At 54.4% G+C, this 112,470-nt stretch carries 113 protein-coding genes, 1 tRNA gene and 4 pseudogenes (2 of these 118 only partly in view); 65 read left to right on the plus strand and 53 right to left on the minus strand.

Features of this window, described 5'->3' with window-relative positions:
• The 3 genes in view from cbiM to TLL_RS07200 are tightly spaced (each overlapping or abutting the next) and all read right to left on the minus strand, a layout consistent with a single transcriptional unit that may run on beyond the window.
• Positions 1–102, minus strand: partial view of a cobalt transporter CbiM gene (gene cbiM / locus TLL_RS07190; protein ID WP_164920867.1) — the 5' end (the start) only. 585 nt of this gene lie to the left of the window's left edge; only the first 102 of its 687 coding nucleotides appear in the window; it begins with the start codon at positions 100–102; the stop codon falls past the left edge of the window.
• On the minus strand, positions 102–581 hold the full coding sequence (locus TLL_RS07195; protein WP_011057259.1) for a carboxypeptidase regulatory-like domain-containing protein: 480 nt from the start codon (positions 579–581) through the stop codon (positions 102–104). Before TLL_RS07195 ends, cbiM begins: the two co-directional genes overlap by 1 nt.
• A complete protein-coding gene (locus TLL_RS07200; RefSeq protein ID WP_164920868.1) occupies positions 578–1,339 on the minus strand; it encodes a DUF4382 domain-containing protein in 762 nt (253 codons plus the stop codon). The genes TLL_RS07195 and TLL_RS07200 overlap by 4 nt, the downstream gene beginning before the upstream one ends.
• A gap of 171 nt (positions 1,340–1,510) precedes the next feature.
• Between TLL_RS07200 and TLL_RS07205 the strand changes: the two genes are divergently transcribed.
• The 7 genes from TLL_RS07205 (at position 1,511) to TLL_RS07235 (ending at position 6,144) form a co-directional block, all read left to right on the plus strand.
• Entirely contained in the window at positions 1,511–2,095 is a 585-nt protein-coding gene (locus tag TLL_RS07205) for a thylakoid membrane photosystem I accumulation factor (protein ID WP_231833744.1), read from the plus strand.
• 26 nt (positions 2,096–2,121) lie between these two features.
• Positions 2,122–2,307, plus strand: a complete 186-nt coding sequence (locus TLL_RS07210) for a hypothetical protein (RefSeq protein WP_011057262.1) — start codon at positions 2,122–2,124, stop codon at positions 2,305–2,307.
• Between the two features lie 10 nt (positions 2,308–2,317).
• On the plus strand, positions 2,318–3,061 hold the full coding sequence (locus TLL_RS07215) for a dienelactone hydrolase family protein (RefSeq protein WP_011057263.1): 744 nt from the start codon (positions 2,318–2,320) through the stop codon (positions 3,059–3,061).
• 282 nt (positions 3,062–3,343) lie between these two features.
• Positions 3,344–4,000 (plus strand): hypothetical protein, encoded by a 657-nt coding sequence (locus tag TLL_RS07220; RefSeq protein ID WP_164920869.1) that lies wholly within the window; start codon positions 3,344–3,346, stop codon positions 3,998–4,000.
• Positions 4,001–4,024: 24 nt separating this feature from the next.
• Positions 4,025–4,393 carry an Npun_F0494 family protein gene (locus TLL_RS07225; RefSeq protein WP_011057265.1) on the plus strand — a complete coding sequence of 123 codons (369 nt, stop codon included), beginning with the start codon at positions 4,025–4,027 and terminating at the stop codon, positions 4,391–4,393.
• Between the two features lie 87 nt (positions 4,394–4,480).
• Entirely contained in the window at positions 4,481–5,623 is a 1,143-nt protein-coding gene (acsF, locus tag TLL_RS07230) for a magnesium-protoporphyrin IX monomethyl ester (oxidative) cyclase (RefSeq protein ID WP_164920870.1), read from the plus strand.
• Positions 5,624–5,895: 272 nt separating this feature from the next.
• Entirely contained in the window at positions 5,896–6,144 is a 249-nt protein-coding gene (locus TLL_RS07235) for a hypothetical protein (RefSeq protein WP_164920871.1), read from the plus strand.
• On the opposite strand, the gene TLL_RS07240 is transcribed toward TLL_RS07235, so the two are convergent.
• Positions 6,086–7,075: a carbohydrate kinase family protein gene (locus TLL_RS07240; RefSeq protein ID WP_011057268.1), complete on the minus strand. Its 990-nt coding sequence runs from the start codon at positions 7,073–7,075 to the stop codon at positions 6,086–6,088. The two genes, TLL_RS07235 and TLL_RS07240, sit on opposite strands and share 59 nt — an antisense overlap.
• A 114-nt stretch (positions 7,076–7,189) precedes the next feature.
• Between TLL_RS07240 and ndhC the strand changes: the two genes are divergently transcribed.
• From ndhC to TLL_RS07260, 4 genes are read left to right on the plus strand one after another with little or no spacing between them, the layout of a single operon-like run.
• Positions 7,190–7,552 carry a photosynthetic/respiratory NAD(P)H-quinone oxidoreductase subunit C gene (ndhC, locus tag TLL_RS07245; protein WP_126986108.1) on the plus strand — a complete coding sequence of 121 codons (363 nt, stop codon included), beginning with the start codon at positions 7,190–7,192 and terminating at the stop codon, positions 7,550–7,552.
• Between the two features lie 35 nt (positions 7,553–7,587).
• Positions 7,588–8,094 (plus strand): NAD(P)H-quinone oxidoreductase subunit J, encoded by a 507-nt coding sequence (locus tag TLL_RS07250; protein ID WP_011057270.1) that lies wholly within the window; start codon positions 7,588–7,590, stop codon positions 8,092–8,094.
• A 6-nt stretch (positions 8,095–8,100) separates the two neighbouring features.
• Positions 8,101–9,228 carry a DNA-processing protein DprA gene (dprA, locus tag TLL_RS07255; protein ID WP_164920872.1) on the plus strand — a complete coding sequence of 376 codons (1,128 nt, stop codon included), beginning with the start codon at positions 8,101–8,103 and terminating at the stop codon, positions 9,226–9,228.
• Between the two features lie 41 nt (positions 9,229–9,269).
• On the plus strand, positions 9,270–9,554 hold the full coding sequence (locus tag TLL_RS07260) for a DUF3288 family protein (RefSeq protein ID WP_011057272.1): 285 nt from the start codon (positions 9,270–9,272) through the stop codon (positions 9,552–9,554).
• Here the strand turns inward: TLL_RS07260 and TLL_RS07265 are convergent.
• The gene (locus tag TLL_RS07265) at positions 9,551–10,117 is read right to left on the minus strand and encodes a J domain-containing protein (RefSeq protein ID WP_164920873.1); all 567 of its coding nucleotides are present in this window, start codon (positions 10,115–10,117) and stop codon (positions 9,551–9,553) included. The two genes, TLL_RS07260 and TLL_RS07265, sit on opposite strands and share 4 nt — an antisense overlap.
• Before the next feature lie 90 nt (positions 10,118–10,207).
• Between TLL_RS07265 and TLL_RS07270 the strand changes: the two genes are divergently transcribed.
• Positions 10,208–10,999 (plus strand): WecB/TagA/CpsF family glycosyltransferase, encoded by a 792-nt coding sequence (locus tag TLL_RS07270; protein ID WP_164920874.1) that lies wholly within the window; start codon positions 10,208–10,210, stop codon positions 10,997–10,999.
• Here TLL_RS07270 and TLL_RS07275 read toward each other — a convergent pair.
• Positions 10,967–12,187, minus strand: coding sequence for a YcjF family protein (locus TLL_RS07275; RefSeq protein WP_011057275.1), 1,221 nt, complete (start codon positions 12,185–12,187; stop codon positions 10,967–10,969). The genes TLL_RS07270 and TLL_RS07275 overlap by 33 nt on opposite strands.
• A 534-nt stretch (positions 12,188–12,721) precedes the next feature.
• Between TLL_RS07275 and TLL_RS07280 the strand changes: the two genes are divergently transcribed.
• From TLL_RS07280 to TLL_RS07295, 4 genes are all read left to right on the plus strand, one after another.
• The gene (locus TLL_RS07280; RefSeq protein WP_164920875.1) at positions 12,722–13,774 is read left to right on the plus strand and encodes a zinc-dependent dehydrogenase; all 1,053 of its coding nucleotides are present in this window, start codon (positions 12,722–12,724) and stop codon (positions 13,772–13,774) included.
• A complete protein-coding gene (locus TLL_RS07285; RefSeq protein WP_011057277.1) occupies positions 13,775–14,077 on the plus strand; it encodes a DUF2499 domain-containing protein in 303 nt (100 codons plus the stop codon).
• 197 nt (positions 14,078–14,274) lie between these two features.
• Complete coding sequence (locus tag TLL_RS07290; protein ID WP_164920876.1) at positions 14,275–16,152, plus strand: cation:proton antiporter; 1,878 nt, start codon at positions 14,275–14,277, stop codon at positions 16,150–16,152.
• A gap of 120 nt (positions 16,153–16,272) precedes the next feature.
• Complete coding sequence (locus tag TLL_RS07295; RefSeq protein WP_011057279.1) at positions 16,273–17,631, plus strand: S-layer homology domain-containing protein; 1,359 nt, start codon at positions 16,273–16,275, stop codon at positions 17,629–17,631.
• A 3-nt stretch (positions 17,632–17,634) separates the two neighbouring features.
• Here the strand turns inward: TLL_RS07295 and TLL_RS07300 are convergent, their stop codons facing one another.
• Both TLL_RS07300 and TLL_RS07305 read right to left on the minus strand, forming a co-directional pair.
• Positions 17,635–19,023, minus strand: coding sequence for an NAD-dependent malic enzyme (locus tag TLL_RS07300; protein WP_011057280.1), 1,389 nt, complete (start codon positions 19,021–19,023; stop codon positions 17,635–17,637).
• A 55-nt stretch (positions 19,024–19,078) separates the two neighbouring features.
• Positions 19,079–19,525: a hypothetical protein gene (locus TLL_RS07305; protein ID WP_011057281.1), complete on the minus strand. Its 447-nt coding sequence runs from the start codon at positions 19,523–19,525 to the stop codon at positions 19,079–19,081.
• 562 nt (positions 19,526–20,087) lie between these two features.
• On the opposite strand from TLL_RS07305, the gene TLL_RS07310 reads away from it, so the two are divergent.
• From TLL_RS07310 to TLL_RS07350, 9 genes are all read left to right on the plus strand, one after another.
• A complete protein-coding gene (locus tag TLL_RS07310; RefSeq protein WP_164920877.1) occupies positions 20,088–20,453 on the plus strand; it encodes a hypothetical protein in 366 nt (121 codons plus the stop codon).
• 81 nt (positions 20,454–20,534) lie between these two features.
• Complete coding sequence (locus TLL_RS07315) at positions 20,535–21,323, plus strand: hypothetical protein (RefSeq protein ID WP_164920878.1); 789 nt, start codon at positions 20,535–20,537, stop codon at positions 21,321–21,323.
• A 231-nt stretch (positions 21,324–21,554) separates the two neighbouring features.
• A complete protein-coding gene (locus tag TLL_RS07320) occupies positions 21,555–21,827 on the plus strand; it encodes an RNA recognition motif domain-containing protein (RefSeq protein ID WP_011057283.1) in 273 nt (90 codons plus the stop codon).
• A gap of 39 nt (positions 21,828–21,866) precedes the next feature.
• Positions 21,867–22,418, plus strand: coding sequence for a DUF3172 domain-containing protein (locus tag TLL_RS07325; protein WP_164920879.1), 552 nt, complete (start codon positions 21,867–21,869; stop codon positions 22,416–22,418).
• 18 nt (positions 22,419–22,436) lie between these two features.
• Entirely contained in the window at positions 22,437–23,231 is a 795-nt protein-coding gene (locus tag TLL_RS07330) for an MlaE family lipid ABC transporter permease subunit (protein ID WP_164920880.1), read from the plus strand.
• 11 nt (positions 23,232–23,242) lie between these two features.
• Complete coding sequence (locus tag TLL_RS07335; protein ID WP_011057286.1) at positions 23,243–23,623, plus strand: DUF1818 family protein; 381 nt, start codon at positions 23,243–23,245, stop codon at positions 23,621–23,623.
• A 30-nt stretch (positions 23,624–23,653) separates the two neighbouring features.
• Complete coding sequence (locus TLL_RS07340) at positions 23,654–26,542, plus strand: GAF domain-containing protein (RefSeq protein ID WP_011057287.1); 2,889 nt, start codon at positions 23,654–23,656, stop codon at positions 26,540–26,542.
• Positions 26,539–28,329 (plus strand): ferrous iron transport protein B, encoded by a 1,791-nt coding sequence (feoB, locus tag TLL_RS07345; protein ID WP_011057288.1) that lies wholly within the window; start codon positions 26,539–26,541, stop codon positions 28,327–28,329. The genes TLL_RS07340 and feoB overlap by 4 nt, the downstream gene beginning before the upstream one ends.
• A complete protein-coding gene (locus TLL_RS07350; protein WP_011057289.1) occupies positions 28,275–29,060 on the plus strand; it encodes a precorrin-2 C(20)-methyltransferase in 786 nt (261 codons plus the stop codon). The genes feoB and TLL_RS07350 overlap by 55 nt, the downstream gene beginning before the upstream one ends.
• Here the strand turns inward: TLL_RS07350 and TLL_RS07355 are convergent.
• From TLL_RS07355 to TLL_RS07400, 10 genes are all read right to left on the minus strand, one after another.
• Positions 29,057–29,512 carry an NUDIX domain-containing protein gene (locus TLL_RS07355; protein WP_011057290.1) on the minus strand — a complete coding sequence of 152 codons (456 nt, stop codon included), beginning with the start codon at positions 29,510–29,512 and terminating at the stop codon, positions 29,057–29,059. The two genes, TLL_RS07350 and TLL_RS07355, sit on opposite strands and share 4 nt — an antisense overlap.
• On the minus strand, positions 29,509–29,979 hold the full coding sequence (bcp, locus tag TLL_RS07360) for a thioredoxin-dependent thiol peroxidase (protein WP_011057291.1): 471 nt from the start codon (positions 29,977–29,979) through the stop codon (positions 29,509–29,511). The genes TLL_RS07355 and bcp overlap by 4 nt, the downstream gene beginning before the upstream one ends.
• 78 nt (positions 29,980–30,057) lie before the next feature.
• Positions 30,058–31,176 carry a hypothetical protein gene (locus tag TLL_RS07365; protein ID WP_011057292.1) on the minus strand — a complete coding sequence of 373 codons (1,119 nt, stop codon included), beginning with the start codon at positions 31,174–31,176 and terminating at the stop codon, positions 30,058–30,060.
• A gap of 3 nt (positions 31,177–31,179) precedes the next feature.
• Positions 31,180–32,487, minus strand: a complete 1,308-nt coding sequence (locus tag TLL_RS07370; protein ID WP_011057293.1) for a hypothetical protein — start codon at positions 32,485–32,487, stop codon at positions 31,180–31,182.
• Positions 32,488–32,616: 129 nt separating this feature from the next.
• On the minus strand, positions 32,617–33,210 hold the full coding sequence (locus tag TLL_RS07375; protein ID WP_011057294.1) for a peroxiredoxin: 594 nt from the start codon (positions 33,208–33,210) through the stop codon (positions 32,617–32,619).
• Positions 33,211–33,305: 95 nt separating this feature from the next.
• Positions 33,306–33,572: a hypothetical protein gene (locus tag TLL_RS07380; protein ID WP_407635181.1), complete on the minus strand. Its 267-nt coding sequence runs from the start codon at positions 33,570–33,572 to the stop codon at positions 33,306–33,308.
• 72 nt (positions 33,573–33,644) lie between these two features.
• A complete protein-coding gene (locus tag TLL_RS07385; protein WP_011057296.1) occupies positions 33,645–33,848 on the minus strand; it encodes a hypothetical protein in 204 nt (67 codons plus the stop codon).
• 339 nt (positions 33,849–34,187) lie between these two features.
• Entirely contained in the window at positions 34,188–34,976 is a 789-nt protein-coding gene (locus TLL_RS07390; protein ID WP_011057297.1) for a TlyA family rRNA (cytidine-2'-O)-methyltransferase, read from the minus strand.
• Positions 34,973–36,562 carry an ABC transporter substrate-binding protein gene (locus tag TLL_RS07395; RefSeq protein ID WP_231833745.1) on the minus strand — a complete coding sequence of 530 codons (1,590 nt, stop codon included), beginning with the start codon at positions 36,560–36,562 and terminating at the stop codon, positions 34,973–34,975. Before TLL_RS07395 ends, TLL_RS07390 begins: the two co-directional genes overlap by 4 nt.
• 38 nt (positions 36,563–36,600) lie before the next feature.
• Positions 36,601–36,673 (minus strand) — tRNA-His (locus tag TLL_RS07400).
• 45 nt (positions 36,674–36,718) lie between these two features.
• On the opposite strand from TLL_RS07400, the gene TLL_RS07405 reads away from it, so the two are divergent.
• From TLL_RS07405 to TLL_RS07415, 3 genes are all read left to right on the plus strand, one after another.
• Positions 36,719–37,102 carry a DUF4359 domain-containing protein gene (locus TLL_RS07405; RefSeq protein ID WP_011057299.1) on the plus strand — a complete coding sequence of 128 codons (384 nt, stop codon included), beginning with the start codon at positions 36,719–36,721 and terminating at the stop codon, positions 37,100–37,102.
• A 376-nt stretch (positions 37,103–37,478) separates the two neighbouring features.
• A complete protein-coding gene (locus tag TLL_RS07410; RefSeq protein ID WP_011057300.1) occupies positions 37,479–40,061 on the plus strand; it encodes an AAA-like domain-containing protein in 2,583 nt (860 codons plus the stop codon).
• Between the two features lie 144 nt (positions 40,062–40,205).
• Positions 40,206–40,652: an ATP-binding protein gene (locus TLL_RS07415; protein WP_164920881.1), complete on the plus strand. Its 447-nt coding sequence runs from the start codon at positions 40,206–40,208 to the stop codon at positions 40,650–40,652.
• Here the strand turns inward: TLL_RS07415 and TLL_RS07420 are convergent.
• The 6 genes from TLL_RS07420 to TLL_RS07445 all read right to left on the minus strand — a co-directional run bounded on the left by TLL_RS07420 (position 40,649) and on the right by TLL_RS07445 (position 47,010).
• On the minus strand, positions 40,649–41,560 hold the full coding sequence (locus TLL_RS07420) for a branched-chain amino acid transaminase (protein WP_011057302.1): 912 nt from the start codon (positions 41,558–41,560) through the stop codon (positions 40,649–40,651). The two genes, TLL_RS07415 and TLL_RS07420, sit on opposite strands and share 4 nt — an antisense overlap.
• An 85-nt stretch (positions 41,561–41,645) precedes the next feature.
• On the minus strand, positions 41,646–42,656 hold the full coding sequence (locus tag TLL_RS07425) for a DUF389 domain-containing protein (RefSeq protein WP_011057303.1): 1,011 nt from the start codon (positions 42,654–42,656) through the stop codon (positions 41,646–41,648).
• Positions 42,657–42,688: 32 nt separating this feature from the next.
• Positions 42,689–43,153 (minus strand): MEKHLA domain-containing protein, encoded by a 465-nt coding sequence (locus TLL_RS07430; RefSeq protein ID WP_011057304.1) that lies wholly within the window; start codon positions 43,151–43,153, stop codon positions 42,689–42,691.
• A 3-nt stretch (positions 43,154–43,156) separates the two neighbouring features.
• The gene (locus TLL_RS07435) at positions 43,157–44,311 is read right to left on the minus strand and encodes a pyridoxal-phosphate-dependent aminotransferase family protein (RefSeq protein WP_011057305.1); all 1,155 of its coding nucleotides are present in this window, start codon (positions 44,309–44,311) and stop codon (positions 43,157–43,159) included.
• 35 nt (positions 44,312–44,346) lie between these two features.
• A complete protein-coding gene (locus TLL_RS07440; RefSeq protein ID WP_011057306.1) occupies positions 44,347–45,360 on the minus strand; it encodes a type I glyceraldehyde-3-phosphate dehydrogenase in 1,014 nt (337 codons plus the stop codon).
• An 87-nt stretch (positions 45,361–45,447) separates the two neighbouring features.
• Positions 45,448–47,010 (minus strand): photosystem II high light acclimation radical SAM protein, encoded by a 1,563-nt coding sequence (locus TLL_RS07445; RefSeq protein ID WP_011057307.1) that lies wholly within the window; start codon positions 47,008–47,010, stop codon positions 45,448–45,450.
• Positions 47,011–47,226: 216 nt separating this feature from the next.
• On the opposite strand from TLL_RS07445, the gene TLL_RS07450 reads away from it, so the two are divergent.
• Both TLL_RS07450 and TLL_RS07455 read left to right on the plus strand, forming a co-directional pair.
• A complete protein-coding gene (locus TLL_RS07450; RefSeq protein WP_011057308.1) occupies positions 47,227–47,583 on the plus strand; it encodes a DUF1830 domain-containing protein in 357 nt (118 codons plus the stop codon).
• A complete protein-coding gene (locus TLL_RS07455) occupies positions 47,580–48,257 on the plus strand; it encodes a RibD family protein (protein WP_231833747.1) in 678 nt (225 codons plus the stop codon). Before TLL_RS07450 ends, TLL_RS07455 begins: the two co-directional genes overlap by 4 nt.
• A 23-nt stretch (positions 48,258–48,280) precedes the next feature.
• Here TLL_RS07455 and TLL_RS07460 read toward each other — a convergent pair whose 3' ends face one another.
• Positions 48,281–49,030: an HAD family hydrolase gene (locus TLL_RS07460; protein ID WP_011057310.1), complete on the minus strand. Its 750-nt coding sequence runs from the start codon at positions 49,028–49,030 to the stop codon at positions 48,281–48,283.
• A gap of 66 nt (positions 49,031–49,096) precedes the next feature.
• Here TLL_RS07460 and TLL_RS07465 point away from each other — a divergent pair, with 66 nt between their 5' ends.
• The 8 genes from TLL_RS07465 (at position 49,097) to TLL_RS07500 (ending at position 57,370) form a co-directional block, all read left to right on the plus strand.
• Positions 49,097–49,699, plus strand: a complete 603-nt coding sequence (locus TLL_RS07465) for an anthranilate synthase component II (RefSeq protein ID WP_011057311.1) — start codon at positions 49,097–49,099, stop codon at positions 49,697–49,699.
• A 51-nt stretch (positions 49,700–49,750) separates the two neighbouring features.
• Positions 49,751–50,500, plus strand: a complete 750-nt coding sequence (locus tag TLL_RS07470) for an MBL fold metallo-hydrolase (protein WP_164920882.1) — start codon at positions 49,751–49,753, stop codon at positions 50,498–50,500.
• Positions 50,501–50,565: 65 nt separating this feature from the next.
• Positions 50,566–51,537 (plus strand): ABC transporter ATP-binding protein, encoded by a 972-nt coding sequence (locus TLL_RS07475; RefSeq protein ID WP_011057313.1) that lies wholly within the window; start codon positions 50,566–50,568, stop codon positions 51,535–51,537.
• Between the two features lie 16 nt (positions 51,538–51,553).
• The gene (locus TLL_RS07480) at positions 51,554–52,357 is read left to right on the plus strand and encodes an ABC transporter permease (protein WP_164921168.1); all 804 of its coding nucleotides are present in this window, start codon (positions 51,554–51,556) and stop codon (positions 52,355–52,357) included.
• A 12-nt stretch (positions 52,358–52,369) separates the two neighbouring features.
• The gene (locus TLL_RS07485; protein WP_011057315.1) at positions 52,370–53,911 is read left to right on the plus strand and encodes a GldG family protein; all 1,542 of its coding nucleotides are present in this window, start codon (positions 52,370–52,372) and stop codon (positions 53,909–53,911) included.
• A 10-nt stretch (positions 53,912–53,921) separates the two neighbouring features.
• Positions 53,922–55,184, plus strand: coding sequence for a chloride channel protein (locus TLL_RS07490; protein WP_011057316.1), 1,263 nt, complete (start codon positions 53,922–53,924; stop codon positions 55,182–55,184).
• A gap of 183 nt (positions 55,185–55,367) precedes the next feature.
• Positions 55,368–56,450 (plus strand): photosystem II q(b) protein, encoded by a 1,083-nt coding sequence (gene psbA, locus TLL_RS07495; RefSeq protein WP_011057317.1) that lies wholly within the window; start codon positions 55,368–55,370, stop codon positions 56,448–56,450.
• 122 nt (positions 56,451–56,572) lie between these two features.
• Positions 56,573–57,370, plus strand: a complete 798-nt coding sequence (locus TLL_RS07500; protein ID WP_164920883.1) for a hypothetical protein — start codon at positions 56,573–56,575, stop codon at positions 57,368–57,370.
• Positions 57,371–57,530: 160 nt separating this feature from the next.
• Here TLL_RS07500 and TLL_RS07505 read toward each other — a convergent pair whose 3' ends face one another.
• The 6 genes and pseudogenes from TLL_RS07505 to TLL_RS07525 all read right to left on the minus strand — a co-directional run.
• Positions 57,531–58,100, minus strand: a complete 570-nt coding sequence (locus tag TLL_RS07505; protein ID WP_164920884.1) for a winged helix-turn-helix domain-containing protein — start codon at positions 58,098–58,100, stop codon at positions 57,531–57,533.
• 101 nt (positions 58,101–58,201) lie between these two features.
• Positions 58,202–58,510: pseudogene (locus TLL_RS13545) on the minus strand (type III restriction endonuclease subunit R); the annotation flags it as partial.
• A gap of 58 nt (positions 58,511–58,568) precedes the next feature.
• Positions 58,569–62,000, minus strand: coding sequence for a DEAD/DEAH box helicase family protein (locus TLL_RS07515; protein WP_011057320.1), 3,432 nt, complete (start codon positions 61,998–62,000; stop codon positions 58,569–58,571).
• Positions 62,001–62,002: 2 nt separating this feature from the next.
• Positions 62,003–62,737, minus strand: a complete 735-nt coding sequence (locus TLL_RS12760) for a hypothetical protein (RefSeq protein WP_197524101.1) — start codon at positions 62,735–62,737, stop codon at positions 62,003–62,005.
• Positions 62,738–62,747: 10 nt separating this feature from the next.
• Entirely contained in the window at positions 62,748–63,905 is a 1,158-nt protein-coding gene (locus TLL_RS12765; protein ID WP_011057322.1) for a site-specific DNA-methyltransferase, read from the minus strand.
• A 10-nt stretch (positions 63,906–63,915) separates the two neighbouring features.
• Positions 63,916–64,485: pseudogene (locus TLL_RS07525) on the minus strand (site-specific DNA-methyltransferase); the annotation flags it as partial.
• 490 nt (positions 64,486–64,975) lie between these two features.
• Here TLL_RS07525 and TLL_RS07530 point away from each other — a divergent pair.
• From TLL_RS07530 to TLL_RS07540, 3 genes are read left to right on the plus strand one after another with little or no spacing between them, the layout of a single operon-like run.
• Positions 64,976–65,230 carry a DUF751 family protein gene (locus tag TLL_RS07530; RefSeq protein WP_011057323.1) on the plus strand — a complete coding sequence of 85 codons (255 nt, stop codon included), beginning with the start codon at positions 64,976–64,978 and terminating at the stop codon, positions 65,228–65,230.
• Between the two features lie 9 nt (positions 65,231–65,239).
• Complete coding sequence (locus TLL_RS07535) at positions 65,240–65,845, plus strand: DUF3038 domain-containing protein (protein WP_011057324.1); 606 nt, start codon at positions 65,240–65,242, stop codon at positions 65,843–65,845.
• On the plus strand, positions 65,842–66,984 hold the full coding sequence (locus TLL_RS07540; protein ID WP_011057325.1) for a DUF4335 domain-containing protein: 1,143 nt from the start codon (positions 65,842–65,844) through the stop codon (positions 66,982–66,984). The genes TLL_RS07535 and TLL_RS07540 overlap by 4 nt, the downstream gene beginning before the upstream one ends.
• A gap of 412 nt (positions 66,985–67,396) precedes the next feature.
• Here TLL_RS07540 and TLL_RS07545 read toward each other — a convergent pair.
• From TLL_RS07545 to TLL_RS07555, 3 genes and pseudogenes are all read right to left on the minus strand, one after another.
• A pseudogene (locus TLL_RS07545) lies at positions 67,397–68,383 on the minus strand (IS481-like element ISTel1 family transposase); the annotation flags it as partial.
• 72 nt (positions 68,384–68,455) lie between these two features.
• Positions 68,456–69,523, minus strand: a complete 1,068-nt coding sequence (locus TLL_RS07550) for an FHA domain-containing protein (protein WP_011057327.1) — start codon at positions 69,521–69,523, stop codon at positions 68,456–68,458.
• A 42-nt stretch (positions 69,524–69,565) separates the two neighbouring features.
• Positions 69,566–70,210, minus strand: coding sequence for an FHA domain-containing protein (locus tag TLL_RS07555; protein WP_011057328.1), 645 nt, complete (start codon positions 70,208–70,210; stop codon positions 69,566–69,568).
• Between the two features lie 268 nt (positions 70,211–70,478).
• Between TLL_RS07555 and TLL_RS07560 the strand changes: the two genes are divergently transcribed.
• From TLL_RS07560 to TLL_RS07570, 3 genes are all read left to right on the plus strand, one after another.
• Positions 70,479–71,651, plus strand: coding sequence for an RNA-guided endonuclease InsQ/TnpB family protein (locus tag TLL_RS07560; protein WP_011057329.1), 1,173 nt, complete (start codon positions 70,479–70,481; stop codon positions 71,649–71,651).
• 94 nt (positions 71,652–71,745) lie between these two features.
• Positions 71,746–72,108: a single-stranded DNA-binding protein gene (locus TLL_RS07565; protein WP_011057330.1), complete on the plus strand. Its 363-nt coding sequence runs from the start codon at positions 71,746–71,748 to the stop codon at positions 72,106–72,108.
• 51 nt (positions 72,109–72,159) lie between these two features.
• Positions 72,160–74,394 (plus strand): transglycosylase domain-containing protein, encoded by a 2,235-nt coding sequence (locus TLL_RS07570; RefSeq protein ID WP_011057331.1) that lies wholly within the window; start codon positions 72,160–72,162, stop codon positions 74,392–74,394.
• Here TLL_RS07570 and TLL_RS07575 read toward each other — a convergent pair.
• Both TLL_RS07575 and TLL_RS07580 read right to left on the minus strand, forming a co-directional pair.
• A complete protein-coding gene (locus TLL_RS07575) occupies positions 74,391–75,461 on the minus strand; it encodes an ABC transporter ATP-binding protein (RefSeq protein ID WP_231833748.1) in 1,071 nt (356 codons plus the stop codon). The two genes, TLL_RS07570 and TLL_RS07575, sit on opposite strands and share 4 nt — an antisense overlap.
• Positions 75,462–75,725: 264 nt before the next feature.
• On the minus strand, positions 75,726–76,193 hold the full coding sequence (locus TLL_RS07580; protein WP_011057333.1) for a DUF4079 domain-containing protein: 468 nt from the start codon (positions 76,191–76,193) through the stop codon (positions 75,726–75,728).
• A 261-nt stretch (positions 76,194–76,454) separates the two neighbouring features.
• On the opposite strand from TLL_RS07580, the gene TLL_RS07585 reads away from it, so the two are divergent.
• On the plus strand, positions 76,455–77,387 hold the full coding sequence (locus TLL_RS07585; protein ID WP_011057334.1) for a DUF1517 domain-containing protein: 933 nt from the start codon (positions 76,455–76,457) through the stop codon (positions 77,385–77,387).
• Between the two features lie 3 nt (positions 77,388–77,390).
• On the opposite strand, the gene TLL_RS07590 is transcribed toward TLL_RS07585, so the two are convergent.
• Both TLL_RS07590 and purC read right to left on the minus strand, forming a co-directional pair.
• Complete coding sequence (locus tag TLL_RS07590; RefSeq protein WP_164920885.1) at positions 77,391–78,374, minus strand: glucokinase; 984 nt, start codon at positions 78,372–78,374, stop codon at positions 77,391–77,393.
• Positions 78,375–78,386: 12 nt separating this feature from the next.
• The gene (gene purC / locus TLL_RS07595; RefSeq protein ID WP_011057336.1) at positions 78,387–79,118 is read right to left on the minus strand and encodes a phosphoribosylaminoimidazolesuccinocarboxamide synthase; all 732 of its coding nucleotides are present in this window, start codon (positions 79,116–79,118) and stop codon (positions 78,387–78,389) included.
• 140 nt (positions 79,119–79,258) lie between these two features.
• Between purC and TLL_RS07600 the strand changes: the two genes are divergently transcribed.
• Together TLL_RS07600 and TLL_RS07605 are read left to right on the plus strand one after the other, a co-directional pair.
• A complete protein-coding gene (locus tag TLL_RS07600) occupies positions 79,259–80,065 on the plus strand; it encodes a helix-turn-helix domain-containing protein (protein WP_011057337.1) in 807 nt (268 codons plus the stop codon).
• Positions 80,066–80,075: 10 nt separating this feature from the next.
• Positions 80,076–83,567, plus strand: a complete 3,492-nt coding sequence (locus TLL_RS07605) for an AAA-like domain-containing protein (RefSeq protein WP_011057338.1) — start codon at positions 80,076–80,078, stop codon at positions 83,565–83,567.
• Here the strand turns inward: TLL_RS07605 and TLL_RS07610 are convergent.
• Positions 83,564–83,884 (minus strand): MgPME-cyclase complex family protein, encoded by a 321-nt coding sequence (locus TLL_RS07610; protein ID WP_011057339.1) that lies wholly within the window; start codon positions 83,882–83,884, stop codon positions 83,564–83,566. The genes TLL_RS07605 and TLL_RS07610 overlap by 4 nt on opposite strands.
• 132 nt (positions 83,885–84,016) lie before the next feature.
• Here TLL_RS07610 and TLL_RS07615 point away from each other — a divergent pair, with 132 nt between their 5' ends.
• The 4 genes from TLL_RS07615 (at position 84,017) to TLL_RS07630 (ending at position 89,444) form a co-directional block, all read left to right on the plus strand.
• Positions 84,017–84,862, plus strand: coding sequence for an Rpn family recombination-promoting nuclease/putative transposase (locus tag TLL_RS07615; protein WP_011057340.1), 846 nt, complete (start codon positions 84,017–84,019; stop codon positions 84,860–84,862).
• Positions 84,863–84,869: 7 nt separating this feature from the next.
• Positions 84,870–85,811: an Rpn family recombination-promoting nuclease/putative transposase gene (locus tag TLL_RS07620; protein ID WP_011057341.1), complete on the plus strand. Its 942-nt coding sequence runs from the start codon at positions 84,870–84,872 to the stop codon at positions 85,809–85,811.
• A gap of 128 nt (positions 85,812–85,939) precedes the next feature.
• Entirely contained in the window at positions 85,940–86,677 is a 738-nt protein-coding gene (gene fabG / locus TLL_RS07625; RefSeq protein ID WP_011057342.1) for a 3-oxoacyl-[acyl-carrier-protein] reductase, read from the plus strand.
• 25 nt (positions 86,678–86,702) lie between these two features.
• On the plus strand, positions 86,703–89,444 hold the full coding sequence (locus TLL_RS07630; RefSeq protein WP_011057343.1) for a valine--tRNA ligase: 2,742 nt from the start codon (positions 86,703–86,705) through the stop codon (positions 89,442–89,444).
• Positions 89,445–89,584: 140 nt separating this feature from the next.
• On the opposite strand, the gene TLL_RS07635 is transcribed toward TLL_RS07630, so the two are convergent.
• The 3 genes from TLL_RS07635 to TLL_RS07645 are packed head-to-tail and all read right to left on the minus strand — an operon-like array spanning position 89,585 to position 91,833.
• Entirely contained in the window at positions 89,585–89,941 is a 357-nt protein-coding gene (locus TLL_RS07635) for a ribulose bisphosphate carboxylase small subunit (RefSeq protein WP_011057344.1), read from the minus strand.
• 30 nt (positions 89,942–89,971) lie between these two features.
• The gene (gene rcbX / locus TLL_RS07640; RefSeq protein ID WP_011057345.1) at positions 89,972–90,352 is read right to left on the minus strand and encodes a RuBisCO chaperone RbcX; all 381 of its coding nucleotides are present in this window, start codon (positions 90,350–90,352) and stop codon (positions 89,972–89,974) included.
• Between the two features lie 53 nt (positions 90,353–90,405).
• Entirely contained in the window at positions 90,406–91,833 is a 1,428-nt protein-coding gene (locus TLL_RS07645) for a form I ribulose bisphosphate carboxylase large subunit (protein WP_011057346.1), read from the minus strand.
• 412 nt (positions 91,834–92,245) lie between these two features.
• On the opposite strand from TLL_RS07645, the gene ylqF reads away from it, so the two are divergent.
• Both ylqF and TLL_RS07655 read left to right on the plus strand, forming a co-directional pair.
• Positions 92,246–93,103, plus strand: a complete 858-nt coding sequence (gene ylqF, locus TLL_RS07650) for a ribosome biogenesis GTPase YlqF (RefSeq protein WP_011057347.1) — start codon at positions 92,246–92,248, stop codon at positions 93,101–93,103.
• Between the two features lie 59 nt (positions 93,104–93,162).
• The gene (locus TLL_RS07655) at positions 93,163–93,795 is read left to right on the plus strand and encodes a hypothetical protein (protein WP_011057348.1); all 633 of its coding nucleotides are present in this window, start codon (positions 93,163–93,165) and stop codon (positions 93,793–93,795) included.
• Positions 93,796–93,814: 19 nt separating this feature from the next.
• Here the strand turns inward: TLL_RS07655 and TLL_RS13160 are convergent.
• A pseudogene (locus TLL_RS13160) lies at positions 93,815–93,937 on the minus strand (RNA-guided endonuclease TnpB family protein); the annotation flags it as partial.
• A 964-nt stretch (positions 93,938–94,901) separates the two neighbouring features.
• On the opposite strand from TLL_RS13160, the gene TLL_RS07660 reads away from it, so the two are divergent.
• Positions 94,902–95,375: a hypothetical protein gene (locus TLL_RS07660; protein ID WP_011057349.1), complete on the plus strand. Its 474-nt coding sequence runs from the start codon at positions 94,902–94,904 to the stop codon at positions 95,373–95,375.
• Positions 95,376–95,431: 56 nt separating this feature from the next.
• Positions 95,432–95,782 carry a hypothetical protein gene (locus TLL_RS07665; RefSeq protein ID WP_164920886.1) on the plus strand — a complete coding sequence of 117 codons (351 nt, stop codon included), beginning with the start codon at positions 95,432–95,434 and terminating at the stop codon, positions 95,780–95,782.
• A gap of 1 nt (position 95,783) precedes the next feature.
• Here TLL_RS07665 and bchI read toward each other — a convergent pair whose 3' ends face one another.
• Positions 95,784–96,851 carry a magnesium chelatase ATPase subunit I gene (gene bchI, locus TLL_RS07670; RefSeq protein WP_318261318.1) on the minus strand — a complete coding sequence of 356 codons (1,068 nt, stop codon included), beginning with the start codon at positions 96,849–96,851 and terminating at the stop codon, positions 95,784–95,786.
• 341 nt (positions 96,852–97,192) lie between these two features.
• Between bchI and TLL_RS07675 the strand changes: the two genes are divergently transcribed.
• From TLL_RS07675 to rsmI, 3 genes are read left to right on the plus strand one after another with little or no spacing between them, the layout of a single operon-like run.
• Complete coding sequence (locus TLL_RS07675; RefSeq protein WP_164920888.1) at positions 97,193–97,672, plus strand: RNA recognition motif domain-containing protein; 480 nt, start codon at positions 97,193–97,195, stop codon at positions 97,670–97,672.
• An 18-nt stretch (positions 97,673–97,690) separates the two neighbouring features.
• Positions 97,691–98,293 (plus strand): precorrin-6Y C5,15-methyltransferase subunit CbiT, encoded by a 603-nt coding sequence (gene cbiT, locus TLL_RS07680; RefSeq protein ID WP_011057353.1) that lies wholly within the window; start codon positions 97,691–97,693, stop codon positions 98,291–98,293.
• Positions 98,293–99,138: a 16S rRNA (cytidine(1402)-2'-O)-methyltransferase gene (rsmI, locus tag TLL_RS07685; RefSeq protein ID WP_011057354.1), complete on the plus strand. Its 846-nt coding sequence runs from the start codon at positions 98,293–98,295 to the stop codon at positions 99,136–99,138. The genes cbiT and rsmI overlap by 1 nt, the downstream gene beginning before the upstream one ends.
• On the opposite strand, the gene cofG is transcribed toward rsmI, so the two are convergent.
• The 5 genes from cofG to TLL_RS07710 form a co-directional block, all read right to left on the minus strand.
• Positions 99,119–100,066, minus strand: coding sequence for a 7,8-didemethyl-8-hydroxy-5-deazariboflavin synthase subunit CofG (cofG, locus tag TLL_RS07690; RefSeq protein ID WP_011057355.1), 948 nt, complete (start codon positions 100,064–100,066; stop codon positions 99,119–99,121). The genes rsmI and cofG overlap by 20 nt on opposite strands.
• Before the next feature lie 60 nt (positions 100,067–100,126).
• Complete coding sequence (locus TLL_RS07695) at positions 100,127–100,360, minus strand: hypothetical protein (RefSeq protein WP_011057356.1); 234 nt, start codon at positions 100,358–100,360, stop codon at positions 100,127–100,129.
• 11 nt (positions 100,361–100,371) lie between these two features.
• Entirely contained in the window at positions 100,372–100,617 is a 246-nt protein-coding gene (locus TLL_RS07700; protein WP_011057357.1) for a ferredoxin-thioredoxin reductase variable chain, read from the minus strand.
• A 119-nt stretch (positions 100,618–100,736) separates the two neighbouring features.
• On the minus strand, positions 100,737–101,729 hold the full coding sequence (locus TLL_RS07705; protein ID WP_011057358.1) for a CHAD domain-containing protein: 993 nt from the start codon (positions 101,727–101,729) through the stop codon (positions 100,737–100,739).
• A 213-nt stretch (positions 101,730–101,942) separates the two neighbouring features.
• Complete coding sequence (locus tag TLL_RS07710; RefSeq protein ID WP_011057359.1) at positions 101,943–102,545, minus strand: superoxide dismutase; 603 nt, start codon at positions 102,543–102,545, stop codon at positions 101,943–101,945.
• Between the two features lie 191 nt (positions 102,546–102,736).
• On the opposite strand from TLL_RS07710, the gene TLL_RS07715 reads away from it, so the two are divergent.
• From TLL_RS07715 to folP, 3 genes are read left to right on the plus strand one after another with little or no spacing between them, the layout of a single operon-like run.
• Positions 102,737–104,215 carry a phosphoglucomutase/phosphomannomutase family protein gene (locus tag TLL_RS07715; RefSeq protein ID WP_164920889.1) on the plus strand — a complete coding sequence of 493 codons (1,479 nt, stop codon included), beginning with the start codon at positions 102,737–102,739 and terminating at the stop codon, positions 104,213–104,215.
• A 33-nt stretch (positions 104,216–104,248) separates the two neighbouring features.
• Entirely contained in the window at positions 104,249–105,682 is a 1,434-nt protein-coding gene (locus TLL_RS07720; protein WP_011057361.1) for an MFS transporter, read from the plus strand.
• Entirely contained in the window at positions 105,679–106,521 is an 843-nt protein-coding gene (gene folP, locus TLL_RS07725) for a dihydropteroate synthase (protein WP_011057362.1), read from the plus strand. Before TLL_RS07720 ends, folP begins: the two co-directional genes overlap by 4 nt.
• A 591-nt stretch (positions 106,522–107,112) precedes the next feature.
• Here the strand turns inward: folP and TLL_RS07730 are convergent.
• From TLL_RS07730 to TLL_RS07740, 3 genes are read right to left on the minus strand one after another with little or no spacing between them, the layout of a single operon-like run.
• Positions 107,113–107,583, minus strand: a complete 471-nt coding sequence (locus tag TLL_RS07730; RefSeq protein WP_011057363.1) for a hypothetical protein — start codon at positions 107,581–107,583, stop codon at positions 107,113–107,115.
• Positions 107,584–107,594: 11 nt separating this feature from the next.
• Positions 107,595–107,888, minus strand: coding sequence for an Asp-tRNA(Asn)/Glu-tRNA(Gln) amidotransferase subunit GatC (gene gatC / locus TLL_RS07735; RefSeq protein WP_011057364.1), 294 nt, complete (start codon positions 107,886–107,888; stop codon positions 107,595–107,597).
• A gap of 29 nt (positions 107,889–107,917) precedes the next feature.
• Positions 107,918–108,439, minus strand: a complete 522-nt coding sequence (locus tag TLL_RS07740; RefSeq protein WP_011057365.1) for a photosystem I assembly protein Ycf3 — start codon at positions 108,437–108,439, stop codon at positions 107,918–107,920.
• 174 nt (positions 108,440–108,613) lie between these two features.
• On the opposite strand from TLL_RS07740, the gene TLL_RS07745 reads away from it, so the two are divergent.
• From TLL_RS07745 to TLL_RS07755, 3 genes are read left to right on the plus strand one after another with little or no spacing between them, the layout of a single operon-like run.
• Complete coding sequence (locus TLL_RS07745; RefSeq protein WP_164920890.1) at positions 108,614–109,468, plus strand: universal stress protein; 855 nt, start codon at positions 108,614–108,616, stop codon at positions 109,466–109,468.
• 15 nt (positions 109,469–109,483) lie between these two features.
• Entirely contained in the window at positions 109,484–110,107 is a 624-nt protein-coding gene (locus TLL_RS07750; RefSeq protein WP_011057367.1) for a DUF4129 domain-containing protein, read from the plus strand.
• The gene (locus TLL_RS07755) at positions 110,104–111,231 is read left to right on the plus strand and encodes a DUF4350 domain-containing protein (protein ID WP_011057368.1); all 1,128 of its coding nucleotides are present in this window, start codon (positions 110,104–110,106) and stop codon (positions 111,229–111,231) included. Before TLL_RS07750 ends, TLL_RS07755 begins: the two co-directional genes overlap by 4 nt.
• A gap of 4 nt (positions 111,232–111,235) precedes the next feature.
• Here the strand turns inward: TLL_RS07755 and TLL_RS07760 are convergent, their stop codons facing one another.
• Positions 111,236–111,562, minus strand: a complete 327-nt coding sequence (locus TLL_RS07760) for a 2Fe-2S iron-sulfur cluster-binding protein (RefSeq protein ID WP_011057369.1) — start codon at positions 111,560–111,562, stop codon at positions 111,236–111,238.
• A 189-nt stretch (positions 111,563–111,751) separates the two neighbouring features.
• On the opposite strand from TLL_RS07760, the gene psbB reads away from it, so the two are divergent.
• Positions 111,752–112,470, plus strand: the start of a protein-coding gene (psbB, locus tag TLL_RS07765; RefSeq protein WP_011057370.1) for a photosystem II chlorophyll-binding protein CP47. Its footprint extends 814 nt past the window's final position; 719 of the gene's 1,533 nt are visible here — the first part of the coding sequence; the start codon lies at positions 111,752–111,754; the stop codon falls past the right edge of the window.

A 112,470-nucleotide genomic window follows, 5' to 3' on the forward strand; every position in this document is an offset into this window, starting at 1 on the left:
CGCCCGCTGTAAACGGCGGCAAGACCACCAGAGGAGGCCACCGCTAGCGGCGTAGCCCAGTCCGCACCACAGAGGCGGAACTAAACCATCGGGAATGTGCATTACTCCACCTCTACTCGCCGTCGTGACCACGCAAAGCAAGCAGTGCCAATGGCACCCCACAGCACCGCCAAGACCATGACTGTGATTTGAGCAGGGGTGTATTGACTCAGGGAAAGGGTGGTTGGCACCCTTGGAGCAACCGCGATCGCGGCTGCCGTTGTTGTTTGCCCCTGAGGCGCGACTGGAATAGTCAGCCATCCCCCGTGCCCGGCTTGGCGTACCTGTACCTGCCACTGACCGGGGCGATCGGGGACAAACTGAAATTCCCCTTGGGCATTGGTGGTACCACTAATAACGGCTGCTTGGGGGCGATCGGGAGCAAAGACCTGCACCCTAGCATCTGCCAGCGGTTGACCACTGTCGTACTTCGCTGTAATGCGAATAACTTGTTGGGGCTCGTAGCGCAAATCCACCCCATGGGCAAGGGCTTTAGGAACCATCCATCCGAGGACCGCACCACTCACTAAAACCATCTTCATAGGGAGACCTCCCGACAGTGACCTTCCCCCACATGCCCCAGGCTGCTAAGAACCTTGCGCAGTCTTTCAAAGTCCTGGGACCTGAGTTTTTGCTGTAATCCTGTCCAATCAACCGTGACTCCCTCAGGTGTAGCGATCGCGGCAAAGGGGTCAAAACCCACCGCATCTCGATTGATCGCTGCAGTTGGTGGTTCAGCCCCATCCCCAAAAAGATGATCAAAGTGCAATGTGATCTCTAGATCAGCAGCGCTATTGGCTGCCACAATCCCCTTGCGCTGATCGCCAATGTAGTCGCCACAAACAAACGCCAAGGGCTGATCCAACGTCAGGTTAAAGGGCACCCTGACACTGCCTCGTTGTGCTGTGCCCACCAGTTGTAAACTAGGCGCAACGGTCTGCCACTGCAGGGCATTAAAGTGACCCACTGCCGCCACAGTACTGCCCACCAGGGGACGCTCATCCCTCACCAAATCCACCGTCACTGGATCGCTAAAGACAACCGTGACCTCACTTTTGGGGCGATCGCCCCCCTCAGGATCAAAGGGAGGATTAGTTTGATAGGCCGTCACCGTTCCCAAGGTTAAATACACATGGTCAAACTGGAGCTGCCAGCCATCTTTGCTGGTCCATCCCGTTTGCAAGCGTTCTTCGCCATTGGCATAGAGCTGGAGAGTCCCCTTTTGCGAGGCTGGCGCACAACTGACTAGGAGTGCTGTACTGAAAATAATGACCATCCCTAAACGTCGGTACAAATTCATTCGTTTGCTCACTCCGAACAAGCCCCAGAAGGAGGACCCCTGTAGCCAGTGGCAAAAGCAGTAAAGACCCTTTTTGTAGCTTAGAAGGTGCGGCATCGGTTCTACAATCCACGGGAGGGGGATGGCGTGACGCTATAGTGTCTTTACAGAAGGAATCTCATGGAGCAGAAAATGAAACAGGTTTGGGGCTGGTTAGGACTTGTCCTACTGCTGTGGGGACTGTGGACAACACCGAGTTGGGCAGGGTTACAAGACGATCGCTACGATGGGAACATCTTTGCTCTTTATGCTGGCAATGGCTCCTTGGTGCCGCCCAAAGTGACCCTTGAGAAATCGCGCCAGAGCGATCGCGCCACATTGCTGCTGTTTTATGTGAACGATAGCCGCGACTGCAAGCAGTTTGCCTCAACCATTTCTCGGTTGCAGGGCTCCTATGGTCGAGTGACAGATTTTATCGCCATTGATGTGGATGCCTTGCCCTTTGGGGCGCAGTTCGCCTCCAATGAAGCGGGCTACTACTATAAAGGCCGGGTGCCGCAAACGCTGATTTTCGATCGCCAAGGGCAATTGCGGCAGGAATTTATCGGTACCGTGCCCTTTGAAACCCTCGATGACACCTTTCGCGAAATCTTTGACCTGCTGCCGCGATCGCAATCTTTGGAACTGCGGCCGCGCCCTGTGAATGAAATCAATGTGGAACTGGTGCCCCCCACACCTCCTAAAGGGGAGAATCTGTCCAAGGGAGCGGTACAGTAAAAGTAAACCTTGGAGCGAGGTAAAACATGGAGTTACCTACCCTACAGGAACGTTTAGCGATTGTCTTGGCGAAGCGGGAGAGCCTTAAAAAGCTTTTGGACCTCCCCGGCAATGGCACCCTCAGGATTGACATTGAATCCGCCCTCGCGGAACTGGATGAATTGATTAGCGACTTCAAGCGCACCTTTCCTGACCTCGACATTTCTGCCTAGGAGGTTCACGATGGTGGAGATGACCAGTCGTTGGGTTAAAGTCGTCAATGGCGATCTGCTAATTGATGCCTACTTGGCAGAGCCAGTGGCTGCCGGCCGTTATCCAGCAGTGATTGTCTTTCAGGAAATTTTTGGCGTCAATGCCCATATCCGCGATGTGACCGAACGCATTGCCCGCGAAGGCTACGTGGCGATCGCCCCCGCCCTTTACCAACGCTTCGCCCCCGGCTTTGAAACGGGCTACACTGCGGCTGATATTGATTTGGGGCGACAGTACAAAAACCAAACCACAGCCGAGGAACTCCTCAGTGACACCCAAGCCACCATTGCCTATCTGCGTGGCCTCGAAAAGGTGGATGGCGACGCCATTGGTACCATTGGCTTTTGCTTTGGGGGTCATGTGGCCTATCTGGTGGCCCAGTTGCCGGACATTAAGGCCACGGCCTCATTCTATGGTGCTGGGATTACAACCATGACCCCCGGCGGTGGCCTACCCACGATTGAAATCACACCAAAAATTCGTGGCACACTCTATGCCTTCTTTGGCGATCGCGACCAAAGTATTCCCATGGAGCAGGTGAAACAAATTGAAACGGCGCTGCGCCACCATGGCATTCGCCACCACATCTTCATCTATCCTGCGGATCATGGCTTTTTCTGCGATCAACGGGACAGCTACGATGCAGCAGCAGCACGGGATGCCTGGGAACAGGTGAAAAACCTCTTCAACACCGTCCTACGGCAGCAACACTGACAATGACAGCCCTTTTTATGGGGATGCAACCTGCCCAACACTGGGGAAGCCACCGTGACAGAGGCTCAAAGTGCCTTGAGGTGCCCTGTGTCTTAGAAGCGGGCTGTATGACCTGAATTTTTAAAGAACTTTACTTTGACGCAGTTGCAGCACAATGGCTTCAATGCAAAGGCTATAGTAAAGATAGATTTGTGTTCCCCATGGTCCAAGGAACATCCAGGGCAACTGCCAGTAAGCTTAACATCCAACTATTAAAATTCCTCTACCCAAGCTGTTTTAGTGATGAGTACTTCAACCCACAAAGTCCTGCTGAAGCAGGGAGCGCTTGTTCTCAAGCAGTGCAAAAAAGCCCTTCTTGAACGGGATATGGCTGTACTTCAGCAGCAGGCACGGATTTTACAAGTCGCAGCCTTGGCATCACGACAAACACTGATTGAGGCAGAAGCTCGACTCTTGGAGCAGGCAGCCCAGCAAAATCAACCCCGCCGGGCAGCCGAAATTCTCATGAACATCAAAGCGTGTTTGGTTGCCCTAGCGGGAGATCGGCATGATTTTGAGAGCCTGCCGGGCGTGAGCGCAGAGACTGAGGAACGTCCGAAAAAGTGCTCCGCTGCTCAGCGTCCCCAGGATGACAGCTACACGAAGCGCTTGGGCAACTATCTCGTCGAGGCAGAATTGGTGACACCGGCGCAAATTGAAGTCGCCTTAGCAGATCAGCGAGCAACAGGGGCAAGGCTCGGGGATATTTTGGTGGCACGGGGATGGCTACGCAGGGGCACGATTGAGTTCATCATGGAGCGGGTAATCTTGCCGGAACGCCGTCGTCAGGAGGCAGGAGCCCCCTCTGTGCCATCCACCTCTTCAGGGGCCCAACCCCCTCAGACCCCCCCCAGTAAGTCAGTGCATGATCGGGCAACCTTCATTGATAGCAGCTATTGAGGTTTTCTCCTAAGGACGCAGCCTGTGGTCATCGCGTATTCTGCCAAGGTCTTGGAACGGGGCGATCGCGCCCTGCGCTGTAGTCCCTTTTTGCCGCCCTTGTTTCAAACAATGCAGCAGCGGAGTGTAGCCCTTGCAGAAATTGCCGGAGAGGGGGGTCTCAAATCTGGATTCACGCGATCGCCTTTGCCCGCGCTCCTAGCAGAAGCAGAATTGGACTGGTTGATCCGCGTCGGTTTACTGCGCCGCGAAGTGGATGGCCAAGGTCTCACGGATCGCTACCGCCTCACGCCCTTAGGGCAACAGTTAATTCAAAACTACAGCCAACCCACATGGTCGGCCTCTTGGGGCGATCGCTGGCGCAATCGACTCAGCCGCTGGTGGGGAATGTAACAGTTCTGTAACGAGCTGTAACGCATCGGTGATTTTCGCTACCATGCTCTATGAGTGCCCTTAGCAAAAGCGAGACGCAGCTTTTTTATGGTCAATACCGTCGCTAAACCAGAGTTTGAAGAACTGCGGCCGGGCATCAAAGCCCCCGCCAAGGAAACCATCCTCACGCCCCGCTTCTACACCACCGACTTTGAAGCGATGGCCAACATGGATATTACTGAAAATAAAGCAGAACTTGAGGCCATCCTTGAGGAATTCCGCTGCGACTACAACCGCCACCACTTTGTACGGGACGAAGAATTTGAACAGTCTTGGGATCACATTGATGGCGAAACTCGCCGGTTATTCATTGAATTTTTAGAGCGCTCCTGCACAGCCGAATTTTCTGGCTTTCTCCTCTACAAAGAACTCAGCCGCAGGCTCAAGGATCGCAACCCCCTACTGGCGGAGTGCTTTGCCCTTATGTCTCGCGATGAAGCCCGCCATGCTGGGTTCCTCAACAAAGCCATGGCTGACTTTAACCTGTCTCTGGACTTGGGCTTTTTGACCCAGCACCGCAGCTACACCTACTTTGAACCGGAATTCATCTTCTACGCCACCTACCTCTCTGAGAAAATTGGCTACTGGCGCTACATTACGATTTACCGCCATCTAGAAAAGCATCCCGAACATCGCATCTATCCCATCTTCCGCTTCTTTGAGAACTGGTGCCAAGACGAAAACCGCCACGGTGACTTCTTTGATGCCGTCATGCGTGCCCAACCGCAAATGCTAGATCGTCCGCGCACCTTCTGGCAAAAAATTAAGGAAATTCCCCTCTCCCTCTCGGGTAAGAAATGGGCACGCTACTTCATGGTTTGCTGGGTACCACCGAAACTGTGGTGCCGCTTCTTCCTGCTGTCGGTCTTTGCCACAATGTATCTCAACGATTTGCAGCGGGCGAAATTCTATACTGCCCTTGGCTTGGATGCCCGTGAGTACGATCGCGAGGTCATTGCAAAAACCAATGAAACCGCAGGCCGTGTTTTCCCGGTGATTCTCGATGTCGATCACCCAGAATTTTATCAGCGGTTAGAGCGATGTGTCGAAAATAACGCTAAGCTCACAGAAATTGCCAAGCAAAACGGGGGCTTCCTCAAGAAACTTCCCCTTTATCTCTCGAATGTGTGGCAGATGATCAAGTTATTCTTGATTCCTGCCAAGGAACCGACACGGGTTGCGGTGCGTTAATTTCCGCCGTCCCCAAGAAATATAGTGGTCTTTCCGGGTTGCGTGGCCAAACGTAACCCTTTTTTTGTTTTTCCTACGATTGATGTCCGTATTATTACGGAGTATTGCGGGAGTATGAAAAGAATCTAAAAGCAGTTTTGAGCACCGGGGATCGCCAAAACGAACTCCCTAGGCCCCTTTCACCCTGTGATCGCTGAAAAAGTCCCTGGGGGCAATTTCATAGGATGGAAGGTAGAGAGCCTAAAGATTTTACTTCGGAGTTGATCCCCGCGATGGACAGCCCAATTGTCACTCCCACAACTTGCCGCTTTTGCCGCTTCTATTATTCCGAAGGACGACGCGGTGGTATCTGCGAAAAACTGAATGTGCCAGTGCGGGGATTTTGGCGGGCCTGTCCCTTGGGGTCAGCTATCCCTGCCCGTGGGAATGAGCCCGCGATCGCCGCCAGCCCATCAACCGCTGCTAGCCCGTTGAGTGCGTTTGTATTTTTCTCTGAGGATGATCCCGAAGCCATTGCCTGACCTCAGCAAGGGTTGGTTGGCCCGCGATCGCTCCCCGTTTTGTTGTCACTAGCGCCCCCACCACCGTGGCAAATTCTAAACAGGCAACCTGCCATGCGGGATCACGGTAGGTTTCTGGAGTGCCCTGCAATAATTGGGCAATCCAACCCGCAACAAAGCCATCACCGGCACCAGTGGTATCCACAACTGACATCGAGGGTGGTTGTAATTCCCCTTGATTTTCGTGCCAAAAGTAGCGAATCGCTTGATCCCCGTCAGTAATGACCACCCCATGGTCAGGCGCTCTCCCCCAAAGGGCACGATAAACAACTTGGGGATCACTGTCGGAGAAAAATAATTCTGCTTCTTCCTTGGCAAGTTTCAGGAAATGCGCCTGGGCCAGAAAAGGACAAATGCGCTCAGGAGCAACCCTTGGATCAGACCAAAAGATGGGTCGCCAATTGGCATCAATGAGAATAAGGGTACCTTTTTGCCGCAGTTGGTGCACCAGATGTGCAATGGTGGTGGCGGTGGGTTCACTGGCGAGTCCGAGGGTCCCAGTGACAAAAAATCGTGCCCCAGTCAGTAACAATGGCGAGACCTGCTGGCCACAGAACTGCATATCCGCAAAGACAGAGGTTCCCGCTGGGGCAAACCCGACAAACTGGCGATCGCCCTCCACCAGTTGAACCCGCACTTGCCGCGTTGGCAGCCCAGCTACCCGCTCAACCGCTTCGATATTGACCCCCAAGGCGGCCAATTCGGCACAGGCTCGCTCCCCCAAGGGATCCTCCCCCACAGCCCCTAAAAAGGCCGCACTCACGCCCAACTTCACTAAACCACAGGCAACATTAGCCGGGGCACCCCCGAGAAAACATTGGGGGGGATCCGGGGGAATTTCTAAACAGTCAAAGAGAACTTCGCCAGCACAGAGGACAGTGGGTTGGGACATTGCTAATGATTCGCTATTGGGGAATTTAGTTTTTTCTATTGATCCCTAGCCTAGCGATTGCTAGGGGAGTGTGTCAAAATGGTAGCGATTCCAAGATTGAGGGACACTGCAACTGTGTTTGTTCTCAGTGGTTACGAGTATTTTCTCGGCTTTTTGATTATTTGTAGTCTGGTACCGGTACTGGCCTTGGCTGCTTCTGCCCTATTACGCCCCAAATCGGGGCGGATGATCCGCCTGACGACCTACGAATCGGGGATGGAACCCATTGGTGGCGCCTGGATTCAGTTTAATGTGCGCTACTACATGTTTGCCCTCGTCTTTGTCATTTTTGATGTGGAGACGGTCTTTTTGTATCCCTGGGCAGTGGCCTTCCATCAGTTGGGATTGCTGGCCTTCATTGAAGCCTTGATTTTCATTGCCATTCTGGTCGTGGCTCTGGTCTATGCATGGCGCAAACGTGCCCTTGAATGGTCCTGAGTGAGTCGATAGCCGTTTAAGTTGGAGCAGCGAACATGAGTGACACCCCGGAAGCCCCCATTGTTGAAGCTGGCCCTGTCGGCCGCCTCCTACAGTCTCAAAACCTGAGTGTGGAATCCCTTGGTAGGGATGCCTCTGGCGTAGAAATGATCAAAGTCGATCGCGATCGCCTGCTGGCGGTGTGCCAGACCCTCTATGCCGATGGCTTTAACTATTTGCGGTGTCAAGCCGCCTATGATTCGGGCCCCGGCCAAGACTTGGTGAGTACTTACCACCTGATCAAACTCAGTGATAATGCCGATCGTCCCCCAGAGGTACGCATTAAAGTCTTTGTGCCGCGGGATGATCCCCGTGTGCCTTCGGTCTATTGGATTTGGAAAACAGCCGACTGGCAAGAGCGGGAGTCCTACGATATGTTTGGCATTGTCTATGAGGGGCACCCAAACCTGAAGCGCATCCTCATGCCGGAGGATTGGGTGGGTTGGCCCTTGCGCAAAGACTACATCACCCCTGACTTTTACGAATTGCAGGAAGCCTACTAAGCCCCCTTGGTTCCCCCTGATGCTGCCTACTGGTATAGCTGGTCACAAGTACCCGGCCTGGGTCCGGTGTTACTCAAGCGCCTCTGGGAACACTTTGGGGATTTGAAAACGGCTTGGCAAGCGCCCATAGCAGCTATTGGACAGGTAGAGGGGATTGGTCCTAAACTCCAAGGGGCGATCGCCCACTATCGGAAGCAGTGCCAACCCCTCACTCTCTACGAACACCACTGCCAGCTCAATCCCGACCATTGGGTACTGAGTGATCCCCGTTATCCACCGCTGCTGCGGGAAATTCCTGATCCACCACCCTTGCTTTACTATGGTGGCAACCGTATTTTAGAAATTCTCCGTCAACCCACACCAACCGTTGCCATTGTCGGTACCCGTGATCCCTCAGAATATGCCGAACGGTGGGCGCACAAGCTGGGGTATGCTCTGGCTCAGGCTGGCTTGACTGTCGTTTCGGGAATGGCTGCAGGCATTGACGGTGCAGCCCATCGTGGCTGCTTAGAGGCTGGCGGTGCCACCCTGGCGGTCTTGGGGACAGGGGTGGATATGATCTACCCGCAGGAAAATCGTCCCCTTTATTACCAGATCCATGAACGCGGCGGATTCTTGAGCGAGTACCCCAGGGGCGTGGGTGCCGATCGCTCCCAATTTCCTCGCCGCAACCGCATCATTGCCGGCCTGTGTCGGGCGGTGATTATTGCGGAGGCTCCCTACAAATCCGGTGCTCTGATTACGGCTCGCTATGCTGCTGAGTATGGTCGCGATGTCTATGTGCTGCCGGGGCATCTGGATAACCACCGTGCCAAGGGTGCCCTTAGTTTAGTGAATCAGGGGGCACACCTTATCTTGGGAGAAGAAGCTCTCCTTGAACAATTATTAGGGCATACACCCCCCCTTGATCCGACACCATTCTCAGCCCCATCCCCAACGCTATCGCTCCCGCAGCAACAGATTTTGGAGGCGATTCAGCAACTGAGTCAAGGCAGCCAGAGTGTTGCCTTCGACGACATTGTGCAGCGAGTCTGCTTGGACACGGGCGTTGTCATGGCGGAATTAATCCACCTAGAGCTGATGGGCTACGTAGAGCAGCAGCCAGGGAATCGCTATCGCAAAACTGGCTGTTAAAACATTTCATAAAACATTTCACTTGTCACTTGGAGGCTGAAATGACCAACTCCCAGAACCTACAACATCCTCGCGAAGCTCAAGATCGGTTAGTCCTCGAGCGTCTACAGCAAGAGGGCATCAGTGATTACAACTTGGCGGAATTGGGGCGATTGCTGATTCGCTACGACGGCTTCCCCGGCGCCGAGACAAATAAGAAATTAATGGCCGAGCTGCTCGAAAAATGGCAACTTACGCAGGAAGAACTCTTTGAACGTACCCGTGCCATCCACGCTCGCGGCGGCGTTTACAAGGTGGGCAGCAATAAACAGGAGGATTGGACTTAGATTGCTTTGCCGTAGAGGCGATCAAGGGTGCGAAAGTCCTTTTCGACTTCTTGCCAAAGCTGACGGTTATCCGGGTCTACTTTTAGAGCTCGGTGCAGGTATTCCCGTGCCGCTTGGGGTTGGCGATCGCGAATGAGTTGCCGCGCCCAGCACTGATAGGTAACGGCTTGCCACTGCCTTACTTCTGCATCCTGGGGCAGTCGACTGGCCAAGCCTTCCACAAGGGAGATGGCACGTTGATAGCAGCGATATTTGAGGAATTCCTGAAGTTGGCGGTAGCTGGCGTGTTTCAGTTCAATGTCAAAGGCAGAGGGCGGTGGCGGTGTTTGTGGCGGGGGAGTTTGCGGTTCTGATGGGATGGGGGTAGGGCGAAAGGTGGGCAGCACCTGCACTAGTTTTTCATAGGCCTGTTGGAGGAGAATAAACTTCTCATGGGCCGTGCGATCGCCGGGGTTGACATCGGGATGGTAGCGTCGTGCGAGCCGTCGATAGGCGGATTTAACTTGGGCTAAGGACGCTCCCTGTGACAGCTCCAGAATGCGATAGCACTCCTCTAGATTCATTCCGCAGGGCACAACATGACATCTGCTTTGCATTGTCGGATGTTCACTTTAGTTCTGCAACCAATGTCCTACGCTGGAATCAAGTCAAACATGCGAAGTAGCCCCAAGGTGCAGTCGGCGCATATTTTAGGAACGCGGATTGATGTCACCACCTACAGCAAAGCCTGTGATCTCATGGCTGAATGGATTGGTCAAGGCCAGGGGGGCTATGTGGTGGCGGCCAATGTCCATGTGGTCATGACGGGGGTGTGGCGATCGCCCTTCCAGCGGGTGGTCAATGGTGCCCAACTGGTGACTTCTGACGGCATGCCTTTGGTGTGGGGCCTACGGCTCTTGGGTTTTCCGGAGGCAGAGCGGGTCTATGGTCCTGATTTGATGCTGGCTCTGTGCGATCGCGCTCAAAAGGCGGGCTGGCGTATTTTCCTCTATGGCAGTGAACCCCTAGTGTTAGAGCGTCTGCAACGGAATCTACAGCAGCGCTTTCCCAAGATCCAGTTCGTGGGTGCCTACGCGCCCCCCTTTCGTTCCTTGACCCCTGAGGAGGAGGCCCGCGATCGCCAGCGCATCCTTGATAGCGGAGCGGATCTGGTCTTTGTCGGCCTTGGTTGTCCAAAGCAGGAGGAGTGGATGGCTCGCCAAAGCCCTTTTCTGCCCGTTGTCTTGGTGGGTGTGGGAGCGGCCTTCAACTTTCACAGTGGCGTTGTGGCTCAAGCGCCTCGCTGGATGATGGCGATCGGTTTAGAGTGGCTCTTTCGCCTCCTGCAGGAACCCCGCCGCCTCTGGCAGCGCTATCTGATTAACAATCCCGCATTTGTTGTACTCTTCGCGGGACAACTCCTGCGCCATTGGCTAGGCCGACGGCAAGCCAAGAGAGTGTCCTAGGGTTTGCAGGGGAGAGCGTCCCACCTGTTGCTGTGCCCACTGAAGGCTTTGCTGCAAGCGAGCCACCAAGGGCAGGGATGGTGCTTGGGTAGCCGTCTCAAAGTAGCGGATCAAGCTCAGACCACTCAGGCGCAACACGTAGGCTGCGGTTGCTCCCTGTAAACAACTCCCCGCTAGATAGGTGAGGGAATTGCCCTTGAGCCACTGCCCTAGGGATTGGGTCCCCAGTTCCACAGCCCCCAATTGCACCATTAGCCGCAATAGCTCCTTAGCCAGGGGTTCAGCATCCGCCAAGCCGAAGGAGCGTTGATAGATTTGGCCTAGGTCCCAGGTGAGGCGCACCAAGAGCCCCCCCGCCATAACAAGATCCAAAAGGGGGAGGGGATTCACTGCCGTTGCCGCTGCCGCCAGCCATTGGTAGCGTTCAATGATGGGAGTGGCTCGTTCTTGGCGATAGTGATTGAGGGCAGCTTGCGCCTGTTGATGGAGTTGTTGGGCACGGCGATAGGTACCGGCTAGGACAAGGTTGGCTCGCTCCTGGCTGAGGTAGTGTAGGAGTCTTGAGGTCAACAATTCAGGAGCCTGCGTTGTAAAGGGAACTAGTTGCTCTTCGGGGATCTGGAGGTCTTGCAATTGCTGTTTTAGACACAGGGCCACGCGATCGCGCTCCTGCACCGTTTCTGGGCACCACACCACCAGCACGCGATAATGGCCTGCCTGCAACACCCGCAGCATCTCAAACTCACTGCCGGTCAGGGTACCCCTTACCGTCAAAAGCACTAAGTCCGCTTGGGGAACGGTTGCCAGTGTTTGCTGCTGAAGCCTACAGCGATCAAGTAGTGTGGCGACGGCCTGGTACACCTGATTGAGGGCATCAGCCGACTGCCCAAGGACACACACTTCAACCGTTGGGTTATCTAACCGCTGTTGTAGTTGACGATGGGCGGATTGGAGGGAGGCTTGGCGCTCTGGGGGAAGTTCCTGCAAAAGGCTCTGAGTCTCTGCTAGTTGCTTTTCAATGAATTGGGGATCTAAAGCAGGTTGAGGGGAAGCCACATTCGGCACAGCTGGCGATCGCCGCCAGTACCAATAGCCCAGCCCCATACTGAGAATCAGTAGCCATCCCCACGGATGGTCATTCACCCAGCCACTCAACAACAAGAGAATGATGGCGGCAGCAACAGCCATGTCTTTTACCCCAAGCAAAATCCTCTGTTTGTTAGCTTACCTTGACTAGTGAGCAGCACTCAAATTGGCGAAGCTCGAGGAAATGCAGCCTGAATTTTGTGCTCGCCTTTCAAGAATGCAAGCACCTCTGGGCTTAAATATTCTCTGAATTGAGTCATATTCAAAACTAGCTTCTTGACATGGTTTGAGAGTTTTTGTTAAATTTAGAGGTGCTTGAAAATCTCTGCACCTATTCCCCAAAGCGGGATGGGCAACTGAATAGAGAGCCAGACTAAAAATTTTACAGCCCGCAAAAAATCAAGTGGCTGAGGTGCTTGAAAACGACCTGTACTAATCTAGTTCTAGAGAGGCTTTTGAGGTGGGTCGTGGCTGGTGCCTCTACCTCTGATGCCCTAAGGCGTTCAGCACTTGGTTGCTCCGCAGCAAAAGAAGCAGGGTTCTTCCTTGCGTGAAGTCAAAAAGTGGTACCCTCAAGACTTGCCCTCGGTGCAAGGGACAACTATCTTTAGGGGTGACGCGTTCGCAAAGGTCTCAATGAAAGCCCAAGTGTTCCGGGGGGTGAATCAACTCAGCTACGAAGAGATTCCGATTCCCGAGATTGCTGCTGATGAAGTACTAGTGCGGGTCAGAGTGGTTGGGTTGTGCCAATCGGATATCAAAAAAATTCGTTATCCCCTCTATGAGCCGCCCCGTATTTTTGGCCATGAAACAGCGGGTGAAATTGCGGCCGTGGGCGATGCCGTGACAGGTTGGCAGGTGGGTCAGCGGGTGGTGGTCATGCACCATATCCCCTGTATGCACTGCGCCTACTGCTTGAACGAAAACTACTCCATGTGTCATGTCTATAAAACAGTAACGACAACCGCAGGCTTTATTCCCAGTGGGGGTGGCTTCGCTGAGTATGTGAAAGTGCCGGGACACATTGTGGAGCATGGGGGACTGATTCCCATTCCCGATCCTATTAGCGATGAAGAAGCCAGCTTTGTTGAACCCACTAACTGTTGTCTCAAGGCGGTGAAAAAAGCGGGGATCGCTCCTGGTCAAACGGTACTGATTACCGGAGCAGGGCCTATTGGCCTGATGTTTATTATGTTGGTGAATCTCTTTGGGGCGCGGGCGATCGCCACCGATCTCCTGCCCTCCCGGATTGCCAAAGCTAAGGAAGTCGGTGCGGCGGCCGCCTTTGATGCCCGCGATCCGGATCTCAGTGCCAAGGTGCAGGCCCTGACCCATGGCCTGGGGGTAGATGTCAGTCTCTTGGCCGTTCCCAGTGAAAAAGCCTTTTTCCAAGCCCTAGAGTGTACGCGCAAGGGGGGCAAAATCCTCTTTTTCGCGGAGTTTCCCGACGAAGTGGAGATTCCCCTCAATCCCAACATTCTCTACCGCCGTGAGATTGACCTCATGGGCAGCTACAGTTCCTCCTATCGCTTGCAGTCCCTTGCCTGCGACATTATCTTTAACCGCCGTATTGACGTCAAAACCCTCGTCAGCGATCGCTATCCTCTATCCAAGCTGGCTGAAGCAGTGGAACAGGCAGTACACCCGACACCGGAAACCTATAAAATCCTCATCTATCCAGAGTCCTAAATGCACGCTTTATCAATTCCCACGTGGATGGTGCATATTTCCAGTGTCCTGGAGTGGATGGCAGCCATCTGGTTTGTGGCACAACTGGATCGCCGCCGTCCAGGGCAGGGCTGGCGATGGTTGGCCTGGGCAATGCTGCCAGCGTTGGTGAGTGCCATGTGTGCCTGTACCTGGCATTACTTTGATAATGCAGTAACACTGGCCTGGTTAGTGGATCTGCAAGCCCTGCTCACATTCCTTGGCAACTGTACCCTCTGTGGTGCAGCGGCCTGGCTGTGGTGGCGATCGCAAAGCGCGCTGTAGCCCCTTGCTGTAGGTAGACCTTAGCAAAATTAACTGAAATTGGCAGTGCTCAAGGACTTCCAGTATCCTGTAATCAGATTCCCCTGCAATGGGGTGTGACAAATGCAACAGTCCAGTATTGACCTTTGACGTAGAAGAAGGAGGAACGCTTGCCCGCCAGTCTAGCCCTAAACGCCTAAACCTCTGTGGAGGCTGCGATGGAAAGTAGTGCCGAACTCACCGCCTTGTTCGTCATCACAGTTGTGCTGGGCATTGGTGCCCAAGTGGCTGCTCACTGGCTACGGCTGCCCAGTATTGTCCTGTTGTTACTGGTAGGGATTCTCTCAGGGCCAAGCGGCTTGGGATGGGTTCATCCTGAAGTGTTGGGGGAGGGCATAGAAGTTTTGGTTCCCCTCTGTGTCGCACTCATTCTTTTTGAAGGGGGGCTGAGCTTAGATCTCAGTCGTGCCGACCAAGATATTACAGGTAGCCTGTGGAAGCTAGTGACGCTGGGGGGATTGGTTACGTTTGTGGCTGGGGCAATGGCTGCCCACTGGATTGGTGAGTTTCCTTGGCAACTGGCCTTTCTCTATGCCTCCCTTGTGGTGGTAACGGGGCCGACGGTTGTGGGTCCCCTGTTGCGCCAAGTGGGGGTCGAGCACAAGTTAGCCGTGATTTTGGAAGGGGAAGGGGTGCTCATTGACCCCATTGGTGCCATTCTGGCGGTCGTCGTCCTGAATGTGGTGCTCAATCAAGACCTCGGCATGGGGGCGATCGCCCTTGGCATTGGTCAGCGCTTGGCTGTGGGTGCCTTGATGGGGGGCATTGGTGGCTGGTTTCTTAGCCATTTCCTGCGTCGCGCTTGGTTTCTCGCCGATGATCTCCGCAATTTACTGGTGCTGGCGGTTCTTTGGGGCTTGTTCTGGCTCTCGGATCAACTGGTGAGCGAGTCGGGTCTGATGATGGCCGTTGTTCTCGGCTTGGTACTACGCTGGGGTGAGGTGCCGGGGGAGCGACTGCTGCGCCGCTTTAAGGGACAATTAAGTACCCTTTCGATTTCAGTATTGTTTGTGCTCTTGGCTGCCGATCTGTCGATCGCGGGTCTATTGGAGCTGGGTTGGTCGGGGGTGCTCACGGTTCTGTGTTTGATGTTTATCATTCGCCCCCTCGGCGTGGTTCTGTGCACTTGGGGCAGTGATCTCAGTTGGCAACAGAAGGCCTTCCTCAGTTGGATTGCCCCGCGGGGGATTGTGGCGGCCTCGGTGGCTTCCCTCTTTGCCATCACCCTGACCAACGCCGGCATGAGTGGTGGTGATGCCATTAAGGGACAAGTCTTTCTAACGATCCTGATGACCGTGTTTGGCCAAGGCTTAACAGCGCGTTGGGTGGCCACTCAACTGCAGGTCCGTGCCCAAGGGGCTTCAGGGGTGATGATCGCCGGCTGTACCCCCCTCGGTAGGCTGCTGGCGCGGCTTTTGCGCGATCGCGGCGAAGAGGTGGTGATGATTGACACCGATCCAGAAGCGGTGGAGCAGGCTCGCCGTGAACACCTGCCCGTCTATCTCAGCAGTGCCCTTGACTTGAATATCTTGCAGGAGGCCGGCATTACCCAGTTGGGCACCTATTTGGCGGTTACCAGTAACACAGAGGTGAATGCAGTGTTGGCACAGCGCGTCCTCGAAGAATTTCACCCGCCACGGGTCTTGGCTGCCCTTGAGTTAGAGGATTGTCCCTTAGGGTTGAGTCCAGCCTTTGCCCTACAACTGTCGATCAAAAAATGGAATCAATATATCAACACTGAGGCCGTTCGTCTTGGGGAACTGGTCATTGAGGAGGAGCGATCGCAATTGCAACGCCAGCACCTTGAGGCCTTGATACGCTCTGGGAAAGTGCTTCCCCTCCTGGTGGAACGGCCAGAGGGATTGCGGGTGGTGCGAGCCCATGAAGAGTGGCAAGTGGGCGATCGCTTGATTTACCTGCTCCACAGCCCCAAACCCCACACACTGCCAGCGGCCCTGATTTCTGGTTGGCAGATGAATACCCAAGTGGAATCAGTTCTTGTCCCCAGTGAAGCTCCTAGCCCCAAGGGAACCTAATCTACGGCGCTGCGTCCATAGGGATGAGCAGAGTCAACCATTGGCGTGTTTTCCCAATGAAAATTGCTGAGGGGTCAACCCTCTCAAAGAGCTTTAATGTCTTAATTGGAGAGATTTGCGATGCAGAGCCTAGCACAGCGCAGCTTGGCCGTTTTGAGTTGCGGTTTAATGAGTTCTGGTACCCTTGCCCTTCTAGCAGCGGTTCCTGCCCAAGCCCAATCCCGTTTTACCGATACCCAAGGCATTTGGGCACAGGGCTGTATTGATCACCTTGCCAGTCGCAACATTATCAGCGGCTATCCCGACGGCACATTTCGGCCTTTGGCGCCAGTAACCCGCGCTGAATATGCGGCCATGCTGGGGAAGGCGTTTCCCAATGCCCCAGTGGTGCGGGCCCCTGGTACGTTTAACGATGTCCCCAGTACATTTTGGGCAGCGAGTGCGATTCAAAACGCGACCCGGACCGGCTTCTTGAGTGGCTACCCCGGCAATGTTTTTCAGCCCAATCAAAATATTCCTCGCGTTCAGGCAATTGTTGCCCTTGCCAGCGGCTTGCAATATCCCACACCACCTTCTGTTGAGGCAGTTTTAGCCCAGTTCAATGATGCGGCTGCGATTCCCGCCTATGGGCGAGCCGGTGTAGCTGCGGCGACCGCTAAACAGGTGGTGGTCAACTATCCGAATGTGCAAGTTTTTGGCCCTAATCAACTGGCTACCCGTGCCGATATTGCGGCATTCCTGTGTCAGGCGACCCGTGCTCCCGGTGCCCAAGCCCTCGTCCCGACACAGTACATTGCGGGTGCAGCCACCACTTCACCCATTGCACTACCGGCTGGTCAACAGATTCCGGCTCGTTTTCCCGATGCGGAGCGGATTGTCCTGAGTCCCAGTGAAACGATTGCCCTGCGCTTGGTGACGGCTGCCGATGTCCGCGATAGTCAGGGTCGAGTCGTCATTCCCGTAGGCAGTGAAATTTTTGGCCAGATCCAGCCGGCCCAAGGAGGCTCCCAATTTGTGGCCAATACAGTGGTGATCAATAACCGCCAGCTACCGATCGCCGCCAATTCCCAAGTCATTCGCACGATTCGCGATGCCCGCGACCCCAACATTGGCAATGTCTTCCGCAATGCGGCCATTGGGTCAGCGGTGGCGGCTGGATTGTCTGGCCTGCTGGGCAATCAAAAGATCACCCCCTTGAAGGTGCTCACGGGAGCCGCAACCGGCGCAGCCATTGAAACCAATCAGGGGCGTCCGGCAACTTCGATTATTCGGGATACATTAATTGGGGCGGCCGTTGCCACCGGTGCCTCGGCGGTGATTGGCGATCGCAAGATTACGCCCGAAAAAGTGATTACCGGTGCCGCCGCCGGTGCCACGATTGGGGGTGTGATTGATCCGGCGGTACGGCGACTAGTGGTGGTTGATGCCAATACGGATTTGCGCCTGACCCTGACTCAGTCCTTTACTGTCCCGCAATAGAGACTAGGCACGGGCTAACCCCAGCGATCGCGCGCAGTCCTCCACTGCCTTGGCCACCGCTGGTGCCACCCGGGGGTCAAACACCGAGGGAACAATATAGGCTGAGTGGCGTTCCGAGGGACTCACCAAGCCCGCGATCGCTTCTGCTGCCGCGAGGAACATTTCCTCGGTCATTCGTGGTGCTCGACAGGCAAGGGTACCCTTAAACACCCCCGGAAAGGCCAGCACATTGTTGATTTGGTTGGGGTAGTCACTGCGGCCAGTGGCGACCACCGCCACATGGTTATAGATGAGTTCTGGTTGGATTTCCGGAACCGGATTGGCCATGGCAAAAACAATCGCTTCTTTGGCCATGCGCTGTACCATTTCCACTGTGAGGACACCAGGGGCGCTCAGGCCAATAAAGACATCGGCATCCCCAAGGGCATCGGCAAGGGTTCCCGTTTGGGTAACGGCAAATTCCTTTTGAGCGGGAGTTAGGTCTGTCTGCAGTGAGAGAATGCCGCGGCGATTACATAAAATTAAGTCTTTGGCCCCCGCTTTGCGCAGGAGTCGTGCCACGGCAATCCCAGCCGCCCCTGCGCCATTAATCACAATGCGCACCGTTTCTAAGGATTTACCCACGAATTGCAGGGCATTTTTAAGGGCCGCAAGGGTGACAATGGCCGTGCCGTGCTGATCGTCGTGAAACACAGGGATATCCAGTTCCGCCTGCAGGCGAGCTTCGATGTCAAAGCAGCGGGGGGCACTAATATCCTCTAGGTTGATGCCACCAAAGACAGGGGCAATCCGCTTCACGGTGGCAACGATTTCATCCACCTCTTGGGTGGCCAAACAGATGGGAAAGGCGTCCAAGCCAGCAAATTCTTGAAAGAGCATGGCTTTGCCCTCCATCACCGGTAGGGCAGCCTCTGGGCCGATATTGCCCAAGCCCAACACAGCGCTACCGTCACTGACAATGGCAACGGTATGGCTTTTAATGGTGAGTTTGTGAACCAAGTCTGGATCGTCAGCGATCGCCTGGGATACCCGACCCACACCCGGCGTATAGGCCATCGCCAGATCGTCGTATTCTTGCAGCGGATGCTTGCTCTTAATGGTGATTTTGCCGCCCTCATGGAGGCGGAAGGTGCGATCGCTCACCTCTAGCACTGTGGCTTGGCCGTCAGATTTCACAGCATTGACAATAGCCTGCCCATGCTCCTGGCTGGCAGCCACCACCACCAGTTCCCGCAGGATTCTATTGGCCGTTTTCTCAAGGAGCCTGATGGAACCCACTTGCCCCTGTTGCCCGCCAATGATCTGAAGAACCGTTCCCAATTCCGTTGGATCCAAGGAGGTCTCTAATCGCAGGGTCAGACTGTAGGCAGGGGTTGGCGTCAGTTTCACCATCGATAGCGCTCAAGAGTTCACGGCAGAAGGTACCGTCTGATAATAGCACCTCTGCCTAGCTTCCTGTTTGGGTGGCAATGGGTAGTGGTTCGGCTTTGCAGGCGGCCAAAATGGCGCGATCGCTGGCGCTCAAGGGACGCAAACTATAGAAACTGGGCAAATCAATTTCTGCTGGATAGGGCTCTTCCTCGTAGGTGGGCAGAACCGTCACCTGCAACTGGCGATCGCCCACGGTACCCCGAAAACAGTCAAAGGAGGAATTGGCCAGGTAAAGCGCCCCATAGACCTTGCGATCGTGCACTTCAAAGACAATGTAGCTACGACCTATTTGTTGCGGTTGGGGAGATTCGCCAAAGAGGTAGAGTCCATTCGCCAACGGCAATTGATGTTGTCCTGCTAAAAGGCTTGTCGGGCGAGCGATCGCCAGTCCATTGGTAAACCCAAGGGTCACAACTCCCAATACAACTGAAAGTGACCAACCCAAACGTGCCAACGAAATCATTTTATTTCCGTACCTGAGACGAGAAGTCGCTCAAACCAGCGTTTTGAAGCGTCAAGCGTAGCGAAGGGCGGTGTCGTTACGCTGATACCTTGATCGTGACAGGTTAATAGCTGTTTTTCGTTAGAACTATGCCAGTGGTGGCACAGGCACAAACTCACTGCTAGGAACTATACTCTTTGCTAGTAATCTAGGCACAAGTTTCCTGAGTCTCCATTGAGGCGGCGAACAGTAAAATGAACATTGCTTCTTGCCAGTAGATTTTGTTGTCAAGAGTAAAAATAAAAACGGTGCCACTGATGACCCTTAGGATCGAACACGGCTAGGACAAATCCTGAGGGTAGGGAGCATCAATTCCTACACTCGCTCTAGGGATAGAGCAGCGAGCTAGTCGAGTGCTGCAAAATCAACCAAATACAGCTACCTCTTCATCAGCAAAAAGAATCAGGAACACAAGCTGCCACACAATCGTCCAGCGTATCAAAAGCAGCTAAAGCCCACCACATTAAGGCTTTGCACCTTCAAATACATTCAGCATTCAGCATTACAAAGGAGGATTTTGCTCATGGGAGTGCGCAACTCTCTCATTATTGCTGCTATTGCTACTCTTTTGAGCGTGAATATAGCCCAGGCTGAGCAGAAAAAAAAACCACAGTTCCCATCGGTTGACATCCCGCTAATTGGTAATTCATCACGCAAGGCACCTAGGGACGGATCGGTTGACATACCGCTAATTGGTACTTCATCACGCAAGGCACCTAGGGAAGAGTTCATGCAAATAGGTGGTAATCCAGGTAATCCTTGGGATTCTCAAAACAAGTGTTATATCGGTCGCCCACCCCAACATTACGAATGCCCCCCCGGCACTCGCCTTATTGACCTTGATCCATCAGCAGAAATTTGCTGGCGCTGCGAAATCCCAACGGATTAATAGCTCAGCGAGTATTTCTCCATAACTCTCTATACCTCTTCCCCACCCTAATTGCCAACAATGACGAAGGAGGAGATCACCATGAAAATTTTTACTAACACAAAAGCCATTGTTGCTATTCTCTCTATCACTTTTGGTCTGGGGGCAACGCTTTCCCTAGCACAAACGCCTGCAATGCGACGGCGGCCCCCTGGTGGTCCTACTCCGATAGGGCTGCCCCTCCCATCAGAGCCGCGGCGGATTGAGAAAAACAATGCTCCACCTGAAGTAGAAGAACCACCTTTTCTGCAACGGCCTCTACCTCAACTGCCTCAGCTGCGCAGTCTCCCCATACCCGATGAGATTGAAGAGCGCCAAGCCTCGACCGACTTGCTGGGTAATGCCCAAAAGCCCTGTCCAAAGACGATTCTGCTCAAGGCACCCCCGCCCAATAGCACTACGCCCTATGGTCCGGACTTCCCCAGCACCCCCGGTCCACAATGGATAGAGCCAAATTTCAACGGTACTACGATAAATCGCCACGTACGGCATACCTTCCAATGGAACGGGTGCAAAGAACGCTGCTGCGAGGTACAAAAGGCCAAGCTGGTCGTAACAGCCAAGGCGCTGACGAATGGCCAGTCGAACCAAAGCCCTGATGCCGGTAATGACAGCATCTCCATCTGGAAGAACGGCAGTGTGCTGTACTGGCAGTACCTCTGGCCTAACACTGGGGTGAGCGCTGGAACGGTGACAACCCTCACAATTCCCATTCAGCCCTCTTGGCTGGACGGCTGCCGGTTAAGCTTTCAGGTGCAAGATGATACGGCGGTGCTAGATGCTAAGCTGGTAGCCACTGGTTGCTGCCTGAAGCCCAATATTAAGCCATAATCCACTTTTCCTGGGCGCCCTGAGGGCGCCTGTTTTTTGCCTGAATTGCCTTAGTCGGCTATTGCAGTTGACTGATAGCAGTGGATTAATTTCCTTTTAACCTCACATATTTTCAGTCCGATAGAAAACGTTAATTTTCTTTGCAAAGTCCTGAGTTGTGTAGCCTGGATCGCACAGAAAAATCAAGGCAAAAGGCTATCATGATTGTCAAATTGCTTCTGAGTTCGGGTTATGACACTGTACATCGGCAACCTCTCCTACGAGGCCACTGAAAACGATCTTCGCGAAGTTTTTGAAAAATATGGTGCCATTCGCCGGATTGTGTTGCCGGTGGATCGCGAAACCGGTAAGCGACGGGGCTTTGCGTTTGTCGAACTGGCAGATGAAACCCAGGAGGCCGTTGCCATTGATGATCTTGATGGTGCCACATGGCTAGGGCGAGTCCTGAAAGTGAACAAGGCCAAGCCAAAACAGCCGGGGGGGCAGTCAAACTCTTCCTTATAAGGGCATACTGGTAGGGAAGTGCTGTTCACTTTTCCTGCTATGCCTCGACGTTCGCCATCTCCACCGCGTCCCCGTCCCCAAACTCGTCGTCCTCCAGAGCCAGAATCCAAGTCGGCGGTGAACACCCGTACCTTGGCGGTCTTGGGCGGCGTTTTCATTATTGGGGTTGGCGTTGGCGTCACCTTTAGCAAAACCACGACCCTTAACCCAGATAACGTGGCCTCGACGCAGTTTATTGATCAAGCAGCGCCCAATCCCGATATTTGCGTGCAATTTGGCGCGAGCGCGATCGCGGTGGATACGCGGATTTTTGTGACCTTTAATCCCTTTTCGGTTTTTGTGTCTCAACCCTCAATGCAACCGGGCTGTGTTCTGCGGGCCAACAACGTTGCCCTCCTAGAGCAGCGACAACTCATTACGGGTGAACAGTTGCGCAGTTGTCGCCAACGGCTGAATACCTTTGGCTATGTTGGTAACCTAGACGCCAAGCCTGAAATTAGCTGTGTCTATCAGAGCACAACGGATAAAAACCTCTTCCTCAAACTCTCAGGCTTGGGTAATGGTGCTGCGGGTGAAACCGGTAATTTCTAGGACGCAACAGTGAAGGCGATGAAGTGGCCACGGCTACGCTGGCGTGCAAGCCAAGGTGTCCAACGCTTGGGTACAGCCCTTCTCTTAGGGGGTCAAGTCATCTACCGTGTGCTGCGGGGGCGGATTGCTCTGCGTAACTTGATCGAGCAAATGGCTTTGGTGGGGCCTGCCTCCCTCAGTGTTGCCCTGATTACAGCTGCCTTCGTGGGTATGGTGTTTACGATTCAAGTCGCCCGTGAATTTATTGCCTTTGGTGCCACGTCTGCGGTGGGTGGGGTGCTGGCGATCGCCCTTGCGCGGGAACTAGGGCCTGTACTGACAGCGGTGGTGCTCGCCGGCCGGGTTGGCTCCGCCTTTGCAGCTGAAATTGGTACCATGAAAGTCACTGAGCAAATTGACGCCCTCTATATGTTAGGCACCAACCCCGTAGATTACTTAGTGGTGCCACGGTTTATTGCCTGTGTGGTCATGTTGCCAATTCTTAATATCCTAGCACTGGTAACGGGTTTGTGGGGGGGGTTGATTATTGGCGATTATCTCTACGGTATTCCCCCTGGGGTATATATTGAGTCCATTCAGAACTTTCTGCAAACTTGGGATCTGTGGAGTTCAATTATCAAATCGGGCATTTTTGGTGGTGTGGTGGCCATCATTGGCTGCAGTTGGGGCATTACAACCACGGGGGGCGCCAAGGGAGTCGGTCAATCCACCACGGCAGCAGTGGTGATCTCGCTACTGGCCATTTTTATTCTCAACTTTTTCCTGTCTTGGGCACTCTTTGGCGGCAACAGTAGCCTCGTACCCACGTTCTAGAGGGCTGGTCTATGGAACTGCGAGTGGGGCAAGGCTGGCGGGTGGGCTGGCGCAGTGATCAACACTATGCAGGTCTGGTGGGTGCCGAGGATTGGGCCACCGAACTCACTGACGCTGAGTTTAGGGCATTTGTGGAGCTATTTCGCCAACTCCATGAGCAGCTTCAGGCGATCGCCCCCGAATTGATGCCCGAGGAAATGATTACCCTCAGTGGCCACAACGACGCTGTGCAGTTGGAATTGGAGGGCTATCCCCATGCCTATAGCCTGCATCTGATTGTGTTGGGCGATCGCCGCGTTGAGGGTACATGGCCTGCCCCTGTGCCCCCAGACTTTCTCCTTGCCTGCTGTGAACTGAAGGACGGGATTGCGAAGGGGCAAAGTTTACAATAGAAGACATCCTTCTCGGTTGCGATCGCCCCTATGACCTCTGCGAAATCCCCGAAGGTCAGCCCCCCTTTGGCGGCACTAGTGAACACCATCAAACAGTTACAACAGCAAGAGCAAATTGGCGGACTCATTGCTCCCTTGGTGAGCTTTGTCCAAGAAACCCTCGGTATGTCCTTTGTCTGGTTGGGGCTGTACAATGAAGCCTCCAAACAACTCATTGGCCAAGGGGGAACAACGCCCGTCGGTGATCATCCCTTTCTCAAACAGAAACTGACCCTTGCTGCGGGCAGTCTTCTCGATCAGGTGTTGATGAACCGCAAGCCCATTAGTTTGCCTAGTCTTAAGGAGGAACCTCGCCTAGGAGAATTACGGGAAGCCGCCACCCGTTTGGGTATTCAAGGCACCGCTATCTATCCCATTGTCCGCCATCGTCAACCCCTTGGCATTCTCATCACCGGTTCCACCACATGGGGCGATACGCTGCGGGGGGATGATTTGGCCCACATGAGCCTCCTAGTCAGTGCCCTTGGACCAGAACTAGAACGCCTAGCAGCCACCAAAACAACGAAAGGGGTACCAGAAGCAAAGCAGGTGGCTGCTGCCGCAATGACTAGTGATGACCCCATACGCCATCTGCTGCAGGAGGCCAGCCGTGCCAATAGCTTCAGTCAGCGTATTGAAGCCCTGTTGCTGGCAGTGCACCAATTCTGTCAACCTCAACGTACCAGCCTCTTTTGGCGAGATGTGGCGCAACCCCTCTATCGGCGGCGCAGTTACACCGTTGGTAAACCCCAGAGCCGCGAGAGCCAGCGACAACCCCTAGCAATTACGCAGCAGGAGTTAGCAGGTTGTTATACTGCCCTTGCCAGTGGCCAAACCGTGAGTGTCAGCGATAGCCAAAGTGTGGTCAGTGCCACCGCACCATTGCGGCTGATGCAAATGCTCAACTGCCGTGCCCTTCTGGCAACCCCGATTCTGGTGGGCACCGAGGTCGTGGGCTTTCTCACATTCGAGCGCAATGACCCTTACCCTTGGAACGACAACGAGAAGAAGCTCCTGCAAATCACCGCAGAGCTATTGGCCTTAGCAGCCCCCACTGAACGTCTGGAACATCTCTTGGCACAGACGCAGCATGCCCAAAGCTTGGTGAGTGAGTTGGCTCAAGCCATCTGTGATGAGCAGGACTGGCGGCGGGTGCTCCACCGTGCGGGCGAAAGGTTGGCGGCGGATCTGGGGGCGCAGTGGGTCTTTTTGCTGACCTATAACTCCCTGACCCAAGCCTTTGATGTTGTGTTTCAGTATCCGGCTCCCCGGGGGCGCGATCGCCATCCCCCCTTCCCACCATTGCAAAAAATGGACTGGCAGCTTCTGGAAACGGCAACAACAGCCATTGCCCTTGAGGACTACAGCAATGAATTGCGCCTTTACTCTTGGAAAGAGGTTCTCGGCAAGCTGAATATCCAGTCCCTTCTAGCGGCAACCACCACCCCTGGCCATTCTCTGGAGGCGCTGCTGCTGGTGGGGCGCACTGAACCCACCCTTTGGGGCAAAGGTCAGCAAACCCTTGTACAGGAGGTGGCTCGCCTCCTTGGCCTGATTAGCCATCAGTGGCAACTGCAAAAGACCAATACGCAGCAGGAGCAGGTGCGATCGGCGATGTTGGCGGGGTTAAGGGCACTGCAACGCACCCAAAACCTCGAGCGCCTTGAACTGACGGGCTTGCAGCAGCTCATGAATTTGATGCAGGTGCCCCTTGTTGCTTTAGTAACTTGGCAACCCGGTCAGACCGTTGGCTCGATTGTGGCACCGCCCCCCAGCCATCCCAAGTTTGTCATTCGCAACGACATTGAGATTCCTATCTATGAGGATCCCCTCATCCACAGTGCCCTGATGGCCTCCCAAGCCGATGTCAATGGCAATCCCTACGCTGGGTTGATTCAAACCACGGCAGCCGAACTGGATCCCCGTACCCGTGAGTGGCTGTCGGGGCCAGATATTGGCCAAATTTTGGCGATCGCCCTGCGCACAGATCCAGAATATGAGCCTTCGGGAGTGCTGATTGTGGCCGATCACCGCGATCGCCTCTGGTCAACCTTGCACCTAGAGGCCTTCATTACCCTTGTCAACCATTTAGCTTGGGCACACCGCAGCACCTCCCTTATTCAGATGCTCACCCAAGGCTGGCAGACCCTTGAAACCCTCAACTGGTACAAACACCGTCGCCTTGAGCAGGTCTATGGTCAACTCACGAGTTTCTGCCAGCAGTTGACGCAATGGGTTCAGGAGCACCCCGAGGCAGACCCACTGCTGCGGCGGTTGGGCACGCTCCTGCAAACCCAGTTGGAATCTCTCCATCCTCTCCTGAGCCATGAGGTGTGGCAACTGGACAAAGCCACCCACACAGCAGGCCTAGCGGTGGTCCTCAAGCGAGTGATGGATCGCATCGAAAACTGGAAGCAGCGCAAACAACTGTGGATTCAAGTTCACAATCAGCCCGTGCTCACCCTCAATGGCGACCTTAGCAAGCTGGAGTTAATCCTCTATGAATTGCTGCTTTTTGCCTGCCAGCGATCGCCCTCCCAAGGTCGCATTGACATTTGGTGTCAGCAAATTGAAGGCATCGGTCAGGGGGGGAAAACGGCGTCTTGGCTGGAACTCTCCATTACCGACAATGGGGAAGTGGAGCCACAGTTACTCATTAAACTGCACCAACTGGAACATCTTGACTGGCTAGCTCCCTCTAGCCTTGATCAGCCCCCCGGGCGCCACCTCAAAATTTGCTGCCATCTTTGTCAACGCCTAGGCTACAGCCTTGACATGTATAAGTTAGAGGATGGCCGCTTCCTCAGTCGTCTGCTCATTCCCCTCAATCATGGCGACACGGGTACCTTCGAACTGCAATCCTCACAGCCACGCCAATGACCCCCAGCACGATCGCTCTTCTCGGCCTCCCCAACACTGGTAAATCGACATTTTTCAATCGCATTGCTGCCGCCCGTGCCCGTGTGGGCAACTGGCCAGGGATTACGGTGGACTTAGCAGAAGCGGAGATGTCCCTCAATGGTGAGAGGGTTAAGCTGGTGGATTTACCAGGCATCTACGATCTAGCGGGGACAGCTGCCGATGAAACCATTGTGCGTGAGTTTTTCCAACGGGTGCCGGTGCGGTTGGTGTTGGTGATTCTCAATGCCAGTCAGATTCAGCATCAATTGCGCTTAGCCCTGCAGGTGAAGGCGTGGGGGCTACCCATGGTGGTGCTTTTGAATATGGCTGATGAGGCTGGGCAACTGGGGATTGAGATTGATACTGCGAAGTTGAGCGATCGCCTGGGGGTGCCCGTCGTTGCTCTCAGTGCTAAATACGGTGGTGGCTATTGGCAGGCCTACGAAACAATTTGCCATGCGCTCAAGGAAGCCCCTATTCCCCAAGGGCCGCTCCTGCAACCAACGTTGCCAGAGCTTGATTCGGGAGCGATCGCACCCCTACTAGCGGACACCGTCACTTTCCCTAGTCGCACCGTTCGTAGACTGACAGAGCAATTGGATGACTGGTTGCTACACCCCCTGTGGGGACTGCCCCTGTTTTTTGGGGGGCTATACCTTGTCTTTCAAGTGGTGTGGGTACTGGGTCTAGGGCTGCAGGGCTGGCTCAGTGATACCTTTGAAGCCTTTCAGGGACAGGTGCTAGAGCCAGTTTTTGCCGGGCTTCCCCCCTTGCTCAGCAGTTTGCTGCTTGAGGGCCTCTATGGCGGCATAACCACAGTGGCAGCGTTTGTGCCCTTAGTCACCATCTTCTTTATTGTGATGGCGATCGTCGAAGACAGTGGCTACTTGGCCCGGGCTGCTTATCTCATGGATGGGCTCATGGCCCGCTTGGGTTTAGATGGCCGCAGTTTTGTTCTCGGCTTGATGGGCTTTGGCTGCAATGTCCCGGCCCTGATGGCCACCCGCATTATTCGCTCGCCGGGGCTGCGGCTACTGACAATGCTGATCATTCCCTTTTCCCTCTGTTCAGCACGGCTACAGGTGTTTGTCTTTCTCATTGCCTGTTTGTTTCCACCGCAGTGGGGGGCAGCGGTCCTTGTGTCTCTCTATGGTTGGAGTATTCTCGCCGCCTTGTTCACGGCCCTCTGTTTTCAAGGTTATTTCCCGAATACAGATCCCTTTTTGCTGGAGTTGCCCCCCTATCGTTGGCCGACGGCACAACAGGTGATCCTGCGGGCCTGGGGCGAGGTGCGGCACTTTCTCTCGCGGGCAACGGGCTTCATTATGATGGGTGTGTTGGTGGTGTGGGCATTGACCCATTTGCCCTTGAATGCAACCCCCTCAAGCCCAGAGACCTGGGCGGGCCGACTGGGGACGGCGCTACAGCCGCTTTTGGCACCGGTGGGCATTACACCTGAACTGACGATCGCCCTCATTGTTGGCTTTGTGGCTAAGGAGATTGTCATTGGCGCGTTGGCAGTTATCTATCACCTTTCCGGTACCTCCCTACAGCAGGCGATCGCCCAGGACTTGACCCCCCTGCAGGCCTACAGCTTTATGCTTTTTACGCTCCTTTACACCCCCTGTCTCAGCACCCTGGCCACCCTCTGGAGTGAATCAAAACGCGGACCGTTGACAATTTTTGCTACCCTCTATGCCTTGGGGATAGCGTGGCTTGTGAGCGGCGCTGTCTATCAACTGGGGCACTGGTGGGGCTGGGGCTAATGGCTACTCTCTGTGGCATTGGTGTTGGTCCTGGGGATCCCGAACTCATCACCCTCAAAGGCTGGCGACGCTTGCAGCAAGCGACGGTGATTGCCTTTCCTGCGGGGCTACAGGGGCGCCGCGGCATTGCCGAGGAGATCATTGCCCCCTACAAACAACCCCAGCAAATTTACCTCCCCCTGGAATTCCCCTATGTTCTTGAGCCAGATATCTTAGAACGGGCATGGCAAAAGGCAGCGGATCAAGTCTATGCATACCTCACTCAGGGCAGGGATGTGGTGTTTGTCTCTGAGGGGGATGTCAGTTTCTATAGTACGTTTTCCTATCTAGCAGCCGCCCTCCAGAACCTTGACTCCCAGATTGCGATTGAGGTGATTCCGGGAGTTTGCTCGCCCTTGGCGGCGGCCGCCAGTTTAGGGGTGCCCCTGACCCTGGGGAGCGATCGCTTGGCAATTGTCCCAGGGATGTACCACGGAGATGACCTCGCTCGGGTCTGGGCATGGGCAGAGGTGGTGGTTTTCATGAAGGTGCGATCGGTCTATGGCCAGGTCTGGCATTGGCTCAAGGAACAGAACCTCCTGGAGCAGGCGGCAGTGGTGAGCTGGGCAACAACGCCTAAACAGCAAATCTACACCCCCCTTACGAACTATCCAGAGTTAACCCTGCCCTACTTTTCGCTGCTCATTCTCTGGAAGCAGCGCCCAATTTTGCAGAATTTCTCGAGGGCTTAAGTCAAGCCTAGGCGGCCACTGAAATAGTCCTGTAACTGTTGGGCATGGTCATGAGCTAAATCGGCTAAGGGGACGTCACTGAGGGCAAAGGCGGCCACGGCCCGCACTTCCTTGATATCCATGACCTGTGGCTCACCGCTGACGCGGGCAGTGATCGCGATACACACCGCATGCACCCGCGGATCCCGCTTCGGGTCAGAATAGACCCCCACTAAACCCTCAAAGCAGGTGAGGGTGAGACCCGTTTCCTCCGCTAATTCCCGTGCCCCCGTGTCGAGGATCGTTTCTCCCCAGTCCATCATGCCCCCTGGCAGCGACCATTGCCCCGTATCGCGGCGTTGGACCAAAATCAGGCGATCGCCTGCCGTCAAGGCAATGACTGACACCGCCACAAAGGGATGCCGCCAGAATCGCTTCAGGAAAAAGCGTAGAACTCGCCAAAACCCATTCACCCTTGCAGCCGCTCCAGATCCGCTAGCACTTGCGCCACGTGGGCAGCGGGTTTGACCCGCCGATAAATGGCGGCAATTTTACCTGTGGGATCGATGAGAAACGTATCCCGATAGACACCTAGATATTCCTTGCCCATGAACTTTTTCGGGCCATAGCTGCCGTAGGCCTGGGCAACTTTGGCATCCACATCTGCCAGCAGACGAAAGGGCAAGTCGAGCTTTTGCTGGAATTTGGCGTGGGAGGTGACACTATCGGGGCTGATGCCTAAGATAACGACGTTGCGATCGCCCAAGGTGGCACTAAGCTCACGGTAGGCACAGGCTTCTGTGGTGCAGCCAGGGGTATTGTCACGGGGATAGAAATAGAGAATCACCCACTGGCCTTGAAAGTCAGCCAAACGCACCAACTGACCCGTGGCATCCGCCAGTTCAAAGGGGGGAGCGATCGCCCCAGCGGTTAGGGACATTTTTGAGCAATTCCCAAGGGTTGACCCTTTCTATCTTCCCCCAGTTTGGCTCCTGCTGGAGTGGCCAGGGGGGAGCCTCTAGCCCTCAGAGAAAAAGAGGCGAATCAATAGGTACAGCATGAGCTGGCGATAGCGATAGAGGAGGAAGGCGATCGCCGGTGTCAGAACCACAAAAAAGCCGTAGAGGCCGACCACGGTGGCTAAGTCGGTGTGGAAAAAGTCGCGGGCAAGGCGAACCAAGTCGTGATCAATGCCCCCCTTACCCATGAGGTACATTTCCCGAACCACAGGATTAAACTGCAACTGCCAAGCAAAGCGCATATTAAAAAACACAATGAAAAACCCCACCATACCGTAGAGGGGACGTTCAATGGGGTAGCGGCACCCCCAACCACTGAGGGCACGGTAGAGAAAAATCCCAGCAAAAACAAGTTCAAAGCCATGCCCCATCGCCACAAAGAGCATTTCATGGACAGGACTAAAGGCCACAAGGGTATAGACCAGCGTCAAGACCCCAAGGCAAATAAGGGTCAGCCGATTTTGACGGTAGAAATAGGCCAAGGCCAGTAATCCTGTGTAGATGAGCAGGACAAGCCCCCCTGCGCGATCGCCATGGAGGGTGACGCCACCACCGTAGCGAAAATCAAAGGCCGGAACCGCTGGATAGCCAAAGAGCCAGGCCACCACTGCATGACCCAGCTCGTGAACCAGAGTCACCAGCGGACTGAGCAAAAAGGTCATCTGCTCGGAAGCAAGGAGCAAAAGCGATAGACCCAACCCCGCTGCCATCACTTGCCAATCTTGGCTGCTGAGGGGTTGTACGGGAATGCCAAACGCCTCCCTGCGGGGCGGGGTGGGGAGCTGCTGACGCAGGTGCTCCCCCTTGGCAAGGCGCAGTAACTCATGGGGACAGGTCAGATCAAGCACCTCTTCCCAGAGATCGTTGCTGCCTTGGGAGGCGGTGATCAGGAGTCTGCTGTGGGCATAGTTTGGCCAATGGACCAGTTCGCGAGCGAGTAGCGTTAGCACAATCGCAGCCGGGACAGCCCTTGGACACTGAAGGCGCAACAGGAGACATTCTCGCTGCTGGCTCACTGTGACCCCTATCCCCTTGGGAGCAAGGGCCGCCCCTAGAAGGGCTTGAATGGCCGCGAGATTCCCTGTGGCAGCCACTAGGCGTAGAGCAGAGCGAGTCATGATCTACTCCGATTCCAGGCGGCGTAGCCACTCGCGATCAATGGCTTCCGATTGGTCGAGTTCCTGCTCCACCAAATCCTGATCTGAGCGATAAATCACATCCTGTTCACGGATTTGCCGCTGCTGGGCATAGGCTTGAGCGGCCCGTAATTTGGCACGCAACTGGGGTGTGGGATTGGCCAAGAGATTAGCGAAGTGATAGCGGCGGGCATTGCGATCGCGAATGCGTTGATTTTGCGACTGTAACCAGTAGTACCGCCCCAAGGGAATTCCCAAAAAGCCAATGCCATAGCCAAGTAAAATCCAAAAGATCGAGGCGACAAAGGCCACCAGTCCCCCCAGCTCTTGGGCGATCGCCCCATCTCCCAGCAGGTACCACAGCATCAGTGCACCGATGAGATTGACACACCCCAAGCCAATGGCCACCATAATTTGCCAAGCCGGTGCCCGACTAAAGCGCCAGAGCTGCTCCTCCAAGATGGGGGGAAGTCTCTGCTGTTGCCCTTGGCGAGTTTGAGCCGTCGTTTGTAGCTCAGGAAAGCAATAGATAATTTGCCCTGTCTCCGTAACCTGCGGACGGCCATTAAAGTGGGTGAGCACCGGCAGCATGTACCACTCGTCGTCCCCCGGATCGGTTTCTAAATCGAGATAGGGGGCAATTTGCTCTGCCGTCACCGCCCCGCTATTGTTGCGGATGACCTGGCCAATCAGTTGCCAGCGGCGCTCTTCAAGGTCCGCATTGGGATTGCCATCGCCAAAGAGGAAGGAATACACCCCCTCAAAAAAGTTCATTTCCTCGATTTCCTCGCCATTGCCCCTTGATGGGGAGCGCGATCGCCGGGGAGAAGAATCGCCAAAGAAATACCAAAAGTCGGGAAAGACCCAAAAATTGATGCCACCGCCCCCCCAAGAGCGGTCTTGGCCGCGATTGTCATCGTCTCGACCTTGACTGGAAAGGGCAATCAAAATGATCGCGATCGCCAGAAAAATCAGGACAATCGAAATAATGAGGAAAATGCCAAAGGAAATGCGAATGAGATAGAAAACAATGCCCCAAACCCGCTGCGCTACCTCCCGTAGCCGCAGTTGCCAGTATTTGGCCTGCAGGATACTGCGAAAATTTCTTGGGAAGACATAGACAATATCACCGCTTTCGGCCACTTGCAGCGTTCCCCCGACATCGGCGGCCAAGGCCATTAATCCTTTTTCGGCCGTTTGTAGCGGTAATCCCACTGTGCTCGCCACATCCCCTGCGGTCACTCGGTACCCCAGTCTGTCTACAGCCTGCATCAGGCGGCGATCAACCGTCATGGTTGCCTCCCTATTCGGCAAAACCCCTCTTGTTCCACCCTAGCGTTTTCCTGCAGGTCTTGGGGAAGCAAAAAAAGAACCCACCCCAAGGGCAGGTTCCCAACGGACCAGTCTGAGAAAAAGGGGCCCTTAGCCCACGGCTTCAAAATAGACTTTGGATTTGACAGGGTCAGGGTTCATCGTCTTGTCACCGGGGTGCCAGCCCGCGGGGCAGACTTCATCGGGGTGAGTTTGAACGTATTGAATCGCTTGGAGTACCCGCAGGGTCTCATCAACACTGCGGCCAAAGGCCAAGTTATTGATTGTTGCGTGTTGGATAATCCCTTCTTTATCAATGATGAACAGACCCCGCAGGGCCACGCCTTCTTCGGTCAGGACATTGTAGGCAGTGCTGATGTCTTTTTTCAGGTCAGACACCAAGGGATATTTAAGATCGCCGACACCACCAGCTTTGCGATCAGTTTGTGTCCAAGCCAAGTGGGAGAACTGGCTATCCACAGACACGCCCAGGATTTCGGTGTTCAATTTGGCAAATTCATCGTAGCGATCGCTAAAGGCAACAATTTCCGTGGGGCAGACAAAGGTAAAGTCCAAGGGATAGAAAAAGAGAACAACGTACTTACCGCGATAGTCCGAGAGCTTGATGGTTTTGAACTCTTGGTCATAAACAGCAACCGCTTCAAAATCGGGGGCGGGTTGACCGACGCGCAGACACTCAGACATAGAAAACCTCGTACTCCTAACTAGGACAGGTTGAACAGGACTGTTTACATTTTTTAACAGCTATGTCTACTATATCAGACTCATAACGGTTTTGATTATGAAATAGTTGATCGCTGCCACCGCTGCTCAGGGAAGCGGGAGAGCCGTGACCGGTAAAAACAGAAGGCAAAGTAGAACCTTGCCCCCAAGATATAGACAAAAAGCTTCCGCTGCAGATCGGTCATGGGATTGGCAACCGTGCTCGTCAGATTTGCCAATTCGGGCGCCCCAATCACCACCAAAAGAGCGCAGCCCTGCATCAGCGTCATGAAGTGATTGCTGAAGGGGGTCAGGATAATCAAAATAGCTTGGGGCAGAATAATTCGCCATAGGGTTTACCGACCCGAGAGACCGCCGCTGAGGCTGGCTTCCGTTGGTCCTTTGGGAACCCCCTCTCAGCCACTGCCAAAGACCTCACTCCAATAGGCACCATTGTTCAATCCCAAGCCAACGATGCCGTAGAAGATGGCGTTAAAAAGCGGGGACACCAAGCGGTTGCTTAACAGCACGGTCATGACCTCAAAGGCAATTTGCTCCGGATCAACGCCTAACTGATTCAAAAAGCCCCCAATGGCAAACCCCCACACCAGCAGTTGCACCAGCGTAGGGGTGCCGCGCCCAAATTCAATGTCAACCCTACTGAGTCAGCGCAAAGGAGGGGCAGGATGCAACCTCGCCCAGGGGGCGATCGCCCCCAAGATCACCGCCAAAAGCAAACTAAAGACGGAGAGTAGAAACGTTGCCATTGCCGTCTGAAGAAAAAACCGTGCCTACACCATAACAGGTCACGAAAGTCATCGAGGTAGCCACAAAAGGCAAGAATGCCCAGCCCTAACCACACCACAAAAGATGCCATTCAGCCATTTTGCCCAAGGAGGAATCAACGGTGCCCCTTGCTGCCTTCTCAGAAAACCCTCCTTTTTGTCAGGATGATTTTGTCAGGATGATGACACCATCTCGTTTTCTAGGACACCATTCGCCCCACAGCAAAAGTGGGCAAGGAATTCCTGATTGCCCGCAGGCCCCAAAATCGGCGAGGGAGTGACACCGTAGCACTGCCACCCTAAAGCTGCGGCTGCGGTTATCACCTGATCCACCGCTTCTTGACGCGCCTTGGCATCGCGCACCACACCATTTTTGCCGAGGCGATCGCGCCCCACTTCAAATTGCGGCTTAATGAGAGCAATCAGCTCTCGCGGCGGCAGCAGTAATTCCCAGAGGGCCGGCAACACCTTAGTTAGGGAAATAAAAGAGACATCCACCACGCCTAGATCGGGTCGGGGGCCATCGTCGGTGTACAGATCGGCGGGGGTTAGATAACGCAGGTTAGTGCGTTCCCTGAGAATAAGGCGCGGGTCCTGGCGCAGCTTCCAATCCACTTGGCCATAGCCCACATCAATGCCATAGACCAATTGGGCTCCCGCTTGCAGCAGACAATCCGTAAAGCCGCCCGTGGAAATACCGCCATCCAAACACACGCGATCGCGCACCACCACCGGAAAGACCCCTAAGGCATGGGCCAGCTTTTCACCCCCCCGCGAAACATAGGCGGGTTTTGCTTTTACCTGAATCGTGGCATCCACAGCCACCAGCGTCCCCGGCTTATCAATGGGAATATGGTTGACGTGAACTGCGCCAGCACGAATCCAGCGTTGGGCCTGTTGGCGGCTCTCACACAGATGCCGCTCCACAAGAAGACTATCCAAGCGTTGCTTTCGGGGAGTCATTGATCCTTCCGCAGAGGGGCAAAGGCAAAGAGCTGGTTGACATCAAGGGCTAACCCCCGCAACGGGGGTTGGGCAAAGAGGGTGGTTTCACTCTGCCACAGGGGCAAAAAAGCCACGGCCTCAGCATTGAGTTCCTGAAGCTGACGCAAGAGCGCGCCGCGGCGTTGGGGATTGGCCTCACGGCGACTGGCAGCAATCAGGTCATTGGCCTCAGGACTGTAGAAAAACGACCCCCACGCAGCACTGGCACCCCTTTCACAGCCGGTGGCTACAGAACCGCGATCGCAACTCAGGAAGGGTTCAAGGTAGTTATCGGCATCGTAAAAATCACCGTACCAGTCAAGCAAGACCAAGGGATAGGCGCCACTTTCTAAATTGCGGTAGATCGTAGCGGCATCGGCACTGTCTAGTTGCACCTGAACGCGATCGCCCAAATCCCGCTCTAGGGAAGCTTTCAGAACCGTTGCCGCCAAGACATTACTGGGAACATTGGCACGGTACCAAAGGTTGACCACCAAGGGCTGCTGCGCTGAAATCGTCGTCTTCTGCAACCAGTGCTCTATTTGGCTAGAATGACCGTCTCCATAGCGATCGCGAAAGACAGGCTCACTCACAGGAAATACACTCGGCACGAGGGAGTACAGGGGTTCTGCTTCCCCCAAAAAGACTCGCTCCACGAGGCGCTGACGATTCACACTCGCAGCCAAAACCTGCCGCGCCGCCAATTGATCCCAAGGGGGTTGGCGCATATTGATGCTTAGGACAGTCACAGCGTTGCCTGCCCCCGTAATGACCTGCCAGTGCCTTGTTGGCGCTTGAGTCTTGAGGGCACGAATTTGATTGGGGTCGAGAGCACCGATGGCCACATCCACTGCCCCCGTGCGAAAGGCATTGTAGAGATTGGCACTACTGGAGAAGATTTGCACGCGAATGCCAGCATTTTCCGGCTTAGTGCCCCAATAGTCCGCAAAGGGTTCAAGGCGCACCCCATCCGTCCTGTAGGCCGCTAGGCGGTAAGGGCCTGTGCCCACAAATTGGGTCGGCAAGAAGCGATTCCCCGCTGCGCCATAGGCCGTAGGAGAAACGGCACACAGGCCACTAAAGGCCAACAAATGGGGAAAAGCCACGAAGGGTTCCCGAAGGCGAATTTCCAGCAAGTCGTCGGCGATCGCCTTGATTTCTTTGACTCGTCCGGCGAGCAGGGAGGCGGGCTGGCCCCCACTACTTATAAATCGCTGCAGGGAAAAGGCCATGGCGGCAGCATTAAAGGGCGTACCATCGTGGAAGTAAACCCCCCGCCGCAGGGGAATGCGGTAGGTGAGGCCATCGTCGCTGACTTCGGGTAAGGCAGTGGCCAGTTGGGGAATGAGGTCGTTGCCTTTGTAGGTATAGAGGCGATCGCCCAAATTGAATAGGAGCAGGCCCGCTAAGTTTTCGTAGGCATCAGCGGGGTCAAGGGTGCGCAGGCGAGCCGTCGTGCCAATGACAATACTGGCATCCCCTTGGTGCGACCCCTCACCGCCACAGGCAACCAGCAGCAGGCTCAACAACAGTACAAGACATCCCCGTAGTAGCCGTTGTGCCACGGACACACCCGCTCGGTACATCATCCACTAGAATAAAGGGCGAGCGATGGGACTCGAACCCACGAATGGTGGAACCACAATCCACTGCCTTAACCACTTGGCTACGCTCGCCATGTTCCTAAGCTAGTCTTCTAGGATAGCATAGAGAATGCTCCCATGAAAGTGCCTCTCCTTTCCCAAATCATGGCACGCCCTCTCTGGTGCGGCGGGGGGGCCTTCTTTCTGTTGGGGATGATTGCGGCCTGCCTCACCAATCCCACCCCTGCCGACTATCAACGCCGGACCGCAACGGAAATGAACACCTTCCTTTTGACTCAGGTGTGCCCAGAGATCATCAATCGCAATAGCGCGATCGCCAGGGTGGCCTTGGAGGTCTGCGATCAACTCGAATCCCGCTCAATAGAAGACATTGAACGCTACATTGCCTACAACACCCAATCCTACAATCTTGGCGTTGCTACCCTTTTTGTTACCGAACTGCCGATGCAAACCATCTGGAGCCTCGGCCTCTTTGGTCAAATTATTCCGCTAAGGCGATAAAATCCGCTTTCCCCTGGTGGTAGGTGCAAAATGCAAGCATCCAGCCCCACGGTACCGACCAAGTTCTTTGGGGAAATACTGTCGGCAGGGCGATCGCCTCAGGGAGGCCTTTGAGTTCTCCCAGCCCATGACATTGCGAGTGTGGGCTGTTTCCGACTGAACCCCGTCATCGGTCTATCCATTCTCCGGCGGTAACAGCAACGCGTCCTTTTATCTCCCCTTTGGCGATGTCGGGGGGTACCGGGGTGGTTTTCCTCTCTCCTGTGCTGTAGGCCATCTTTACCGCCGACTACCCACTGGGGCACTCTAATGGTGGCGCGGGGAAAGGCTGTGCCAAGATATATCAACGAGGAGACGCCAGTAAAAAACAATTATCATGATTGGGAAAACCCTTGGCGGGCGCTATAAACTCATTCGAGTCTTGGGTGCTGGGAACTTTGGCCAAACGTTTCTGGCAGAGGACGTTCATCGCCCCATTCGGGCCAAGTGTGTTGTTAAATATCTGCGCCCTGCTCGTAGAGATGCGGCCTTTCTCCCTTTGGCGCGATCGCTTTTTCAACGCGAGGCACAAATTCTAGAGCGGCTGGGCACTCATGACCAAATCCCCCGCCTCCTTGCCTACTTTGAGGAGGACAACGAGTTTTACCTTGTCCAGGACTTCATTGAGGGGCAAGTCCTCCGGCAGGAATTGTTGCTGGGCTCTGGGTGGCCAGAGGCACGGGTGATTGAGCTGCTCCACGATGCCCTTGGAATTCTCAGCTTTGTGCATCAATGTGGTGTCATCCACCGCGATATTAAACCCGATAACTTGATTCGTCGCCAATTCGATCAGCGCTTGGTACTCATTGATTTTGGTGCGGTGAAGGAAATGGGGGTCTCCATTGGCGGCGGCACTTTAGTGGGAGATGCAAATCCCCAGACGATCGCCATTGGCACCCCGGGGTATATGGCCCCAGAGCAAGCCCAAGGAAGGCCCCGGCCGGCCAGCGATCTCTATTCCTTGGGCATGGTGGCTGTACAGGCATTAACGGGGTTGAGTCCCCTGCAACTCAGCCAAAACCCCTACGGCTGTTGGTGTTGGCAAGCCACTGAACCGGTGAGCGATCGCCTAGTGCAGTTTGTCAATAAGCTCATTCACCCTTCTCCCTACGAACGCTTTGCTACGGCTGCCGATGCCCTTGCCGGCCTGCAACAGGTAGAGGTGCCCAAATCGTTTTGGTTCCGCCTTGGCAAATTTCTCAGAACTCCCCTGCAAGACCTCTGGCGATCGCCAAAAACGGGGGAGGTGCTCCCCCCTCCACTACCCCCTGTTTCTACGCTATCCCCCCAAGCCAGCGAACCCAAACCAGTCTCCTCGCCACCGGCAGCCACCACTGCCCTTCCCAACCAAGGTCGCCGTATTTTTATCAGTCACTCCAGTCACGGCACCGATTTGCAATTGGCAAGTGCCCTCCAAGAGGCGTTGCAAAAGGCGGGTCACCAACCCTTTATGGCTAGCCAAAGTATCCGCCTCGGGGAGGCATGGGCACAGCGGATTGATCAGGAGCTCAAACAGTGTGATTTTTTTGTTCTGTTGCTCTCGCAAACGGCAGCTCAAAGTGAAATGGTGCTCGAGGAAGTCCGCACCGTCAAACAGTTGCAAGCCCAACGGGGCGATCGCCGTCCCTTGATCTTGCCTGTGCGGGTCAATTTTCCCCTGGATATGCCCTTGAACTATGAGCTGCGGGGCTACCTGCATCGACTGCAACAGCGCTTCTGGCGATCGCCAGCGGATACCGACACCCTGCTGCAAGAAATTCTCGACTTGGTGAATGCGACCACTGCCCCTGTGGCCACCCGTAGCGATGCCCCCCAAGAAACCATTGCTGAACCGGATCAAAGAAATACATTCGTCGCTGATGGTCCCCCTGTTCCCGTGGCTGAGCCGGAACTGCCGGAAGGGCAGGTGGAAGTAGCCTCGGCGTTTTATATTGAGCGGCCTCCTATTGAGCAGCGTTGCCGGGAAACCCTCTTGCAACCCGGCTCTCTGATTCGCATCAAAGCTCCCCGCCAAATGGGCAAAACCTCACTCATGGCCCGGCTGCTGTACCGCGCCACCCAAGAGGGCTATGGTACTGTTCCTCTCAGTTTCCAACTGGCGGATGCCCAAGTCTTCAGTGATTTGGAAAAACTACTGCGTTGGCTCTGTGCCAGTGTTGGACGGCGCCTAGGGCTAGAAAACCGCCTCAATGAGTATTGGGATGACATTTTTGGCAGTAAATATAACTGCACTGCCTATTTTGAGGAGTATCTCTTACCCAATTGCCAAAAACTGGGGACACAATTTGAGAGTCGCCCCCTTGTTCTCGGCTTAGACGAAGTGGATCGAGTGTTTGAATATCCGGCAGTGGCCAGTGACTTCTTTGGCCTGTTGCGGGCATGGCATGAAGAGGGCAAAAACCGCGATATTTGGCGCAACCTCCGTCTAATTGTGGTTCATGGCACCGAGGTTTACATTCCCCTTGATATTAACCAATCCCCCTTTAACGTTGGCTTAGCCATTGATCTGCCGGAATTCACCCAAGAACAAATCGCTGAGTTGTGCCGCCTTCACGGCCTGAGTCTTTCAGAAGGCCAGCTTCAAGATCTGCAGCACTTAGTGGGGGGGCATCCCTACCTGATTCGTCTGAGTCTGTATCATCTCGCCCGCCAAGACCTCACATGGCAGGAGCTAATGGCCAATGCAGCCTCAGAAACGGGGTTATATCGAGATCACCTGCGGCGACAGTGGTGGCATCTCCAGCAGCAGGAAGACCTAGTACCCGCCTTTAGGAAGATTCTGCAAGCAGACAACGGCAGTGTGGTTGATAGCACCATTGGCTTTAAGCTCCACAGTTTGGGACTGATTACCCTAGAGGGGAATTTGGCGAAGGTGCGCTGTGATCTTTACCGCCGCTATTTTGGCGATCGCCTGCATTAGACCCCCAAAGATTGGCCAGCCCGGCAGCGGTTGTCCGAGCAACAACTCCCTTGCTAAGCTAAAGGTACAGGGGTTCGGTTATCCGCCAATGACTCTCATTCGTCTTGGATCTGTATCCCGCTGGCCAGTTCTCCTTCGCGGGTGATGCCGTCTATGACGTTAATGTACGTTGCGCCTCAGTGGCAGACCCTAGCATTTCCCTCGACACTTTTTCTGCAGCCCATCCTAGAGATTCTGATCAGTGATCTTCCCCCCCCATACAAAGAGGAAATTAGGCTAGGTCTCCAAGAAGCCCTCGTTAATGCGGTTCGCCACGGCAATCAACTCAACCCCGAAAAGTTAGTGCTGGTGCGTTATACCTTTTCTCCTGATCAGTGCTGGTGGGTGATTACGGATCAGGGGGACGGCTTCTCTCCCCCCAGTCATGTTTCGGAAACCGCTGATGAGTTGTTACCCGCCGCCGACTGTGAATGTGGTCGGGGCTTATTTTTAATCTATGCGATCTTTGATGAGGTCTATTGGAACGCTAAGGGTACTGAACTGAGGCTGTGCAAGTATCTCATCCCAACCGATCAGAATCGCTTGAGCTAGAGCGGAATGACATCAACCCAATGGCGATACTGCGGCTCTCGGCCTTCAACGATCGCCTGTAATTGTTTTTGCAGTTGGAGTGTCAGGGGGCGATCGCTGGGCAGAGTGTAGGTCTCAATACGACTGACGGGCACAATTCGCGCCGCCGTACCGGTCAAAAAGACCTCATCGGCAATCAACAGTTCCGTGCGATCCACGGGTCGCTCCATCACCTTAACACCGGCTGCTTGGGCCAATTCAATGACACTGCGGCGGGTGATGCCCTCCAGAATATCCTGATCCACACTGGGGGTAATCAGTTGCCCCTCCCGCACCAAAAAGAGATTCATCCCGGTGGCTTCACAAACTTTCCCCTGCTCGTTGAGGAGAATCGCCTCATCAAAGCCGCTGGAAACGGCCTCTGTTTTGGCCAAAGCGGAGACAATGTAGGAGGTGGTCAACTTGCCCCGTAGGGGAAACGAGCGATCGCACTGCCGCTGCCAAGAACTAATGCGGCAGGTAACGCCGGTCGCTGCAAGATAATCTCCAAGGGGCAGGCCGTAAATGAGAAAATCCTTTTCAATATCGTGGAGCCGAGGGGCGATCCCTAGCCCAGAAGTGTAAACCAAGGGTCGAATATAGAAAGGCACCCTGGGTTGATTTTTCTGCACCCACTCAATGATTCTTGCTTTAATCTCACTGGTGGGCAATTCATAGCCCAGATAATAGGCACTGCGACTAAGGCGCCGACAGTGATCCTCAAGGCGGAACAGAAGTATTTCCTTAGGATTAGCGGGATTGGGAAGACCCCGCAAGCCCCCTAGGGCAGCTGTTCCGTAGTGAAGGGCATGGGTAGCTACGGAAATTTTGGCTTCTTCAAAGGGCACAAATTGACCGTTGAGGTAGGCGTAGGGAAGAAAGTCACTCATGCGGACATGGGCAAGGTTGACGAAGGGCAGATGAAATCCAGGGGGGAGCCTCAATAGTTTAACATTTTCGCTTGATCCTCAAAAGCTACGGTTTTGAGTCCTCTGCGGTGATTTCTTCAACCGTGGACACCTGGAGGACTAAGCGAAAAGGGCGACCCATGCGCTGATGGATAAACTCTTCCATGAGTCTCACTTGCTTGGGGGTGACCGGTTCACTGGCGCGTACATTCAGGCGCACAATTGGTGGATTACTGACCCAGTCGGTCTCCGTACTCAGTAAATCGAGCCGCTGAAAGGTGAGGGTACCCCGCACCAGCGCTTGCCGTACCTGATACTGTAGGCGCGCCTGCTGCAGAAGGCGACCAAAACTGATGGCCAGCGGTACGACTAAGACAGCCGTTAAAGCCCCCGCAATGAGCAGTGGACGCCGACTTCGTCGTAGGGGAATATAGCCGCAGATAACAAACAGAACCATGCAGGCAAGGGCAATGCCCAGCAGGTTCGTCAGATACAGCAGGGTTGCCCCCAGGGTCAGGCGGGCATTTCCTTGGGCAAGGCCTAGGCCAATGGTGCACACCGGTGGCATTAGGGCAACAGCGATGGCGGTGCCGGCTAGGGTATTAGAAACACGAGGTTCAGCGATCGCGTAAGCACTCACAGCACCGGCCACAACGGCAATACCAAGATCAAGGAGTGTGGGTTGGGAGCGAGCCATAATTTCACTCCCGTACATTTCAAGACGCACAAACAGGCCAATCACCCACGACATCCCAATAGCAACTACGGTACCTGTCCCTAGAGCGATCGCTGCGTCTCGAAAAAGTTTGATATCGCCACTCAGAGAGGCAAAGGCTAGCCCCCGAATGGGTGCCATCAAGGGAGCAATGATCATTGCCCCAATAATTACCGCTGCACTATTGGCCAATAGTCCAAAGGTGGCGATCGCACAGGAAGTAACAATCAAGACGAGATAGGGAACATTCAAGTGGGATTCCGTATAAAGCCTCTGGGTCAGTTGATTGAGGCTCTCTGGTGTGCGGCGGTGGTAGCGGAAGGATTGTGCTTGATACAACCAATGGAGGAGGCGGTGTTTCATCAGTGATGTGACAAGGTCAGGTTAAATCAATCCTACAGGAAGTGCCACTGGTCAAAGGTGGCGGCCTGTCCCACTCGATTGCCTGCCTCATCTAAAACCGTCCAGATGCAAGCATTTTCAATGCGAAACCGTCGTCCTGTGCGGGAGATCCGAATGCCACTGTAGTTATCGGCATACCCTTGGCGGTCAGCTTGGGCGAGAAGTGCGGCCCGTTCAGCTTGAGCCATTGGTTCAGCTGTAAAGCGCGAGGGAAGCCGCACCCAGTTTAGCCAGGGGTATTCCCAGAGAGTGAGGGCAGCTTGGTTGCCGTAATTGAGAATTGGATCCGCCTCACTGCCATGGGATAGCACAGGCTGGGACCAGTAAAATAATTGCTGCCCCAGGCTACAGTCGTCCTCAGCAGGATAGGGGAGGAGCGATCGCCCCGTCCATCGCTGAAAACTAACACAAATGCGTCGTGCCTGCTGGAGTGCCGCTGGCTGTAACCAAGGTTCCATCCCTTAAGGTGCGGTCAATACACGACTAGCGGCGGCTACCCCAGCGCCTGGAGTAAAGTTGTTGTAGCCCAATTCTCCCAGCACGGCTTCAAGGGCACTGACAGCTGCCAAAATATCGCGATCGCTCACAAAGCCCAAGTGACCTATGCGGAAAATCTGTCCCTTGAGGTGATCTTGCCCACCGGCTAGGGCAATGTCAAAGCGTTTTTTCATCAGGTTGCGAATCTTTTCGGCCTCCACCCCTTGGGGTGCGACGGCAGTAATGGCGGGACTAGCACACTCATCCGGCGCATAGAGGGGCAAGTTGAGTGCCTTCATGGCCGCACGGGTGGCCTGCATCAAGCGCCGGTGGCGAGCAAAGATAGTCTCTAGACCCTCCGCCTGCATCATCTCCAGTGCGGTCTTTAGGGCAAAAAAGAGATTCACGGGTGGCGTAAAGGGGGTTGTGTTCTTGGCGGCGTCTTTGCGGTATTTGCCAAGGTCAAGATAGAACTTGGGCAGCGTTGCCGTTTTGTAGGCTTCCCATGCTTTGGCGCTAACACTGACAAAGGCCAACCCCGGTGGAATCATATAGCCCTTTTGGGAACCAGAACCAACCACATCCAGTCCCCACTCATCAATAGGGACACTCACAGCGCCGAGACTGGTGACCGCATCCACGATGATTAGGGCTTGGCCGTGGGCTTTAACATGGCGATTAATCGCCTCTAAGTCGTTGATCACCCCCGTTGAGGTTTCGCTGTGGGTAACGATCACTGCTTTGATGGTTTTAGCCGTGTCCGCCTCCAGGGCTGCTTTGAAGTCATCGGGGTTGAGGGGTTGTCCCCAAGGGGCAGTAATGCGCTCCGTCTTCAGGCCATAGGCATCGCACACTTCCCCCCAGCGATCGCCAAATTTGCCGTTACAGCCCACAAGGACGCGATCGCCCGCACTCAGAAAGTTAATGATCCCGGCTTCCATTGCCCCTGTGCCGCTGGCCGTCAGAATCAGCACATCATTCGTCGTCTGATGCAGCCATTTCAACCCTGCCGTCACCGCTGCCATGATCTCGCTAAAGTCACCGCTGCGATGGCCAATAGGATGTTTACTGAGGGACAAAAGAACGGATTCGGGCACCGGCGTCGGACCCGGAATCATTAACATCGATTTATCTTGCATCGTGAGTTGCGAACCAATTCCTAGTAATGAAACGACTAAGCCCAGTGGGCGGCCATGTGCTCTGCCAAATCCAGAACCCGCTGGCTATAGCCCCACTCGTTATCGTACCAAGCCACCACTTTCACTAAATTGCCCCCCAGCACCATCGTTAGGGACGCATCCAAAATTGAGGAGGCATTGTGACCCCGATAGTCGGAAGACACAAGCTCCAGTTCACTGTAGTGGATAATCCCCTTCATAGTGGTTTCAGAGGCCTCCTTGATGACCTGGTTGACCTGCTCAGCAATGGTGGGTTTTTCCACCTGAGCGACAAAGTCGACCACAGAAACATTGGGCGTGGGTACCCGCAGGGCAATCCCGTTTAGCTTCCCTTGCAATTCAGGAATCACTAGCCCGACTGCCTTAGCAGCCCCCGTAGAAGTGGGCACAATGTTCATCGCTGCTGCCCGGGCTCGCCGCAGATCGCGGTGACTCGCATCGAGCAGGCGTTGATCCCCAGTGTAACTGTGGGTTGTCGTCATCATCCCCTGCTGAATGCCAAAGGCTTCATGGAGCACTTTGACAATGGGGGCTAGGCAGTTGGTGGTGCAACTGGCATTGCTGACGATATCCTCACTCGGATCGTAGGTGTGGTGATTTACCCCGACCACATAGGTGGGGATGTTGCCTTTGCCGGGTGCTGTGATCAGAACTTTTTTCGCACCGGCGCTCAGGTGTTTGCTTGCCCCCTCACGGCTGGTAAAGACCCCCGTGGCTTCAATGACCAGATCAATTCCCCAAGCGCTCCAAGGCAGATTTTCAGGGTTGCGATCAGACACGCATTTAACCGCATGGCCGCCGGCATAGATACAGTCGTCGTCAGCAGTGATTTCGGCATCCTGGAAAATGCCCAACATCGAGTCATACTTTAGCAAATGGGCATTGGTGCGGGGATCGGAGGTATCGTTGATGCCTACAATCTCTAGCTTGCTATTGGCTTTCCGCTGTAACCAGCAACGCATGAAGTTCCGACCGATGCGCCCAAAACCATTGATAGCGACTCTAACCACCTGATCCCTTCCTCTGTTGACTAACTCATTGCCAGAAATGATCTAGGAAACATTCTAAGGGGCAATGGTCATTTTATTTCGCTTTTTTTAACGATGTACCAAAGGACGTTCCTCAAGAGGAGCCGATAAGGCCTCCTCCAAGGGGGCACGGCCAAAGCGCTCCTCCAGTAGATCCATCACGGTGCGGCCAAAGTTATTGGGATTGAGTCGCCAAGCTGCAAGGCACACTTCCCCAAAGACAGATCCCATGGGTTCAGGGTTCCAAAGCAGTTTCTTGGCCGTCCACGGCATGAGGCTCATCGGGTTGTAGTCGGGGCGCAAAATGCCGCGCTCGAGGGCATATTCCTCAAGGTGGGTATGGGGTTGCAAACCAATGAAGAAAATGGCCGGCTCAACGTTGTCTGCACCAAAGATGCGTTCCAGTTCGCGGTGGTAGGCAATGGTCTGGGCAATGGTGTCGGTGCGTTCATCAATGACATTGAAGGAATAATTCACAGAGACAAGGGCATTGAAGCCAGCAGCTTTCAAATCACGGCAGTTTTGCAGCACTGTTCGCAGGTTGTAGCCCATGCGCATTTTCCGCACCAGTTCCTGGGAGCCACTGGTAATACCGATTTCAAAGTAGTTCATCCCCGTTTGTACCATGAGCTCACACAGCTCGGGGGTGAGGTTGTCGGCACGGATGTAGGCCGCCCAGTGAATGTCATTCATGCCGGCTTTGAGGATCTCCCGCAGCAGGGCGATCGCGTCGGGGATAAATTTACGAGCGGGGATAAACTGGGCATCGGTGAACCAAAAGTTGCGCACACCGCGATCGTAGAGCTGCCGCATTTCAGCGACGACTTCTTGAGCAGGATGAATGCGCACCTGTTTGCCTTCAACCACGGTATAGACGCAGTAGCAACAGTTGTGGGGACAGCCCCGCTTGGTTTGCACGCCAATATAGAAGTCGCCCCCCTGAAGGTAATACTCAAATTCCGGCCAAATGCTCTCGATATAGTCGTAGTTGCAGGCGGTTTTTTCGATGGGGGTTGGCCATTCGTGGATCAGGCGATCGCGGGGCTTCTCAACACCGGCAACGTAGCAACGCTCCCCGGAAATTGGTTGGTTCGTTAGGACTTTGTGCAGGAGTGTTTCCCCTTCGCCAACGGAAACAATGGTGCCTTTGGGCAGTTGAGAGCCCAACTGTTCATAGAAGACACTCACCGCGCCGCCCCCGACAATGGTCGTGACTTCCGGATGGTGACGCTTGGCATGGTGGAGTCCCAAGCGGATTAAGTTGAGGTTGCGCCAAAGTTCACCATAATAGGCACTCATCACCCGCAGCCCCCCGATCGCTCCCCGCAGCTTCACTAAAGGATTGCGAGCGTAATAGACCTCAAAGGCATGTTGTAGGGGATTACCCCCGCGTCCCCCCACTGGGGCATAGATTTGAATATCTCGCCAAGAAAACACCAGATGGGTGGGTCGAAACTCATCAATGACTTGGGGGAGGGCACGCCGAAAATCGAGGGGCGGCACCGTCCCCAAATCAAAAATCCGTTGCCTGATGCCGGGCAATTGCTTATGGATATAGTCCGCAAGATAGACAACACCAATGGGAAAAATGGGATTGCAGGGGAGACGGATGTAGAGGACGCGGGCAGACATGGGCTACTCAGCAAAGATCTATGGAGACGGTAAATTTTTAATAAATTCCTATACCTGTTTAGGTTGTAACACATCCATACCTTGCCAGCAGGGGATCACAGTAACTCAAAGAAAAGATGAACGGTCGATCCTGTAGTTGAGTTTACAACTGCATCGAATTGACAATGTTAGGCTAACAAGGGTAAAGACCTGTCCTATAACAAACCCTGACTTCCTATGCCGCAAATCTTTGATCCCGTCCCCAGCGATAGTTGCGATCGCATCCTCTGCTGTTATGTCAATGCCACCAGCAAAATTCAGGTGGTACGCATTACAAATATTGCCAACTGGTATTTCGAGCGGGTGGTTTTCCCAGGGCAACGACTCGTGTTTGAATCGCCACGGGCAGCACAACTGGAAGTTCACAGCGGCATGATGGCAAGTGCAATTCTCTCGGATACGATCCCCTGCACTGAGTTATTGGTGCAAGAGGGGGGAGATAATTTTTTTCCCAATGATCCTGTCAGCCAGCAACGGCTAGAATTGCTCAATGAGACTCCGACGCAACCCACTGAAAAAGTGATGATCCCTTGAGCCCGCCCCAGTCAATTCCTCGCCCCTACACAACGGCCATTTTGGCCAGTAGTTTAGATGGTCGGCTGGCCCGTGCCGATGCCCTCGGTGAGCGTATTGCCTCGGCCTATGACTTTCAGCACCTTGAACAGCAGGTAGCACAGGTGGATGCGGTGCTCTTTGGGGCAACGACACTGCGGTTGGGGGGGACAGCGATGCGCCTTCAATCTCCCCATCTAATTGCTGAACGGGAACACCAAGGGCGATCGCCCCAACCCTTGCAAATTGTCTGCTCCGCTAGTGGTGAACTAGACCTCAATCTTCCCTTTTTTCGCCAGCCGATTCCCCGTGCCCTCCTGACGACCGAGAAAGGCGCCAGCCGTTGGCAAGGAGCCACTGCCTTTGATCACTGTTGGTGTGCTGGGGGAGAGGCGATTGACTGGCCGCAGGCTTTTGCCCACCTTCAAGCTTCTGGTGTGCAAACCTTGGCTGTGTTGGGGGGAGGACAGCTTTTCGCCTCCCTGCTAGAGATCGGCGCCATTGACGAATTGTGGTTGACCCTCTGCCCACTCCTCCTTGGATCGGCAGCCCCTAGCCTCTATCCGGAGGGGAACCCCTGCTCAGGGAAGTTGATCCTCCTTAATGTGTTGCCTGTGGGCAATGAGGTTTATCTCCACTATCGTCTGAGTTATTGAGCCTTGGTTGCCACTGAGTCTAATCAGTTCCCATCCCTCCTCATCTGGATCTCCAAGGGTGAGGCAACGATGCAATCACAGTAATTCAACGCTGGTGGCCTATGCCAACCCCACGTGACACCAATGCTGCCTGCTGCGCCTCCCCGCCGGGCCATGAGGCCATCACTATCGGCATCACCAATGACTAGGGTGTGTTCGGGGCGCACCCCCAGGCGATCGCACACCCTGAGGAATACCTGGGGATCGGGCTTCGTGGGTGGCTCATCTGCCCCCTGCCAGAGTTGGAAAAAGGGCTGCAAGTGATAGGTGTCTAAAAAAGCCTCGATCTCTGAGGTGCGATCGCTAGAGATAATTGCCAACGCACACCCCAGCCGATGGAGCCGTTGCACTAGCTCCATTACCCCCGGTAGGGGTGGGGTTAACGGTGCTTTGGCGCTCAATTCTCGGTCTGCTTCCCCAAAGGCAACCTTTGCCCGTTCTAAGGCGGCAATCCAAGGAATTCCCTGTGTGGCCACAAAGGCTGCGGCGGCAATTAGGTTCTCCTGCCGTGTCCCCACAGCTTGCAACCCCCTTGGATCAAGGTGATCACCAATTACTCCAAACGTCTGGAGGAGCGACGCCTGCAGATTGGGAAAGTGTTCGGCAATTTTGCCAGCCCGCGCGATCGCCACCAACCTCAGGTAATGGGCAACATCCGCTAACGTGCCATCCTTATCAAAGATCACCGCTGCTACAGGACGAAACCAGCGTCCCTGACACCCTAGCTGCACCATTCCCCAAACCCCTTGGGTAGTAGGATCAAGACACAACGCATAGAAGATGATGAGGATTCTTCTCCCTTGATTATCGTTATTGATAACTACGACAGCTTCACGTACAACCTTGTCCAATACTTAGGGGAGCTAGGGCGGGACTTCCCAGTTGCTGCTGATCTGCGGGTCTTCCGCAACGACCAGATCACCCTCGATGAGATCGCTGCCCTCGCCCCTGCGGGTGTCGTGATTTCTCCTGGCCCTGGCCGCCCTGCCGATGCGGGGATTTCCGAACCCTTGATCCGTACCTATGCTGAACAACTGCCCATCTTGGGGGTTTGCTTGGGACATCAAGCGATTGGTGAGGTTTTTGGCGGTACGGTGACGCTTGCCCCAACCCTGATGCATGGCAAAACGTCGGCAATTTACCACAAGGGTGTGGGGGTATTTCAAGACTTGCCCCAACCCTTTACTGCAACTCGCTACCACAGCCTCGTGATTGATCGCGACAGTTGCCCCGAGGTATTGGAAATTACCGCTTGGACGGAGGATGGCCTGATTATGGGGGTGCGCCACCGCCAATATCCGACCCTGGAAGGGGTGCAATTCCATCCGGAGAGCATTCTTACCACCTGCGGCAAAGACCTGCTGCGGAACTTTTTGCGACAGCTGTCCAGTCCAGCGTTGTGAGCCAGCCACTTTTCGGTACACTGAGCTGGAATAGGAGTGCGGGGAGACAACATGGAACGGCGGCAGTTCTTGCGTTTGGCTCAAGTTGGGGCGATCGCCAGCCTCGGTGGACACTGGGCAGCCCATGCCCAAGGGGGGGGTCTCTCGCTCCAGTGGTTTGGCCACACCTGCTTTTTCTTTACCGGTAGTGGTCAGCGGGTACTAGTCAATCCCTTCCGTGCCATTGGTTGCACTAAAGGATTGCAGCCTCCCCGTGTCACCGCTGATATTGTCATGATTAGCAGTCGCCTCTTGGACGAGGGGTACATCGAAGGCTTGCGCGGTCAGCCTAAACTGCTCTTTCAACCCGGCTCCTATAAAGTCAATGGTTTGAGTATTCAGGGCATTCGCACCAGTCATGATCGCGTTGGTGGCTTCCGTTTTGGTGTCAATGTCGTTTGGCGCTGGCAGCAGGGGGGCATCAATCTCCTGCACATGGGCGGCATCGCGATGCCCATCACGATTGAGCAACGCATTCTCATGGGACGACCTGATGTGATGATGGTGCCAGTGGGAGGCACTGACAAAGCCTATAGGGCTGAGGAAGCCAAGGCGGCCATTGAAGTTTTACAACCCCGTTTGGTCATTCCTTGCCACTATCGAACTGCTGCGGCTGACCCCAATAATTGTGATCTAGCGGCGCTAGAGGACTTTTTGAAAGTCATGGAGGGAACCCCAGTTCGCCGCAGTGGGGGTGCTGCCCTCAGTCTATCGGCAGCCAATCTACCCCCGAAGACGACTATTCAAGTCCTCAGCATTTGATTAAAAAAGGCTATATTTTTGTGTCAAGGTTTCCCGTAGAACCAGTAGCGAGTTGAGGAAACGCCATGATTCAGGTCGAACACCTGACCAAGGTTTACGGTACAACCACAGCCCTACGGGATGTCAGCTTTTCAGCCACCAGTGGTGAGATTCTCGGTCTCCTTGGCCCCAATGGCGCCGGTAAAACCACCACAATGCGGATTTTGGCGGGGTATCTACCAGCAACGAGTGGCACCGCCTCCATTGCGGGCTATGAAGTCCACACGGATCCGATGGCGGTGCGGCAGCGCATTGGCTATCTGCCAGAAAATCCCCCCCTCTATACGGAAATGACGGTGGCGGGCTATTTGCACTTTGTAGCCCGCATCAAGGGCGTCAGTGCGGGCGATCGCCCCCAGCGGGTGGAATATGCCCTCAAAAGCTGTGGCCTCTGGGATCAGCAACGGACGATTATTCGCAAGCTCTCGAAGGGCTACCGGCAGCGGGTCGGCATTGCCCAAGCCATCGTGCACGATCCGCCAGCCATCATCCTGGATGAACCCACAGTGGGCCTGGATCCGCGTCAAATTATTGAGGTGCGCAACCTGATCAAAAACTTGGCGGGACAGCATACAGTGATTCTTTCCACCCATATTTTGGCGGAAGTGAGCATGACCTGCGATCGCGCCGTGATTATTCACAAAGGCGAAGTGGCCGGCATTGGCCAACTGGATGAACTGCTGCAACGCCTCAGCAGTAGCTACACCTATGATCTTGAATTGGTGGGCGATCGCCCCCATCTTGAATCCCTACTCCAACAGTTGCCTGATCTGCAACAAATCACATGGGGAAATAGCCCTCGCCAAGGGCGACAGCAGCTTCAGGTAAGCAGCCCTTCTGAAATCGGTGCCGATCTCGCCAGTCTCCTGGTCCAAAATGGGGTGCAACTCTTTGAAATGCGCCGCTCCCGTGCCAACCTAGAGGAGGTGTTCTTGAAGCTAACGACCGATGAACCCACCGCAGAACCCAGTGACACCACCGAAGAAGCCCATGCTTAGCGTTGCCCGCCACGGGCTGCGGGTGCTCCTTGCCAACATTTTGGCCATCTACCGCCGTGAACTCCAGAGTTACTTGAGTACCCCCTTTTACTATGTGATTGCCGGGGTGTTCTGGCTCCTCAGCGGCCTGTTTTTCCTCGTTGTGATGACGACGATTATTAGCCAAGTGGCTCAGCAGGATTTGCTACAACAGCAGTTTGGAGCGCCGAGCCCAGCCGTTGACGTTCCCAAGCTGATTCTCGAAAGCTTTCTTGGACTCCTAGGTTCCATTTCCCAAGTCATTTTACCGATGCTCTCCATGGGACTCTACACCGAAGAGCGTAAACGCGGCACCCTTGAACTGCTGGCCACCTCACCAATTACCAACTGGTGTGTGGCAACGGGTAAGCTCCTAGCAGTGCTCACCTTCTATAGCACGCTTCTGCTGCCCGTGGTTGTCTATCAATTTGTGGCACTCCAGCAGAGTACGCCCCCCCTCTCCCCTTGGCTCATTCTCGCGGGCAATGGCGGATTGATTCTCTTGGCGGCGGCGGTTCTCTCCCTTGGGATGTTTCTCTCCTCCTTGACCGATAGCACGATCTTGGCAGCCATTTTGGGGTTTGCTGTGTTGCTGATCCTTTGGGTGCTGGATGTCTTGGCTAAAAATACTGGCGGCAATCTCAGTGATATCCTCACCTACCTGTCACCCCTAGAGCACTTTACCAACCTGAGCCGGGGAATGTTCCGCACCAGTAGCCTTATTGTCTTTGGCAGTTACGTTTTCCTAGGCATTTTCCTCACAGCCCAGTCCATTGATGCCTTTCGTTACCAGCGCAATTAGGGGGTACAGGTCATGAAACGCTTTGCCCTAGGCTCACCTGAACGATTGACCACGGTATTGCTGTGGGCGGCGCCACTGTTCATCATCGCTGGCTTGAGTGCCGGCATCGTCACCAACCGCTGGAATTGGCTGCCCTTGGGTCTTTTAGCCTTAGGGGGGAGTGCCCTACTGCTATGGCTGATCCAGCAAAGTCGCGTCTCCACAGGGTTTTGGGGACGGCGTTCCACCCAAACAAGTACCAATGCCATCCTGACGGTGATTGCGGTGATCGCCCTATTGGGCATCATTAACTTTCTGGCCGATCGCTACAGCGTTGAAATTGATCTCACCGAAAACCGTGCCTTTACCCTAGCGGCAGAAACCCGTGATGTTCTGCAACATCTGGATCAGCCGGTGCAGGTCTTGGTGTTTGATGCCAATGCCAGCAGTCGCGATCGCCTGCTGTTGGAACAGTACCGCCGTCAGGCGAATAGCCGGTTTTCCTTTCAGTTCATTGACCCCCAGGCGCAACCCGCCCTTGCCAAAAAGTACAACGTGACTCAAATGGGGCAAGTGATTGTTGTCGCCGGTGAGAAAACCCAGCGCATTGATGAAGAGCTTTCCGAAAGCAATCTCACCCCTGCCTTGATTCGCGTCACCAGCGATCGCACGATCCGCGCCTATTTCACCACAGGACACAATGAACTCCCCCTCATTGGTGGGGCCGCCAGCCTCAGTGAAGTGGCCAAACTCCTCGAACAGCGGGATGTGAAACTCCTGCCCCTGAATTTGCTGGAGAAGGGGAGAATTCCCGAGGATGCCAATGTGATTGTTGTCGCTGGCCCCCGGCAGCCTTTTTTGCGTCTTGAGGAGGATTTGCTCAAGGAGTACCTCAATCGTGGCGGTAGCCTTTTGCTAATGCTGGATGTGGATGTCAACGCAGGTCTTGAGGATTTACTGAAAAACTGGGGACTCACCCTCGATAATCGCTGGGTCATTGATGGCTCTGGTGTGGGTCAGCAGGTGGGACTGGGGCCCGACACGATTATTGTCACTACCTATGGCAATCACCCCATTACTCAGCGCTTTGCCCAAGGTCCCAGTCTCTTTCCCCGAGCGCAAGCCATTCGCATTGATCCTGTAAAGGACGATAACATTGTTGAAATTGCCCTTGCGGGCCCGCAAACTTGGGCAGAAACCGATTGGCGGTCGGGCAACCTTGAATTCACCGAAGGCGTAGATACCAAAGGCCCGCTGCCCATTGCTGTGGCTATTACCCGTCAGTTGAGTGATCATCCCCCGAAGGAGGCCCGCCTAGTGGTCTTTGGAGATTCGGAGTTTGCTACCGATGGCGTGATGGCCTATCAAGGGATTAATAGTGATCTTTTTGTCAATTCCCTGCTTTGGTTGGGCGATCGCGACCAAAAGGCCCTCTCGATTCGTCCTCGCCAAACCACGAATCGCCGCCTTCAACTCAATGTCACCACCAGTCGTTGGCTAGAGATGTTCAGCGTGTTTCTCTTGCCCCTTATTGGTTTTGGTTCTGCCCTCTTGGTCTGGTGGCGGCGACGCTAACGCTTTGGCTATGGCAAGAGCCTCCTGCCCCTATCCCCGTTTGCTCCTGTATGCCCTAATCATTGGTCTTCTCAGCGGCTGTGTGACCACGGCTTTTTATCTGGGTCTCAAGCTAGGATTTGCCCTGTTGTGGGGGACTGATCCTAGCCAAGTGAGCATTGCCACTTGGGAGCACCTCTATCCTTACATTCCGCTGGTTACGGCTTTTGGCGGCTTGCTGGTGGGTTTATCGGTCAAATTCTTTGGGGCAAAGGGGGAACTCGCGGATGCGATCGCAGAGTTACACCATGGGGGTCGGTTAAGTTATCGCTTTCTACCCGGTATGGCACTGGCTTCTGGCCTATCCTTGCTCTTTGGCAGTAGTGCTGGCCCTGAAAGTCCAATGATTGACATCAATGGTGGCTTAGGCACTTGGTTGGCAGCTCGTTTGAATCTATCCCCCGCTAGCACCCGCATTCTCACCCTCTGTGGGATGGCAGCGGGCATGAGCGTGTTTTTTGAGTCGCCCCTTGGCGCAACGCTGTTCGTTTTGGAAATTCCCCATCGCCGTAGTGTTGAGTTTTATGAGGCAATCATTCCAGCTTTGATTTCTGCTGCCGCTGGGTTTACCCTTTTTCGCGTGATCACAGGCACAACCATTGGCGCCATTTACCGCTTCCCCACCTACGATAGCCTGCGTCCTCAGGATATTGGCTTTGCAGTGTTACTCGGCTTCATTGGCGCTGCCGTGGGAACGCTCTTTGTCTTTTTAGATCGGCAGATTCAACGCTGGCTGACCCCCTATCGGCAATATCCTCTCCTCTTAATCGTGGTGGTGGGTTTTCTGATTGGCGTAATTGCCCTGATTCACCCGATCACACTGTTCTACGGTGAGCGCCAAATTGAACAAGTCATCGAAGTGGTCAACCGCTACAGCATTGGCATTTTGCTGAGGGTCGCCTTCTTTAAACTCCTTGCCCTGAGTCTCTGTCTGCGGGGCGGGTTCCGTGGGGGAGTGGTCTTTCCCCTATTTTTTGTAGGTGCCTGTGTGGGCATGGCTGTGCACCAAGCACTCCCGAATACCCCCTTGAGTGTGGCCTTGGCTGGGATGATGGCGGCAGTAACGGTGGTGGTGACCAAAACGCCTTTGGGCCTGGCGATCATTCTGACGGTGATTTCCCATACGGCAATGCTTCCCCTGATGACGATCGCGACGCTAACCAGTTATCTATTGACCTTGCCTATTGGTTGGATCCCCAGCCAGCGATCGCGGGAGGACACCCCTGATCCCTGAGAAATCATTAACACAATATAAAATTCAGACACAACCCTTTACATTTTCCGCAAGGATTGATTAATATAGGGTTACATTCCGTTGCAAAACACCAGCGGGTGCGCCTGAAGTCTTCCAGGCACTCAACTGGAGTTGTGAACGGTTTGTAACATTCATTCATATTGTTCAACAGGACTTATCACTATGACGACTGTTTTACAACGTCGCGAGCAACTGAACCTGTGGGAGCAATTTTGCAGCTGGGTCACCAGCACCAACAACCGTCTCTATGTGGGCTGGTTCGGCGTGTTGATGATCCCCACTCTGCTCGCTGCTACCATCTGCTTCGTGATTGCTTTCATCGCTGCTCCCCCTGTGGACATCGATGGTATCCGTGAGCCTGTTTCTGGCTCTTTGCTCTATGGCAACAACATCATCACGGGTGCAGTTGTCCCCTCTAGCAACGCCATTGGCTTGCACTTCTACCCCATTTGGGAAGCTGCTTCCCTCGATGAGTGGCTCTACAACGGTGGCCCCTACCAACTGATCATCTTCCACTTCTTGATCGGTGTTTTCTGCTACATGGGTCGTGAGTGGGAACTCAGCTACCGCCTCGGTATGCGGCCTTGGATCTGCGTGGCCTACTCCGCTCCTGTGGCTGCTGCTACCGCTGTGTTCTTGATCTACCCCATTGGTCAAGGCAGCTTCTCTGACGGGATGCCCCTCGGTATCTCTGGTACCTTCAACTTCATGCTTGTGTTCCAAGCGGAGCACAATATCCTCATGCACCCCTTCCACCAACTGGGGGTAGCCGGTGTCTTTGGTGGTGCGCTGTTCTCCGCCATGCACGGTTCTCTGGTGACCTCCAGCTTGATCCGTGAAACCACCGAAACCGAATCTGCCAACTACGGTTACAAATTTGGTCAAGAGGAAGAAACCTACAACATCGTGGCTGCCCACGGTTACTTTGGCCGGTTGATCTTCCAATACGCCAGCTTCAACAACAGCCGTGCGCTGCACTTCTTCTTGGCTGCTTGGCCTGTGATCGGCATCTGGTTTACTGCCCTGGGTATCAGCACCATGGCCTTCAACCTCAACGGTTTCAACTTCAACCACTCTGTTGTGGATGCGCAAGGTAACGTGATCAACACCTGGGCGGACATCATCAACCGTGCCAACTTGGGTATGGAAGTGATGCACGAGCGCAATGCTCACAACTTCCCCCTCGACTTGGCCAGCGCTGAGTCTGCTCCTGTGGCCATGATTGCTCCCAGCATCAACGGCTAGTTTCCGGAGCAAGTCTAACTAGCCTTTTAGTTAAAGGAACCGCCTCTTTATTAGGGGCGGTCTTTTTTTTAGGATGGTCAAAGGCTAGAGACGTTATTAGTTAATGAAGTTAACGAATGTTAATGAATGGTTGGATATCCCTCTTAGCAGTCGCAGTGCCCCTTGGGGTTCAAGCAGCAACACCAGCCCCAGAGATGATTCGGCGGGCGATCGCGATCGCTGCCGAGCAGTTTGGTGAGGAACCCGAGCAAATTAGCGTGGTTCAAGTTCAGCCCAAAGTTTGGTCCGATGGCTGTTTGGGCTTGGGGGGATTGCGGGTTGATTGTGCTGAGCGCTTGACGCCCGGTTGGGAAATTACCCTGACCAATCCCAATGCCCCTTACCCGCAGCAGTGGGTCTATCGCGCCAATCAAAGTGGTTCCCTCATTCTTTGGGATGCCGCTGGTAGTCAAATGATTGGCACCCTCATTCAGCGACCCCAGCGTTTGAGTCCAAAGGAGTTGCCGCCCCCCCTTCCTGAGGGCGTGAGTTTTCGCGTTATTCGGCAAAGTGATGCCTCTGGCAATCGTCCACCTTCAACAACAACGACACTGCTCTACAACGATGGTCGGATAGTGCAGGAAACCACCGGTACTCGCGGGCAAACTCTCAGCCGCACCCTGCGCACAGTTACACCTGCTCAAGTGAGCCAGTTTAATCAATTGTTGAGCGATCGCCGGTTTAACCGCTTCAATAGCTTTGATTTTGTCCCCACGCCCCTAGAGCGATCGGTGCCGATTAATTTTGTTTCTACCCCCACCGCAACGGTGCGCTTCGCTGAAGCCAATGAATACCGCCTTGCCTCTGATTTGGTGGCTGTTTTGCGGGCATGGGAGCTATTGGTTGCCAAAGGTCAGCTCCCTAAACCTTCATCAAATTAGGATGATATAGCTATTCCAATAAAGAATGAAACATTAGCGGCACAATAGTTGCAAATCACTTCATCAACCGCATCATTTGCTACCCATGCTTGACAGAGGAGACAACCGGCTCTCATAACATCTGCACTACAGCTCGTGTTCTTTAAGGAGGTCGAACAGCTCACAACTCCGGACCTTCATCCTTCAATGCTCTCCGTCCCAAGTCCGAGATCTCCCAGGTCCCGCGCCGAGAATCCTGCTTCATCAGGCCTTCGCGAACCAAAGTATTGCGGCACCATTGGGCTGTGTTGCGCCAACGAATGGAACGGGGATCTGATGGCAACGGCTCAAAGTCGTCTTTCGTCAGCTTGCCGTGCATTTTCTTCCCAACAAGGTCCAGAACTTCCCCAACCGAGGCTGTTCCGCCCAGCTCTACGAGCGCTTCCAGAATGGGCCGACGAAAAGCGTCCTCGGGGGTGCGTCGTCCTCGCGGCAAGCGGCTTTTGCCTGCACTGTCTGACTTCTCCGGGCACTGTGGCTTTTTGGCCTGGAGAGAAGCCCATTCTTTTTGAAGCGCTTTGACCTTCTCGCGGAACTCCGCCAGGCCGGTCGCTTCGTCTATGGCGCGCCGCGCTGTATCGTAATCACCTTCCTTGAGGGCTTGTGCCCCGTCTTCGTTCAGTTGGTTAGCGACAAGCTCGATCTCTTCGAGAAGGATTTCGAAAGCCGTGTTGACTTCGTTGCCCTGCATCCTGTCACCTTCGCAGTTATTGGTTTTGAGGCGTGCGCTTCAATTTGCTTTTTCGGATGTAAGCGGGATATTTCTCATCAACCGTTTTGAGCAAATCGTTGAGGTGGGCCGTCTTCCCCGCCTTCGTGGGGCAAGAAGGTGAAGGGCACGCCGAAGATGTTGACGTATTCTGGCTCGAGGAGTCCCGTCTCCGGATTCACCTCATAGGACATGCGTCGTAATCCCCGCCCCACCACCTGCTCGCGCAGAAGCTGTGAGGTGAAGGCCCGCAAGCCCATGATGTGTGTCACCGTCTTGGCGTCCCAGCCCTAGGAGAGCATCCCCATAGAGAGGGCGTGTTGAATCTTTTCGCTCGGCTGCTGCACCTTGCCCACTGTGTCCACCGTCTGCCGGAGTAGTTCTACCATCTCCATCGGCACGGCAGGGTCTTACTGGGGCCTCGGCATGCTCCCGGGATGTGCTCAGGAGTTATAAAGGAGAGGTAGCCAGCTCGTGGAGCTGCACCAGCGCCTGCAACCATGTCGTCATCGCACCCCGCGCCTCGTCAGCGTCGTTCAACGGGGTCTCAACATGGGCTACTCGTGTGTTCCGGAATTCATTGACACGCTCCAGCAACTCATAGAGGTCCCGGAATCCTGGAGAGGAAAAGGTATCCGAGACTGCTTTCCATATCCCATCGGCGCCCATCCCGCCTTGATGGGCGTAATGCAGGCAAAAGAGCAGCGTCCCCAGACGTTGGATAGAGCGGCCAAAGACCAGGTTATCGCGCAGATAGCGCTGGTTCCTCTCCAGCAGGGCCTGTTCACGTTGGGCTAGGTGGTTCAGGTCTGGGCTGAAAAAGAGTATGGAAGCCTCTTTGTTCGCAGGGATGGCGGGCTTCAGGAACTTTTCCAGAATGTGCAAGGCGAATTCATCCAGTGGGCCCAGAAGCGGTTGGAAGGCGTGAGCATATGTCGGATACCGTGAGCGCACCGCGTGATCCAAGAGGATCACAGCCTGACGCATCAGGTCGGCGATTTCTGCCGGAGGTTGCGCAATACCAGCTTCTTGCAGGACGCGCTGAAACAAGGCTTCGGATGCCGACTGAGTCGTGGCCTCTTCCAGGGGCAATGCCAACTGCTTTGTTTTCCACTCGTCCAGCAGGGCCTTCAAAGATGGCTCGCAAGCACGCGCCAGCTCTGCAATGGTAGTGGCAGCCCCCTGCTGGAAAAGGTGATAGGGCACATAGAGGTAATGCCAGCGCGCCTCTTTGCCAGAGGCGGTCTTGCACCATTCCACCGCGGCACTGGCTTTGAGCGGCACCAGTTCATCCTGGCGACCTTTCAATTCCACAAGATAATGATCGCCGCCGGCCGTGCGCACGAAAAAGTCGGGGACGTAGAAGGCGCGCTGGCCATCCGGTTTCAGATAGTCCAGCATCAGCTTCTGGGGACCGGCGTTTTTTGCGAACGCGACGACATCTTGGGCCGTTTCCAGGAAGTCCGTAAACGCCTGTTCAAGGTCATTATCGCAGGGTACCAGGTTGAACAGCGTGCGTTCTGCTGGCAGAGCAGGGCGCTGGGCCGTGCTGGTCGCCTGGTAGGGTTTCCAGGTCGAGAGCCGCTGTCCACGGCTGATGCGCTGACGCTTTTTCTGGCGCACAGTCTTTTCCAGAATTAGCGGCGTAAAGGTGGCGCGGATGTGTTCCATCACGTCCATGTCACGCATGCGGTGGTCCACTTCGCCGCTATACAGGTCCACCGGGCGCTCGAACAGCACCTCGGCGATGAAACGCTCGACCAGCGGGGCCAGAACCTGATGTGGGTTGCTGATGCGGCAGGCGCGGCCCAACATCTGGGCAAAGTAGGACGGCGCCGACCAGGCGTTGTTCAACAGCCCGGCATCCAGCTTCATCGTGGCCACGATCTCGTCGGTAAACAGATGACGCTCTTTGTATTCGATGGCTCCTTCCTTTTTGCGCCCAATAGGCAAAGGTTTGAACTTGCTTTGGAATGCCGCACGTATTTCTTCAAAAGTCAGCCCCTGTAATTCACTAGTGGTCTCGACGGCATCGGATACCTGCGGAATCTCAATATCCAAATCGGCCACCGGCTTGTGCTCGTGATCCACAAAAATCGTGACCGTCTGTTTGAAGACCTCCCGAACCGGCAAGAGGGCGATATCCAGCCCCTCCTGTGCCAGTTCATCCTCGTAAAGTCTGCGGAAGGCAGGATGCTCGATCACGGTAACGATCTCCGGCATCTCACCCAGGGGGAACATGCGGCGCAGACCGCGCCCCAGCGTCTGTTCCGGTAAAATGCCGGATCTGGCCGAGTAAGGGCGCAGGGGCACGATGGTGGTCACGTTGCGCACATCCCAGCCCTCGCGCAACATCATCACCGAAACCACGCAGCGGAATTTGCTATCGGGGCTATCCAGTTCCCGCGACATCTCGCGCAGCGCACGCAGGTCGTCCGCCTTCATGGCCGTTTCGTTTTCCACGAACTCCTGATAGGTTCTGCCGCCGCGGGTCACCGTCTTGATGCGGCCTTTCAGGCGGGTGTGAATGTTGAGCACGCGCCCTTTGAGCAGGGGGAAAGCATCGCTATCCAGATAATCGGCGACCTCGTTGGCAGCCTGGGCGTCCTCCGTCATCACAAAGAGCACAGGTTTGCGCACTCTGCCCAACTCTTCATAGGTCCTGGCATAGCGCTGGTAGCCTAATTGCAGGTGCATTCCGTAGCGTTCGTGGGCCGGCGTCTTCTTGTCACCGCGCACGACCAGTTCATCCGATTCGCCCAGCACGGGCACTTTGACGATGCCAGCATCCACCGCTTCGCCCAAGGGAAAGTCCACCACAATATGACGGAAGAGCGAGCCGTCGTTGTGCTTGGGCGTGGCCGTAAAGTCCAGTTGCAGGCACAGGCCCCGCTGCCCACGCTGCAGGCTTTCTTCGTGCAGGGCATCAATGGCGCGGTTCCAGGCCAGGTCGGGATCGTGCAGATGGTGGGCTTCGTCGTTGAGCACCATCAGGCGTGGATGGGCGGTGATGCGTGCCCGCAGGCTTTCCCCCGTATCCAGCGCCCGGCCGCGCACCACCGGCGGCCCGAAAATGGCGGACACCTCTTCCTCAGACGCTTCGCCGCCGTTATCGCGGCTGGGATAGAGTCGGTGGATGTTGGTCAGGTAGAGCGCGCCGGTCGTCGTCGCGCCGCCGGGTTCATCCTGTAGCACGACCTGCATCTGAAAGTCGGGCCGCCATTCTTCCGGGATGAGCGGGTCGGCATAAAAGATGGCGCAGTTTTCAAAGTCGTCTTTCAGGCGCTCGTAGACGGTCAGGTTGGGCGCGATGACGACGAAATGCCGGGCCAGGTCGGAGTTCGGCTCGTAGAGGCTGTGGAAGTAGCTCCAGACGATGGCCAGGCTCATGATCTTGGTCTTGCCGGCGCCGGTGGCGATCTTGGCGCAGTACCTGGCCCAGCGATCCTGCTCCGGCGGAATCCCAAAAGCCAGATCGGCGAGTTGTTGATCGCCGAACTCAAAGAGCAGTTCGGCCACGTTGCGCACGCGGCGCAGTTCGTAGAGGTAGATGAAGGTCTCGATGGCTTCCCGCTGCGCCCAGTGGTAACGGAAGGGAATCAGGTCGCCGGCTTCGTTTTTGACCAGGTGCTCGCTCTCGAACCAGTGATGCAGCAGCGTGTGGGAGGTCTCACTGACGCCGGCATAACCGCCGCGCCGCCAGGCGTCCACCTCGGCGCGGATGGCGCGCACCAGCGGCACCTTGCTGGGACGCCGCCCCGGCGCGATGATGGCCGGCTGCCCCGATTGCGGGTTGGGCAGGCGGTGCCTCGTCGGCTCTTCCCAGGGCTTGAAGAGCGGCTGCAGGGCCGAGGCATTCTGCTGTGTAATCTCAAATGGCATAATTACACCTCCACGTCCAGCACCGCCGTGGTATCCACGCCAAAGACATCAATCACCTTGACCGCAATCTGATGTTTGCCAGGCGCCTCGTACTTCCAGCCCAGATCGCTGTGCGTCTTCAGCGAGCGGTCTTTGCGGGTGCGGAAGTCCTGCCAGTGGTGCTCGAAGGGCTTGTCGGGCGAGTAGTCAAAGTCCACCGCCCAGAAGTCGATGAAATCAAAAGGCGACTTGATCGCTCGTTCGTGCAGGGCGGCCAGCTCCTTCTCGGGTACCTCGGCTAAGGCCGGGGTGAAGCGCACCAGTTCCACATCCACCTTGTCATCCTTGACGATGGCGCGGGCTTCCAGCGCGCCGGCCTCAAAGAACTGCACCTCTTTGCGGTTGGACTCCATGATCTCACGTGGGATGTACTTCAGGCGGATGTTCACGCCGGTCTCGGCTACCAGCGCCTCTTTTTTGCGGCTGAGTTCCATCTCGAATTCCCACGCCAGGCAGTGGACCTCGTGCCCGCCAACCTGACGCACGGCCTTAGCCACGTCGCGCAGTTCGTCGTAGGTGAAGATGCTGTCGATTTGATCCACGTGCACATAGGCGGGGCCTTTCTTGCCATGCAGCAGTCGATGAGGCGGGTTTTCAAGAGGCGCCGCCTTGTAGAACTGCAACACGATGCGGCGATGCTCACCGTCGGCGCCCTTGAGTCGATCCAGTTGCCACCACTGCCGCTCGTAGCGCCCCAAGTTATAGACATCAAATAGAGCGGTAAGGTTGGTCCGCGGCGTGCAGTTCGCGCTGCACCTGAATCAGGCGCTTGCGCGTGGTATGGATGGCATAGCGCCCCAGGTCCACCCCGATCCAGCGCCGCCCCAGTTTCTCCGCCACTGCCAGCGTGGTGCCGCTGCCGCAGAAGAAATCGGCCACTAGGTCGCCTTCGTTGGAGGAAGCTTTGATGATGCGCTCTAATAAGGCTTCGGGTTTTTGGGTGTCGAAACCGGTTGTTTGTTGATCATTGCGAAAGATCGATTGAATGTCGTCCCAAACGTCGCGCATAATTACGTTACGATACTTTTGGCCTGGCCGGCCCACGCCACAAAGTTCACAGACTTCGTCGCGTTGGACGCCTAACTGTTTTCCAGATATAGTGGTAGGTTCTGGCAAAGTAGGTACGTATGACTTTTGCAGAAGTTGATTGAAAACCGGCGTATCGCTTTTTGTATATATGAGTATGTCGTCGTGCTTCTTGGAGAAACCCACGTTTTCCGGAATACCGCCAGTTTTGTATGCCCAAATGATATGGTTAAGAAACCGATCTCTTCCGAATATGTCGTCTAGTACTTGGCGAAGAAATGCATTCATCCTCCAATCGCAATGCACATAAATGCTTCCCCGCTCGCTAAGCAACTCGCGCATCAGGGTCAGGCGCTCGTACATCATGTGCAGGTAGGAATCGGTGCCCTTGCCCCAGGTGTCGCGGTAGGCCACGGCTTCCAGGATGGACTGCTCCTTCTGCACCGCCTCGCCTTCCTCACCGATCTGCACCTGCATGGTAAAGTCGGCGCCCACGTCGAAGGGCGGGTCAATGTAGATGAGGTCAATCTTGCCGCGGAACTGCTCCAGCAGGGCGGCCATCACCAGTTTGTTATCGCCCCAGATGAGCATGTTGCGGAAGTCGTCGCGGTGGGCTTGTTGGTGAAAGGCCGCTTCATTGAAGATGCTCAGTTGCTGCGCTTTCTCGCGATCGCGCGGTTCATCAATCGTCTCGATGCGCTGGAGGGGCAGCGGCAACGTGGGGAGCTTAACGGGGCGGCGGTTGCCGTACTCGTCGTACTTGCCCTCCCAGACCAGCTCGGTCTTCATGCGGGAGAGGGGATGTGGATTGTCGGGACCCCAGCTAACGCCGTTACTCATATCCAATTACCTCTCTTGTTAAATCCTTGCTGTCTCCCACGTCGCGCTTGTTCACGAACGGCTGGAAGTTCGAGCCGTACTTGATGCCGTAGGGCGGGTCTATGTAGATCATCTGCACCTTGCCCGCCAGGCCCTCTTTTTCCAGGAGCGAGTTCATCACCAGGAGTGAGTCGCCGGCGATCAGGCGGTTGCTCCAGCCGTGCTTGTGCCGGTAGAAGTCGATCGCCTCCCGCAGGGGTTCCTGGCGCTGCTCCTCGAACAGCCCTAGCTGCACCGGAGCCTGCGCGGCGCTCTTCTTGCGCACTGCCTCGGTGATGGTGCGCGGGTCGATGCGCTCGTGCACGTGCAGCGAGACGGTCGGCACCTCGAAGGAGGTGTGCTCGGCCTTGCCCGCCCAGACCAGTTGCGGGTCGAGGTGGGGGTCGTAGGCGTAGGTCTTTTTCTTCTGGCCGGCGTCCGGGTCGGTGTCCGGTGTCACCAGCCCAACGGGCGGGTTGTTGAGGCGTTCCTTGTCCCGATGCTCGTAGGATTCAATCGGGCGCTTGGTCGAGTGGGTCTCTGTCTTCTTCCTTCGTGCCATTAAGTCCTTCCTGTCAGCAGTGTCATCCTATTCACCAGCGGGCGGCTAAGCCTTTGAATCTAAGCCAAGAATCGCCGCGAAGTGGGGTTGGCTGGAATGAATGGTTAGGCAGGTTCAATGAGACTGTAGTTACATGTCGCACAGCGACGAATGGTTTGACCGGTTGAGAGTTGACCAACGTCATGAAGGGTGAGTTTTTCACAGTTTGGACAAGTCTTTCCGCGTCCTTTGCCAACGTCTGAAATTGCCTTGCTCCAAGGCCACCCAACGGTCTGACAACTGCTGCACTGACTAATGCTGCCATTGTCATGAAAGGTGTGTTGCCCGCAATGCGGGCATATGGCTCCTTTTGGCATAGTATTTTTGAGTTGGTTGCTTGCCTATTACTAAGGAAAAAATACGACATTTCTTCCCTTCTTTCTAGCCTCTTAAACTGTCTTTCAAAACTTTTGCTTCATAATCTGCTCAGAGTCTCTGCTGGAGTAGTATCATGAAAGCAATTTCAAGCCCGCTGGCGTCACCAAGTGAGGAGCATCAATCCATGGATGGCTTTTGGGAAAATGTCCTGCGCTATCAACGATATTTTGTTACAGTTCTATTGGGCGTAGTATGGAATTTTGTTGAGCCATTGGTGCCTCTTTTTAAGCGTCCGCTGAGCGCGATCGCCCTTATTGGCCTCATCGTGGGCCTCCTCACATTTGTGGCCCTGACGTTACGAGCAATGTTGGGTTTAACCGCTGCATAAGGTGGCACAATGGCCCCCTCCCTGCCCATCAAGGCACAAATTGACCTGATTTTGCTGAGTCTTGAGGCCTTGGCCCATGTGGGTTCAGCAGAGGTCCTGGCATTGGCAGAAACCATGGGGTTTGAGGCCTACTTGCCTGATCGTGTGGGGCTATGGCGACTGCGGCAATCGAGTCCCCTGCGGCGGGGTCGCAATGGGCGACGCAAACTAGATGTGGACGAAGCCCGTGCCTTAGCCTTGATCTGCACCCGCTTAGCCCAGCAGCACCAGCCAACCATCCGCACCGCCATTGAATCCTGGCAACAGCAGACCAGTGAAGGTCGCCCCCCCCACTTAGATCCAGTGCTTGGCGATTATATTGACCGCTTCACCCGTTTGTATCAAGACCGCATGGCTCATGACAGCAGCGATGGTACAGAATTGGCCCAACTGGCCTTAGACTTACTCGTGGATTTGCTCTTTTACAGTACGCCCCAAGGGGCACGCCGCCTTTGGATCACGCTGCTAGAGCGCACTACTCCTGCGCCCCCTTCTCTGTTGTTGGTGGAACCTGAACCAGTAGCTGCACCAGCCCCTGAACTGCCTACGTTGTTTCCCCATTCCGATGTCTCATGAGTACTACCCTCAGCTATTCTCAGCCCACCTGCCAACTGGATGTTGCTGCTGAATTTTTTCCCTTTAGTCAGAAGCTGCGCCGGGCACCGGTGCGATCGCTCCACTTTACGCTGTCTGTGGCAGAAAAACTCAGGGTTGAGGGCAACGATCGCCAGCTCTATCAACTAAAAACACTCGTCAACGAGTATATTGAGGCTTTCCTGAGGCATCACCAAACACCGACAGAAGTGACCGCAGCGGGTGTTGTCCTGCGATCGCGATCGCTCCTCGAACATGAACTCCATCTACCCGATGGGCGGGTGATTCCTCTGCAGCTGACAGAACTATACGACTTGGTAACCGTTCTGGACAACTGGTCTGCCGTCATGGAGCCCTTGCCAGAACTGGTGGAGCAGGCCCAATCCACCTTTGCTCAGATTCCAATCTGGGCCAAAAGTGCAGCGGTGGCCCTGGCCGTGGTTGCTGCCTTGACCCTGGTCACCCAACGCTGGCAAATAGCCCCAGCTCCGATGGCGGTCACTTCAGCGACCCGTGAGGAACCCAACCTGCCCCCCCTGGCAATGCCATCACCGTTGCCAGCCCCTGCGGAAACCCCACAACTTGCTCCCCTACCTAGCCCGCCGCCCGCTCCCCCTGAAACTTCTACGCTTGTGCCGCTGCCTTCACCCCCAGAAATGCCACCGCCAGCGATCGCGCCCGCGCCACCCCCACCCCCTGTTGTTCAAGAGGCACCTCCCCCTCAGCTCCCTGATCAAAATCCTGATCAAAATAACGTGGTGGTGCAAGCTCCCCCTAAGCGCGCGCCTGCTGATATTGAACCTGCCCCAATGATCCTTCCCCCAGCTGAAACAACTCCCATCCCTGCAACTACCCTGCGGGAGGTGCAAACCTATTTTCAAGACCGTTGGCGCCCGCCCGCCAGCCTAGACACGAGTCTGGAGTACCGCATTGTCCTCAATCCCGATGGCACCCTTGCCCAAGCACTGCCCCTTAATGGTGCAGCGGTTCGTTTTATTGATCGCACCCCAATACCTCTACAGCAAAGTCCTCTAGCCAGTCCCTTTGGGGGCGATCGCCCGATTTTGTTGCGGTTAGTCTTGATGCCCTCTGGAAGCGTGCAAGTGTTTGCTGAAAATTGATGTACTATGAAGCACTTGAAGAGACTGGGGGCGTAGTAGGCGTAATAGTTGCAATTTCCTGCAAGCGCCTCTTGACTTCGGCGGCATTGGGATAGCGCTCCCGAGGATCGGGGTGGGTCAAGCAGTTAATCAAATCCACCATCAGCGGATGCAAATGGGGAATGTCCTCGGCATAGAGACGATACTCGCGCAGACCCCAGCGGAAATAGGTCTCCGGTTCATAGCCCGTGAGTAAGTACACCATTGTTGCTCCCAAGGCAAACAGATCTGAAGCCGGTTCGGGTTTTCCCTCCTGCTGTTCTGGCGCCGAATAGCCCACAGTACCAATAAACGTTCCAGATGCAGAGGTTAAGACAGATGCTTTGCCCCAGCCCACGAGCACGAGTTCTGTGGTTTCCCGTTTGACGTAGGTGTCAAGACCCGTGACATTATCTACCCTTGAAACGAAGAGGTCTGGTCGCTCAGTTTGCCACCATCGCAGTTTCTCAATGGGAGTCATGTGGCCCAAAACGCGTTGGGGAATGCGGTGATTGTACGCCCAAAGGTATCGCGTGAGCGTCTCTTGCAAGTCGGCTGCCGAGACAAAGCGTTCAGCGCGCAGAATCTCCGCAATGCGGCCGTTGAAGCGTTCCACCATCCCGTTGGTTTGCGGATGGCGGGGTTGGATGAGCCGATGGGTGATGCGCTTTTCACGACAGAGCTGATCAAACGGATGGTGTCCCGTGGGTTGGCGTTCGCCTGCGGAGGAGAAACGGTCGGTAAACTCCTTGCCGTTATCAGTCAGCACCGTACGCACCACGAAAGGAGCGTTGGCAAGGACATTTGCAAGAAAGCGCGTTGCCGATTCTGCGCTCTTCTCCTCGTGGATTGCCAAATAGACCCAGCGCGTTGCCCGATCAATCGCGACAAAGAGGTAGCGGCGCTGCTCCTCATCCGGCATTTGTGGCAGGTATTTGACGTCGATGTGGATGAACCCAGGTGCGTACGCTTTGAACTGCCGCGTGGTGCTTTTGGGACTGCCTTCGAGGCTTTCGCGTTCCTTTTGCAGTATCCTGAGGTTCGAGACTCCGTGGCGACGCAGGCAGCGATCCAGCGCTGAGCGGCTCAGATTGGGGTTGAGGAACGTCCGGGCAAGAACGAGAAGGTCATCAAGAGGCAGCAAAAGGAGCTTACGCACCTCAACGATCACAAGCTCTTGCGCTTCCGTAAGCGTCGTTTGCAGGCGGTGCGGGCGGGTGCTTTTGTCTTCAACGGTTGCGCGCTTACGCCATTTCGCTACCGTGTGCCGGTGGATCCCGTAACGTCTGGCAAGCTCGCGATGACTGATCGAAGCCGGTGCTTGTTGGATTTCACGGCGAATTCGGGGTGTCGTTCGGGCGTTGGCATGAATACGTGGCATGGTGATACTCCATCGTTGAACGCTTTCCGACCTTGGAACAAGCACTCAAGGAGCCGGTACGCTTCGAAGAGTTTAGCACGACTTCTGGGAATATAATGATGCGGGACCTGACACGTAGGGATGAATGAGATTGGAGGGACGAATATGTAAATGCAACACAGGGGGGTCTTGCTGGTGCAGCACTTCAAGCAACTCACACACAGGAATGAGCCAACGACTGACCTCAATCATGTTCATTGACCCTTGTTCCTGAACCCGCTGCTTTAGGGATTGGCCATAGATCATTTCCGAAACCAAATAGGAATCGCTGCCGCACTGAAAGGCTTCCCAAAATTGGGGTAAGACGGGATGTTGGATTTTGCACAATTGCTGCGCTTGGCGCTGAAAGGCACGGATTTCATCCCGTGAGGCAGCAAGACTATGTCCCCTAATCACAGCCGTCAAGCCACTGCGCCACCCCAAATAAATGTTGCTTTGACCAAGGGCACGAATAATCTGGTAGTTACCGAGGGTTTTCCAGACCCGCAGCGGCACACCGCAATCAATGCAAAAAACATCGTTCTCTTGGGCATGGTTGTGCTGGCAATCGGGGGGAGCACGCCACTCGCTGAGTAAATGAACCGGCAGTTGACCTGTCACTGCAAACTCAGCCTCTTCCTCCTCTTGGGCAGTGACACTGCTACTACTAGAGGCGGGAGTGCTTTCTTCGGCCTGGGATGGGGGGTTGACCGCTGTACCAATGGCTTCTTCTTCCCCTGCATAGGTGCCCTTCTCAACATCGACCAAGCGACCTTCAGGCACCGTTTCCATGCGGGCACTGGGAGTGGTAGGACGCTGATCAGAACCGAGGCGAATTTGAATATTGGGGCCAGAGCGTGCCAAGCGCAGGATGCCACCATCTGTCAAGGTTGCCTGCTGAATGCGTTTGCCATCCAAATAGGTGCCGTTAGTGCCAAGGTTGACCACTTCCCATTGCAAGCCATGACGACGGAGCTCCACATGGTGACGCGACACTACCGCGCTATAGAGCACGACATGATTATCAACTGCTCGGCCAATGCGGATGACATTTTCATTCTCAAAGGTCCAGCTTTGGACGGGGGTGGCTTGAACCGGATGGAGCAATGTCAATGTAATCACGTTGTCTAACCGCCTCTTCCTACCTGAATATACTCTAAAGAACTAGGAGATACGTTCATAGATAAAAGTGACTAAATCTCCCTTGCCCAATGCAATGCGATCGCCCGATTGCAGGCGGTGACGATTGCCCGGATATAGGGGAGTATTGTTAATGTAAGTTCCATTGGCACTTCCCACATCTTCAATATAGTGGTCATTCCCCTCAATGCGCAGATCCGCGTGGATACGGGAGACAATTTCTGAGTTGGGAAAGCCCGCCACATCAATATCGGGGGGAATACGATCGTTGGGCTTACCAATATGAATAACGGGACGCCCCGTGGGAATTGGCAGTTCTGTGCGAGTTTGCACATGAATCAGCTTGGCTTCAATGGTGGCAACCTCAACGGAGAAGACATGAGCCGGGGGTGGCGGCGGCGGGGATAGCGTTAGCAGGCGGCCTTGGTGGGCAACGGCTCCCACTGTTGGTGCAGCACTGGCTGTGTGGTGCCTCACCTCTGGCATTGGCGGCGGGCTGACGGCAACGCGACGCAAATTGAAACCGCATTGGCCACAAAAATTAGCCTCTGGTTGAACTGGGGCACCACAATTTGGACACGAAGTCATACTGGGCATGGGCGAAAAGCACGCTTCACATTGAACAGCACCAACACGATTGGGATGGAAACACTCGGAACAGATAATCATAGGTATGATGCCCTATTCCACGACCCATCCAACCAACCTAAGATTCCCATGGTTTATGCTCTATTTTCCAGGGTAAAGCTAAAAAAGCTAGCTTTCGCTATATTTAGGTTAGCTTTTCCACCCCAATTCTATACGGGTTCATTGCCAAACGGCTGTTCATCTTTACCTCCGAGAGACCCCTCCTTTAGGGAGGGGAGGGATAAGAGCGGCAGTCTATGACTGCCGAGTATAGTTGTGCTACTTACAAAATAACAAATATAATATAGGCGTGGAAAAGGCTTTCAGTTACCGCTTCTACCCAACGACCGAGCAGGAATCCCTGCTTCGGAGAACATTGGGCTGTGTTCGGTTGGTTTATAACCGAGCACTGGCAGCCAGAACAGAAGCCTGGTATGAACGAAAAGAGAGACTTGACTACGTTCAAACCTCTGCCTTGCTTACTCAGTGGAAGAAGCAAGATGACCTTCAGTTTTTGAATGAGGTTAGCTCTGTCCCCTTGCAGCAGGCATTGAGACATCTGCAATCTGCTTTCACTAACTTTTTTGCAGGTCGGGCAAAATATCCCAACTTCAAAAAGAAACGCAATGGCGGTAGCGCAGAATTCACCAAGTCTGCTTTTAGGTGGAAAGACGGAAAAGTATTCTTGGCAAAGTGCAACGAACCGCTGAATATTCGCTGGTCGAGACGGCTTCCAGATGGTGTTGAACCATCCACGGTGACCATCAGGCTTAACCCTGCTGGACAGTGGTACATCAGTCTGAGGTTTGATGACCCCAGAGATTTGAAACTGCAGCCCGTCAACCAGGCGGTTGGTTTGGACGTAGGGATTAGCAGTCTCATTACCCTGAGTACAGGGGAAAAGATTGCCAACCCCAAGCACTTTAACCGCTACTACAAACGACTCCGTAAGGCGCAGCGGTCTTTGAGTCGCAAACAAAAAGGCTCTCGCAATTGGCATAAGGCGCGGTTGAAAGTTGCCAAGATTCACCAGAAAATCTCTGATGCCAGAAAAGACCATTTGCACCAGTTGACGACTCGATTGATACGTGAAAACCAAACGATCATAATCGAGTCGTTGGCTGTGAAGAATATGGTCAAGAACCGTCAGCTTGCCCGATCCATCAGTGATGCTGGATGGGGCGAACTGGTACGGCAATTGGAATACAAGGCCCAGTGGTATGGTCGGACACTGGTGAAGATTGACCGATGGTTTCCCAGTTCTAAACGCTGTGGACAGTGTGGTCACATTGTTGAGCGGTTGCCATTGAGCGTCCGAGAATGGGACTGTCCTAAGTGTGGGGCGCACCATGATCGGGATATAAATGCCGCTCGGAATATTTTGGCCGTGGGACACACGGTTACAGTCTGTGGAGCGGGTGTAAGACCTGATAGACATACGTCTGGAGGGCAACTGCGAAGAAGCAGAAAGTCCCAAAAGTGATTTTGGGAGTCTCCCTGCTTTAGCGGGGGGAGGATGTCAAGAGAAAGCTGAAGTTTGCAATAATGAGGCAAAGAGCAATCTGAGGCAGTCAGCTATGGGTCTAAACGTGGTTCATCTGGTCGGTCGTGTGGGTGGTGATCCGGAGGTGCGCTATTTTGAGTCGGGGAGTGTGAAGTGTCGGCTGACGTTGGCAGTGAATCGCCCGAGCAAGGATGATCAACCCGATTGGTTTAACTTGGAAATTTGGGGCAAAACGGCTCAGGTAGCTGCTGATTATGTGCGCAAAGGCACGCTCTTAGGCATTAAGGGCAGTCTCAAGTTCGATCGCTGGCAAGACCGCAATACGGGTGTCGATCGCTCCTCACCGATCATCTTGGTTGAGCGCATGGACATCCTAAGTTCCAAGCGGGACACCGACCCCAATGCTGTGCCAGCCGGCTATGTCCCAGAAATCTAGGAATCACAATCTGTTACCCGTACGTGCCGTCACGCCGTCCCTGTTGCGACCATGCCTAATCCTGCCCGAGATCTTTGGCAGTCGGTGACCCAAACCGTCACCCAAGCGGTGCAGACGGTTCACTCTCGCTTTGATTGGCAACAGGTCTCCCTGCGGGAAAATGCCCGCACCCCTGAACTATGGGTGGAGTACCGAGGTCAACGGCAAGTCTTTCCCTTAGTTGGCGATCGCTACATTCTTGGCCGTAGTCAGAGTCGCGCCGACATTATGATTGACGCGGAGATTGTCAGTGGCACCCATGCCCGCCTCAAGCGACTCACTCCCACCGGTGTCTTTGAAATCCAAGATCTAGATTCCACCAATGGCATCTATCGCCAACGGCAGCGCCTGCAAATGGGTGAGCTGCACCATGGCGATGTGATCACCCTAGGGCCACCAGAGGTCAAAGGCGCCGTTACCCTCCGCTTCCACAATCCACCGCCCCGCTGGGTTTCTCGTCTCACCTATGGCATTTGGGGGGTCATGGGTCTCAGTGCCCTTGGGATTGCCTTAGTGAGCATTGAGGCCAACAAAGTGGCGGTGCGTCCCCTACCTCCCCTGGAGCAAGGTCCCATTATTCTCCGCGATCGCCAGGGGGAACTGATCAATCCCCTTGAAGATCGCCCCCACCGTGAACTCAAGACGCTCAATGATTTTTCCCCCTACTTGGTTCATGGGGTTCTGGCCTCTGAGGATGTTCGCTACTATTGGCACTTTGGTGTCGATCCCATGGGCATGGCGCGGGCAATGGTCACCAATGTACTCACGGGGCAAACCCGCGAAGGGGCCAGTACCCTCTGCCAGCAACTGGCACGTACCCTCTTTCGCTCCCAAGTCGGCACGGAGGATAGTTTAGGCCGCAAATGGCGAGAAATGGCGGTTGCCCTGAAATTGGAATTTTTCTACAGCAAAGATGAGTTGCTTTTGGCCTACCTGAACCGTGTCTATTTGGGCATGGGCAATCGCGGCTTTGAAGATGCGGCTCAATTCTACTTTGATAAGTCCGCCAAAGACCTGACGCTGAATGAGGCGGCCACGCTGGTGGGGATTCTGCCTGCACCCAACCGTTTTAATCCGGTGCGCGACTACGATGCGGCGGTGGATTATCGCAATCGGGTCATTTTGCGCATGGTGCAGCAGGGCTACATCAGCAAGGAAGAGGGCGATCGCGCCCGGCGCTCCCGGATTGAAATTAGCCCCAAGGCGCGCAAATTCCTTAGTGCCCAACGCTTTCCCTACTACACGGATCATGTCTATCAGGAGCTTGCCCAACTCCTGGGGGATGAACTGGCTCACGAGGGCAACCTCATTGTCGAAACTGGCCTCGACCCCCGCTGGCAAGAACTGGCCGAAACCAGTCTGCGCAATTTCATCAGTAGCACAGGTAGTGCCTATGGGGTGCAGCAAGGAGCCTTAATGACCCTCCAGCCCAGCAGTGGTCTCATTCGTGCCCTTGTGGGGGGTGTCGACTACCAAAAAAGCCAGTTTAATCGTGCCACCCTGGCCCTGCGCCAGCCCGGTTCGACCTTCAAGGTGTTTGTCTACACCGAAGCACTCATCAAAGGACACACCGCCGGCGAAGTGTTTTCCTGTGCCCCCGTTTTCTGGCAGGGACAACAATTCGAGGGGTGTCGTGGCGGGGGTGGCGCTATGGATCTCGCCACGGGCTTGGCGCTTTCTGAAAATCCTATTGCCTTACGCCTTGCCCAAGCCGTTGGTTTAGAAGCTATTATCCGCTTGGCCAGAGCAATGGGAATTACGACACCGCTGCAAGCTGTGCCCGGCCTTGTCCTTGGTCAAAGTGAGGTAACCCTTCTGGAAATGAGTGGGGCCTTTGCCGTGCTCGCCAATGGGGGGCAGCGCATTCCGCCCCATGCCATTCTCGCAGTTCGCGATGGCGGCGATTGCAGCCAACCCAATGACTGGCAAACCTGTCGCCTCATTTATGCAGCCAAGGAGGAAACGCCCCAACAAGTTCTCGATCCTGCGATCGCTAACGAAATGACGATCCTCTTGAGTGCGGTTGTCAGTCGCGGCACTGGGCGTGCTGCCGCCATTGGTCGCCCTGTTGCTGGCAAAACCGGCACGACGAATGATGGCCGCGATCTCTGGTTTATTGGTTACGTGCCCACCGCCGATGTCCTCACCGGTATTTGGCTAGGCAATGATGACAATAGCCCCACCCAAGGTAGTAGTGGGCTGGCGGCGGCCCTTTGGGGTGAGTATATGGGACGCGCCCTAAATTAGTTTTCCTTCGGGAAAAAGCGCACCGCCTCAGCCGCCACTTTCACAGCAGTACCAATGGGAATATCCACAGCGAGGGGCTGGCGAGCATGGAGTTCTTGGCCGGAAGGCAGTTGAATACAGTAGCGATACTCGCGACCGAGAAACTGGCGATCGCGAATCACAAAGCAACTACTGGCTTCAGGATCGGGCTGCAACTGGAGATCTTCTTCGCGAATCATCAGCTCTCCTTCCCCCTTCGCCAAAGCTTCCAAAAGGGGAAACGTGCCAACATCGGTGCGCACCTGAGCCCCTTCGGCACAGGCAGGCAAAAAGTTGGCTTGGGTAATAAACCCAGCCACAAATCGTGAGGCAGGACAGCGATAGATCTCCTCTGGGGTACCCACCTGCTCAATTTTGCCCTGGCGCATCACCGCCAAGCGATCCGACAGACTCAGAGCCTCTTCCTGATCGTGGGTAACAAAAATGGCCGTTGTCCCCGTTCCCTTAAGGATCTGGCGCAATTCCTGCCGCAATTGCAGTCGCACCTGGGCATCAAGATTACTCAGGGGTTCATCGAGGAGGATCACGGCTGGTTGGGGGGCGATCGCCCGTGCCAAGGCCACTCGCTGCTGCTGTCCCCCAGAAAGTTCATGGGGATAGCGCTTTTGCATTCCCTCTAGGCGCACCAGGGCCAAAACCGCTGCTACTCGCTCCTGAATTTGCGGCTTACTAAGGCGTTGTTGTTGCAAACCAAAGGCAATATTCTCAGCCACCGTTAGATGGGGAAACAGGGCAAAGTCCTGAAAAACCATGCCCAAGGACCGTTGTTCTGGCGGTATAAACACATTTGCCCCTGCGACACAGCGATCGCCCACCCTAATTTCCCCAGCATCTGGCGTGTCCAGACCGGCAATTAGGCGCAGTAACGTTGTCTTGCCGCAACCCGACGGCCCCAATAGACCCAGAATTTCCCCCTCCTGGACCCAGAGGCTGAGATCGCGAATTGCCAGAAAACGCCCAAAGGACTTGTGTAAATGGGCAACCTGGACAGCCGTTTTCAGCGTTGGCATCAGGGAAAGTGTCGTCATCGGCACCCAGAAAGTGAACTGTCTGCAATGCAGCCCTTTGGCCAGAAACACCGCCAAAGGAGTCAAAGCCAGTGCTGGCAAGAAGTGTTTCCCCTTGAGGTCTCCCCTACTTCAGCCAAGGGCGCTCAGGGAAATCCAAGCACCCCCACTGCGTTGGAAATTATTTGCAGTAATCAGCGCTACCCCTAATTCTGGCACAAAAGTGCTCACTTGTTGCAGAATTTTGGCAATTGCCCCAGTCTCTTTCTAGGTTGCCACTTTCCCCTAGCTGGCATTGAGAATTCGCTGCACAATTTGTAGACCCGTCACCGCTTGCCAACCAAAAAGGATCACCAAAAACAGATTTAGGGTCATGTGCAAGGCACGAGCAGCCTCACTGCCCTTTTGCATGAAGGGGGTTAAGCTCGCAGAAATGGCAACCAATGCTGTCATCGCTAGCCCCACAATCAAGTGCGGCCCGACAAAGAGCTTGCCATTATTGATGTAGGTGACGGCCATCCCACCAATCGTACCCATGACCATTAAGGCCAGTAAGATAGCGCCAACTTGGTGGTGTTTCACATTGACCTTGGCTTGGATCAAGGCTTTCTTTTCCTCACCGCTGAGGGTGCGCAGGCGACGGGTTTGGATCCCTAAATACATGGCGTAGAGCGTGAGCGCAAAAAGAATCCACATGAGTACCGGGTGAGCAAAGGTGATCACCGGCTGAAGAGGCTCAGGAATTTCAATCATTGTTTTTGTGAACAGAACTCGGCAGGCAAAGCATTCAGCGAAAGTTTGCTTCTTATATCGTAATATAGGCCCTTTCTCAAATATGGCCTACCCAAATAGGGATAAGAGCCTCTCGAATGTTGACCGCTGCCAGGGTGTCCCCTCTACGGGAAAAGGGTCTTCGGGTTTGATTGGACCTCACCCTCTGTTCTCTGGATAACAAAACGTTAGACTGAGAGCAGGACATCTCCTTCGGTGTGTCAATCCTTGGGAACACAATTTATGATGAAAACTTTTTGGCAACGTCTCAAGTCTATTACAGCAATTGTGGTAGTGGGGGTATTCATTGCCCATCTTGTCCTTGACAGTGGTACCGCATGGGCAGCCCGCAGTGGCGGACGTATCGGGGGTGGCTCCTTTAGTCGTCCAGCGCCTAGCCGTTCCTACCGTGCCCCCCGCACTGATTACGGCTATGCTCAGCCCGTTCCAGTCTATGGCGGTGGTTTTGGCTTTCCCTTCCTGATTCCCTTCTTTGGTTTTGGCGGTGGCTTTGGCGGCCTATTCACGATCATTATGCTCGGGGTGCTTGCCAATAGTTTGATCTCCGCCTTCCGCAACTTCCGCAACAGTGGGGATGACTCAGAAATCGACCAAGACAACCCGGTGGTCTCACTGCATACGCTCCATGTCGGACTCCTAGCCCAAGCTCGCGAACTCCAAGCGGAACTGAACCAACTGGCACTCACTGCCGATACCCAAAGTCCCGAAGGTCTGACCAAGGTCCTTCAAGAGGCAACCCTTGCGCTGCTGCGGCATCCCCAATACTGGGTCTATGCCCACGCCAGTAGCCAAGAAACAAAACTACTGCAGGCGGAAACGGCCTTTAACCAACTGGCGCTTGCGGAGCGCAGCAAACTCAGTGCTGAAACCCTCTCCAACTACCGCCGTGAGATTAAGCAGACGGCGATCGCCCCTGTGGTGAGCAAGGATGTGGGGGAATACATTGTCGTGACCTTGGTGGTGGCTGCCACTGGCCGCTTGAAATTGCCCGCAGTCAATAATGATCTAGAACTGCGGCAAGCACTGCAAGAGTTGGGGGGCATTGGGAGCGATCGCCTCCTGGCCGTTGAAGTTCTGTGGCAACCCCAAGCCATTGGTGATACCCTCACTGCCGATGAACTGCTAGTGGCCTATCCGCAACTGAAGCACCTCTAACCCCTAGACCCCCTGAGCAGCTAAATGTACCGCGCCCCGTAATCCCACCTCAGGATTGATGATCACAGCAACGTACAACTGCTCCATCAGGGGGCGAAACCGTCCCTTATTCACAAACCCTTGGAGAAAGGTGCCATCGGCCATTTTTGCCAAAATTTTGGGGGCAATCCCCCCAGCAATAAGTACCCCGCCGAGGGGTAAACTTTTGAGGGCAAGGTTGCCCGCCTCTGCGCCGTAGGCTTCGACAAACATCCGCAAGGCTTCTGCACACAGGGGATCCCCCGCGAGGCCGTACTGACTCACGACGGCGGCGGGATCCTCTCCCCTTGCCATTGCTGCTGCCACCCCTGCTGACTCGGCAGCGAAGTGGACACTCTTGAGATAGTCGTAAATGGCCACCAGCCCTGGGCCAGAGACCACCCGCTCCACAGAGACTCGTTCGTAGGTTTGCCAGAGATAGCGCAGTAGACCCACTTCCTCTTCGTTGCGGGGAGGAAAATCGGTGTGACCACCCTCAAGGGGCATGACTTGGTAGCGATCGCCCTGCCAAATGAGCAGTGCTTCCCCCAAGCCAGTACCGGCTCCCAGTAGGGCAATAGGCGCTTGGGGACGGCGCGGCCGCTCCTGAAGAACAACAAAATCCGTCGGCGGTAGCACCAATGCGCCATAGGCCACGGCCGCAAAATCATTCAGCAGCGTCACGCCAGGAATCTGTAATGCCGTCTCTAATTCGGCAGCACTGACCCGCCAGCCCAAATTGGTTACCTGAGCGACTTGGTCAATGACTGGGCCTGGAATCCCCAGACATGCCCGCTGTGGATGGGCAGGACTTTCCTTGAGGAACATTTGCAAAAGGGCTGTCAAGTTAGGGAAATCGCGGCTAGGGTATTTCGCCCGGTAGAGCAACTGCCAATCACGACCCCCCACCTCCCACAACTCCACAAGGGTTTTTGTGCCGCCGACATCGGCGCCAAGGACAACCGTCATTGCCACCCCTTGCTAACTCACGCTATGGGCTAACACTCGCTGCATCACGAGGGCATAGGCCTCTTCAATGGCCCCCAAATCTTGACGAAATCGATCTTTGTCAAGAATACGCTTCTCAGGATCACTTTCATCCCGATTCCAGAGGCGGCAACTGTCGGGGCTAATTTCATCCGCCAAAAGAATCTCACCGGTCGGCCGCCGGCCAAACTCTAGCTTAAAGTCCACTAGGGTAATGCCACACTCGGCAAAAAAGTGACTGAGATGGGTATTGACTGCCAAGGCCATTTGCCGGATCTGGATCACTTCCTCATCCGTTGCAACCTGTAATAAACGCAGGCGATCTGGGGTCAGCAGTGGGTCACCGAGATCGTCATTTTTGAGGTAAAACTCCACCAAGGGGGGATTGAGGGCTAATCCCAAGGGTAATCCTGTTTGCCGACAGAGGCTTCCCGCCGCCTGGTTGCGCACCACCACCTCAAGGGGAATAATCTCCACTCGCCGAATGTGCATCTTGTTGGGAGCCACTTGGGCAATAAAATGATTGGTGATGCCCTGAGCCGCCAAATACTGAAACAAATGGCTGGCGATCGCGCAGTTCATTACTCCCTTGTTTTGGATCGAGCCGCGTTTCTGAGCATTAAAGGCAGTGGCATCATCCTTGAACTCTGCCAATAGCACGTCTGGATCTGCGGTGGCATAAATAATTTTTGCCTTGCCTTCGTACAAGGGAGAAAACTGAGTCATAAAAAGAGGTGTGTCTAAAAGCCAGATCTAGCCTAGCAAAGGCAGTCCCCTAATCCACAGGAGCTTGCTATAGGATCATCCCAATGGCTAAACCCCTCTTCCGTAAATTGGCATAGACTGACGGCAGGAGATAGACAACAATGCCTCACCTCAGTAATCAACAGGCAGAAAAACTGGCAGAAATTGGCGCCTTTCTCCACGACAAGCGACTCGAACTGGGTCTGAGCCTTGAGGAGGTGGCCGCCAAAACGTTGGTGCGCCAGTCAATCCTTGCAGCCATTGAAAATGGCAGTCTCAATGAGTTGCCCGAACCCGTCTATACTCAAGGATTTATTCGCCGCTTTGCCGATGCCCTTGGTCTTGACGGCAAAACTATTGCCGCAAATTTTCCAACGGCCGCTGACCCTGTGGAGCGCTCCGATAAGCCCAGTATTGGCAACGACGGACTTGGTTGGCAGTTGCGGCCAATTCACCTTTATCTGATTTACTTTGCCCTCGTGGCAGCAGCAGTGACTGGGTTGGCCTATCTCTTTCGTCCCTCAGCCCAAAGCATTACTGATCTACCCCCCGCCCCTACCCCTACCGCGTCCCCCAGCCCCACACCCACTCCCACAGCAGCGGCAACGCCGACGCCTAGTCCCACTCCCCTTGCAATGGTTGAGGTCAAGTTGTCCCTCTCCGATGCCTCCTGGCTAGAGGTAGAAGCCGATGGTCGAGTTGTCTATGCCGGTATTTTGGAGTCGGGAACAGAGCGCGGTTGGCAAGCCAAGGAACGTTTAATTGTCCGTACGGGCAATGCCGGCGCTGTCAAAGTGAGTGTCAATAATGGCCCATTCCAACCCATGGGACAACCGGGAGAAGTGACAGAAAAACAATTTCTTCCTAGTCAGGCGACTTCCGAGACCACGACCACGTCAACAGCACCGGAGCGTACCGTCTCAAACTAGGTTCAAATCTATGGATGCGGCAGCCACCTATCAAGTGGGGGGCAGTTTACCCACCACATCGGCAGTCTATGTCCGACGGCAAGCGGATGCCGATCTCTTGGCCGCCCTCACTGCTGGTGAGTTTTGTTATATTCTCAATTCGCGGCAAATGGGTAAATCCAGCTTGCGGGTGCAGGTGACGCAGCAACTGATGACAAGGGGGTGCCGCTGTACTGCCATTGACATTACCAAAATTGGCAGCCAAAATATTCAGCCTGAGCAGTGGTATGCCAGCTTTGTTGGCGCTCTGATTCAGGGATTCCAGTTAACCGATGTGGTCTCGTTGCGCGCTTGGTGGCGCGATCGCCAGCTTGTGTCGCCGATTCAACGCCTCAGCGACTTTGTAGAAACGGTGCTCCTTGCCTACACCCGCGAACCCCTCGTGATTTTCATTGATGAAATTGATAGTCTGCTGAGCCTGCCCTTTGCCACCGATGATTTTTTTGCTTGGATTCGGGCTTGTTACAACCAACGGGCGGATTGCCCCGAATATCGGCGCTTAACCTTTGCCCTTTTTGGCGTGGCCACCCCCGATCAACTGATTCAGGATAAGCAGCGCACTCCCTTTAACATTGGCTGTGCCATTGATTTACAGGGGTTTACCCTTGCGGAAGCCACTCCCCTACTCAAGGGCATTGCCCATCTTAGCGACAACCCCGATCAACTCTTAGCAGAGATCCTCAAGTGGACGGGCGGCCAACCCTTCTTGACCCAAAAACTCTGTCGGCTCCTGCAACAGCACGGGTCATTCATGCCAGCGGCAATGCTCTCCCAGCGGTTAGCCCAGTTTGTCCAAGAGCATATTCTTCAGGATTGGGAGCGCCAAGATGAACCAGAACATCTAAAAACCATTCGCAATCGCTTGCTGGCCGATGAACAGCGCATCGGTCGTCTTTTAGGTCTCTATCAGCGGATTTTAGAAGGGGGGGGCGTTCCCCTCGATGGCAGTACTGAGCAGCGCGCCCTAGCTTTGACGGGATTGGTGTGTCAGCGCCAAGGTAAGTTGCAGGTGTTTAACCCCATCTATGCCCAAGTTTTTGATGCCCAGTGGGTTGAGCAACAATTGGCCCAACTGCGCCCCTATAGTGAAGACTTCCAAGCATGGCTGCGCTCTGGGGGGAGGGATAGCTCTCGTCTTCTGAGGGGACAAGCGCTGGAGGAAGCATTGGTCTGGGCCAGTGGCAAAAGTCTCAGCGATCTGGATTATCAGTACCTTTCTGCTAGTCAAGAAGCGAACCAAAAGGCAATTCAAGATACTCTCCTCCTTGAGCGCCAAGAAAAAGAAGCCATCAGTGCCGCCAATCGAATTCTGGAGGCAGCTCGCCACAAGGCCAATCGCTTGACCCAGCGGGCTTTCATGGCGCTGGGTATTGTTTCTGTGATTTCCTTGGGGGTCGCCGCGATTTTGGCCAAAACCTACGCCGATTTGCAGGCCAGCCAAGAAAGTTTGGTCCTTGAGCAAACCAGCAACGATCTCCTAGAACAGTTTCAAAGGCAGGAATTGTCCGCTCTGTTGGCAGGGATTCAGGCAGGACGGGACCTAAAACGATTGGTGGGCGATCGCCCCCTGAGCCAATACCCCACTACGCGGCCTCTTTTTGTGCTCAATTTTTTCCTCGATCACATTCAAGCCCGCAACCAATGGCAGAGTAAACATACCCCCCTGATGGCTGCCTTTTTGACTGCCGACGGTCAGCAGTTAAGCATTAGTGCAAGCGGCCTTGTGGAGTTTTGGCGGGTGAACGGCGAGCGACTCAAGGCCCAGTCTTTGGAGATGGGCAATGTCAAACTGGCGCGGATTAGCCCTAGGGGCGATCGCCTGGGCCTGCTCAATGACAAGGGGGAAATTTCCCTGTGGCGTATCGAGCCGCAAAAACTTGTCCTTGAGCGGCGTTTGCCTGCCCTACCCATCAACAACTTTCGCTTTAGTCCGAAGGGGCAAGAGTTGACGGCCACCACAACCACGGGTAATATCCTGCGGTGGAGCCTTGGGGGCGAATTACTGGCCACGATCGCCACCCCTAGTCAGAGTATCAATAGCTTGAGTTATGCCATCCATGGCGATCGCTTGGCCACTGCCGATGAGGAAGGCTGGATTCGGGTTTGGTCCCGTCAGGGGAAACTGCTCCAAGCGTGGCAAGTCCAAGGTGATCTTCCTGTTCCCCAAACGAGTTTGACGTATCTGAGCAATGGTCAACTGGCCACGGTGGGCAAAGATGGCACCCTCCGCCTTTGGAACACCAAAGGGCAACAAATCAATCAATGGTGCGTCAGTGCAGCTCCAGTGTATTTCGTGGGCACGTCTCCTGTGGGCTATCGTCTATTGACCCTGAGCACAGATAACACCCTGCGTCTGTGGCAGCCAACGGGTGAACTGATTGCTGAGTTGGGGGGGCATGAACGCCTGATCAATACCGTCAGCTTTAATCCAACGGGATCAGTTCTCCTCAGTAGCGATCGCGGCGGGCAAATGACGCTGTGGTACCTCGATCATTACCGCACGGAATACTGGCTTGCCAATCAAGAAAGTATTTGGACAGTGGCCCTCGATCCTCAAGCCGCTACGCTGGTCACAGGGGGTAAAGATGGCCGCGTCAAGCACTGGCGAAGAGATGGCACCCTTCTAGCCACAACCCCAGTTCTCGATCCCCAAGGCATCAACCAAGTGCTCTTTAGTCCCAGGGGTCAACGGGTGGCGATCGCCACCGAAGGGGGAAAATTGGTGATCTGGAACCTGGCAGATCAGTCCCAACGGACCTGGCAACTCCCCATCAAGGTTCCGCTCTACACCCTGTCTATGGATTCCCAAGGGCGGTACTTGGCGGCAGGCGATGAAAAAGGCACCATTTATCTCATTGACCTCCAGCGGCCAGAGAAAATTCAACAGCGCAAAAGTGAAGGTGAAGTTTGGAGCCTCAGCTTTCATCCGGCACTCCCCTTGCTCGCGAGTACGGGGTCGGTGGGCACCATTGAGGTCTGGAATTTTGAGAGCGATCGCCTTGCCTATCGCCTGAACCCTGGTGCAGGATGGCTTGCCAGTCTTGAATTCAGTGCCAATGGCCAATTCCTTGCGGCGGCTGGTGAAAGTGGCTCAGTCTATTTGTGGTCAATTCATGGCAAAAATCCCCCCCCTTACCCCCGTGTGTTTCGTGCTCACCAGCGGAGTATTGTCAGTCTCGGTCTGAGTCCTGATGGTGAAATGATTGCCACCGCCTCCTCCGATCGCAGCGTGCGGGTTTGGAACCAAAGAGGCCAGCTCATTATGCTCCTTGACCGCATTTCTGCCATTCCCTACAGCATTGATGTGAGTGGCCACGATCAACTTTATGTAGCGATCGGCACTGAGGATGATGAGGTCTGGATTAGCCCGCTGGCTAGCCTAGGACAGTTATTAACAAGCGCCTGTGATTGGCTCAAGGACTACCGTCACCAAAATCCCGCGGTTGTTCAAGCCTGTCCCTAGACACTCGCAAGGGAAGCAAGGGGATTCGGAACCTCCTCGCTGGTGAATTGCCCCATGAGGACGTACTCCAAGCGCAGCTTTAGCCATTGGATAAATTGCTGATTGGTAGAGATAATGGCTGCGGCAGGCTGCGGACAACGCGCCTTCTGTTCAGCAAACTGGGGTTGCTCTAAAAAGGCAGGCTCTGGCACCAGCCAAAAATCAATCTCTTTACCCTGCTCCCGGTAGTGACGCTGCCGCTCGCGAAACACTTCCTCAAGGGGTTCTTCCTCAGTTAAAAACTTTTTGCTTGCGAGAATGTAATAGTACGTCGCCATAGAGATCTATGCAAAACCACAACATATTTTATTCATTCCTCAGCTTACCATAGGGGAAATCCCTGCCTACATAGCCCTTTAGTCCTCAAGTTTTCTACAGTTTCTGGTCGGAGCGATCGCTCTACCTCGCCCATGCGCCGCGACTCCCTCTTTTATCAACTCTTTGCCCAACTACCCCAGACCCTCTTTGACCTCTTGGGCATAGACACCCCTGAGGGGTATCGTTTTGACTCAGTTGAGCTGAAGCAAACCGCCTTCCGCATCGATGGCGTCTTTGTGCCCCCTGACCCTGCAGGCACGGTTTATTTCTGTGAGGTGCAGTTTCAGCGGGATAACACCTTCTATGAACGCTTCTTTGCGGAGATTTTTCTCTATCTGCGCCTGTATCGCTCCACCTTTGCAGATTGGCAAGCGGTGGTGATTTATCCGAATCGGCAAACGGAGCAAGAGTCTTTTGCCCCCTATGACCTGTTGGTCCATAGTCCCCGTCTGCGGCGAGTGTATCTCAATGAGTTGGGGTCACCGGACAACTTGCCATTGAGCCTGGCCCTAATGCAGCTTACGGCATTATCCGAAGCAGAGATGCCAAGAGTGGCAAGGTTATTGGCTGAGCGCACTCACACAGAGGCGGTGCCAAGGCCAGAAGTCATAATAGAGTTAATCACGACGATTGTGCTGTACAAGTTCACGGAGCTGAGTCGGGAGGAGGTGTTGCGGATGCTGGGGTTTACCACTGAGGAACTGAAGCGGACACGGTTTTATCGGGAGGTGTATGCGGAGGCACGGAAGGAAGGATTGCAGCAGGGAGAAGTGCTAGTTGTCTTGCGCCAGTTAAGGCGGCGATTTGGGAGTGTGCCTAGTGAGCTGGAGGAGCGGATTCGGCGGCTCTCTGCTCCTCAGATCGAGGCTTTGGCGGAGGCGCTGCTTGACTTCAGGGAGCTGGAGGAAGTGGCAGCATGGCTAGAGCAGACTTCATAACTCACCCATGCGCCGCGACTCCCTCTTTTATCAACTCTTTGCCCAACTACCCCAGACCCTCTTTGACCTCTTGGGCATAGACACCCCTGAGGGGTATCGTTTTGACTCAGTTGAGCTGAAGCAAACCGCCTTTCGCATCGATGGCGTCTTTGTGCCCCCTGACCCTGCAGGCACGGTTTATTTCTGTGAGGTGCAGTTTCAGCGGGATAACACTTTCTATGAACGCTTCTTTGCGGAGATTTTTCTCTATCTGCGCCTGTATCGCTCCACCTTTGCAGATTGGCAAGCGGTGGTGATTTATCCGAATCGGCAAACGGAGCAAGAGTCTTTTGCCCCCTATGATCTGTTGGTCCATAGTCCCCGTCTGCGGCGAGTGTATCTGAATGAGTTGGGGTCACCGGACAGCTTGCCATTGAGCCTGGCCCTAATGCAGCTTACGGCATTATCCGAAGCAGAGATGCCGAGAGTGGCGAGGTTATTGGCTGAGCGCACTCACACAGAGGCGGTGCCAAGGCCAGAAGTCATAATAGAGTTAATCACGACGATTGTGCTGTATAAGTTCACGGAGCTGAGTCGGGAGGAGGTGTTGCGGATGCTGGGGTTTACCACTGAGGAACTGAAGCGGACACGGTTTTATCGGGAGGTGTATGCGGAGGCACGGGAGGAAGGATTACAAGAGGGGCGACTGGCGGGAAGACAAGAGGGAAGACAAGAAGGACGAGAAGAAGGACTTCAGGAAGGCTTGCAGCAGGGATTGCAACAGGGATTGCAACAAGGAGAAGCAGCCGTTGTCCTACGGCAGTTAAGGCGGCGATTTGGCAGTGTGCCCAGTGAGCTTGAAGAATGCATTCGTCACCTCTCTCTGAATCAAATCGAAGCTTTGGCAGAAGCACTTCTAGACTTCACTCACTTAGAGGAAGTATTTGCGTGGCTAAATCGCTCCGCCTAACAATACTGCCTCGATTGCTGATCAATTGCCATAACATGCCCTAGCCCCAAGAGGGGTAACGTCCGCTGTTAAAATTTGTGGTGGGTTATTCATAGGTGTAGCATTTTTGCCCTTAGGAGAGAACTGATTTGAGCGAAACAGCCGTTGCCATTGTCACTGGTGCCTCACGGGGGATTGGTCGAGCGATCGCCCTCGAACTGGCGAAGGAAGGAGCCACTGTAGTTGTCAACTACGCCCGTTCTGCTGAGGCGGCCCTTGAAGTAGTGCAGAGGATTGAACAGCAAGGGGGAACAGCGATCGCGATCGCTGCCGATGTGTCTGTTCCTGAGCAGGTCGATACTCTCGTGGCCAAAACCGTAGAAACCTATGGCCGTGTGGATGTACTGGTCAACAATGCCGGTATTACCCGCGACACCCTACTGCTGCGTATGAGCCTTGAGGACTGGCAGGCGGTGATTAACCTGAACCTGACCGGGGTTTTCCTGTGTACCCGTGCCGTGAGTAAACTGATGCTGAAGCAAAAGCGGGGACGAATTATCAACATTGCGTCGGTGGCAGGGCAAATGGGCAACCCCGGCCAAGCCAACTACAGTGCTGCCAAAGCTGGTGTGATTGGGTTTAGCAAAACCGTGGCCAAAGAATTAGCCAGTCGAGGCATCACCGTCAATGCCGTTGCCCCCGGCTTTATTGCCACTGAGATGACAGCTGAACTCAAAGCAGAGGACATTCTTAAATTCATTCCCCTAGGACGGTATGGCGAACCCACAGAAGTGGCGGGGATGGTGCGCTTTTTAGCCTTGGATCCGGCAGCCGCCTACATTACGGGGCAAGTCTTCAACGTGGATGGTGGTATGGTGATGGCCTAGGCGCCTTGGAGTAGTTCAGAAACCCATGACCGACGCGATTACCCTCCCCAGTCAATACGATCCCAAGCAAACGGAGGCCAAGTGGCAACAGCTCTGGGAAAGCAGTGGTGTCTTTCACGCAGACCCCAACCACCCTGGTAAACCCTATTGCATTGTCATTCCGCCTCCTAATGTCACCGGTAGCTTGCACATGGGGCACGCCTTTGAGCATGCCCTGATTGATGTTCTGATTCGCTATCACCGCATGATTGGCCGCAATGTTCTCTGGCTACCGGGGACGGATCATGCCAGTATTGCCGTTAGCACGATTTTAGATCAACAGTTGCAGGCGGAGGGCACCAACCGCTTTGCCTTGGGACGGGAGGCCTATCTAAAGCGAGCTTGGGCATGGAAAGAGTCCTCAGGGAAGACGATTGTCGGCCAAATTCGCCGCTTGGGGCTGTCGGTGGATTGGTCGCGGGAACGCTTTACGATGGATGAGGGGCTGTCGCGGGCGGTTCTCACAGCTTTTAATCGGCTTTATGAAGCGGGACTCATCTATCGCGGTCAGTATTTAGTGAACTGGTGTCCCGCCAGTCAATCAGCGGTCTCGGATTTAGAGGTGGAAAACCGTGAGGTGCAGGGGCATCTCTGGTATTTGCGCTATCCACTGACGGATGGCTCGGGGTATTTGGAGGTAGCCACAACCCGTCCAGAAACGATGCTGGGGGATACGGCAGTGGCGGTTCACCCAGAAGACGATCGCTATCGCCATTTGATCGGCAAAACACTGCGCCTGCCGCTTATGAATCGGGAGATTCCGATTATTGGTGATCCCTTGGTGGATCCCACCTTTGGCACCGGCTGCGTCAAGGTCACCCCTGCGCACGATCCCAATGACTTTGTCATGGGGCAACGCCATCGCCTACCGATGATGAACCTGATGAACAAAGATGGCACACTCAACGAGAATGCCGGGGAGTTTGCGGGTCTAGATCGCTTTGTGGCTCGTAAACAGGTGGTGGCTCGTCTAGAGGCAGAGGGCTTTTTAGTGCGGGTAGAGGACTATAAGCACACCGTTCCCTATAGCGATCGCGGCAAAGTCCCCATTGAACCGCTCCTGTCTACCCAATGGTTTGTGAAAATTCGTCCCCTGGCGGATGCCGCCCTCAAAGCCTTAGATAGACAGCATTCCCCTCGCTTTATTCCGGATCGCTGGGCAAAGGTCTATCGCGATTGGCTGGTCAACTTACGGGATTGGTGTATTTCACGGCAACTGTGGTGGGGGCATCAAATTCCCGCTTGGTATGTGGTTAGTGAAACCAATGGCGAAGTGCGCGATGATACCCCCTTTGTGGTGGCAATGGATGAGACTGCTGCCCGTGCCAAGGCGATCGCCCAATTTGGCGAGGACATTGAACTCCAGCAGGATCAGGACGTATTGGATACGTGGTTTTCCTCTGGCCTATGGCCCTTTTCTACGCTGGGTTGGCCCGATGATACACCAGACTATCGCCGCTATTACCCCAACACCACCCTTGTTACCGGGTTTGACATTATCTTTTTCTGGGTGGCACGGATGACAATGATGGGGCAGTACTTCACCGGTAAAATCCCCTTCCGCGATGTCTATATCCACGGCTTGGTCCGGGATGAAAACAACAAAAAAATGTCTAAGTCCGCCAATAATGGCATTGACCCGCTGATTTTAATTGAAAAATACGGCACCGATGCGCTGCGCTATAGCTTGGTCAAGGAAGTTGTGGGCGCTGGTCAGGATATTCGCTTGGCCTACAACCGCAAAACGGATGAATCGGCAACTGTCGAGGCGGCGCGCAACTTTGCCAATAAACTTTGGAATGCCTCCCGCTTTGTGCTGCTAAATCTAGAGGGACAAACCCCCGGCCAGTTAGGAACCCCGCGACGCCAAGACTTGACCGCTAGCGATCGCTGGATTCTCAGTCGCTACCACACGGCTATTCAAACCACGCGCGAACGCATTGAAAGCTATGGACTGGGGGAGGCGGCCAAGGGACTCTACGAATTCATCTGGGGAGATTTTTGCGACTGGTATATTGAACTGGTAAAACCCCGTTTGCAAGGGGAAAACGCCAAAGCCAAGCGCACTGCCCAGCAGGTACTCGCCACGGTTCTCGATGGCACCTTGAAACTCCTCCATCCTTTCATGCCCCACATTACAGAGGAGATTTGGCACACGCTGCATCAGGTGGCGGACAATGAAGTTTTAGCGGTACAACCCTACCCGAAAGCGAATCGCCGCGCCATTGACCCTGACCTTGAAGCCCAATTTAGCCTTTTGATTGAAACCATCCGCACAATTCGGAATCTGCGGGCAGAGGCAGGGATTAAGCCGGGATTGTATATTGCCGCCCTGATTGAGGCGAGTGCTGAGGAAGCCCCCATCTTTGAAGCGGGAGCCGCTGATATTCAACACTTGGCGCGCCTCGAGTCCCTAACGATCGGCAGCGGACTACAAATTCCGCAGCGGGTCTTTAGCGGTGTCGTTGGCAAGAGCGAGGTACTCATTCCCCTAGCGGGGGTCGTAGATCTGGAGGCCTTGGTAAGCAAGCTCCAGAAGGAAGGCGATCGCCTGAGGAAAGAGATTCAATCTTTAACCGCTCGCCTCAACAACCCTAATTTTGTCAACAAAGCCCAACCAGAGGTGGTCGCTGCGGCTCAGGCGCAATTGGCGGCTGCCCAACAGCAACTGGCGATTATTGAGCACCGACTCCAATCCTTGGGTGTCGATGACAAAACCCAACCCTGACGAGCAAAAAACAGTACAGCACGCTATCGTGTCGAAATTGCTACCCTGTCAAACGTGGCAGGATGGCTAGACAAAAAATAGGGGGGCATTTCCCCCCTAACCCTTCATTCAACTACAATGCACTGAAGAAGATCTCAGCCTTAATAGCGATAACCGCTGTAGCCGCTGTTGGCCTGATTGGGCTTATAGACAATAAAGCTCATCACTTGGCACTGTTTGATGTTGTCAAAGGCAACAACACGGATGAAACAATTGGGATATTCCGAGCGGCACTGCTGTACTTCATTGAGCACGTCTTGGGCGTTGGTGCAGTTAAAAAGCGGCAGTTTCCACATTGTCCAGTAGCGGATTTCAGCATTGGAGGTCTCGTTGAACTCCACACAGGGGTGATAGCCCTGATCAATCGCATACTGGATTTGGCGAGCAATTTGGGCATCACTGAGGGGAGGTAGGTAGGAGAAGGTTTCGTAACGACGCTCTTTGGGCAGTGTTTTCATAGCTTCCTCAATTGGTTCACAATCAACAAACTATTCAGGGGTTTCTAGGTTGCTGTTTTCAACATTGGCTTCAGAGACTTGGGTCATCCGCTCCAGTTGTTGACAGCGTTGTTGCAAGTTGGCCTGCTGGATGCCTGCCCGTAGCATTTCCGGGAGATAGTCCGCCACCATTTCCGCAAGATGTTCGCGTACCGTGAGAATGCGAAAACCGAGATCGGGCTGTTCGCGAAAGAGAGCTTCCAAGTAGCGTTCACCATCTTGGATACTTTCTTGACTCGTGAACTGGTGTAGCCAGAGCGATCGCGGTGGATCGGTTTCGGCCAGTTGCCCAATCACGGTTCGCACGGCCTGATAGGTGAGATAACTAATCAGGGTTTTGGTGGTTTGCTTGGCAATGTGCTTGACATCCATAGACCGACGGGGAAATCGTTGCCTTAGCTCCGATTAAACCCCAACTCCACCAACTAGATCGTGTCTTGCGCTTCAAACTCGAACTTGATTTCTTTCCAGAGTTCGCAGGCGGCAGCCAGTTCTGGACTCCAGCGAGCTGCTTCGCGGATAATGTCGCCGCCTTCGCGCATGAGGTCACGACCTTCATTACGAGCTTGGATACAGGCTTCAAGGGCGACCCGGTTGGCAGTTGCCCCCGGTGCATTCCCCCAGGGGTGCCCCAAGGTACCACCACCAAATTGCAGCACTGCATCATCACCGAAGATGTCCACGAGGGCAGGCATGTGCCAGACGTGAATCCCACCGGAGGCCACGGCCATCACTCCGGGCATCGAGGCCCAGTCTTGGGTGAAGTAAATACCACGGGAGCGATCCTGCTCAATGTAGTTTTCCCGCAGCAGATCGACAAAGCCGAGGGTAACGGCTTTATCCCCTTCGAGCTTACCAACAACGGTACCGGTGTGGATGTGGTCACCGCCAGACATCCGCAAACATTTGGCCAAGACACGGAAGTGGATGCCGTGGTTTTTCTGACGGTCCATCACGGCGTGCATAGCACGGTGAATGTGTAGCAACATGCCGTTGTCACGGCACCATTTCGAGAGGGTGGTGTTGGCCGTGAAGCCAGCGGTGAGAAAGTCGTGCATGATGATGGGCATTTCCAGTTCTTTAGCGAACTCTGCCCGTTTCAACATTTCTTCACAGGTGGGAGCGGTGACGTTCAAATAGTGCCCTTTGATTTCACCGGTTTCCGCCTGGGCTTTGTGAATGGCATCAGCAACAAACAGGAAGCGATCGCGCCAGCGTTGGAAAGGCTGGGAGTTGATGTTTTCGTCATCTTTGGTGAAGTCCAAACCACCGCGCAAGCATTCATAAACGGCACGGCCGTAGTTTTTCGCCGACAGACCCAGCTTCGGCTTAATGGTGCAGCCCAAGAGCGGACGACCATATTTGTTCAATTTGTCGCGTTCCACTTGGATACCGTGGGGTGGCCCTTGGAAAGTCTTCAGGTAAGCCACAGGAATGCGCAGGTCTTCAAGGCGCAGGGCTTTGAGGGCTTTGAAACCAAACACGTTCCCCACAATGGAGGTCAGCATGTTGGTGACAGAGCCTTCTTCAAAGAGATCCAGCGGGTAGGCAATGTAGGCGATGAACTGATTGTCTTCACCCGGCAAGGGCTCGATGTCGTAGCAGCAGCCTTTGTAGCGATCCAAGTCGGTCAGCAGGTCAGTCCAGACAGTGGTCCATGTACCTGTTGAGGATTCTGCAGCAACGGCAGCCGCCGCTTCTTCAAAGGGGACGCCCGGCTGGGGGGTCACACGAAAGGCCGCTAGAATATCGGTATCTTTGGGGGTGTAATCCGGGGTGTAGTAGGTCAGGCGGTAGTCTTTTACCCCTGCCTGATACCCAACTTTCTGGGATTTGGATTGCGTATAGGCCATAGACGTTGTTCCTCTTTAACAGTGACTGTGCCGAATAGAGCAATCTCTACGGGCAACCTTTGCAATGGGTAGTGTGAACGCTACGATTCCCCGCAAATGGGGCAAAATTGAGCAGTGCAAAACTCAGCGAGATGATGCAACCATCCGCAAGCCTGTGATATTGTCGTAGGTCTTATGCTTAGGATCAGCTTAGTTGATACCCAATGCAATAACTGTTGCTTTGGAGATTCTTAATTATTCTATAGGTTTGGGTTATCAATCTTTAGAGTTGTTTATAGGTTTCTAATTAGAGGTGTACAACTATAGTCTCCCTTCTATTCAACAGGCACTGATGATTGCCTGAAATCAATTTAATGGTCCTCATGGGGGGCGATCGCTCTATTGTTTTTGAAAAAAAGGGGGTGGAATTTCTATGAGTCCGATCATTCAATGGTATCCTGGCCACATTGCCAAGGCAGAACGTGCCCTCAAGGAACAATTGAAACAGGTGGATGTGATCTTTGAGGTGCGGGATGCACGCATTCCCCTTGCCAGTTGCCATCCCCAAATTCGTCAGTGGGCGAGTGGCAAGCAGCGCCTCTTAGTGCTCAATGGAATGGATAGGATTAGCGATCGCGATCGCCAGCAGTGGCTGACATGGTTTGAGACCCAAGGGGAAACGGTTTTTTTCACCAATGCACAGCGGGGTGAAGGGATTCGCCGACTCGAACAGGCGGCGGTACGGGCGGGAGCGGCCATTAATCAACGCCGTCAACAGCGGGGCATGCAAGTAAGAGCCGTACGAGCTGTGGTTTTAGGGTTTCCCAATGTGGGCAAATCAGCCCTCATTAATCGCCTCTTGCAGCAGCGGGTGGTGGAGAGTGCAGCGCGTCCGGGGGTGACGCGGCAACTGCGCTGGGTGCGCTTGTCCCCCGTCCTTGAACTCTTGGATGCCCCAGGGGTGTTGCCCATGAATTTCAAGAATCAAGAGGCGGCGGTAAAACTGGCCATTTGCGATGACATTGGTCAAGCTGCCTACGATCCCTGTCGGGTGGCCCCCATGCTTGTGGAGATCATGCAACAGTTGGGGTACGCCGAGCGCCTTAGGGATCGCTACGGTCTAGCCCTTACCGACACCGGTGAGACCTACCTTTATGACCTTGCTGCTCGCCGCTACCATGGCGACTTGGAACGGGCAGCCAGGCAACTCTTGCAGGACTATCGCCGTGGTTACCTGGGGGCGATCGCCCTTGAGCATCCTCCTCAATCCAGAAACAGCACCATCCCATAGTCCTTACGTAGCTTTATCTAGAATGTAGCTTTATCTAGATATTGCCAAATCAAGTTTTTATGAAAACACTCATCATTACTGTGGGCAATCGGCAAGTTGGCTGGCGGTGCCGCGATGGCATTGTTCGCAGTTTTGGGGCGGACGGCAGTCACAAGACTCCCCCTCACCTGGATGAACTGGATCGGGAATTTGGCGTTGCCCGAGGTTTCCATGATCCTGAGGGAAACTACCGCCACAGTGTGCGCTATTACAGTGTGCGCTATTTAAGTGAAATTGTTTATCAGCATTGTCACGCCAAGAGTGGCTTTTCACCCGTAGTTTTGCTGCTAGATGAGCAAATCTTGGCAAAACACTATGCCACGCCAACGGAAACCGCTGACGTGATTCTCTGGGGCAGCGATCAGCCGGAAACCGTCAGTTGGCAATTTCCTTCCATGGATACCTGCTGGCTAGGGGAGTTAATGGCAGGGGTGATTCGGCAGTGCTATCCCCACCTCAACGTCATGGTCTGGAACTGTCGAGTTGATCTGAACCACAGGCAACACCTATGGGACTTAACGGAAAAACAGTTAGAGCAATATATTGAGAGTTTGCCAGACAAAGCTGCTGGCAATTGGCAGTTGCAAATTCAAACCAAGGGGTCTGTGCCCCAAATTGCAGATGCTCTGAACTTGACATCCTCCCCCCGCTAAAGCAGGGGGATTCCCAAAATCACTTTTGGGACTTTCTGCTTCTTCGCAGTTGCCCTCTAGACGTATGCCTATCAGGTCTTACACCCGCTCCACAGACTGTAACCGTGTGTCCCACGGCCAAAATATTCCGAGCAGCATTTAGTCGGGTAGCAGGGGGGCATTGCTGCCCCCTAGCCCCCTAGGAACCGGACGTGCAAGTTTCCCCGCATCCGGCTCGAGCCCCCCAAGACCCCTCATTTAAGAGGAACCGGTTGTGCATGCAACCTTTACGATACTCATCTACAGCCTCTCTACCTTTGGTGGAAGGTTTGGTGGAAGGTTGGTGACCGCACCAGTGACTCAAGATCACCGCCATTTGCTTTGTCACCATTAGGGAGGTTCTGTAGGTTTTCCCGTAATCGGGGACCAGCGGGAAGTCTGCCCTCTTTCGAGTCGGATGATGTTGAATGTCCTGCCAACATTCTCAATCCCTATCTAGCCCATTACAGGCTAGCATTCGCTTTTTCCCGCCTCCTCTACCCGCACCCTCATCAGCTTTCCTTGCGGTTTGCCTGCCTTGAATGTTCAAGGCGAAGATACGGGCTTACCACGTTCCGCTTAGTTGACACGAGGGGTTAGGTGCTGACTATGCCCCGACGGATCAACATCCCCGTACACCGACGTGGAAGCGTTGTATCTTGTCCGCTTGCCGTTTTGGCTCAGGCCTGTCAGCGTCTTTGGCCTGTATGTGATAACGGGGCTTCTAACGTCACTTCACTTGCGTTCACCATACCCTTAAGCCTAGCTCCCTATCACCTGACGCTGGTGAAGTTGCTTCCTCCTCACGGATTCAGCTCCAACCTTACGGTTCGGGCTACGTTGTCGGGAGGGCTTCATACCTGACCGTTGCCAGTCACGCATGCCTCCCTAGGCTACAGCTGGGGGAACAACCGGTCCCATTCTAGCTTGTTGGGCTAGTGGGTCCATCAACTTAAGCGGCTTCGTGTCGCACTCCACGCCTCACATTATAGCGATTATTCTGTGAGTAACACAACTATACTTGGCAGTCACAGACTATCGCTCCTATCCCTCCCCTCCCTAAAGGAAGGGGTCTCTCGGAGGTAAAGATGATTCCTACAGAGCCGCAACCGTTCTTTGATCTCGCTCATCCATCTGCGCGTGGCGCTGAATATTTTGAAGTGGTGTCTTTAGGTGCGGTCTTTTGGCCACTGGAGCAACAGCGGATTGCCGAAGTATGGAAACGGGGTGACTTTACTGCCGAAAAGGTACTCCTGGCCGCCCATCGCGATCGCTATGAGGCGCTCTATCAATTGGCCGATCGCCTTTCATTAGTAACCAACTGGAGGATTCAGGATTTTCTCGAGGGAATTCAGGGGAAAGGCTGGCTGGATCAAAAGCCTACCAAAGCAGTGATTCACAAAGATCAACGACAGCAGTGGTGTGAGGCAACGGTCAATCGTTGTCCCAATAGTGCAACAGCCAACAGCAAGTTCCTGAAAATTTGGGAATTTGAGCTACTGTCTGAGCTTGCAGCAGGAGAACGATACCCTAGCCTTTATGCAATTTGCCCAGATGCTTGAGCGGCTCCTGTTTTGGCAATGCGAACAGGAAGATTGGCGCACTCAGGGGCACTTAGGTGAGGAATTCTTGGGGGAAGGCAACTATTCGGGATCCAACATTGGGGGTGCTTTGGCAAGCATGGATAAAAGTGGAGCAGCGATCGCCAGATGATTCTTTTGTGAAAAAGCTAAGGACGGTCAATGAATATCGCAATGGCGTCGTTCACCGCAACCGGGCGCTCAGCCCTGCAGAGTTGAGTCAGTTGGCAGATGTTTCCCCAGAGGTATCCCCCGCAGACATTCACCACGGGCTGTTAAACATCCTTCGCGAAGTTCTCAAAAAGCCAATGGGTGAAGAGCAAATGCATCAAAAAGGGGTGGCGCGATCGCTCTACGAGTGGGGACTAGAGCAATTGCAATCATCGTAGCCTAGGTCGCAATCTCCACCCCAAAAACCTCTTGGAAGACTTTGCCGACCTTGTAGCCGGAGTCAATAGACTCTAGGGGATCCTTGCGCAATCGGTGCCGCAGACAGAGAACAATCACCCGCGCAATATCCTCAACAGTGACCTCCGTGCGTCCCTCAAAGGCCGCCAAGGCCTTGGCCGCGCGGTTAGTGACAATGTCTCCCCGCAGGCCGTCCACATCCAGCTCAGCACACACTTGGGAAATTTTCACTCGCAGCTCGTGGTCAATGGTGACCTTGGGCAATAGGGCTTGGGCAGCGACCAACTTGGCTTGCAGGGCTTCCTGTTGCGCCTGGTATTTCGCCAAAAAGGCCTCGGGATTTTGATCAAATTGCGATCGCTGTTCCACAATTTCCACCCGCAGGGTTGGGTCCTTGACGGTGCGAATCTCAGCGTGCATGCCAAAGCGATCTAGCAGTTGGGGTCGCAATTCCCCTTCTTCAGGATTACCAGAGCCAACTAGGACAAAGCGGGCTGGATGACGAATTGAAATCCCCTCACGCTCAACGGTATTCCAGCCGGAGGCAGCGGCATCCAGGAGGACATCCACTAAGTGATCATCCAGCAGGTTCACCTCATCCACATAGAGAATGCCGCGATTTGCCTTGGCCAACAGTCCCGGCTCAAAGGCTTTCACCCCCTCAGCAAGGGCTTTTTCAATGTCAATCGTGCCGCACACCCGATCTTCTGTGGCTCCCAGGGGCAGATCCACCATGGGTACCTTTTTCTTGATGGTGTGAATGGGTTCACCGGCTGCCACAGCCACCTTCACGGCATCGCTCATGAGATCGGGATCACTGGGGTGACTATTGAAGGGGTCATCGGCAACCACCTCAATTTCTGGCAGCAAATCCGCTAGGGCACGAATAGTGGTTGATTTGCCCGTGCCGCGATCGCCCATGATCATCACCCCACCAATTTTGGGGTCAATGACATTGAGCAACAATGACAGTTTCATTTCGTCTTGACCGACAATTGCCGCAAAGGGAAAAACAGGCCGACGAGGGACAGCAGTCGCAGTCACAGGCATCACATCGCAAAAACAGCATTGACTATTGTGCCACATTGCGTTTGTGCTGCCACAGCAAAATTTTTCCGCAAAATCCTAGCCCTAGGGGGAGAAAGCGTGGTACCCTAGCTAGAGATAACTGAAGAGCTAAGTGCACCCATTTGCCGTGCTCTGCTCCACCCACCAAGGTTCTCAATTAGCAACAATCGCTGTGAACCAGTTGAGCCATTCTACACCACTAACAAAAGCCGGGTCTTTACATGCCAGTCTTGGCTCTAGGCCTTGGTTACGAGCGGTTTCTCACGCCCGAGTGTCCATTTTTCAACCATGTTGTTTTTAAGCTGCCTAAGGGAGGTTTCTTTATGTCTGTGCGTTTGTATGTGGGCAATCTGCCGCGTGATTTGAGCCGCGAAGAGTTAGAAGCCCTATTTAACCAGGAAGTGGGCGAAGTGGGTACCACTAAACTGATTACGGATCGTAAGACTGGCAAGTGCCGGGGATTTGGCTTTGTCACTGTCGAATCCGAAGAAGTGGCGGATCAGGTGATTGAGAAACTCAACGGCTACACTTTTAAGGACAATCCCCTCAAGATTGAAAAGGCCAACGACAAGCCCAAGTCTGAAGCTAAAGAAAAAGAAGAAGCAGCGGCAGAAAAATCCACTCCCAACAGCCGCAGCAATAACCGCAAAAATAACAAAAATAATGGGCGGCGTACTCAAGTCAATTCTGCGCCGACTGAATATAGCTCCATGGACACGGAAGCCGCTCAACCCGATCCCCGCTGGGCAGATGCCTTAGCACAGCTCAAAGAACGGCTCCTCGCTCAAAGCAGTAACGCTTAAGGGTTTTAGGCTGTTTCTATGACGGTGGATCCCTGGCCATTTGTTACTCCGGGTATCCCCGACGGTCTCTTTGAGCGATTACCAGGTATTCCCCTCACCCAACGGGAAACGCGGTTATTGATGCTCTCCTATTTGCGGCTTGAACCGGACTCTTGCCTTTGGGATGTGGGAGCAGGCACAGGTACAATTGCTGTTGAGGCAGCACGCTTGGCAAAGCGGGGACAGGTGATTGCCATTGAACGGGATGAGGAAGTCGTTGATCTGATCCAGCGCAATTGCGATCGCTTTGGCGTCAAGAATGTACAGATTGTTGCCGGTTTGGCTCCAGACTGCTTTCCTCAGCTACGTCGCAGACCGCAGCGGATTTGCCTGGAGGGGGGGCGCCCCATCAAAGAAGTTTTACTGCGAGCGTGGGAGTATCTTGCCCCCGGTGGTCGCTTGGTGGCGATCGCCAGTAGCTTAGAAAATCTCTATGCCCTCTCTGAGGGTTTCGCAACAGTCCAAGCCCGCAGCCTAGAGGTGGTGCAATCGGTGATCAATCGTCTGGAAACGCGGGGCGGCCATCAAATTTTTGCAGCCGTGGAACCAATCTTTATTCTCAGTGGAGAAAAAATCGCCTAATGGGTATTGGGCAATTGTGGGTGGTGGGCACCCCCATTGGCAACCTTGAGGACATGAGCGCTCGTGCCCTACGAATTCTCAAGGAAGTGGATCTCATTGCTGCCGAGGATACACGCCACACTGGCCGCCTCCTACAGCATTTTGGCATTACCACTCCCCAACTGAGTCTCCATGAGCACAATACCCAACAGCGAGTCCCCCAATTGCTTCAGCGCCTAGAGGCGGGTCAACAGATCGCGCTCGTCAGTGATGCGGGCCTACCGGGGGTGTCAGATCCCGGCTATGAACTCATTGCTGCCTGTATTGCTGGAGGGATTCCCGTGACGCCGATTCCCGGTGCGAATGCTGCCTTAACGGCTTTGATGGCCGCAGGATTACCGATGAATCGCTTTTGTTTTGAAGGGTTTTTGCCGACTAAGGGGCGCGATCGCCAGCAGCGACTCGCAGCATTGCAACAGGAAACGCGCACGATGCTTCTCTATGAAGCCCCCCATCGCCTGGTGCAAACGGTAGCAGAATTATGTCAGGTCTTGGGGAGCGATCGCCCTGTTGTACTTGCCCGCGAACTGACCAAGCGCCACGAAGAATTTTGGCGGGGCACCCTCGGTACTGCCTGCACTTATCTCCAGGAGCATCCCCCCCGGGGCGAATACACACTGGTTTTAGCCGGTGCCCCTGAACATTCTCTGGCCGTGAACCCCAATCATCTCGCCGACGAATTGGCAACACTGCTCAACCAAGGTCTTTCGCTTACCCAAGCCAGCCGTCAACTGGCAGCTCTGACGGGGCTTTCGCGGCGTGACATCTATCAACTAGGGCTCCAGCTTAAACAGGAATCTCCTTAACCTTCTCCTTTAAGGGTGGCGGCAACCAATCCACAAACTGCGGATAAACTGGCAGTCGTGGCACTAATTCCCACCCCCAGGCCTGTAATTGTTCCTTGAGCACGGCTAGATCGGTGTGGGGATAGTCTGGATTGACATGATCCAAGGGGACAATGCCCCCCAAGTCGCGAGCACCGGCTTCTAGGCACGCCCGAAAGACCTCTGGTTCTGTGACTAGATTTGCAGGAATTTGAATCGTGATGTCCTCAGGCAAGAGCGATCGCGCCCACTGCACCACTTGGGGTAATTGCTTTAGATCAAAAGGGGGTAGCCTCTCTGCCTGCTGCTGGCCGGGACTGTGGGGCTGCAGAATCACCTCCTGAATATGTCCCCAGCGCCGATGACCCTCAGCAATGGCCGTGAGAGTCTCTGCCCAATCCTGGGGCGCTTCACCAATGCCCAAGAGCAATCCCGTCGTGAAGGGTATGCCCAGTTCCCCGGCCTGTTCCAGTTGGTGTAAACGAAGTTGCGGATCCTTACTGGGGGCATGGCGATGGACACCTTGTAACAACTTGGGGGTCAACTGCTCCAGCATCAGCCCCATTGAGACATTTACTGCCTTGAGGGCGGTCATTTCTGCTCGAGTTAGGGGGCCCGCATTGGTATGGGGCAAAAATCCCTGATCCAACGCTAAGGCTGCTAGATCGTAGAGACGCTCTAACCATTTGGAACGCTGGGGACTGTTGGGGGCAACTTCGCCACTGAGAATGAGAATTTCCCGTACCCGTTGCGGATCCAGCTCTGCTAACTGCTTGGCCGCCGCCTTCAAAGTCAGCCAACCCCTCGTGCCAATGTCCTGCCGGAAATTACAGTAGGTACAGCGATTAAAACACTCATAGGTCGGCACAAGGGTGAAGGCTGGACTGTAGGTGATGGTGCGATCGCCCATAGGAGACTAACGAAAAAGTGCGCTTAATCTCAGCACCACTGCGTTCAGGGTGATGATTTCTTAATAACGGGCGATCGCGAAGACGTAGAGGGCATGGCCTGCCAACAACGTGAACCACAGGAGTGTGACTGTGGGCATAAAGGGTACCGCCGTGGGTTGTACCTGATGCCAAAACCAGCCACCGGAATTCAACGCAGCAAAAAGGGCAACATGGACAGCAAAATTCATGCGATCGTCCAAGCGGCGATAGCTCGGATCGCGACGATCGGGCTTACGGGGCCAACGGGGAGGCATAGAGAGCGTACCTAAATCACTTCCAGCTCGTCGGGGTGCAAGTGGGCAACAAACTTGGGACTAAACCGCACTTGAATCGGGTAGTTGGGACTAATGGGACGGCCTTGCCAGTCGCTGAGAACAGCGCAAATTTCCCCCTCCATCCCTTGAATATCAAAAGGTTCATTGCGGTGATCGGGATGGTGATAGACAATGGTGGGGGTCTTGACGCGGACCCGCAGTCCAACACTTAAAGCTTGTTGCTCCATAACGCTCATTTGTTGTTTGCTCTCCTCGACTGGCAGGGGTTTTATTTTTATCGTCGCATACGGACTGGCAAGGGCGATCGCCCTAGGACAATTGAAAATCAATTGTTACCATTACCCACCAACCTCTGTCAGTTGGCAGAGGAGATCATTGGATAATCGAGGGAGCTGCCATTGGCGCTCATTGTCATTGGTGGCCTCAGGAGCAGTGAGCGCACTTGATGGCGTTTTTCGGGGCTGAGGTATTCCTGTTGGATACAGCGCCAAGTTTGCCACTGGCGTGTTTGCTCAAGGGCAATCATTTCTGCCAGGCAAGGAGAGGCTTGACGGAGATTGAGGCCGAGTTGGGTACGGAAAAAGTCATCAAGGACAACACCATCGTGAAGTGTTCCTAGGAGTTCTTGCAACTGCGCAAAAGCACTCACCTGTTCGTTGAAGGCGTCTCCATAGACACCGCTAAAGAGTTCCATTTGATAGCGTACCCGTTTGATTTGCTTGCGCAGATCGTGGAGATCCTCACCCGCCGTTTGCAGCCACTGGGGCGGGTGACTGACTGTCAGGAAGAGGGGGCGATCGCCCTGCCATTCAATCGCCACTTGCCACCCCGGATGCAGCAGGAGCGCACACACCAAGGGCAATAGGATGTCGGGGGCAATCAGTTCCGTGGGTAAGTTGGCAATTGCACGATATTGAGGGGCAGCGAGCCATTCTTCTAGACCCTGTTGCAATTTGCGATAGCGATCGCTGCGCAGCAATTGAAGCGCTTTTTGCAACAGTTCTGCCCGTTGCTTTTCGAGCTTTTTAATGAGCTTGGCCAGTTGTTGTTGCTCAGAGCGGGGCAGGTGAGGGTAATACTGCTCTTTGAGCGCCAGCATCATCACATCCAAATCCCGTACGGGACTGAGGCTGCCGGCGATCGCCCGTACCCGCTCAATGGAGACCCCCTTAGGCAAACGTACCGTATTACGAAACACCTCCAGAGCGGTGCGCAGGCGGCGCAAACCCACGCGCATCTGATGAATCGCCTCAACATCGCGATCGCGAATCACTCCCGGCTCGTGTTTGCTAATTTTGCGGTAGTACTTTTCAAAAGCAGCGTATGCGATATGCTCTAGGGTCTCCATAAAACGCCCTCCCTGCTCAACGCCCGAAGGAATACCACCATCAAACTAACGTTTATTAACCAAGGCTACTTTTTTCTTAATTTTAACTTCACTATATTCGACTATATTCTACGGTTGTGGCTAAATCACTGCTTGGCAACAAAAAACCCCCCTCAACCGGAACGGGGGTTCAGTGAAGTCATTCAGTAACCGCCAAATAAACAATTGGGAATCTTAGGCAGCCGCCAAGTTCTTAGCAACAAAATCCCAGTTCACCAATTGGTTCAGGAAGTTATCAATAAAGTCGGGACGACGGTTTTGGTAGTCGAGATAGTAGGCGTGCTCCCAAACATCAATCGTCAGTAGGGGCACTTGACCGTGAACTAAGGGGTTTTCGGCATTGGCAGTTTTAGTCACCTTCAGTGTGCCAGCTTCGAGCACCAGCCATGCCCAACCACTGCCAAATTGGGTCGCCGCGGCATTTTTGAACTGGGCTTTGAATTCGTCGTAGCTCCCAAAAGCACTGTTGATCCGAGCGGCCACATCACCCGTAGGCACACCACCGCCACCTGGCTTGAGGCTATTCCAGAAGAAGGTGTGATTCCACACTTGAGCGGCATTGTTGAAGATGCCCACTTTGGCAGCATCGCCATAGGTTGTGCGAATGACATCTTCAAGGGATTTGTCAGCGAGTTCGGTATCTTGAGTCAGCTTATTGAGGTTATCCACGTAGCCCTTATGGTGTTTGCCATAGTGAAATTCAAGGGTTTTCGCAGACATGCCATAGGGTTCAAGGGCACCCGGATCAAAGGGAAGGGGTTCTTGTACAAATGCCATAGTGTTCAATACCTCTCTGAAGGTGATGCAAGTTTAGGCTACTAGAGATCAGTCATTGCCAAAAGGCACCTAGCAGCAGTGCCCATCGCCTAATTAACAATTCGCAATAATTATATCATCCTCCTTTCCCCTTCGGAAAAGGCCTGAGCCGCAGCATGATATGTTCAGAAGAGTTTTGGGTCTTAGGCTCTATGGTTGGTTCTGTCCTGCGCCTAGATCAAGTGTTGATTCCTGAGGATGCCCCAATTCGCTTTGGTACCGATGGTTGGCGCGGCATCATTGGGGCTGAGTTTACCTTTAACCGTCTGCTGCGGGCAGCCAAGGCAGCGGCGGCAGTACTTTATCAAACCTATGGCGATGGCAGGACGCCGCGAATAATTGTCGGCTACGATCGCCGGTTCTTAGCGGAACACTTTGCTACAGCCGTTGCCCAATTCCTCACAAGCCAAGGCTATGAGGTTTGGCTTTCTAACTGTGCGGCACCCACACCGGCCTTTAGCTGGGCTGTCAAAGCGGAGGGAGCCATTGGTGGCTTGGTCATTACGGCCAGTCACAATCCCGGTATTTATGCAGGACTCAAGGTGAAGGGCGCCTTTGGTGGATCAGTACCCACGCCTGTTACCGAAGCTATTGAGGCGCAGTTAGCTCAAGGGGAGCCGCCACCTGTGGGTGAGGCCAAAACAGACTATCAAACCTTTGATCCGTGGCCCAGCTATTGTGCGGCGTTGCGCACCCATGTTGATCCTAGCCCCATTCGTGAGGCGATCGCCACGGGTAAACTGCACGTTTGTGCTGATGTCATGCATGGGGTTGCTGCTGGGGGACTAGAGCGATTGTTAGATTGGCCCATAGAAGAGTTTCGGCGCGATCGCGATCCCCTCTTTGGCAGCGGCGCCCCTGAACCCATTGGCCGTTATTTAGCCGCTACCCAAGAACGACTGCGGCAACAGCACAGTGCCACCCCCACAGTGTGCTTAGTCTTTGACGGTGATGCTGATCGCCTAGCAGTCATTGATGGCGAGGGGGTATTGTACACTGCCCAAGAAATGATTCCCATCTTGATTGACCATTTAGCACAGCACAGTCCCTATCGGGGGGCAGTGATTAAATCCATTAGCAGTTCCGATCTGGTGGCGCGAGTGGCAGCCCACCATGGGTTAGCGGTGATTGAAACGCCCATTGGCTTCAAGTACATTGGCGATCGCATGCTGGCCGGGGAAGCGGTCCTCTTAGGCGGTGAAGAATCAGGGGGAATCGGCTACGGCCACCACCTTCCTGAGCGAGATGCTCTGCTGTCGGCACTGTACCTCCTACAGGCCCTGGTGACCTCCGGCTTAAGTGTGGGGGAATACTATCAGCAGCTGCAGTTAACCACAAACTTTTACAGTGCCTACGATCGCGTTGATCTCACCCTCACCTCTTTGGCGCAGCGGCAAAAACTAGAAGCACTCCTAGGGGAGCATCCCTTCACCCAGATTTTGGATAGTCCTGTGAGCCACTGGGACACCATTGACGGCTACAAGTTCCATCTGGCCGATGGCGGTTGGTTACTGATTCGCTTTAGTGGCACCGAACCCCTGCTACGCCTCTACTGCCAAGGGAAAACCCCTGAACAGGTCCAGCACATTCTACAATGGGCCAGTCAATGGGCAGTTGCAGTTACTGGCTAATCGTTAAACAACAATTGCAATGGACAAAGCATCATGCCACTAGACCCATCCAGTCAAAATGCCGCTGCCACTGGTGCCCCTCCCTCCCTTTCCCTATGGACAAAACTCGCCTTTGGCGCCGGCGATCTTGGAGCTGCCATCACTGCCAATCTACAGGTGTTTTTCCTGATGGTGTTCTTGACCAATGTCGCTGGACTCAATGCTGGCTTGGCGGGAAGTGTGCTAATGATTAGCAAAATTTGGGATGCCATGAATGACCCGATCATCGGCTACCTCAGCGATCGCACCCCCGTGGGCAAGTGGGGACGCCGCCACATCTGGATGATGGCAGCTGCGATTCCCTTTGGTTTGAGTTTTTTCTTGAACTGGTGGGTACCAACGACGGATCAAGGGTTGCTCTTTGGCTACTACGTCCTCATTGGCCTATTGTTTAACACGTTTTACACGGCAGTAAACCTGCCCTATACCGCCCTCACACCAGAGCTCACTGAAGATTACAACGAACGCACCACCCTTAATAGTTTTCGCTTTGCCTTTTCCATTGGGGGTAGCATTGGCTCCTTACTCCTTGCTCAGGTTGTGTTCCAGAACATTTCCGATCCCCAAGCCCAGTACTTGATCCTCGGGGGCATTGCCGCCGTCTTGTCGGTTTTGCCCATCTATTGGTGTGTCTGGGGAACACGGCAGCAGGTGCAGGCCTTTGAACGCGGTATCCACAACCCTGAGCAACGCCCCTTACCACTGCAAACGCAACTGCGGCTCGTGTTTAGCAATCGTCCCTTTCTTTATGTGATGGGAATCTACCTGTGTTCTTGGCTGGCGGTGCAAATGACTGCCTCGCTGATTCCCTTTTTTATTGGCGATTGGTTGCAGATGTCCGCCGCGGCCTATACCCAAGTGGCGCTGACGGTTCAAGCAACCGCTATGATCATGCTCTTTGTCTGGAGTGCTGTGAGTCGTCGCCTGGGTAAGAAGGCAGTGTACTTTATGGGGATGAGCCTCTGGATCATTGCCCAGGGTGGGCTCTTTTTGTTGCAGCCAGGACAGACAGCGCTGGTATATGTCTGTGCAATTCTGGCGGGCTTTGGGGTTTCGACCGCTTATCTTATCCCTTGGTCAATGATTCCGGATGTGATTGATCTGGACGAACTCCAGAGTGGCCAGCGGCGGGAGGGGATTTTCTATGCCTTTATGGTGCTGCTGCAAAAAATTGGTCTTGCCCTCGGTCTATTCTTAGTGGGTCAGGCTTTGCAGTGGGCGGGTTATATTTCCACTGTTGCCGGTGCTCCACCCCCAGTGCAGCCTCCCTCGGCACTCTTGGCAATTCGCATTGCCATTGGACCTTTGCCAACGCTCTTTCTTATGGTGGGTATGATTTTGGCCTATCTCTATCCCATTACCCACGCTGTCCATCAAGAGATTGTTTTGCAGTTGCACGCCAGACGCCAAGGAGGGACTGAGGCATGAAGGGTTGGTCTGTAGGCGATCGCACCTTTGTGTGGGGAGAGCGCACCTACATTATGGGCATCTTGAATATCACCCCCGACAGTTTTAGCGATGGTGGTGACTTTTTTAATCCTGCCAGTGCCGTTGCCCATGGCCTAGAAATGGTTGCCGCCGGCGTTGATGTCATTGATGTAGGGGGGGAGTCCACGCGTCCGGGAGCGAGTGAAGTGCCCATTAGCGCTGAGTTGGCTCGGGTATTGCCTGTGATCGAGGGCATCCGTCAGCAGTCCCAAATTCCCATTTCCATTGATACCACCCATGCGGTGGTTGCTCAGGCAGCGGTGGCCGCAGGTGCCAATATCGTTAACGATGTTTCAGGGGGACAGGCGGATCCTGAGATGTTTACCACGGTAGCGGCATTGGGGGTGCCCTATATCCTCATGCATCGGCGGGGAACCCCAGCCACGATGCAGCAATTCACGGACTACGAGGATTTGATTGGCGATTTGCTTCGCTATTTTCAGGAACAGACCCAGCGGGCGATCGCCAGCGGCATTCCTCCTGAGCACCTGATGATTGATCCCGGCATTGGCTTTGCGAAAACCACGCCCCAAAACCTCACCCTTTTACGGGAATTGCGGCAATTTCACACCCTTGGCTACCCGATCCTCCTTGGCCCTTCGCGCAAACGCTTTATTGGCGATGTCCTGAACCTGCCCCATCCTAAAGACCGAGTTTGGGGTACCGCAGCAGTCTGCTGCCATGCCATTGCCCAAGGGGTGGCGATGGTGCGTGTCCATGATGTGGCAGCCATGGTGCAGGTGTGTCGGATGGCCGATGCGCTCTGGCGATCGCCCTAGGGAGACTCAAACCATTTGAGGACACCAACGGCTATCAGAAAAAGTCGCGGCTGCAACCGCAGAAACCTTTGACGCCCTCGGCGCCGGCTTGGATGTGCGGCTCACCCATCCTGAAGTCATGGGTGGGGGCAGCGGGTCGTGCACTAGAGCGCTTTTCTTAGGGAAATTGGCCAATGGACGCTCGCCCTGAGCGCTGCCGGCTTGATTAGTTGACAGCCTCACCGATCTAAAGGTACGGCGATTCTTCGCCACCTCACTTGCTTAGAGCGATCGCTGAATGGGGTTGACGCTTCACAAAGATGTGCTGCCAAATCGAAAGTCTGACCTTCTCTCCACGTCCGTTTTAAGTGTCGGAATGCCCTGCCGCCACTAAGTAAAATCGTTTTGTGCGTTGTTTTTTGCACTCAAGGATAGATGGATACCATTGCCTTGCTTGCGCTTCCCCGATTTCTGTTCTCAACTCTTCAAGGACTTTCAACGTTGCTATTTATTTTTGGAGTATTTTTGAACCGGCTGGGTCAGGACTACCTGTGTTCTCATACAAAGCCGTCCCAGAAAGACGGGGCTTGAGACTCATTGGCTCGGTCAGCCTTAGGAGCAATTGCCCTGCCCCGGAGCAGGCACGCACAGTTTCCACTCGGCATTAAAGGGTTCATAGCCCAGAGCCACTCCTGCTTGTTCCGCTTGGTAGCGCACCTCCTCAAAGCAGTCAAAGCCATCGGGGCGAACGGCAATGATAATGTACTCGCGATCGCCCTGACGACGTAGATTAGCCAACAAAATACCCAAGGTGGAGGTGGGCTGGTCCAGGTCTGCTTTGGGCACAAGCACCTTTTGGGGATGAATGATCACCCCCTCGCGACGGCACTCTAAGTAGTGAGGGGTACGTTCCCCGTTTTGGGCATTTTCCCGTGCCAAAATTTGCACATTGCTGCGTTCTCGCCCAAGGCCACTGGCACTGATGACCACCACCAGTAGGATCAAGGTGCCAATGGTACAGGCCAAGATCGAGAGGAAGGGAAATAAGTCCAGTTGCAAAGGGTGGGATTGACGCCGCCGCACAGACTGATGCCTTACATGATTTTGGGCACACGGAAAAAGTCATCCTCGCGCTCGGGGGCGATCGCTAGCAAGTCCTCCCGATTTGGCCAAGGTGCCAACACATCAGGACGGGTCACATTACTCACCTCAATGGCTCGCGTTGTTGGCGGTACCTCCGTAACATCCAGTTCACTCAGTTGATTAACATAGTCGAGGATGCTATCTAGTTGCTGTGTCAGTGCTTCAATTTCACTTTCATCAATGGCGAGGCGAGCTAAATGAGCCACCTTGCGCACATCCTCTGCAGTAATGACTTTGGTTGTCATTGGTGCTCCTTTAGAATTCCGAGACGTTTTTAGAAATACACATCGATATTGGAGCGGCCAGTGGTTTTCAGCCAGTTCTGCGCCTCAATATAGTTATTGGGCGCCAGTTGAATTGCCCGCTTCCAATAGTCAGCGGCACGATCAAAGAATTGTTCAGCCTCCTCCAAACGCTGCTGCTCTTCTGCCTGGGTCCCCAAGTAGTGGTAGATCACTGCGATATTATTGAGGGCTTGGGGCATGCGAGGATTGAGTTCAAGGGCTTGGTGGTAATACTCTAGGGCTTTTTCATGCTCGCCATTGCTGGCATGGATCAGGCCAATATTGTAGAGAATGTAGCTGCGATCGGTGGGGTCTTCCTCTAGTTCTAGGGCGGCCTGGTAGTTCTCCAGCGCCTCTGCATATTCCCCATCCGCTTGGGCAGACATACCATCGCGATAATAGGCAAAGGCAGTTTTTGACTGTGAACTGGTGGGCAAGACCTTGAGAATGAGGTCAGCCATGACCGTAAAGGTTTTGTCAATAAAATTGTCGTTCCGTTGCGATCGCGGCATAGGGCTTCCTTGAACGGCCTCTTGCCTAGTGTATCAAAAGCACCACCAGCGATCGCTCCTCTAGCCAATGCCTAAGATTTGTAGCGTTCCCCCAAGAAGCTCCTACCCCAGCCTAAGATCGTCCTAGGGGCCCTCCGTGCCGTGATGCTCACCAGCTTTGGGAGTTTAAGATTTATGATTGAAAATATTCTATTGGCAGACTCAGGAACTGGACAATCCGAACAAATGCTCAAGTCGCTGATGGAGTTGCCAGCGATTCAACGGGCTGCCGTCACGGTTTTGCACGTGATTCCACCGAAAATTACTGCCGAGGAGATGGCCGAACAACGTCAAGCCGGTGCCAAACTCCTAGCGGAAGCTGTTGCCCGACTGCACCTTGACCCCGTCATTAGCGTCAATACTATGCTGCGGGAGGGCGATCCCAAGGATACAGTGCTCCACGTGGCCGATGAAATCAATGCTGACTTGATCATTATGGGATCGCGGGGACTCAAGCGCCTGCAATCCATTCTCGAAAACTCCGTGAGTCAGTATGTGTTTCAACTGTCTTCGCGGCCGATGCTCCTTGTGCGCGATGACATCTACGTCAAGAAAATCAACCGCATCATGGTGGCACTCAATAATTCTGCTGCAGCCAAAGCCTCCTTGGACTTAGCAGTGCGCCTCATAGAGGGGGTCAAGGGCGGCAAACTCATTCTTGCCCACGTCAATCCCGACCTCAAGGGTCATGCCGATACCCCCAGCAGTGCTGCCGAAAAAGACCCGCTTCTTGCCGAAGCTGCAACGGTAGCTAAGCAGCGGGGTGTGGAATACCAGTGTGTCCTGACCACCGGCAAACCCGCTGAAGAAATCTGCCGCATTGCTGCTGATACCAATGCCGATCTCCTGGTTCTGGGTTCCCCGGATCGGCGGCCCTCGATCGCTCGCAGTTTACCCGACTTGGATCGCCTTTTGGGCACCTCCCTTTCTGACTATGTCCGGGTCTATGCCGAGTGTCCCGTGCTCTTTGTGCGACAATCGGAGGCGTAGACTGGTCTAGCGGCGGTGACCTTTTTCGATAATTTGCGCTGGCAGAGCGATCGCCAGTGGCAACAAGTGCGTGAAACCCTTGAGTACACCTTTCTCCAACTCTTCCGCCAGCAAACGGAGCCATTTTGGCAAGACTCCCCCTCCCTAGAGGCATGGCTGCGCTGGTTCCTTCAGGGGGTCTTGCTGATGGGCCTCGGCGGAGGCCTCTATTTCCTAGGACGCAGCCTCTGGCGATGGTGGCAACGACGATCCCGCTCCTCCTCACCAACAGCACTTTCTACCCTTGGCGAGCGACCCCGACCCGTGCGGGAATGGCTGGAACTTGCCCAAAACCTAGAATGGGCGGGGGACTATAGGGGGGCCTGCCGGGCCCTTTACATGGCCTTGCTGTATCGGTTGCAGGCGGCAGGCTGGCTGCGGCTGCAGACCCACTGGACCAATGACGACTACCTGAGGGAATTGCAGCGGCTCTTTCAACTGGGGGAGCGATCGCCAACGGTAGGGCGGAGCATCCAGCACCTCTTTCAAGTTCACAGTCGCACTTACTATGGCGCCGAGCCAGTGGATGCCCAAACCCTAGCCAGCTGTCAAGCAGCCTATTTTGAGGTGGAACCCTTCCTGCAGGAGACCCAGCAATGATCGCGCTCAAGCGTCGGCAGGGGTTTTTCCTTGGCTTCGCTGTCCTGGTGCTGTTGGTGATCGGCCTCCTGATTGCGGCGGTGGCTCCCAGTCGCCGTGCTGGCTCCTCCTTTGATTCCTCCCCTTGGGGCACGCAGCAGTTTTATACCTACTTAAAGCAGCAGGGGTTGCGAGTGGAGCGCTGGCAGCATCACTATAGCAACCTCAAGGGCAAAGGGCACATTCTCATTCAAATCAGTGGTCGTCCCATCGGTTGGCCACCGTCCCTGGTGGCGTGGCTGGCTCAGGGCAATACGCTGGTGCGCTTTTACGGGCACGGTGAACCCACAGCAGCCCCCTTTGAGACACGGCTCTCAATGCCCCAGGGAACTGTCTTGATTGAAACCCGCCGCCGCATGCCTTTCCGGCAGGGCGATCGCTCCCTCCTCAAGGATGATTACGGTTTGATTGTCTATCTCAGACACTCTCATACTCCCCATAACCATGAACAGCGCATCCTTGGCGTCTATCCCTGGTTGGTGGCCAATGCCTATGGCAGTGAAACAGGTCTTGCCAACTTTGCGGTTGTCGCTCAGCTCTTGCAGGAGGTGGCCGAACCGGGAACAACACTATACTTTGATGAATGGCTCCACGGCTACCGCCAACCCACTGCAGAGGATGCGCTTAGGGAGAGGGTACCGCAAACCCTCTTCGAGTACTTCAGTCGCACCCCTTGGTTGGCGGTGGGGTTGCAGTTTGGCCTCTTGCTCCTCTTTTTGCTATGGCAGCAAAGTCAGCGTTTTGGGCCACCTCTGCTGGAAAAGGAACCGGTCACCAGTAATAGTGCTGCCTATATTGAAGCCCTCGCAGGGGTTCTTCAGCGGGCACAGCAGCGGCAGTTTGTCCTAGAACAGCTTCAAGATCGCTTTCGCTACGACTTAGCTCGGCAACTCGGCCTTGCCACCCGTCCCCACCATCTACCTCAAGATTCTGAACTCCTTCAAGGATGGCAGAGGGCAACGGGGCGATCGCCTGACTGCCTTCAAGACCTCCTCCGGATCCGCCCTAGCATTGATGATGCTCAGTTGCTCAGGTGGTTAGAGCAGGCTGCGAGTGTCCTACAAACTCTGAAAACGGTTGTTTGATGACCTAGCCCTTTGGCTTTGTCTTCACAGACACTGGCCCATAGACAAGGGTTTGACAAGCCAAACGATAATTCTCGGGCTTGCGGCGGAGCTTGCGCTCTTCCACGGGGGTACGGGGTGAGAGGTGTTCCATGCCTTCAACAATCTCAACAATACAGGTGCCACACTGCCCATAGCCCCCACAATTAAAGAGCTTGCCCTTAAGGGTGTAGAGGTCAACCCCCGCTTCCATTGCTTTTAAGCGCAGATTCGCACCGTTGGCAGCAACAATTTCTTTGTTTTCGTTAACAAACTTAATATTTGTGCCCACGAATTCAGCTTTGCTTGCCATAGGAACCTACGCTAGTTACCATTCTTAATACATTCTCATTTTGGCAGAAAAACTGCCCAACCGTAGCTGAAGTTACGGGTAAATTGGCCGTTAAACTCTTAGTAGGGAAGCGGTTGTTACCGTGATCCGGCTGCTTAATAAAATTTGTTCATGCAAACGCTAAATTTTTGTATAGGAGGAGCGTAGTCAATGGGACTACCCTGGTACCGAGTCCACACTGTCCTGATCAATGATCCAGGGCGGTTGATTGCGGCCCACCTGATGCACACGGCACTGGTCGCCGGTTGGGCAGGGTCGATGGCTCTTTATGAGCTTGCTACTTTTGATCCCAGTGATCCCGTTCTCAACCCAATGTGGCGGCAGGGAATGTTTGTGCTGCCCTTTATGGCACGGTTGGGGGTCACGGGGTCTTGGAGCGGTTGGAGCATTACTGGCGAAACGGGGATTGACCCCGGCTTTTGGAGCTTTGAGGGGGTTGCCCTAGCCCACATCGTCCTGTCGGGTCTGTTATTCTTGGCGGCCTGTTGGCATTGGGTCTATTGGGATCTCGAACTCTTCCGTGATCCTCGCACCGGTGAGCCTGCCCTCGATTTGCCGAAAATGTTCGGGATTCACCTCTTCCTTGCGGGTCTGCTCTGCTTTGGCTTTGGCGCTTTTCACCTGACGGGTCTCTTTGGCCCTGGAATGTGGGTTTCTGACCCCTACGGCTTGACGGGCAGTGTCCAGCCTGTTGCCCCCGAATGGGGACCCGATGGCTTTAACCCCTACAACCCCGGTGGTGTTGTGGCTCACCATATCGCCGCAGGCATTGTCGGTATTATTGCTGGTCTCTTTCACATACTGGTGCGTCCACCCCAGCGGCTTTACAAAGCTCTGCGCATGGGGAATATCGAAACCGTGCTCTCCAG

The sequence above is a fragment of the Thermosynechococcus vestitus BP-1 genome (assembly GCF_000011345.1).
In the GTDB taxonomy this organism is placed as follows: Bacteria; Cyanobacteriota; Cyanobacteriia; order Thermosynechococcales; family Thermosynechococcaceae; genus Thermosynechococcus; species Thermosynechococcus vestitus.

Excerpts from the sequence above, each read along its gene's own strand:
- TLL_RS07435 (WP_011057305.1), bottom strand. The coding sequence starts at position 44,311 with ATGCAAGATAAATCGATGTTAATGATTCCGGGTCCGACGCCGGTGCCC.
- TLL_RS07755 (WP_011057368.1), top strand. The coding sequence starts at position 110,104 with ATGATCGCGCTCAAGCGTCGGCAGGGGTTTTTCCTTGGCTTCGCTGTC.
- TLL_RS07370 (WP_011057293.1), bottom strand. The coding sequence starts at position 32,487 with ATGACGGTTGATCGCCGCCTGATGCAGGCTGTAGACAGACTGGGGTAC.
- TLL_RS07740 (WP_011057365.1), bottom strand. The coding sequence starts at position 108,439 with ATGCCGCGATCGCAACGGAACGACAATTTTATTGACAAAACCTTTACG.
- bcp (WP_011057291.1), bottom strand. The coding sequence starts at position 29,979 with ATGTCCCTAACCGCTGGGGCGATCGCTCCCCCCTTTGAACTGGCGGAT.
- TLL_RS07265 (WP_164920873.1), bottom strand. The coding sequence starts at position 10,117 with ATGAATCTAGAGGAGTGCTATCGCATTCTGGAGCTGTCACAGGGAGCG.
- TLL_RS07280 (WP_164920875.1), top strand. The coding sequence starts at position 12,722 with ATGAAAGCCCAAGTGTTCCGGGGGGTGAATCAACTCAGCTACGAAGAG.
- TLL_RS07645 (WP_011057346.1), bottom strand. The coding sequence starts at position 91,833 with ATGGCCTATACGCAATCCAAATCCCAGAAAGTTGGGTATCAGGCAGGG.
- TLL_RS07570 (WP_011057331.1), top strand. The coding sequence starts at position 72,160 with ATGCCTAATCCTGCCCGAGATCTTTGGCAGTCGGTGACCCAAACCGTC.
- TLL_RS07515 (WP_011057320.1), bottom strand. The coding sequence starts at position 62,000 with ATGCCATTTGAGATTACACAGCAGAATGCCTCGGCCCTGCAGCCGCTC.
- TLL_RS07630 (WP_011057343.1), top strand. The coding sequence starts at position 86,703 with ATGACCGACGCGATTACCCTCCCCAGTCAATACGATCCCAAGCAAACG.
- TLL_RS07365 (WP_011057292.1), bottom strand. The coding sequence starts at position 31,176 with ATGACTCGCTCTGCTCTACGCCTAGTGGCTGCCACAGGGAATCTCGCG.
- TLL_RS07195 (WP_011057259.1), bottom strand. The coding sequence starts at position 581 with ATGAAGATGGTTTTAGTGAGTGGTGCGGTCCTCGGATGGATGGTTCCT.
- TLL_RS12765 (WP_011057322.1), bottom strand. The coding sequence starts at position 63,905 with ATGAGTAACGGCGTTAGCTGGGGTCCCGACAATCCACATCCCCTCTCC.
- TLL_RS07720 (WP_011057361.1), top strand. The coding sequence starts at position 104,249 with ATGCCACTAGACCCATCCAGTCAAAATGCCGCTGCCACTGGTGCCCCT.
- TLL_RS07260 (WP_011057272.1), top strand. The coding sequence starts at position 9,270 with ATGACCAACTCCCAGAACCTACAACATCCTCGCGAAGCTCAAGATCGG.
- TLL_RS07490 (WP_011057316.1), top strand. The coding sequence starts at position 53,922 with ATGGCAAGAGCCTCCTGCCCCTATCCCCGTTTGCTCCTGTATGCCCTA.
- bchI (WP_318261318.1), bottom strand. The coding sequence starts at position 96,851 with ATGCCTGTGACTGCGACTGCTGTCCCTCGTCGGCCTGTTTTTCCCTTT.
- rcbX (WP_011057345.1), bottom strand. The coding sequence starts at position 90,352 with ATGGATGTCAAGCACATTGCCAAGCAAACCACCAAAACCCTGATTAGT.
- TLL_RS07475 (WP_011057313.1), top strand. The coding sequence starts at position 50,566 with ATGATTCAGGTCGAACACCTGACCAAGGTTTACGGTACAACCACAGCC.
- TLL_RS07290 (WP_164920876.1), top strand. The coding sequence starts at position 14,275 with ATGGAAAGTAGTGCCGAACTCACCGCCTTGTTCGTCATCACAGTTGTG.
- TLL_RS07425 (WP_011057303.1), bottom strand. The coding sequence starts at position 42,656 with ATGAAACACCGCCTCCTCCATTGGTTGTATCAAGCACAATCCTTCCGC.
- TLL_RS07585 (WP_011057334.1), top strand. The coding sequence starts at position 76,455 with ATGATGAAAACTTTTTGGCAACGTCTCAAGTCTATTACAGCAATTGTG.
- TLL_RS07240 (WP_011057268.1), bottom strand. The coding sequence starts at position 7,075 with ATGTCCCAACCCACTGTCCTCTGTGCTGGCGAAGTTCTCTTTGACTGT.
- ylqF (WP_011057347.1), top strand. The coding sequence starts at position 92,246 with ATGAGTCCGATCATTCAATGGTATCCTGGCCACATTGCCAAGGCAGAA.
- TLL_RS07305 (WP_011057281.1), bottom strand. The coding sequence starts at position 19,525 with ATGATTTCGTTGGCACGTTTGGGTTGGTCACTTTCAGTTGTATTGGGA.
- TLL_RS07600 (WP_011057337.1), top strand. The coding sequence starts at position 79,259 with ATGCCTCACCTCAGTAATCAACAGGCAGAAAAACTGGCAGAAATTGGC.
- TLL_RS07530 (WP_011057323.1), top strand. The coding sequence starts at position 64,976 with ATGAAAGCAATTTCAAGCCCGCTGGCGTCACCAAGTGAGGAGCATCAA.
- folP (WP_011057362.1), top strand. The coding sequence starts at position 105,679 with ATGAAGGGTTGGTCTGTAGGCGATCGCACCTTTGTGTGGGGAGAGCGC.
- TLL_RS07470 (WP_164920882.1), top strand. The coding sequence starts at position 49,751 with ATGGAACGGCGGCAGTTCTTGCGTTTGGCTCAAGTTGGGGCGATCGCC.
- TLL_RS07705 (WP_011057358.1), bottom strand. The coding sequence starts at position 101,729 with ATGGAGACCCTAGAGCATATCGCATACGCTGCTTTTGAAAAGTACTAC.
- TLL_RS07555 (WP_011057328.1), bottom strand. The coding sequence starts at position 70,210 with ATGATTATCTGTTCCGAGTGTTTCCATCCCAATCGTGTTGGTGCTGTT.
- TLL_RS07620 (WP_011057341.1), top strand. The coding sequence starts at position 84,870 with ATGCGCCGCGACTCCCTCTTTTATCAACTCTTTGCCCAACTACCCCAG.
- TLL_RS07340 (WP_011057287.1), top strand. The coding sequence starts at position 23,654 with ATGACCTCTGCGAAATCCCCGAAGGTCAGCCCCCCTTTGGCGGCACTA.
- TLL_RS07220 (WP_164920869.1), top strand. The coding sequence starts at position 3,344 with ATGAGTACTTCAACCCACAAAGTCCTGCTGAAGCAGGGAGCGCTTGTT.
- TLL_RS07330 (WP_164920880.1), top strand. The coding sequence starts at position 22,437 with ATGAAGTGGCCACGGCTACGCTGGCGTGCAAGCCAAGGTGTCCAACGC.
- TLL_RS07565 (WP_011057330.1), top strand. The coding sequence starts at position 71,746 with ATGGGTCTAAACGTGGTTCATCTGGTCGGTCGTGTGGGTGGTGATCCG.
- TLL_RS07445 (WP_011057307.1), bottom strand. The coding sequence starts at position 47,010 with ATGTCTGCCCGCGTCCTCTACATCCGTCTCCCCTGCAATCCCATTTTT.
- TLL_RS07450 (WP_011057308.1), top strand. The coding sequence starts at position 47,227 with ATGCCGCAAATCTTTGATCCCGTCCCCAGCGATAGTTGCGATCGCATC.
- TLL_RS07320 (WP_011057283.1), top strand. The coding sequence starts at position 21,555 with ATGACACTGTACATCGGCAACCTCTCCTACGAGGCCACTGAAAACGAT.
- TLL_RS07235 (WP_164920871.1), top strand. The coding sequence starts at position 5,896 with ATGGACAGCCCAATTGTCACTCCCACAACTTGCCGCTTTTGCCGCTTC.
- TLL_RS07710 (WP_011057359.1), bottom strand. The coding sequence starts at position 102,545 with ATGGCATTTGTACAAGAACCCCTTCCCTTTGATCCGGGTGCCCTTGAA.
- TLL_RS07275 (WP_011057275.1), bottom strand. The coding sequence starts at position 12,187 with ATGGCTGTTGCTGCCGCCATCATTCTCTTGTTGTTGAGTGGCTGGGTG.
- TLL_RS07270 (WP_164920874.1), top strand. The coding sequence starts at position 10,208 with ATGCGAAGTAGCCCCAAGGTGCAGTCGGCGCATATTTTAGGAACGCGG.
- TLL_RS07430 (WP_011057304.1), bottom strand. The coding sequence starts at position 43,153 with ATGGAACCTTGGTTACAGCCAGCGGCACTCCAGCAGGCACGACGCATT.
- TLL_RS07210 (WP_011057262.1), top strand. The coding sequence starts at position 2,122 with ATGGAGTTACCTACCCTACAGGAACGTTTAGCGATTGTCTTGGCGAAG.
- TLL_RS07325 (WP_164920879.1), top strand. The coding sequence starts at position 21,867 with ATGCCTCGACGTTCGCCATCTCCACCGCGTCCCCGTCCCCAAACTCGT.
- TLL_RS07250 (WP_011057270.1), top strand. The coding sequence starts at position 7,588 with ATGAGTGACACCCCGGAAGCCCCCATTGTTGAAGCTGGCCCTGTCGGC.
- TLL_RS07675 (WP_164920888.1), top strand. The coding sequence starts at position 97,193 with ATGTCTGTGCGTTTGTATGTGGGCAATCTGCCGCGTGATTTGAGCCGC.
- TLL_RS07500 (WP_164920883.1), top strand. The coding sequence starts at position 56,573 with ATGAATGGTTGGATATCCCTCTTAGCAGTCGCAGTGCCCCTTGGGGTT.
- TLL_RS07410 (WP_011057300.1), top strand. The coding sequence starts at position 37,479 with ATGATTGGGAAAACCCTTGGCGGGCGCTATAAACTCATTCGAGTCTTG.
- TLL_RS07505 (WP_164920884.1), bottom strand. The coding sequence starts at position 58,100 with ATGCAGGGCAACGAAGTCAACACGGCTTTCGAAATCCTTCTCGAAGAG.
- psbA (WP_011057317.1), top strand. The coding sequence starts at position 55,368 with ATGACGACTGTTTTACAACGTCGCGAGCAACTGAACCTGTGGGAGCAA.
- TLL_RS07205 (WP_231833744.1), top strand. The coding sequence starts at position 1,511 with ATGAAACAGGTTTGGGGCTGGTTAGGACTTGTCCTACTGCTGTGGGGA.
- TLL_RS07415 (WP_164920881.1), top strand. The coding sequence starts at position 40,206 with ATGCCGTCTATGACGTTAATGTACGTTGCGCCTCAGTGGCAGACCCTA.
- TLL_RS07420 (WP_011057302.1), bottom strand. The coding sequence starts at position 41,560 with ATGAGTGACTTTCTTCCCTACGCCTACCTCAACGGTCAATTTGTGCCC.
- rsmI (WP_011057354.1), top strand. The coding sequence starts at position 98,293 with ATGGGTATTGGGCAATTGTGGGTGGTGGGCACCCCCATTGGCAACCTT.
- TLL_RS07660 (WP_011057349.1), top strand. The coding sequence starts at position 94,902 with ATGATTCCTACAGAGCCGCAACCGTTCTTTGATCTCGCTCATCCATCT.
- TLL_RS07295 (WP_011057279.1), top strand. The coding sequence starts at position 16,273 with ATGCAGAGCCTAGCACAGCGCAGCTTGGCCGTTTTGAGTTGCGGTTTA.
- TLL_RS07580 (WP_011057333.1), bottom strand. The coding sequence starts at position 76,193 with ATGATTGAAATTCCTGAGCCTCTTCAGCCGGTGATCACCTTTGCTCAC.
- acsF (WP_164920870.1), top strand. The coding sequence starts at position 4,481 with ATGGTCAATACCGTCGCTAAACCAGAGTTTGAAGAACTGCGGCCGGGC.
- TLL_RS07655 (WP_011057348.1), top strand. The coding sequence starts at position 93,163 with ATGAAAACACTCATCATTACTGTGGGCAATCGGCAAGTTGGCTGGCGG.
- TLL_RS07745 (WP_164920890.1), top strand. The coding sequence starts at position 108,614 with ATGATTGAAAATATTCTATTGGCAGACTCAGGAACTGGACAATCCGAA.
- TLL_RS07310 (WP_164920877.1), top strand. The coding sequence starts at position 20,088 with ATGGGAGTGCGCAACTCTCTCATTATTGCTGCTATTGCTACTCTTTTG.
- TLL_RS07715 (WP_164920889.1), top strand. The coding sequence starts at position 102,737 with ATGGTTGGTTCTGTCCTGCGCCTAGATCAAGTGTTGATTCCTGAGGAT.
- TLL_RS07215 (WP_011057263.1), top strand. The coding sequence starts at position 2,318 with ATGGTGGAGATGACCAGTCGTTGGGTTAAAGTCGTCAATGGCGATCTG.
- feoB (WP_011057288.1), top strand. The coding sequence starts at position 26,539 with ATGACCCCCAGCACGATCGCTCTTCTCGGCCTCCCCAACACTGGTAAA.
- TLL_RS07460 (WP_011057310.1), bottom strand. The coding sequence starts at position 49,030 with ATGGTGCAGCTAGGGTGTCAGGGACGCTGGTTTCGTCCTGTAGCAGCG.
- purC (WP_011057336.1), bottom strand. The coding sequence starts at position 79,118 with ATGACTCAGTTTTCTCCCTTGTACGAAGGCAAGGCAAAAATTATTTAT.
- TLL_RS07485 (WP_011057315.1), top strand. The coding sequence starts at position 52,370 with ATGAAACGCTTTGCCCTAGGCTCACCTGAACGATTGACCACGGTATTG.
- TLL_RS07700 (WP_011057357.1), bottom strand. The coding sequence starts at position 100,617 with ATGAGCGTTATGGAGCAACAAGCTTTAAGTGTTGGACTGCGGGTCCGC.
- TLL_RS07635 (WP_011057344.1), bottom strand. The coding sequence starts at position 89,941 with ATGAAAACACTGCCCAAAGAGCGTCGTTACGAAACCTTCTCCTACCTA.
- TLL_RS07695 (WP_011057356.1), bottom strand. The coding sequence starts at position 100,360 with ATGCCTCCCCGTTGGCCCCGTAAGCCCGATCGTCGCGATCCGAGCTAT.
- TLL_RS07760 (WP_011057369.1), bottom strand. The coding sequence starts at position 111,562 with ATGGCAAGCAAAGCTGAATTCGTGGGCACAAATATTAAGTTTGTTAAC.
- TLL_RS07300 (WP_011057280.1), bottom strand. The coding sequence starts at position 19,023 with ATGGTGAAACTGACGCCAACCCCTGCCTACAGTCTGACCCTGCGATTA.
- TLL_RS07335 (WP_011057286.1), top strand. The coding sequence starts at position 23,243 with ATGGAACTGCGAGTGGGGCAAGGCTGGCGGGTGGGCTGGCGCAGTGAT.
- TLL_RS07535 (WP_011057324.1), top strand. The coding sequence starts at position 65,240 with ATGGCCCCCTCCCTGCCCATCAAGGCACAAATTGACCTGATTTTGCTG.
- TLL_RS07605 (WP_011057338.1), top strand. The coding sequence starts at position 80,076 with ATGGATGCGGCAGCCACCTATCAAGTGGGGGGCAGTTTACCCACCACA.
- TLL_RS07590 (WP_164920885.1), bottom strand. The coding sequence starts at position 78,374 with ATGACGGTTGTCCTTGGCGCCGATGTCGGCGGCACAAAAACCCTTGTG.
- TLL_RS07615 (WP_011057340.1), top strand. The coding sequence starts at position 84,017 with ATGCGCCGCGACTCCCTCTTTTATCAACTCTTTGCCCAACTACCCCAG.
- cofG (WP_011057355.1), bottom strand. The coding sequence starts at position 100,066 with ATGGGCGATCGCACCATCACCTACAGTCCAGCCTTCACCCTTGTGCCG.
- TLL_RS07575 (WP_231833748.1), bottom strand. The coding sequence starts at position 75,461 with ATGACGACACTTTCCCTGATGCCAACGCTGAAAACGGCTGTCCAGGTT.
- gatC (WP_011057364.1), bottom strand. The coding sequence starts at position 107,888 with ATGACAACCAAAGTCATTACTGCAGAGGATGTGCGCAAGGTGGCTCAT.
- TLL_RS07405 (WP_011057299.1), top strand. The coding sequence starts at position 36,719 with ATGAAAGTGCCTCTCCTTTCCCAAATCATGGCACGCCCTCTCTGGTGC.
- TLL_RS07390 (WP_011057297.1), bottom strand. The coding sequence starts at position 34,976 with ATGACTCCCCGAAAGCAACGCTTGGATAGTCTTCTTGTGGAGCGGCAT.
- TLL_RS07540 (WP_011057325.1), top strand. The coding sequence starts at position 65,842 with ATGAGTACTACCCTCAGCTATTCTCAGCCCACCTGCCAACTGGATGTT.
- TLL_RS07200 (WP_164920868.1), bottom strand. The coding sequence starts at position 1,339 with ATGAATTTGTACCGACGTTTAGGGATGGTCATTATTTTCAGTACAGCA.
- cbiT (WP_011057353.1), top strand. The coding sequence starts at position 97,691 with ATGACGGTGGATCCCTGGCCATTTGTTACTCCGGGTATCCCCGACGGT.
- TLL_RS07375 (WP_011057294.1), bottom strand. The coding sequence starts at position 33,210 with ATGTCTGAGTGTCTGCGCGTCGGTCAACCCGCCCCCGATTTTGAAGCG.
- TLL_RS07285 (WP_011057277.1), top strand. The coding sequence starts at position 13,775 with ATGCACGCTTTATCAATTCCCACGTGGATGGTGCATATTTCCAGTGTC.
- TLL_RS07610 (WP_011057339.1), bottom strand. The coding sequence starts at position 83,884 with ATGGCGACGTACTATTACATTCTCGCAAGCAAAAAGTTTTTAACTGAG.
- TLL_RS07315 (WP_164920878.1), top strand. The coding sequence starts at position 20,535 with ATGAAAATTTTTACTAACACAAAAGCCATTGTTGCTATTCTCTCTATC.